This window comes from Pseudomonas sp. CCI1.1 (genome assembly GCF_034348165.1).
Classification (GTDB): Bacteria; Pseudomonadota; Gammaproteobacteria; order Pseudomonadales; family Pseudomonadaceae; genus Aquipseudomonas; species Aquipseudomonas paracarnis.
The window spans coordinates 633,663-749,005 of record NZ_CP133780.1 but is presented as its reverse complement, the minus strand read 5'-3'; the positions used below and the strand labels follow the sequence as shown (position 1 = coordinate 749,005).

The following is a 115,343-nucleotide window of genomic DNA, read 5'->3' as shown; positions in this document are numbered from 1 at the left end:
CCCTGGAACGCTGCGTGGCCGACCTTGAAGGCGGCAGCCAGGCATTTGCGTTTGCCTCGGGGCTGGCGGCGATCTCCACCGTGCTCGAACTGCTGGATGCTGGCGCGCATATCGTCTCGGGCAATGACCTGTACGGCGGCACTTTCCGCCTGTTCGACAAGGTGCGCCAGCGCAGTGCCGGGCACCGTTTCAGCTATGTCGACCTCAGCGACTTGTCGGCGTTTGAAGCGTCATTGCAGGACGACACGCGCATGGTCTGGGTCGAAACTCCAAGCAACCCGCTGCTGAGCCTGACCGACCTGCGCGCCGTCGCCCGCATCTGCCGTGCCCGCGGGATTATCTGCGTGGCCGACAACACCTTTGCCAGCCCCTGGATCCAGCGCCCGCTGGAGTTGGGCTTCGACATCGTGGTGCACTCCACCACCAAATACCTCAATGGGCATTCTGATGTGATCGGTGGTATCGCTGTTGTCGGTGACAACGCTGAATTGGCCGAACGCCTGGGCTTCCTGCAAAACTCCATCGGCGCCATCGCCGGGCCGTTCGATGCCTTCCTGACCCTGCGCGGAGTAAAAACCCTGGCGCTGCGCATGGAGCGCCATTGCAGCAATGCCCTGGACCTGGCCACCTGGCTGGAGCAACAGCCGCAAGTGTCACGGGTTCACTACCCGGGCCTCAAATCCCACCCACAGCACGACCTGGCCAAGCAGCAAATGCGCGGCTTTGGCGGGATGATTTCAGTGGACTTGAACAGCGACCTGGCCGGCGCGACGCGCTTTCTGGAAAACGTGAAGATCTTCGCCCTGGCCGAGAGCCTGGGGGGCGTGGAAAGCCTGATCGAGCACCCGGCGATCATGACCCATGCCAGCATCCCGGCGGCGACGCGAGCGCAATTGGGGATTGGCGATGGGCTGGTGCGCTTGTCGGTGGGGGTTGAAGATGTGGAGGATTTGCGCGCCGATCTGGCTCAGGCCTTGGCCCACATTTAACCGCCATGATCGTTCCCACGCTCTGCGTGGGAATGCAGCCAGGGACGCTCTGCGTTCCCAAGCGTGACGCAGAGCGTCACCGAATGCGTTCCCACGCAGAGCGTGGGAACGATCATTGCGTATCAGCCCTGGGTGATGTTGGCCCGTGCCGCATGCAGCTTCTTGTAGCTATCGATCAAGCGCAAATGCCGGTCCAGGCCTTCCAGCTTCATGCTCGTCGGCGTGAGCCCATAAAAGCGCACACTGCCGTCGACCGAGCCGATCACCGCGTCCATGCGCTCGTTGCCAAACATGCGCCGGAAGTTGGCCTCGTAGTCAGCCAGTTCCAGGTCCTCATCCAGTTCCATCTCCAGCACCGCGTTCATCGCCTGGTAAAACAGGCCGCGCTCAACGGTGTTGTCGTTGTACTGCAGGAACATCTCTACGCATTCCTTGGCCTCTTCATACTGCTTCAGCGCCAGGAATATCAGCAGTTTCAGCTCCAGGATGGTCAACTGGCCCCACGCGGTGTTGTCATCGAACTCAATGCCAATCAACGTAGTGATATCGGTGTAGTCGTCCAGTTCGCTTTCTATCAGACGCTCGACCAACGCCTGCAGCTCATCCTCGCTGAGGCGGTGCAGGTTGAGGATGTCTTCGCGAAAAAACAGCGCCTTGTTGGTGTTGTCCCAGATCAGGTCATCCACCGGGTAGATTTCCGAGTAGTCCGGCACCAGGATGCGGCAGGCAGTAGCGCCCAGGTGCTCATACACCGCCATGTACGACTCTTTGCCCATGCCTTCGAGGATGCCGAACAGCGTGGCGGCTTCCTGGGCGTTGGAGTCTTCGCCCTGGCCAGAGAAGTCCCACTCGACGAATTCATAATCCGACTGGGCACTGAAGAAGCGCCACGACACTACGCCGCTGGAATCGATAAAATGCTCGACGAAGTTGTTCGGCTCGGTGACCGCCTGGCCTTCGAAGGTCGGCTGCGGCAGATCGTTCAAGCCTTCGAAGCTACGGCCTTGCAGCAGCTCGGTGAGGCTGCGTTCCAGTGCCACTTCCAGGCTCGGGTGCGCGCCGAACGAGGCGAACACGCCGCCGGTGCGCGGGTTCATCAAGGTCACGCACATCACCGGGAACTCACCGCCCAGGGAGGCATCCTTGACCAGCACCGGAAAGCCCTGGGCTTCCAGGCCTTCGATACCCGCCAGGATGCCCGGGTACTTGGCCAGCACTTCGGCGGGTACGTCCGGCAGGGCAAATTCGCCTTCGATGATTTCGCGCTTCACCGCCCGCTCGAAAATCTCCGACAGGCACTGTACCTGGGCTTCGGCCAAGGTGTTACCCGCGCTCATGCCGTTGCTCAGGTAGAGGTTTTCGATCAGGTTGGACGGAAAATACACCACCTCGCCATCGGACTGACGCACGAACGGCAGGGAGACAATGCCACGGGCTTCGTTGCCGGAGTTGGTGTCGAACAGGTGTGAACCGCGCAGCTCGCCCTCGCGGTTGTAGACTTTCAGGCAGTAGGCATCGAGGATTTCACTCGGCAGCTCATCGTTGGGGCCCGGCTGGAACCAACGCTCGTCCGGGTAATGCACGAACGGCGCGTTGGCCAGGTCCTCACCCCAGAACTGGTCGTTGTAAAAGAAGTTGCAGTTCAGGCGCTCGATGAACTCACCCAGCGCCGACGCCAACGCGCCCTCTTTTGTCGCGCCTTTGCCGTTGGTAAAGCACATCGGCGAATGGGCGTCGCGGATATGCAGCGACCACACGTTGGGCACGATATTGCGCCACGAGGCAATCTCGATCTTCATGCCCAGGCCCGCGAGAATCGCCGACATGTTGGCGATGGTCTGCTCCAGCGGCAGGTCCTTGCCGGCAATGTAGGTGCCCGCTGCGGACGTGGAGTTGGGCATCAACAACGCCTGGGCATCGGCGTCGAGGTTGTCGACTTCCTCAATCACGAATTCCGGCCCGGCCTGCACCACCTTCTTCACGGTGCAGCGGTCGATGGAACGCAGGATGCCTTGGCGGTCCTTGTCGGAGATGTCTGCGGGCAATTCGACCTGAATCTTGAAAATCTGGTTGTAGCGGTTTTCCGGGTCGACGATGTTGTTCTGCGACAGGCGAATATTCTCGGTGGGAATATTGCGCGTCTGGCAGTACAACTTCACAAAGTACGCCGCACACAACGCCGACGAAGCCAGGAAGTAGTCGAATGGCCCCGGTGCCGAACCATCGCCCTTGTAGCGGATGGGCTGGTCGGCAATGACCGTGAAGTCATCGAACTTGGCTTCAAGCCGAAGGTTGTCGAGAAAGTTGACCTTAATTTCCATGCGGGCACACCAGAATAACGAGCTAAACAAATTGGCCGCCATTATGAAGCGTTTCGCCGGGAAGTCTCAGGGATTTGCGTATGGGCTGCCGATCGGTGCTAACTTCCAACCAGTTAGATAATGTTCACCTCTGCCAGGACAGGCCATGGAACCGATAGCGACTAACGCCGCATTGTTGATCATCGATATGCAAAAAGGCATGGCCGATCCCACCCTTGGCCGCCGCAACAACCCAGACGCCGAGCTGCGCATACAGCAATTGCTCAATGCCTGGCGCCAGGCGCAACGCCCGATCATCCATGTGCGGCATATCTCCCGCTCTGCCGCTTCAGTGTTCCGGCCAGGCCAGCCCGGCTGTGAGTTCCAGGATGCGCTGCACCCCCTGGCCCAGGAGCATGTGGTTGAAAAAAACGTACCAGATGCGTTCAGCGCCACGGGCCTGGAGCGCTGGCTGCACCTGCGCTCGATCCAGCAGTTGGTAATCGTCGGGGTCATCACCAACAATTCAGTGGAATCCACCGCACGCTCGGGCGGCAACCTGGGGTTCGACGTGATCGTGGCGGCGGATGCGTGTTTTACCTTCGATCAAACCGACTTGTCGGGGCGGCTGTGGGCCGCAGAGGATGTGCATGCACTGTCGCTCAGTAACTTGGCGATGGACTATGCAAGGGTGTTCCAAACGAGTGAAATCCTGGCCAGTCATTAATGAGCAATGCAGACATGCATCAGGGCAAACGCACGATGGCGACCGCTTGCCGGCCTGGACGGTTAAAACACCCCGGCATCCTCCAGCATTTGCGGTAACGCCTGCGGCCATACCGTATCGCTCGTGGCGCGCAGCGCCTGTGCCGACCACCAATGATGATCCGCCATCACCTGAGTCTCCTCTACCGTCCACTCGGCCCGGGAAAGCGCGTCGCTGGATGCATGCACAACGAAGTACCGCTCAACCGCCAACACGGTTTCACCGCTGGGTAACATCAACGGGAAACTACGCTCTGCCACGGATTCGCCGATGCTGCTGACGGTGATACCCGTCTCTTCGCGCAACTCACGAATCGCAGCGCTGTGGAAGCTCTCCCCGGCCTCCACGCCACCGCCCGGCGTGGCCCAGTAATCCTGGCCGGCCAGGGCGCCGTCTTTATGCACGAAGCGAAACAGCAACACTTGCTGCGCAGGGTTTATGACCAGTAATCGTGCGGCTTTGCGTTCACGCATCTGATTGATTCCTTTCTATCAGGGCCGAAACCATCCAGCTCAAAAATGCCCGTAGGCGTGTAGTGAATGCCTCGCCCCCGGCGCTAGGGTTGCGTGCCTCAAACAGGAAGTAGGCGATTTGCACGCGCATGGTCGGGTAATGCTGAACGAACAGCCCGACGTAGTCTTCCAGGGTTTGCGGCCAGTTTTGCGCATCCTCGGCTCGCAGGGTGTGGGTAGCGCGGATCAAGGCCCGCGATGCTTCCCTCTGCAAGCGATGGCGTACGTGCTCAGTGCTGGCCAGTTCGATACGCACCAAGTACGCCGTGAGCGCCTGTTCAAAATCACCATTGACCGCCAGGGCGATGGCGCGGGACGGGCGAAACGGTTCGACGTGCAGTGACAGGTCTTCGCCCCAGAGACAGCGGCAATGATGTTTGAGCCAGAAACCCCAACTGTTTCGGTTTTCAGGCGCCAACACTTGGGCGCAGTGGCCGATGTCGAAGTCGATCTTGGTGACGCTCGGATGCCGTTGCTCCAAGGCGAGTCGGGCTGACTCCAACTGTTCAAGCACGGGCGCATCCGGTGGCTCCACCAGTATCAGGGAAAGGTCAAGATCAGAAATGCCGATCTCACCTTCGCCCCGTGCGATGCTGCCATACAGGTAAATCCCGTGCAGCCCCAGCTCAGGCCGGGACAAGGTAGCGCAGATGTCCGTCAGCAGGGGCTGGAACTGGGGTTGTATAGGCCCATCGACGACGGTGAGGATATAGCCGTCGGCATCGATGCCAGCAGATTTTTGGGTAGTCACGGGCGATGCACCTCAATCACCAACCCTTCCTCTTCACTCGGCACACTGAAATGGCGAGTGATCAGGTCGAACTCGGCATCGCTGGCGGCAAAATCGTGGTCACCTCGGGCGTTGCGGGCGTGCAGGCGCGCACGACAGGTGGCATCGTCCAGCTCCAGGTAATGCAGGCAGTGCGGCACCTTGGCTGCCTGGGCCAGGCCGAGTAACCATTGACGATTGGCGAGGGTATTGGCCGGAAAATCCAGCACCACATTGACGCCGCACGCCAACAGATCGATCACCAGCGGCTCAAGTACCCCACGAACCCGCAGGGCACAGCGCAGGTAGTCGGCAATGCTCTGGATTTCGCCGGGATAGAGATTGGCCAGCCACTGGTCTTCGCTGAGCACGATGACCCCCTGCTCGGCGGCCAGGGTTTTGGCGAGTGTGGACTTGCCGGAGGCGATCTTGCCGCAGAGCAGATGCAGGGTGGGCATAACGCGATTCCTCATGTCGGGCCAGGAAGAATGAGTCATATAGCCGCTGTGGTAAACATATGCAGGCATAGGTATCTACATAACGTTGTGGGCTGTAGCAGCAGACGGTAACCACGATGCGAAGCGAGCCGCTCTTGATCTGCTTGTGATCTTGATCTCAGGCGCCCCGTTAAACCACGCTGGCCGGAATTCGACAGGGATTACGGGCACACCGAGCCCAAGCGAGGTGCCGAGTGGTGGGGCAAGAGCGTTTTGCTTACTTTTGCGCTTTTCAAAAGTGAGCCGCCGTCAGGGCGGAACCCTAGGTGGCCGTTACCTAAATAACGGATATGTACCCGGTCCAACTGTGTTGACTGTTAGGCCGCCTTCGCAGGCAAGCCAGCTCCCACAGTTGGATGGTGGGGTGTCAGGTAGATAGATGTCGGCTGTCAGGCCGTCACGGGAGCAAGCTCTCTCGCCACAGGTTCAGCGTCGCACCAAAATTGTGTAGATACCTATGCATATGCAGGGGAACGCCGGATCGAAACACACCTCGACACGCCCTCCCAGTGAACTTTCTTGCAAATGCCATGCTCCTTTCCTATGCGAAGTCAGCGCGCCCTGAGCCCAGGGTGCAGAACGATAAGGAGCCGCCACCAACATGACTACCCTCTCCACTTACCCCGTCGTCAGGCCTGGGCCGTTGCACGGGACTTTGCTTGCCGGCACCGTGCCGTTGTTTCTCGGGGCCTTGCTCAGTGATATCGCCTACGGCCAGACCTACCAGATTCAGTGGGCCAATTTCGCCTCCTGGCTTATCGCAGGAGCCTTGGTGTTCTGTGGTTTTGCCCTGCTGTTTGCACTGGTCAACCTGGTGCGTGCCGAACACAAGGGCGGGCGCCCGGTGGCGTACTTCCTGCTGTTGCTGGGCACTTGGGTGCTTGGCTTGGTCAATGCCTTCCAGCATGCCAAGGACGCATACGCCATGATGCCCACCGGCTTGGTGCTGTCGGCGATCGTCACCGTGCTGGCGATTGTCGCCACCTGGATCGGCTTGACTAACCTGCGCTCAGGAGCTGCCCGATGAAACCACTCAACACACTGACCCTGCTCAGCGCCGCCCTGTTGCTGAGTGCCTGTGGCGGCGAAGGTGACAAGACCCAGGCACGCGGCCCTGACCCCAAGCTGCCCGAACAACAAAGCAGCCTGTTGCCGAGCATGAAGATTGCCGAGCCCACGCCGTGGGGCGATCAAAAGCCCAAGGTACCCGAAGGCTACAGCGTCACCGCCATCGCCACCGACCTTGCTATCCCGCGCCAGACCCTGGTGCTGCCCAACGGCGATATCCTGGTGGCCGAAGGCCGTGGCGGCAGTGCGGCCAAGCTCAAGCCCAAGGACGTGATCGCCAGTGTGATCAAGGCCCAGGGCAACACCAAGGTCAAGGGCGGCAACCGCATTACGCTGCTGCGTGACGCCGACGGTGACGGCACCTATGAACTCAAGACCGTATTCGCCGACAACCTCAACGCCCCTTACGGCCTGGCATTCGCCGACGGCAAACTGTATGTGGCCAACCAAGACGCACTGGTGCGCTTTGACTACGCCGACGGCCAGACCAAGGCCAGCGCCCCGCCCGTCAAAGTCACCGACCTGCCGGCGCAGATCAACCATCACTGGACCAAGTCATTGGCCGTGAGTGACGACGGGCGTCAGCTGTATGTGGGCATCGGTTCCAACAGCAACATCACCGAACGCGGCATGGAAGTGGAGATCGACCGCGCAATGGTCTGGCAGATCGATGCCGCCACCGGTGCGCATAAGCCCTACGCTACAGGCCTGCGCAATCCGACGGCGCTGACCATCCAACCGGGCTCAGGGCAACTGTGGACCGTGGTCAACGAGCGCGATGAACTCGGCCCCGACCTGGTGCCAGACTACCTGACGTCGGTGCGTGAAGGTGCCTTCTACGGCTGGCCCTACAGCTACTGGGGCCAGAACGTCGACCCCCGCGCACAACCGCAGAACCCGGCCAAGGTGGCTGCCGCGATCAAACCCGATTACAGCCTGGGCTCCCATGTGGCCGCGTTGGGCGTGGATTTTTCCATCCCCGCCATGGGTGAAAAGTTCGCTGACGGCGCGTTTGTCGGCGAGCACGGCAGTTGGAACCGTGACAACCCAGTGGGCTACAAGGTGATCTTCGTGCCGTTCAGCAACGGCAAACCGGCGGGCGAGCCCATCGACTTTGCCACCGGCTTCCGCGGCGACGACGGCAAGACCCGTGGGCGTCCAGTGGGGGTGACGGTGGACCCCAAAGGCGCGCTGATCATTGCCGACGACTTGGCCAATACGATTTGGCGCGTCACGCGTAACCAATAACCGCAGATGACAGGGGCTGCGACGCCCCTGTCAGCCGTCACTCTGCAATTGTGCGTCAAGCCAGGCCAACAACGCCGTAATCTCCTCCCGACTGCCCGTCCCTTGCTGCCTGTAGACCGAAATAGCCTCGGGCAAAAACACGCTTTCTGCGCAGGGCCGCACCAGCGCCCCACTCTCTATCAGCCGGCTTGCGGTACGACGCCAACCCATGGCGATACCGTGCCCTTCCACGGCAGCTTGCAACATCAGCGGGTAACTGTCGAAGGTGGCACTGCGCGCATCCCTGGGCAACGTGTGGCCGAACATCTGCAGCCACTCATCCCATTCCATCAAGTGCGGCGGCTCGGAGCTGTGGTGCAGAAATGTGCAGGGCTGTAATTCAGTCAGCGCTAACGGCTTTTCCGGGCAGAGGTAGCCGGGGCTGCACACCGGGAACACCTCGTCGGAGGCGGTGAACATCAACGTATGGCTACCACTGGCGCGCCGGGTACTTTGCAGGGCCACATCGAAATGCCCGTCGAACTGGGTGATCGGCCGCGTACAGGTCACCACCTGGATCTCGATCTGCGGGTATTGCTGGTGGAAGGTCGCCAGACGCGGCATCAACCAATAGAACGCCTCGCATAGCTGGCATAGCAGTACCACGCGATTGCGCTGGGGCGATGTTCTCAGGCTGACCGCGCCCTCACTGATGCTGTGCAAGGCCTGGCTGACCACCCGCCCCAGCTCACGCCCTTCTTGCGTCAGGAACACCCCACGGTTGCGCCGACAAAACAGCTTGACCCCCAGGTTGTCTTCCAGCCCGCGTATCTGCCGACTGACAGCTGCCTGGGTGAGGTGCAATTCATCGGCCGCCTTGGAGAAACTCTCCAGGCGCGCCGCCGCTTCAAACGGCAACAAACTGGCCAGCGGCGGTAAGGTTTTGCCAAGTGCATTCATAATCTGTGGTTATGCATCCAAGGCTGAAAACTCGTTTGTAGCACACCCGCCGCGCTGGGCACCATGACTCCCTCACTTCATGGAGCAGCCTGATGACCACCGCCCGCGCCTCACTCTTTACCGGTGTGATATTGGCCGTTGTCGCCACCCTGGGCTGGGCGCTGAACTTCATTGCGCCCTACGTCACCGGGGTCTACAGCCTCTACGACTTGATGGCCGTACGGTTTCTGATGGCCGGTGGGCTGGGTCTCGTCTGGATCATGGTGTGCAGGGCGCAATTGAGTGTACTCAGCACCGGCCAGTGCGTACTGGCGGCAGCACTGGGCGCACTGGGTTGCCTCGGTTATGGCGTGTGCATTGCTGGCGGCGTGATGTTCGGCGGCCCGGTGCTGACGCCAGCGTTTGTCGGCATGGTCCCGGTGCTACTGGCGTTGATAGGCAACGCCAGTCACAAGACCCTGCAATGGCGCCAGTTGGTGATGCCGTTGTCCTGCCTCACTGTGGGGCTGTTGCTGGCGACAGTCAGCAGCCTCCACCTGCCCGCCTCCGGCACCGGTTCCTGGCTGGCGGGGTTGTGTTTCTCCTTGGGCGCAGTGGCCTTGTGGCTGGGGTTCAGCGTCATCAATCAACAGCAACTGGCACGCCTGCCTGCCCGCGCAACCGGCCTGTGGACCGCCTTGATGCTGGTAGGCGCAGGCGGCGCGGCGCTGTGCCTGCTGCCGTGGCTATACACGCTGGGCTTGTTCCGGTTGCCGACCCTTGGCGCGGGCTGGAACCAGGCATGGCCGCTGTATGCCTGGAGCCTGGGCATCGCGGTGATGTCCACGGTGGTCGGCGCCTGGGCCTGGAACGCGGCAACGCGGCGCCTGCCCATGGTACTGAGTGGCCAATTGATTGCCCTGGAATCACTCTTCGCCAGCCTGCTCGGTCTAGGCTTTCACCGGCGCTGGCCGACGCCAATGGAAGCCGTGGGCCTGGCTGCCGTGCTCGTCGGTGTGGTCATGGCGGTTCGTACCCTCCTGGCGCAGGCAAAACCCGCCACAACCCATCAGACCTTCGGGGAGATTCAACCATGACCCATTCAAACGACGCACTGGCACTGCCCCACACCTTTGACTTTCGCAATCAAACTGTGCGCTGGGGCCAGCTGGGTACCCAGGGGCCGGCGCTGGTGATGGTGCATGGCACGCCGTTCTCTTCCCATGTGTGGCGGCGTATCGCGCCCTTGTTTACCCAGCAGTACCGCGTGTTCTATTACGACCTGCTTGGCTATGGCCAGTCTGAACAGGCGCCGGGCCAGGACGTGTCTCTGGGCGTGCAAAACCTGTTGCTCGCCGCCCTGCTACACCATTGGGGCCTGGAACGCCCCCATGTGCTCGCCCAAGATTTTGGCGGCGCCACGGCCCTGCGCACGCATCTGCTTGATGGCTGCGACTATGCCAGCCTGACCTTGATCGACCCCGTCGCCATGGCGCCCTGGGGTTCGCCGCTGGTGCAGCATGTGCGCCGCCATGAACAGGCCTTCAGCGACGCGCCGGCCTATATCCATGAGGCGATTGTGCGTGCCTATCTACAGGGCGCCGCCTTCACGCCGCTGCCTGCCGAGGTGCTGCACGCCTATGTCACGCCCTGGACAGGCGAGGTAGGCCAGCCCGCCTTCTATCGCCAGATTGCACAGATGGACCAGCGCTATACCGACCAGATTGAAGAGCGGCTCGCCGAGCTGCGTTGCCCGGTGCAACTGCTCTGGGGCGAAGAAGACCAATGGATCAACGTGGCACAGGGCGACGCGCTCGCAGGTAGATTAGGTGCACGCTACCTGCGCGTCCCGCGTGCGGGGCATCTGGTGCAAGAGGACGCGCCCGAGGTCATCGTCGCTGCCTTGATGACCTTTCTAGCTAGCGTCACAGATCAGTGATTTCCTTGTGGCGCGGCACCAGCGTCTTCATCACGCTCCAGGCCACCAGGTAAGCCAGGGCGCATATGGCAAACATGATCATGTAGCCGGTATGGATGTCGTTGATGGACTTGTAATAGTCGAACACCCAGCCGCCGATCTTGGTCATGAGCACGCCGCCCAGGCCACCGGCCATGCCGCCAATGCCGACCACCGAAGCCACGGTTTTCTGCGGGAACATGTCGGACACGGTGGTGAAAATGTTGCATGACCACGCCTGGTGTGCCGAAGCGCCCACACCGATCAGCAACACCGGCACCCAGAAGCTGAGGTAACCCAACGGCTGCGCCAGCAACACCACCAGCGGGAACAGCGCAATCACCAGCATGGCTTTCATGCGCCCGTCATAGGGGGCATCGCCGCGCGCCATGAAGTAGCTGGGGAACCAGCCGCCGCCAATACTGCCGACCATGGTCATGCTGTACAGCACCGCCAGCGGCATCACGATATCGGCGCCTTTCATGCCGTATTGGGCAGACAGGTAGGTGGGCAGCCAGAACAGGAAAAACCACCACACGCCGTCAGTCATGAACTTGCCGAAGGCAAACGCCCAGGTCTGGCGGTAGGTCAACAGTTTGAACCAGGAGACTTTCTTTCCTGCGGTGCCCGTCGGTGCCGGGGTAAACGGTTGTACGGTCTGGTCGCTGCGGATGTAGGCCAGTTCCTCAGGTGACAGGCGTTTTTGCTGTTCCGGTTTTTCGTAAACGGCGGCCCACACGGCTACCCAGACAAAACCCAGCATGCCGATGACCATAAACGCCGCCTCCCAGCCCCACAGGCCGGCAATCAGAGGGACACAGATCGGCGCCAGGATCGCGCCGACGTTGGCGCCGGAATTGAAGATACCGGTGGCCAGGGAGCGTTCTTTCTTGGGGAAATATTCGGCAGTGGCCTTGATCGCGATCGGGAAGTTACCCGCTTCGCCAATCGCCAACACCGCCCGCGACAGCATGAAGCCGGCGATCGACACCGGGATCACCGCCAGGCCAATGGCACCACTGACGGCTGCGATACCCTCGCCCATCGGCACCGCAAACGCATGCATGATCGCGCCGGTGGACCAGATACCAATGGCTACCACATAGGCGGCCTTGGTGCCGATCCTGTCGACGAAGCGCCCGGCAAACAGCATGGAAATGGCGTAGACGAACTGGAACACCGCCGCGATGTTGGCGTAGTCGGTGTTGCTCCAGCCAAACTGCGTCGACAGTTGCGGTGCCAACAGGCTCAGCACCTGACGGTCGAGGTAATTGACCGTGGTCGCGAAAAACAACATCGCGCAGATCGTCCAGCGATAGCTGCCGACCGCCTGGCCGACACGAAGGGCACTGATGGGCTCGTTCAGATTCATGGCATCACTTTTTATTTTTGTTAGGTAGGACATATGTAACGTCATATGTCGTCGTACAACTGCGGGTTTTATAGCGAGACGCCCACGCAGTGTCAATCGCAAAGATTGCCGCTTATCGAGGATTTACGCGGAATAGGAAAATGTCAGGCTTGTGCAGTTGTAGGATGACAAACCCTGAGCACCAGGCTGGGCGCTTGGCCGGGTACATCATCCAGCAGGCCAAAACGTTGCATGCCGAGCTTCTCCAATACGCGGATCGACGCAGCATGATCGGGTCGCACTAACCCGAAGACTTCCGGTAGAGATAGCGTGTCAAACGCCAGCGCCAGGGCATCCCGCCCCAGTTCAGTGGCATACCCCTGCCCCCAGGCCTCGACGGCCAGGCGATAGCCAAGGTTGATGCGCTGCTGCGTCAGGTAGTTAAGTGGCGCAATGCCGCCAAACCCGATGATGTGCTCGGGGCTCTCTTTGCAGGCAATCGCCCACCAGCCGTAGCCCTGGGAGGTCCATTGCTCCAGCCAGTGATCCAATAGCCGTTGTGCCGCATTTAGGTTGGGCAGCGGGCCGGCAGGATTGAACAAGTTGGTCTGTGGATCACCGAAGATCGCGAACAATCGCTGAACGTCTGCGGCCCGTGGTTGGCGGTAGGTAAGGCGTGAATGACTGCTTGGCATTTAAATGACTTCCCTGCTTTGCCTGACTAACAATGACAATTCCCCTGTGGGAGCGCTCGAGCTTTAGCGAGGCCGCGATGGCGACAGTTCAGGCAACACAACTGCCAACAGTACCGCCGCCTTCGTAGCCTCGCCGGGGCTCGACAACTCCCACATCGGTTATGCGCCTGGCACAAATCCCCTGTGGGAGATTCTATGGTTGAGGGGCAACCCTCAACCAACTTTTGGCTGATATTCGCTTTGCCCTTTCAGCAGAGCGAACACCACCCTAGCAAGCTTGCGGGCCAGTATTACCAGCGCCTGTGTGGTGCTATAGCCTCGCGCCCTCTGTGCTTGATAAAACGCTTTCCATGTCTCTGTTCGGCTAGCCGCCATCGCTGCGTTATGCAGCAGGCGCCGAGCTTCTGAGTCGCCGCGCTTACTTAAACTACGACGACCATCCTTCTGTCCTGACTTGTTGACGCGCAAATCCATACCAAGAAAGGCGATAAACGCGTCCGAATTCCTGAACTCTCCCCGTTGGAAGGTGGCAATCAAACGCGCGCCAGTCAAAAAACCGATGCCTTCGACTTTCAAGCAACGCTTCAACTGACCCAGTAAACCTGCTTCTTTCAGGCAGTCACTGATCATTTTTTCGATTAACCCTTCCAGTCTCTGCATCGACTTCACCTGCTCGGCAAACGAGGCCTTAAGAAGCGGCTCGTTCGCCCAGCTTTGCGTCAGGCTGACGCGCGCCTGAACCAAGGCTGCGCGCCGACGAAACAGGCTTAGAAGATGGCGATACAGCGGTGATGGAGGTGTCCAGGGACGCAGTTCGTCTGCCTCCTTTCTCAAATAGCGGACGAGCAGCTTGGCATCCAAAGCATCGGTCTTGGCCCGGATCTTCACGCTTTCGCGGTAATGCTTGAGCTCATAACCTCCAACCATGTAAACCACGCAACCAGCTTCATGAGCTAGATCAGCAAACTCCAAGTGGTAGATATTGGTGGCTTCAATTGCGATGGCCACTTTGCAGGACAAGGCCTTCAGCCATTTTTTGATAGCGGCTTTGGTGTTTGGGATTGTTTCTAACAGATCGACTTCAGCGTGATAAATCACCAGTTCATTCTTAGCGACATCGACGCCTACGATTGGCTTTGAGACAGAAACTGGCATTGCCATGGGGCTTCCTCCGGGCTAAGGTTTTGAGCACTTGAAGGGCTCACCCAGAGGCGCAGGCTTGTTCCTATCGTCGGTCATAGCCAGATGCATTCTTTATCGGCGCTTGGGTGAAAGGAGGAGGGGCGAAATCTCCCACGGTCTGTACTGCGTCAACAGTCAGAATCGGGCTTTGTCCCTTCTCCTCCCTTCAAGTCCTAGCATACAAGCGGGCTTGCCCGCGAAAGCGGAGTGCCAGTTACTGAATCTTCGACTGAACCACCGCTTTCGCAGGCAAGCCAGCTCCCACATTGGTCATGTACTACCCACAAAATCTGCGCCTGGCCCAGATCCCCTGTGGGAGCGGGCTTGCTCGCGAAGGCGGTGTGTCAGTCACTGAATCTTTGACTGAACCACCGCTTTCGCAGGCAAGCCAGCTCCCACATGGGTCATGTACTACCCACAAAACCTGCGCCTGGCACAGATCCCCTGTGGGAGCGGGCTTGCTCGCGAAGGCGGTGTGTCAGTCACTGAATCTTTGACTGAACCACCGCTTTCGCAGGCAAGCCAGCTCCCACATTGGCCCTGTATTGCCCACAGAATCAGCGCCTGACACAAATCCCCTGTGGGAGCGGGCTTGCCCGCGAAAGCGGAGTGCCAGTCACTGAATCTTCGACTGAACCACCGCTTTCGCAGGCAAGCTGAACTGGCCTAATGATTTTGGACACTTCAATCGGGCGTTATGATAGCGCCCAAATCTGAGGTGTTTGGATATGCGTAAATCTTATTCGAGTGAGTTCAAGCTCAAGGCTGCCAGCATGGTGCTGGATGAAGGCCAGCCGGTTACTGAGGTCTGTGCCAGCCTAGATATCGGCCCCACTGCTCTACGCCGCTGGGTCGATCAAGTGCAGAAAGAACGCCTGGGTTCGACCCCGGTAGGGGCCAAGGCGATTACCGCTGATCAGCGAGAAATCCAGAGGCTCAAAGCCCTACTCAGGGAGAAAGACCTGGACATTGAAATCCTAAAAAAGGCCAGTGCTCTCCTGCTTTTGGACGCCAAAGATCATTCACGCTGATCGATGAGCTGGACGAGCAATACGGCGTTAAAAGGTGTTGCCGGGCGTTTGGGATCAACCGTAGTAGTTTCTACGCCTGGCGCCAGCGCCAGGGCAGAGCAAATCCTGAACGGGACAAGCTCAAAGCCGCGCTGGTCAAGCACCACAGGGCGTCCAGAGAGTCGGCCGGCGCACGTACTTTGTCCAAGGAGCTAAAAGCCAAAGGGCATCGTATCGGACGTTATATGGCTCGCAGTTTGATGCGCGAAGCTGGCATCGCTAGTCGTCAGCGCAGGCGCCATAAGTACAAGTCGCCGGGCGTTGAGGCATTGGTTGCGCCGCACGTGCTCAAGCGAAAATTTGATGTAACGGCGGTTAACCAGGTGTGGTGTGGCGACGTAACTTACATCAAGGTCGGCAAGCGATGGATGTACTTCGCCGCCGTTCTGGATTTGTACGCTCGGAGGATCGTGGGTTGGTCGTTCTCGATGATTTCTGATGCCAATCTGACCTGCGAAGCGCTACGCATGGCGGTTGAGCTACGCGGCCGCCCCCAGGATGTGTTGTTTCATTCAGACCAAGGTTGTCAGTACACCAGTCATAAATTCCGAAACGAGCTTGTGAAACACGGATTTAGACAAAGTATGAGCCGTAAAGGCGAGTGCTGGGACAACGCCCCCATGGAGCGTTTCTTTGGTAGTTTGAAATCAGAGTGGGTTCCTGAAACGGGCTACAAACTGGAACATGAGGCCCGGGCAGACGTGCAGCGCTATGTCTCGCGCTACAACATCAGCAGGCCTCACAGCTACAACGACTACCGGTCGCCGGTCGCGAAGGAAAGGTTGGCGGCGTGAACCTTAATCGGTGTCCAAGATTACTTGACCAGTTCAAGCCAGCTCCCACATGGGTCATGTACTACCCACAAAACCTGCGCCTGGCACAGATCCCCTGTGGGAGCGGGCTTGCTCGCGAAGGCGGTGTGTCAGTCACTGAATCTTTGACTGAACCACCGCTTTCGCAGGCAAGCCAGCTCCCACATGGGTCATGTACTACCCACAAAATCTGCGCCTGGCCCAGATCCCCTGTGGGAGCGGGCTTGCCCGCGAAGGCGGTGTGTCAGTCACTGAATCTATGACTGAACCACCGCTTTCGCAGGCAAGCCAGCTCCCACATTGGTCATGTACTACCTACAAAATCTGCGCCTGGCCCAGATCCCCTGTGGGAACGGGCTTGCCCGCGAAAGCGGAGTGCCAGTCACTGAATCTTCGACTGAACCACCGCTTTCGCAGGCAAGCCAGCTCCCACATGGGTCATGTACTACCCACAAAACCTGCGCCTGGCACAGATCCCCTGTGGGAGCGGGCTTGCCCGCGAAGGCGGTGTGTCAGTCACTGAATCTTTGACTGAACCACCGCTTTCGCAGGCAAGCCAGCTCCCACATTTGATCTGTTTTGCCAATAGCCATGCTTCGGCCTCCAGAACCCGGCATTTTTACCCCCGTGAGAAAAAATACACAAAGCGGTGAATTATTTCGTGTCCACTTGTATCTGAACTGACAGAGCGGTGCCATCGTAGCGATGGCACCTCCCCTGTTCAGCTTTTGAGTGGCCCGCATGAAACTACGTAAAAAACGCGTCAAACCCATCGGATTGAAAGACATCACCATTGTCGACGACAACAAGATGCGCAAGGCGATCACCGCCGCCGCACTTGGCAATGCCATGGAATGGTTCGACTTTGGCGTCTATGGCTTTGTCGCCTATGTGCTGGGCAAGGTGTTTTTCCCTGACGCTTCCCCCAGCGTGCAGATGATCGCAGCGCTGGCCACCTTCTCAGTACCTTTCCTGATTCGCCCGTTGGGCGGCCTGTTCTTCGGCGCACTGGGCGATAAGTACGGGCGGCAAAAAGTCCTGGCCGCCACCATCGTGATCATGTCTCTGAGCACGTTCGCCATCGGCTTGATCCCCGGCTATGCCTCCATTGGCATCTGGGCCCCGATCCTGTTGCTGCTGTGCAAAATGGCCCAGGGTTTCTCGGTGGGCGGCGAGTACACCGGCGCGTCGATTTTCGTGGCTGAATATGCTCCGGACCGCAAGCGCGGTTTCCTTGGCAGTTGGCTGGACTTCGGCTCCATCGCCGGTTTCGTGCTCGGCGCGGGTGTGGTGGTGTTGATCTCCACCGTGCTCGGTGAAGCAGAATTCGAGGCCTGGGGCTGGCGCTTGCCGTTCTTCCTCGCCCTGCCCCTGGGCATCATCGGCCTGTACCTGCGCCACGCACTGGAAGAGACCCCGGCGTTTCAACAGCATGTCGACAAACTCGAACAGGGTGACCGCGAAGGCCTGAGCCACGGCCCTAAAGTCTCGTTCAAGGAAATCGCCACCAAGCACTGGCGCAGCCTGCTGACCTGCATTGGTATCGTCGCGGCCACCAACGTGACCTACTACATGCTGCTCACCTACATGCCGAGCTACCTGTCCCACAACCTGCACTATGCCGAAAACAGCGGCGTGCTGATCATCATTGCGATCATGGTTGGCATGTTGTTCGTGCAGCCGTTCATTGGTTTTGTCAGCGACAAGATCGGCCGCAAGCCGTTCATCATCGCCGGCAGCATCGGCCTGCTGTTCCTGTCGATTCCGGCCTTCATGCTGATCACCAGCGGCAAGACCGGCCTGATTTTCGGCGGTCTGTTGATTCTGGCGGTGGTGCTGAACTTCTTTATCGGTGTGATGGCGTCGACCTTGCCGGCAATGTTCCCCACCCACCTGCGCTACAGCGCCCTGGCTAGCGCCTTCAACGTCTCGGTACTGATCGCCGGTGTTACGCCGACCGCCGTGGCCTGGCTGGTGGAGAGCACCAACGACCTGTACATGCCCGCCTATTACCTGATGGTGTTTGCGGTGGTTGGCCTGATCACGGGCCTGACCATGAAGGAAACCGCCAACAAGCCCCTGCGTGGCGCGGCCCCGGCGGCTTCCGACATGGAAGAAGCCAAGGAGCTGCTGCAGGAGCATCACGACAATATCGAGCAGAAAATCGAAGACATCGATGCCGAGATTGCCGCGCTGCAAACCAAGCGGGAAAACCTGGTACAGCAACACCCGCGCATCAACTAATAACCTGACTGTGCGTGGTCGCGGCCTGCGACCACGCCATTGGAGCGTTCAGCATGGTTTCAAGCGTCACCGCCGCACACAGGTTACTCAGCGCAGACGAGCGCGCCGCCATTGCCGAAATTGAAGCAACCACCAATATCCTCAAGCTGGTCACTCGTCTGACCGGGATGAGATTCGCCGGCATCGCCAAGTTCACCGACCAGGAATGGGTGGTGTGTTCGGCCTACGACCCGCTACAAATGGGCATCAACGTCGACGACGTACTTGACCTTGAAACCACCCTGTGCAGTGAGTTCTGCATCAACCCACACACCCTGTTCATCCCCCAGATCAGCCAGAACGGCCGTTTCGCGTCACGCCCGGTGGTCAAGCAATACGCCATCGAAAGCTACGCCGGTGCGCCGATCTTTCTGCCCGATGGCCGCCTGTTCGGGGCGCTGTGTGCGCTGGACTCACGGGCCATGCTGTTCGACGACCCGAACCTGCCGGAAACCCTGAGCCTGTTCGCACGGCTTATCGGCTGCATCTTCTACGCTAATCTGACCCCGGCGGATCACTGACACCCGCCCGGCCCCGCAGTGCTGCCATATCACGCTTGGGCGGCACCCCGAACAGCCGGCTGTACTCACGGCTGAATTGCGACGGGCTCTCATACCCGACTTTGAACGCGGCACTGGAGACATCCTGGTGCTCGTTCAACATCAATCGTCGTGCTTCATTCAGACGCAGCCATTTCTGGTATTGCAGCGGGCTCATCGCGGTCAGTTGCCGGAAGTGATGGTGAAAGGTCGCCGCGCTCATTTGCACCCGCGCTGCCAGCTCTTCCACACGCAGGGCCCCGTCGAAATTCAACTTCAGCCAGTCGATGGCCTTGGCAATTCGATAGCCCTGCCCGTCCACCGAGCAGATCTGGCGCAGTCGGCCGGCCTGGTCGCTTTCAATAGCCGGTAATGAATCTCGCGCTGGATCAATGGCGCGAGGACCGGGATAGCCTCGGGTTCGTCCAGCAACGCCACCAGGCGCGCGAATGCGGCCAGCATGCCGTCGGTGACCGTGCCGATCCCCACGCCCTTCATGACTGCGCGCTCACGCACCGGCGGCAAGCCACCCTGGGCGATCAGCTCGGCGAGCATGCGCAGGTCCAGCTTGAACGTCAGCCCTAGGCACGGCTGCTCGGGGCTGGCCGCCAGCACCTCGGAATTGGCCGGGATGTCCAGCGACGTCACCAGGAACCGGGACGTGTCGTAGGGGTAGCCCTCGCCACCGACCCACAACTGCTTCTCGCCCTGAGCCACCAGCACGATGCACGGCTCAACCATGCACACCACCGGCGCAGCGGGTTGCTCACGCCGATAAAAGCCCAGGCCGGGGATCGGCATCGCGTAGTCGCCGGGCGACGGGGTGCGCGAACCAATCGACTGGATCAGCGCGTTCAGGGGGGTGGGAGTGGACGTCATAACAGACCCTTTCAATGCTTCATTGCACTTTACCCGCGCAAGTCACGGGCGTCGTCATCTGGCGCTGAAACTCAGAGGATCAGGCAAGTAATCCACTCAAATGCACTACAGAAGCCCTGCCGTCACCCGGAAAATGTGCGGACACTTCACAAGGAACATCCCTATGAAACGCCTCTTGCTCGCCCTGGGTTTGCTGGTGACTTCTCTTTCTTCATTTGGAGCCGATATGTCTAACGGTGCGGATAACTTTTACAGCAGCGACACAGTGACGGCCGAACCTGTCACCTTCAACAATCAATACGGCATGCAGGTGGCAGGCACGCTGTTCGTGCCCAAACACCTGGCCCCAGGCTCAAAGCACGCAGCCCTGGTCGTCGGCCACCCGATGGGCGCCGTCAAAGAGCAAAGCGCCAACCTCTACGCCACCAAAATGGCTGAACAGGGTTTCGTGACCCTGTCCCTGGACCTGTCGTTCTGGGGCCAAAGCGCCGGTACGCCGCGCAACGCGGTGTTGCCCGACCTCTACGTGGAAGACTTCAGCGCCGCCGTGGACTTTCTCGGCACTCGCCCACAGGTCGACCGGGAACGCATCGGTGCCATCGGCATTTGTGGCAGCGGCAGTTTTGTGATCAGTGCTGCGAAGATCGATCCGCGTCTCAAGGCAATCGCCACCGTCAGCATGTACGACATGGGCGCGGCCAACCGCAATGGCCTCAAGCACGGCATGACCTTGCAACAGCGCCAGCAGATCCTGCGCCAGGCCGCCAACCAGCGCTATGTAGAGTTCCAGGGCGGCGAGACCCGCTACACCGGTGGCACGCCGCACAGCCTTACCGGCGACCCGGTCGGCGACGAGTTCTACGACTTCTACCGCACCCCGCGCGGCGAAGTCACCCCGGCAGGCGCCTCATCGCAGACCACCACCCGCCCGACGCTGACCAGCAACGTCAAGTTCATGAACTTCTACCCCTTCAACGATATCGAGACGATCTCGCCGCGCCCACTGCTGCTGATTACCGGGGCCGACGCGCACTCCCGTGAGTTCAGTGAAGACGCCTACCAACGCGCCGCCGAGCCCAAGCAATTGCTGGTCATCCCCAACGCCGGCCATGTAGACCTGTACGACCGCGTCGAACTGATCCCGTTTGACACGCTCACCACCTTCTTCCAGAGCCACTTGCAGTGAGTTCCGTTATCCCTCAACCGCAACGCTGGGGCGCGGTGCTGGCGATGTCGCTCGCGGCGTTTGCCTTGGTCGCCTCCGAGTTCATGCCGGTCAGCCTGCTCACACCGCTGGCCGCTGACTTGCACATCACTGAAGGCCAGGCCGGCCAGGGCATTTCCGTGTCCGGGGTGTTTGCCTTGCTCACCAGCCTGGTGATCGCGGTGGTTGCCGCGAGGATGGATCGCAAGCGCCTGCTGATGGCCCTGACCCTGCTGATGATCGTCTCTGGCAGCGTGGTGGCGTTCGCACCGAATTACGCGGTGTTCATGTTCGGGCGCGCATTGATTGGGGTGGCGATTGGCGGTTTCTGGTCGCTGTCGGCGGCCACGGCAATGCGCCTGGTCGAGCCCGCCCAAGTGCCAAGGGCCTTGGCCATCGTCAACGGTGGCAACGCCCTGGCGACGGTGATCGCGGCGCCGCTGGGCAGCTTTCTTGGCGGCCTGATTGGCTGGCGCGGCGCATTTTTTTGCGTGGTGCCGGTGGCCGTGATTGCGCTGGCCTGGCTGTGGCTGAGCTTGCCTGCGCTCAAGCACAGCGGCGCAGCGAACACCGGCAATGCGCTGCGCCTGCTGAGAAACTCCAAGGTGGCCGTGGGCATGTGCGCCGTCAGCCTGTTCTTCATGGGCCAATTCATGCTGTTCACTTACTTGCGGCCATTCCTGGAAGGCGTGACCCGGGTCGAGGTGTCCACCCTGTCGCTGATGCTGCTGGTGCTCGGCCTGGCCGGCCTGGCGGGTACGGCGTTGATTGAGCATTTGCTCAAGCGTCACCTGTACCCGACGCTGATTGCCATTCCGTTGATCATGGCCGGCATTGCCCTTGCGCTGGTGGGGTTCGGCGGTTCAGCGATTGTCACCACTCTGCTGTTGGGCTGCTGGGGCCTGGTAGCGACAGCTGCACCGGTTGGCTGGTGGACATGGCTGGCGCGCACCGTGCCCGACGACGCTGAGGCCGGCGGGGGGTTGATGGTCGCCATCATCCAGTTGGCGATTGCCGCCGGTGCCACCGTCGGTGGTGTGGCATTCGACTTGAGCGGTTATCAGGCCACCTTCGAGTTGAGCGCCGCCTTGCTGGTAGTCGCCACACTGCTGGCTTACCTGGCATCCCGGCGCCCTGCTCACGCGCGCATGGCGAGCGACGCTATTTGAAAAAATGACTCGGCGTTTTGCCAAACTGTTTCTTGAACATGCTGGTAAAAGCGCTGGGGCTTTCGTAGCCCAATTCAAACGCCACATCAATGATCTTCTCCCCCACCGCAATGCGCTCCAGCGCCAGCAGCAACCGCGCCTGCTGGCGCCATTGGCCGAAGGTCATGCCGGTTTCCTTACGGAACAGGCGCTGGATGGTGGTCTGGTCCAATCCCAACCGCGCACTCCAGTCGGCGACGGTGGAGGCATCACTCGGTTCATCCTGCAACGCCAGGCAGATCGGGCTCAGGCGCGGGTCGGCAGGCTGGGGCAGCGACAGCGGCAAGGCCGGGAGAATGGCCAGTTCGTCAAGAATCAGGTGCATGATCCGCGCGTCGCGTGAATCCTCGGCATACGGCGGTTTCAAGCTCACCGAGGCCTTGATCAGTTCACTCAGCAGCGGCGAAACCGTCACCGTCTTGGGCTCGGCCGGCAAGTTGGGGAAGCTGTCCGGGCGCACGAACACGCTGCGCATCTTCAGCGTACCCACGCAACGCAGTGAGTGAACTTGACCGCAAGGCATCCAGAAGCCACGATTGGGCGGCACCGTCCATTGCCTCAGGGCCGAGTACACCACCATCACACCGCCAATGGCGTACAGCAGTTGGTGCTTGTTGTGGCTGTGTTCGGGGATCACCCAGTTTTCGGGGTAATCAGTGGCCGAGCTGATGACGGCCCAATCGCCCTCATCGATTTCTCGCAGAAATTTATCCAGTGATTTGATCATTTCGCCCTTTTTGCGATGGTTTCTGCCCGAATTGCGCGAGACAGGCATTGGCGCCGAATCTAGCATAAACGCCGAGTCCAGATGGAGTGGCGGTTCACATCACCGCCGCCCGCCTCCACGCCTGTCAGTTGCCTTGTACGGAATGCCCGCATGTCCACAGTCACAGCGTCACCCGCCGCACCTTCGACCAGCTCGCAAGTAAGCCCCTTAGTCATGCGCGTCCTGGGCGCCTGTGCCCTGGCGCACCTGATCAATGACTTGATACAGGCGGTACTGCCGTCGATCTACCCGATGCTCAAGGCCAACTACGGCCTGAGCTTTACCCAGGTCGGCCTGATCACCCTGACCTTCCAGTTGACCGCCTCCCTGCTGCAACCGTGGATCGGCTACCACACCGACCGCCACCCCAAACCCTGGCTATTGCCGGCGGGCATGGTGTGCACCTTGATCGGCATCTTGATGCTGGCCTTTGTCGGCAACTTCCCAGCGATATTGCTCGCGGCAGCGCTGGTAGGTGTGGGCTCATCGACCTTCCACCCGGAAACCTCCCGCGTCGCACGCCTGGCTTCCGGTGGGCGCTACGGCCTGGCGCAATCGACCTTCCAGGTCGGCGGCAACACCGGCAGCGCTTTCGGCCCGTTGCTGGCGGCGGCGATCATCATTCCCTACGGCCAAAGCCACATTGCCTGGTTCGGCCTGTTTGCGGTGTTCGCCATCCTGGTGCTGTACGGCTTGAGCCGCTGGTACCGCCACCACCTCAACCTGTTCAAGCTCAAGCAAGGCAGCCAGGCAACCCACGGTTTGTCCAAAGGCCGCGTGACCTTCGCCCTGGTGGTATTGGCTGTGCTGGTGTTTTCCAAATACTGGTACATGACCAGCCTGACCAGTTACTTCACGTTCTACCTGATCGAGAAATTCCAGCTGTCGGTAGCCAGCTCGCAGATGTACCTGTTCCTGTTTCTCGGCGCAGTGGCCGTGGGCACCTTTGCCGGTGGCCCGATCGGCGACAAGATCGGCCGCAAGAAAGTCATCTGGTTCTCGATCCTCGGCGCCGCACCGTTCACCCTGGCCCTGCCCTACGTCGACCTGTTCTGGACCGCCGTACTCAGCGTGGTCATCGGCTTTATCATCGCCTCGGCGTTCTCGGCCATCGTGGTGTTTGCCCAGGAACTGGTGCCGGGCAATGTGGGCATGATCGCCGGGATATTCTTCGGCCTGATGTTCGGCTTCAGCGGGATCGGCGCGGCGCTGCTCGGGATGCTCGCTGACCATCACGGCATCGAATACGTGTACAAGCTGTGCTCGTTCCTGCCGTTGGTGGGCATCCTCACGGTACTGTTGCCGTCGACCAAAGGCGTTTGATCGATCACGTCGCCCCATAGCCGTAGTTATCTACAACTTTGGGGCGACGCGGGACCTGTGGCGAGGGAGCTTGCTCCCGTGACGGCCTGCCAGCCGACGCATATTTATCTGACACCACTAGATCCAAATGTGGGAGCTGACTTGCCTGCGATGGCGGCCTGCTAGCCGAAGCCTATCTACCTGACACCCCCACGATCCAGATGTGGGTGGCTTGCCTGCGATGACCATAGGTATCGACACAATTCCGTAGCGCTCAACGGTAACCACGATGCGAAGCGAGCCGCTCTTGATCTGCTATGGATATGTCCACAATCCAACTGTGTTGACTGCCAGGCCGCCTTCGCGAGCAAGCCCGCTCCCACAGTGGGATCGCGGTGCTTCAGGTATAGAAGCGTCAACTGTCAGGCCGCCATCGCAGGCAAGCCAGCTCACACTTTGGATCGTCGTGTGTCAGTCAGATCAGCGTCGCTGGCAGGTCGTCACGGGAGCAACAAGCCTCACTTCATGGCCCGGCGAGAAAACCCATTAACCACGATATAGAGCAGCGGCCCTACCGACACAAACACTGCCGTCAGTAAAAAATACGGCAGCACTGAGGCCATCGACCGCCCTCGCCCACGCGCATCCCGGTACATCCACACACACGCCAGCACCGCCATCAGATACAGGTCAATCACCACCTGTGCCGTATCGGGTCTGGACATCAGTTCCCATCCAAATGCCAACAGTGACTGCTCGGCCGTGAGCATGGTCGCCACGGTATAGACGGTGAATCCCAGCAAGGCCGCCAGGGCGATATAAGGTTTTTGCATGGTCTCTTCCTTGAAGTGCAACGTTAATCAACGCGGCCACCTTAGCGACAAGAGACTGCCGCTCGCAATCCTGCTGACGTCTTTCTCGAGATGTCCTGCGCGCCGCCCACACGAAGTAGGCCGCGCTGGTTTTGTGAAATATCTGTACGTAGACTGCCGCCATACCCCCACTTGAAGGCGGCGAAAAAAACGTGATGCAAGTTACTGAAGTCTCCATTGCCCAATTGCGCGCTGCGCTTGAAGCCGGCCAGACCACGGCAGTTGAACTGGTGCAGGCGTACCTGGCGCGGATCGATGCCTACGATGGCCCGCAGACGGCCACTGCACTGAACGCCGTGGTGGTACGCAACCCCGACGCGCTCAAAGAAGCCCAGGCGTCCGATGCGCGCCGCGCCAAGGGGCAAACCCTGGGGCCGCTGGATGGTATCCCCTACACGGCCAAGGACAGTTACCTGGTCAAGGGGTTGACGGCTGCATCCGGCAGCCCGGCGTTTGCCAAGCTGGTGGCCCAGCGCGATGCCTTCACCATTGAACGCCTGCGGGCCGGCGGCGCCATCTGCCTGGGCAAGACCAACATGCCGCCGATGGCCAATGGCGGTATGCAACGTGGCGTGTATGGTCGCGCCGAAAGCCCCTACAACGCCGACTACCTCACCGCGCCGTTTGCGTCGGGCTCCTCCAACGGCGCTGGAACCGCCACCGCCGCCAGCTTTGCCGCGTTCGGGCTGGCTGAAGAAACCTGGTCCAGCGGTCGCGGCCCGGCCTCCAACAATGGCCTGTGTGCCTACACGCCTTCACGCGGGGTGATTTCGGTGCGCGGCAACTGGCCGCTGACCCCGACCATGGACGTGGTAGTGCCCTATGCGCGCACCATGGCCGACCTGCTGGAAGTGCTCGACGTCGTGGTGGCCGAAGACCCGGACACACGAGGCGACCTGTGGCGCCTGCAACCCTGGGTGCCAATCCCCAGCGTCACCTCGGTGCGCCCGGAGTCCTACGCGGCGCTGGCAGTCAACAGCGAAAGCCTGGCCGGCAAGCGCTTTGGCGTGCCGCGCATGTACATCAACGCCGACCCGGAGGCTGGCACCAGCGAAAAACCTGGTATCGGCGGCCCGACCGGGCAAAAGATCCACACCCGCGCCACGGTGATTGAACTGTGGCAAGCCGCGCGCCAGGCATTGGAAGCGGCGGGGGCCGAAGTGATCGAAGTGGATTTCCCGCTGGTGTCCAACTGCGAAGGCGACCGCCCCGGCGCGCCGACGGTGTTTACCCGTGGCCTGGTCTCTAAAGAGTTCCTCCACGACGAGCTGTGGGAGCTGTCTGCATGGGCCTTCGATGATTTCCTGCGTGCCAACGGCGACCCGCACCTGAACCGCCTGGCCGATGTGGACGGGCCGAGCATCTTCCCCCACGACCCCGGCACCCTGCCCAACCGTGAAGACGACCTGGCCGCCGGCATGGACGAATACGTGCGCATGGCCCAACGCGGCATCACGCCATGGGACCAGATCAGCACCGTGCCCGACGGCCTGCGCGGCCTGGAGCAAACCCGGCGCCTGGACCTGGAAGACTGGATGGACACCCTGGGGCTTGACGCCGTGCTGTTCCCCACCGTGGCCGACGTAGGACCGGCCGATGCCGATGTGAACGAAGCGTCTGCCGATATCGCCTGGAGCAACGGCGTATGGGTCGCCAACGGCAACCTCGCCATCCGCCACCTGGGCGTACCCACCGTCACCGTGCCGATGGGCGTGATGGCGGACATTGGCATGCCGGTGGGGCTCACCTTCGCCGGGCGTGCCTATGACGATTCGGCGCTGTTGCGCTTTGCCTCGGCGTTCGAAGCCACCGGCAGCAAACGGATGATCCCGCCGCGTACGCCACCGCTGGCGGCTATCTAGCTGGGCTCCTCACTCAAAGTGTGGGAGCGGGCTTGCTCGCGAATGAAGTGTGTCAGTCAACAAATCAGGTGACTGACACGGCGCATTCGCGAGCAAGCCCGCTCCCACACTTTTTATTCATATTTCAGTTCAAACACCGTGGTGCGACGATCGAAGAACCTCGTTGCGACGCTGCCACTCCTCCACCACTTCCCCCAAGGTCTTGGGTGCGCCATTACGAATCCACGCCATGAATGGACGGTTGAACTTGAACGCCGGGCCGCACTGCTCAAGCATAAAGCGGCGCACGTTCTGGGTGTTTTTGTAGCTAGGGGTGACGGGTGTAGCACGGGTGATGACGTCGCTGTGCCAGTCAAAATCCATGATGTACCTCGGCTGCGCGGATGGTGATGAACACTCTAGCGCCTCCTCACCTCAAGCTCCTGCAAATTTCACTTTCCTTCCCCCTTGAGAATATTGCATGGTTGTACGACGACATACCTCGTCGTATTTCCCAACAACAATAAGGAAAACCCCCATGCCCAACTTCAAAGTGCTGATCGGATTTCTGTGCCTGTTCTGCGGCTACGTCGCCGCCGCGCCCGGCGCAGCCGAGAAGGATGTAGCCCAGGCAGTCGATCAATTGACCCAAGCCATGCTGCACCTGGACCTCAAGCAGCTTCATGCACTGACGTCCGACAAGCTCACCTACGGCCACTCCAGCGGCAAGGTGCAGAACAAGGCGCAATTCATTGCCGACCTGGAAACCCATACCAGCGCGTTCAAAACCCTGGAGATGCAAAACCAGACCATCACCCTCAATGGCGATACCGCCCTGGTGCGCAACCACTTCCACGCCCTGGCAGTGAACAGCGGTGTGGACACACCAACCGATATCGATAACTTCCAGGTCTGGCAAAAACAGCATGGCAAATGGCTGCTGATTGGTCGCCAGGCTTACAAGTACTGAAGATCGCTCACCACGCCACCACCTTGCGCACCTTCACCAGCGCCTCACGCAACGCCGCCATCGACACCGAACCCAGGGCCAGGCGCAGTGCGTGGGGCACCTGGGCCGAGACCGCGAACGGTTCGGCGGTTGAAACCGAGATGCCCGCCCGCTGCAAGGTCATGGCGACCTGATCGGCGCGGGCGTCTTCCGCCAACGGTAGCCACAGAAAGTAGGATGACGGGTGGCTGATGGTCTTCACGCCCCTCAGCACCTGTGCTGCCAACGCTTGACGAGCCTGGGCATCCGCACGCTTTTGCGCCTCCAGTTGCGCCACCGTGCCGTCCTCGAGCCAGCCCACCGCAATCGCGCTCATCACCCCCGGCACGTTCCAGGTAGTGGCCATGATCGTGCGTTCCAACCCGCTTACCCACGCCATAGGCGCAGCGATAAAGCCCACACGCAAACCGGTGGCGACACTCTTGGACAACCCGCCGATGTACACCGTGCGCTCCGGTGCAAGAGTTGCCAAAGGTGGCGGTGCTTCTTCGGCGAGAAACGCATAGGCGCCATCCTCAATGATCATCAGGTCGTGCTGCCGGGCGATTGCCACCAAACGCTCGCGCTGCGCCAGGCTCATCACCCAGCCCAGCGGGTTATGCAGGGTCGGCATGCTGTACACCGCTCGCACCGGGCGCTGGCGACACAGGCTGTGCAGGTGGTCCAGGTCCGGGCCGCTGGCGGTGACTGGGATGGCGACCAGTTCCAGATGCAGGGTTTCGGCCAGTACCTTGAACCCCGAATAGGTCAATGCATCCACCGCGACCACATCCCCAGGCTTGAGCAAGGTCATCATGCTTACGGCGAGGCCATGCTGGGCGCCGCTGACCACCAGCACTTGCTCGGCTGGCACCGTCAGCCCGCGGTTCAACAAGTGCCGGGCCACGGCGGCGCGCTCGTGCACACGCCCGGCATGGGGCTGGTAGCGCAGCAACGCCTCCAGATCACCAGACAGGGCGAGCTGGCGCAACGCCGTGCGCAACAGCTCGGCCTGGCCCGGCAAGGACGGGTAGTTGAAATTCAGATCGAGCACACCCGCCGTAACCGTCATCTGCCCGCTGCCCTGCCCTGGCGGCAACGCGATTTCACGCACGAAGGTGCCGCGCCCGGTTTCGCCGCTGACCAGGCCCATGGCTTCCAACTCGCTGTACACCCGGCTGGCGGTGACCAGTGCCAGGCCATGCTCGGCGGCCAATTGCCGATGGGTAGGCAACCGCGTGCCGGGCTGCAATTGGCCGCTGCGGATGGCCTCGGCGAAGGTATCGACCAGCGTCTTGTAGCGAGCACGGGGCATAGGGTTGTATCCATGACAATTTTTTGATTGTCTTAATCTTCAATCCTAGGATGCCCAGCACGCAACTGCCATTTTCGGACAGGTCCCCCATGGAACGCACTTCTCCTCTCGGCACTCTGGACAGCAGCACCCAGGGTTGGATCAACGGTTTTATCGGCGTGGTGATTTTCAGCGGCTCGCTGCCAGCCACGCGCCTGGCGGTGATGGAATTCGATCCGGTGTTCCTGACCATGATCCGCGCCACCCTCGCGGCACTATTGGGGTTGTGCCTATTGGGGGTATTCAAGGAAAAACGCCCCACACGCCAGCAATGGGCACCACTGGTTATCGTCGCGCTTGGCGTGGTGATCGGCTTTCCACTGCTGACGGCCCTGGCCCTGCAGTACGTGACCTCGGCCCACTCCATCGTCTTTATCGGCCTGCTGCCACTGGCTACGGCGGTGTTCGGTGTGCTGCGCGGCGGTGAACGGCCGAGGCCGGTGTTCTGGTTGTTTTCGGTCCTGGGCAGCCTGTTGGTGATGGGATATGCCATTGCTCAAGGCTTGAGCGCCGCACCCGCGGGCGATGTGTTGATGCTGTTGGCCGTGCTGGCATGCGGCCTGGGGTATGCCGAAGGCGCCAAGCTGTCGCGCAACCTGGGCGGCTGGCAGGTGATCTGCTGGGCGCTGGTGGTGTCGCTGCCGGTGGTGGCGCCCTTGAGCCTGTTGTTGGCGCCGTCCACCCTCAGCGGTATCAGCTTGCCGGCATGGCTGAGCCTGGGCTATGTGGCGTTGTTCAGCATGTTGATCGGCTTTGTATTCTGGTACCGCGGCCTGGCCCAAGGCGGGATTGCCGCGGTTGGCCAGTTGCAGTTGCTGCAACCGTTCTTCGGCCTGGCGCTGGCGGCGGGTTTGCTGCATGAACAGGTCAGCCTGGGCATGGTGCTGGTGACGGTGGCGGTGATCGGCTGCGTGGCCGGGGCGAAGAAGTTTGCTCGCTGACCCCTGGCCTGCTAAATAGAAGCGTCGCCAAACAACAACAAGGACTCTGCATGCACAGCGCTTCTCTCCAGGACACCACGGCGCCGGACGGCATCTGTTACGGCTGCGGCAGCAGCAACCCACATGGCCTGCACATCAAGAGCCGCTGGGATGACGATGGCGTGCACGTCATTGCCGAGCACCAACCCGAGGCCAAATACAGCGGCTGGCCGGATCTGGTTTACGGTGGGCTGATCGCCATGCTGGTGGACTGCCATTCCAACTGGACCGCCATGGCCTACCACTACCGCGTCGAACAGCGTGAACCCGGCAGCCTGCCGCGCATCGACTGCGTCACCGGTAATCTGGGGATCAAATTCATCAAACCCACGCCCATGGGGGTGCCCCTAGTCCTGCGGGCTCGGGTCGAAGGCGAAATCGGCCGCAAAAGCCGTGTGGTCTGCGAAGTGTATGCAGGCAGCGTGCTCACCGCCGTCGGCGACTCGGTGTTCGTGCGCGTCGACACCGGGCAACTGGCCGCCGCTGCCCATGGCCGCGAGGTTTGATCCTGGTCTACAGTGACGGCAACCGCTAATCGAGGACTGCACCGATGACTCGTCTGACCGCGAAAGACTTTGCTCCCGAACTGCTGGAACTCTACGACGGCTATGCCCACGGCAAGATCAACCGCCGCGAATTTCTCGACCGCGCCGCGCTGTTCACCCTCGGAGGCCTCACCGCTTCGGCATTGCTCGCGGCCCTGAGCCCCAATTACGCCCTGGCCGAACAGGTGAAATTCACCGACCCGGATATCGTCGCCGACTACATCACCTACCCCTCGCCCAAAGGCAACGGCACCGTGCGCGGCTACTTGGTACGCCCAGCCAAGGCCGCAGGCAAACTGCCAGCCGTGGTGGTGGTGCATGAAAACCGGGGCCTGAACCCTTATATCGAAGACGTCGCCCGACGCCTGGCCAAGGCCGGCTTTATCGCCTTGGCCCCGGACGGCCTGACCTCGGTGGGCGGCTACCCTGGCAATGATGAAAAAGGCGTGGCACTGCAACAGACCGTCGACCCGACCAAACTGATGAACGACTTCTTCGCCGCCATCGAATGGCTGATGCACCACGACAGCAGCACGGGCAAAGTCGGCATCACCGGGTTCTGTTATGGCGGTGGCGTGACCAATGCAGCGGCGGTGGCCTACCCGGAACTGGGCGCGGCAGTGTCTTTCTACGGGCGCCAACCCGACGCCAAGGACGTACCGCGCATCAAGGCGCCGATCATGTTGCATTTCGGTGAACTGGATACGCGCATCAATGAAGGCTGGCCGGCGTATGAACAGGCATTGAAGGCCGCGGGGACGAGGTATGAGGCGTTTATCTACAAGGGCGCCAATCACGGTTTCCATAATGATTCGACACCGCGCTATGACGAAGCAGCGGCAAACCTTGCCTGGGAACGCACCCTGGGATGGTTCCGCCAATACCTCGCCTAGCCAAGCGCTGACGGTGGGAGCGGGCTTGCCCGCGAAGGCAGTGTGTCAGTCGCTGCACCTGTGACTGCACAACCGCTTTCGCAGGCAAGCCAGCTGCCACCTTTGATCTTCATTGCTTTGGGCATTGCGTTCGCTAGACTGATCGGCGTCAGCTCAGGCAACACTCGCCTGTAACCACCCTTTGAACGCCACCATCGCGGGTGTCTCAGCCCGCGACTGCAAGCGCGTCAACCAATAGCTGCCGGTGGTGATCCCCATCTCGAACGGCTGGCGGATCACATCGTTCTCCAATTGCCGCGAAAACATACGAGCTGGCGCCAGTGCCACGCCGGCACCTTGCAGCGCGGCCTCCATCATTGCCAGCGAGGAGTCGAACACCACGCTGCGCGGCACCCGGGTATCGCTGGGCAAACCGGCGGCCTGGAACCACAGGTTCCACTCATCGGCACGGTAGGAACGCAGCAAGGTATGCTTCAACACGTCAGCCGGGCTGCGCAGTTGTTCGGCAATCTGCGGCACGCACAACACCGTCAACGGTGCCTCAAGCAAAGGGCACGCATCGGTGCCGTGCCACGCGCCGGCGCCAAAGCGGATGGCATAATCCAGGCCCTCGGCGGCGACATCCACGCGGTTGTTGTGGGTGGACAAGCGCAAGTCGATCAACGGGTAGCGGCTATGAAAATCCGCCAGGCGTGGCAGCAACCAGCCCACCGCAAAGGTACCGACCGCCCCCACCGTCAGGACTTCACGGTAATGGCCGCCTTCAAACTGATCCAAGGTCAGGGCGATACGGTCGAAGGCGTCACGCAGCACGGGCAGCAGGGATTCGCCTTCGCTGGTGAGCATCAAGCCCCGAGGCAGGCGCTTGAACAGCGTGACGTTGAGTTGCGCTTCGAGACTTTTGACCTGATGACTGACTGCCGCTTGGGTCACGCACAGCTCAATGGCCGCACGGGTAAAGCTCAAATGGCGCGCCGACGCTTCGAAGGCGCGCAAGGCATTGAGCGGCAGGTGGGAACGCAGCATGACATGACCCAAATTTTTCTAATGGCTGGTGCGAGATATCATCGTTTGCCCACGTCGGGAAATCCACCTACATTTGCCACGCCTGCGCAGGCCACCATCGCCACTGCCTTATTTACATGGAAGCGAACCATGAAACACACCCTGAAAAAATATGCGGTTTCAGCCCTGTTGCTGGGCGCCGGCAGCTGCATGGCCGCCACCGACATGCGCCAGGTCGTGGACAGCCACGTCACCCCTCTGATGAAACAGCAAGGCATCCCGGGCCTGACGGTCGCGGTCGTCCAGCACGGCAAAGTGCAATACTTTAACTACGGCGTCGCCGCCAAAGACACCCAGGCACCCGTCACTGAAAACACCCTGTTCGAAATCGGCTCAGTGAGCAAAACCTTCAACGCCACCCTCGGCGGGTATGCCCAGGCCATCGGCAAGCTCAAGCTGTCGGACATGACCAGCCAACATCTGCCCGTCCTGGCTGGCAGCGCGTTCGATCGCATCAGCCTGCTGCAACTGGCCACTTACACCGCCGGCGGCCTGACGCTGCAGTTTCCGGATGCCGCCGACAGTGCAACCACCATGATGGATTACTTCCAGCATTGGAAACCCACTTATGCGCCTGGGGAACAACGCCTTTACTCCAACCCCAGCATTGGCCTGTTCGGTTACGTGACCGCAAAAAGCCTGGGCCAGCCGTTCACCGTCGCCATGGAAAAAACCCTGCTGCCCAAGCTGGGCTTGACCAATACCTATACCCGCGTCCCCGCCGACAAGGCTGGCCAATACGCCCAGGGCTATGACAGCCAGCAGAAACCGGTACGCGTCAACCCTGGCGCCCTGGACTTCGAAGCCTATGGCCTCAAGAGCAGCAGCCAGGACCTGGCCCGCTACGTGATCGCGAACATGCACCCGCAAACCCTGGAGCAACCGGTGCAGCAGGCCCTTGCCACCACTCACGCCGGCTACTACACCGTCAACGGCATGACCCAGGGCCTGGGCTGGGAACGCTACCCCTACCCCATCGCCCTGCAAGCGTTGCTTGACGGCAACTCCACACCGATGGCGATGGAGCCGCACAAGGTTAACTGGCTCAAACCCGCCCAGCCGCAGCCCGCCAACGTGCTCTACAACAAAACCGGCTCCACCGGCGGCTTTGGCGCCTATGTGGCGTATGTACCCAGCAAGGACATGGGTGTGGTAATCCTCGCCAACAAGAACTACCCGAATGCCGAACGGGTGAAAGTGGCTTATGCGATCTTGAGTGCAATGGATAACTGAAGCCGGTATACCCCGATGGGCGGGGGCTTGCCTTAGTGTCGGTGGTGCACGTTTGAAGATCGCTGGGCTCTAGGTACAATCACCGCCCCTCTCCCACTCCCCCAAGGATCCGCCATGTCCGGGCTTGAACTGTTTGCCGCCGCCCTGGGGGTGATCGCCGTTTGGCTAACGGTCAAACAAAACCCCTGGTGCTGGCCCATCGGCCTGGTGATGGTGTTGCTCTACACCTGGGTTTTCTTTGAGGTCAAGCTCTACTCCGACATGCTCCTGCAATTGGTCTATGCGGCCTTGCAGGTCTACGGCTGGTGGCAGTGGACCCGCGCCGGCGAGGTCAAGCAGGGCCGCCAGGTCACTAGCCTGGGCGTGCCGGCGATCATGGCCAGCCTGGCTGTTGGCGCCGTCGGCAGCCTGTTGCTGGGTGCCGCCATGGCCCACTGGACCGACGCCGCCCAGCCCTGGCTGGACGCCGCGCTCACCGGTTTCAGCCTGGTGGCGCAGATGTGGATGGCGCAAAAACGCGTGCAGTGCTGGGCATTATGGATCGTGGTCGATGTGATCTTCGTCGGCCTGTTCCTTTACAAAGGCCTCTACCTCACCGCCGCGCTCTACGCGCTGTTTACCGTGATTGCCGTGCAAGGTTGGCGCGAGTGGCGCGCCGACCCGGCGTTGCGCACATGAAAGTGGTGGTATTGGCGGGCCCCGAATCCAGCGGCAAGAGCTGGCTGGCGGCGCAGTTGCACGCGCACTTCGGCGGGTTGATGGTGGGGGAATATGTGCGGTACTTCATCGATCAGCATCAGCGCGACACCACCCTGGCGGATATCCCGGCCATCGCCGAAGGCCAGTTGGCCTGGGAGGATGCCGCCCGCGCCAAATGCCCCGCGTTGCTGATCCTCGACACCCACCTGCTGACTAACAAACTTTGGAGCCAGACCCTGTTCGGCGATTACCCCGGCTGGCTTGATGACGAACTCCTGGCGCGGCATTACGACCTGCACCTGCTGCTCTCCCCCGAAGACGTGGAATGGAGTGCCGACGGCCAGCGCTGCCAGCCGGAACTGGCGGATCGCCGGGCGTTTTTTCAGGCCAGCCTGGAGTGGATGCAGGAGCATCGACAGCCACGGGTGGTGATTGGTGGAGACTGGGAACAACGGCGCCAGGCGGCATTTGCCGCAGTAACCCAGCTGCTCAAGCCCTGACACACTGCCCCCTGTGGGAGCGGGCTTGCTCGCGAATGCTCTGTATCAGCTAGCACATGCATAGACTGACCCACCGCTTTCGCAGGCAAGCCCGCTCCCACATTTTTTACCGTACCAGGTTTCAGTAGCCCAACGACAACCCCGTATTGCGTCGCGGGTCATTGGCCCCATAGAAGCGGTTGTTACCCACCGGCTTGCCATCCAGAGAAGGCGCACCGACCAGGATCGCGGCCAAATGGTTGGCATCTTGGGGACCTGCAAATTTATGGCCCCAGCTCTCGAGAATCTTCTGGGTATCCGGGCTCACGGCAAACGTCTCAAGGTTGGTGGTCTCAGGCATCCACTGCTGGTGGAAACGCGGCGCGTCCACGGCTTCCTGGATATTCATCTTGTAGTCGATGACATTCAGGATGGTCAGCAAAGTCGCAGTGATGATGCGACTGCCCCCCGGTGTACCGACCACCATCACCGCCTTGCCGTCCTTGGTGACGATGGTCGGGCTCATCGACGACAGCGGCGCCTTGCCCGGTGCGATGGCGTTGGCTTCGCCCTGCACCAGCCCATACATATTCGGTACGCCGACCTTGACGGTGAAGTCGTCCATTTCATCGTTGAGGATCACCCCGGTCTTGCTCGCCATCACCCCGGCGCCAAACCAGTCGTTGAGGGTATAGGTCACCGAGACCGCGTTGCCCCATTGGTCGACGATGGAATAGTGGGTGGTGTTATTGCCTTCATGGGGCGATACACCTGGCTTGATCGCCTGGGAGTCACCGGCCTTCTGCGGTTCGATCGCCGCGCGCAGCTTAGCCGCATAGTTTTTGTCCAGCAGGTGCTCAATGGGGTTCTTCACGAAGTCCGGGTCGCCGAGATAGCTGTTGCGGTCCACGTAGGCGTGGCGCATCGCTTCGATCTGGTAGTGCAGGCCCTGGGCCGAGTGATAGCCCAGATCGGCCATCGGGTAGCCTTCGAGGATATTCATGATCTGGCAGATCACCACACCGCCCGAGCTGGGTGGCGGCGCCGAGACCACATGGTAGCCACGGTAGTCGCACTCGATGGGGGCCAGTTCGCGGGTTTTGTAGGCGTCGAGGTCAGCCTGGGTGATGATGCCTTTGCCGGCCTGGCTGGAATCCACCACCGCCTTGGCGACCCAGCCTTTATAGAAACCGTCGGTGCCCTTGGCCGAGATTTCCTTGAGGGTCTTGGCCAGGTCCTTCTGCACCAGCTTCTGGCCTACCTGCATCGGCTCGCCGTTATGCAGGAAGATGCCACGCATATCCTGGTCTTTTTCGAACTCACCGGTGGCGGTGTGCAACAGGTCGATATCGCCCTGCTCCAGGTCAAAGCCGTTTTCCGCCAGCTTGATCGCCGGGGCAATCACTTGGGCGCGCTTGAGTGTGCCGTATTTGCTCAGGGCCAGTTCCATGCCGGACACCGTGCCCGGTACGCCGACCGCCAAATGGCCTTTGGCGCTGAGGCCCTCGACCACATTGCCGGCCTTGTCGAGGTACATGTCAGCCGTCGCCGCCAACGGGGCTTTTTCGCGGAAGTCGAGGAAGGTCTTGCGCCCGTCCGCCAGTTGCACGGTCATGAAGCCACCGCCGCCCAGGTTGCCCGCCGCCGGGTACACCACCGCCAGCGCATAACCTACCGCCACCGCCGCATCGACCGCGTTGCCGCCGGCCTTGAGCACATCGACACCCACGTGGGTTGCCAGGTGCTGGGCCGTGACCACCATGCCATTTTCACCCGCAACCGGGGCCTGGGAAGCTGCATGCACCCCGTTGATCGTTACTACCAGCGCGGTAGCAATCAAGGTGTGACTCAAGGGTTGGTATTTCATCCATGGCTACTCTGATTATTGAGATGCACCAAAATAGCCCTCGCCTGACTAAATCCCCAGCGCGATGGCGCTTTTGACACAGAACTTGTCGGTCATGGGACACACTCGCCCTATTGGCCGCTATTTCACAGGCATGCAGCTTGAACACGCCAACATACTGCAATACAGAGTCAGTTTTCATCTAGCCATTGAATTAGGTACTTTGCGTCTGCCACCCCTATGTAAACACCCCCACTATTAACATTACATTGAGAAACAATCATGTCAGCGATCCCGCGCGTTCGGCCTAACTTTCTTCGCGACCACTCTGAATATTCAGCGCCACCCGCGCAACTTCAGTCGACTGCAAACAACTCAGTTGCCTCTTCACTTTCAGATAAAGTCGCAAAAAACCTGACGCGAAATAATTACAAAATCAAAGACAAAAATAACGACGGCAAAATTGACGTTTCCTACAAATTCTTCAACTCGAATGACCCCGACACGAATTGGCTCAAGAATGGGGGGGCCCTCGAGCTCAGCGAGGCCAGAAAAAAAGCCTTCAGAAGTTCAATGCAGGCCTGGGAGGATGTGGTAAAAGTCAAGTTTACCGAGCATGCCAAGAATACGGATGCTTCCTTTGTGCTTCACGCCAACAGCGGTGTAGGGGGCTATGCGGTCTACCCAAATGATCAAGGGAGTCTTCAGAACATAGGCATTGGTACAGGAGATAGCAGATTCCCCTTGAACGCTTCAATGATTCACGAACTGGGCCATGGTTTGGGGCTTCAACATCCGGAAGGTAACTATCCGGAGAATAGCAAAACCCATACTGCCATGAGCTATAACACACCTTGGTACCGTCCGGCGACCAATGGCGTCAGCGTCTCTGACGCCACCTCAACGCCAATGATGCATGATATCGAAGCGATTCAGCGTCTCTACGAACCCAACTATGAAACTCGTAAAGGCGATACAACTTACGGATTCAACTCAAACTCAGAACGCGACTACTACAGTTTAAAGTCTTCCGATGACATGGTAGCTTTTTGTATCTGGGATGGCGGTGGCAATGACACACTGGATTTCTCCGGATATAAACAGAACCAGAGAATTAACCTTAATGCCCAGGCACTCTCGGACGTGGGCGGCCGGCGCGGTAATGTGTCCATTGCCAAAGGCGTCGTTATGGAAAATGCCATTGGCGGCTCAGGAAATGACGTACTGATCGGCAATCAGGCCAACAATCATATAACCGGGGGAGCCGGGGCCGACAACCTCACAGGAGGTGGTGGTGCAGATACATTTGTATACAGCAAAGCCAGCGACACCTCTGCCAGCAAACCGGACACCATCACTGACTTCACCAGCGGCGTCGATAAAATTGACCTAGTTAACGTCCTTAAAGAGGCCGGCATCCGCCAGCCAGACATAGTCAGCAAATTGACCGGCCGTAAAGGTGAACTGGTATTGGCGTACGATGACACTATCAAGATGTACACGTTAACGCTGGACGTGAGCGGAGGTACCACGTCTGCGTTTAAGATTTTGAGTAAACATCCCATAAAGTCCGAAGACCTTATTACGTCTGCCGATACAGCGCCAACGCCACAGCCCAAGCCTGACCCTACCCCAGCACCCGAGCCGCAGCCAACCCCGCGCCCGACACCTGAGCCAAAGCCCCAACCATGTCCCAAGCCTGCGCCTCAGCCTGAAAGCAGCCCTACCGATACCGTCTATGGATTCAACTCCAACAGCGGCAAAGCAGGTACGTCTCTTACGTCACCTTGCGATAAGCCGCACTTTACTGTCGCAGACAAAGCAGGCAACGACACCTGAATTCATAGAATAAGCGCAACGCTTGAAACGAGAGGCAGAGAGCCAGCCACCGGTAGAATCCAGGCTCTCACACCGAAGGATTCAAGCGCAGATGACTACGCATTACCGGCAGCTGACTCAGGGACAACGTTACCAGATTGAGGCTGGCTTGAGCGCCGCAGAGAGCCAGGCGAGCATTGCAAAGCGGGTCGGCGTGCATCCCTCGACGATCAGTCGCGAGGTTCGCCGCAACAGCACCCAGAATATCTACAAGGCTGTTTCTGCGGCCCATGAAAGTGATGCTCGTCGAGCGGGTGCGCGCAAGTTTTGCAAGCCGGCGACATGGCTCAGCCATCATCTCCCGGTGTGGCTCAAGCATGGCATGAGTCCGGAGCAGATCGCCCAGCGGTTGAAGCAGGAGCAGCCAAGCCGGGCGGTCAGCCATGAGTGGATTTATCGGTTCATTGCCGCCGAACAGCGCGCCGGTGGTGAGCTTTATACCTATCTGCGACATCGCCGAAAGCGCTACCGGAAACGCTATGGAAGCCACGATCGGCGCGGGCAGCTGCGTAATCGCGTGTCAATCAGTGAACGCCCAGCCGAGGTCGAAAGCCGCGAGCGCCTGGGGGACTGGGAGGGCGATACGGTACATGGACTGGGCGGTAACCTGGTGACCCTGGTTGATCGCAAAAGCGGCTATCTGAGCGCCTATCCGGTCAAGCGCAGAACGCGCCGGCAGGTAACGCGGGCGATCAATCTGATGCTTCAGGGCCATGCCGCTCACACGCTGACGCTGGATAACGGAAGGGAGTTTGCCGGGCATGAACGCATCGCGCTACGGAGCCAGTGCCAGGTCTTTTTTGCAGACCCCTATTCATCCTGGCAACGTGGCACCAATGAAAACACCAACGGTCTGCTCCGCCAGTATTTCCCCAAGGGCAGCGACTTCAGCAAGCTGACCGTCGAAGCCGTCAATCGGACAGTAGCGAGGATCAATCTACGCCCGCGCAAGCGCTTGGGCTGGAAGACGCCGTACGAAGTGCATACAGGGGTGAGCGTTGCACTTATGTGTTGAATTCAGGACACGTTTGACTTCTCTGCCTTCTGCCAAAACCAGCGAATTGATCTCACGCCCGGCGCAAGCTCGGATATCGGGGGCCTGAAGGGCAATATCAGTATCGCAACTGACACCGTCATCAAGAATGCAATTGGCGGTAATGGCGCTGACCGTATTACCGGCAATAGCGCTGACAACGTACTGGTGGGTGCCGCCGGGGCCGACAAATTGATGGGCAACGGCGGTTTCAACACGTTCAAGTACCGCGCCGCCGCCGACTCGCTCCGTGATAGCGCCGACCTGCTAGTGGATTTCACTACAGGCAAAGACACAATCGACCTGAGCGAAATGAGCGCAAAAGAAGGTGTCACCCTTAACTATGTCAGCCAGTACAGCGGCCGGGCTGGCGACACTATCCTCGTGCGAAACCCTGCCACTAACAGGTACTTTCTGGGTATTGATCTGACCGGGGATCGCAAGACCGACTTCTTGATCAAAAGCACCCGGCCAATCAGCAGTGAGGATGTGATCGGCCTTAATTTGCCGGTAGGCACCTATCTCTGAAGGCGTGAGCAACATCGTGCATTAAAGCAAATGACGCTAGAATCGGCGCCATTCTTTTACCGCCGCCCTGATACGAGCCTGTCCATGAGCTTTGATTTCGAAACCATCCACCCACGCTTCGATACCGGCAGTACCAAGTGGAGCCGTTACCCGAAAGATGTTCTGCCGATGTGGATCGCTGACATGGACATCGCCGCGCCGCCCGCCATCTTGCAAGCCCTGCACGCGCGGCTCGACCAGCAGATTCTCGGCTACAGCGTGGCCGGCCCGGACGTGCGCGACGCCATCGTCGCTGACCTGTGGGCCAAGTACGCCTGGCGCGTACAGCCCGAAGAACTGCTGTTCCTGCCTGGCGTCGAGCCTGGCTTCAATATGGCCCTGCACGCCTTCGTCCAGCCTGGCCAGGCGGTGGTGCTGCAAACCCCCAACTATCGGCCGATTCGCCTGGCGCCCGGCAACTGGAACCTGCCACGCATCGAGGTGCCGTTCGAGCAAGTCAACGGCGAGTTCCTCACGCCCCTGCCCGCGATGCGCCAAGCCCTAAACGGGGCCGGAGCCCTGTTGCTGAGCAACCCGCACAACCCCATCGGCAAAGTGTTTCCCCGTGGAGAGCTGATGGCAGTGGCCAATGCCTGCCTGGAAACCGGCGCATTGATCATCAGCGACGAAATCCACGCCGAGCTGTGCTTTGACGGCCGCCGCCACATCCCCACCGCCAGCCTCAGCCCAGAGATTGCCCAGCGCACCATCACGCTGATGTCGGCGAGCAAGGCGTATAACGTGGCCGGCCTGAAGACCTGCTTCGCCGTGATCCAGAACGCCGAGGTGCGCGAGCGTTTCAATCAGGCGCGCTGCGGCATGGTCGACAGCGTCAGCCCTCTGGGCCTGGAAGCCACCCGCGCCGCCTACAGCGAATGCACCGACTGGCTCAGCGCGCTGGTGCAGTACCTGCAAGCCAACCGCGACTACCTGCTTGACGCGGTAAAAACCCGCCTGCCCGGCGTGGTGATGCATGCACCACAGGGCACCTTCCTGGCGTGGCTCGATTGCAGCGCTCTTGGCCTGGATGACCCACAGCAGTTTTTCCTTGAGCAGGCCAAGGTCGGCCTGAGCGCGGGGATCGAATTTGGTGATGACAGCCAACAGTTCGTGCGCCTGAACTTCGGTTGCCCACGATTGATGCTGGAGGAAGGCGTCGAACGCATGGAGATCTGCTTGCAAAACCGCTGACTTCGGTCGCAGTTGCACGGGAAGAGAACGCGCCTCTTCCCGGGCTGTTTTGTCCACTCACAACTTGGCGATGGACACTTCCGTCGATTTCACAAAGGCAATCACTTCGCTGCCCACCTTCAATTCCAGGTCACGCACCGAGCGCGTGGTGATCACCGACGTCACAATGCCCGATGCGGTCTGCACATCGATTTCCGACACCACTTCCCCCAGCAGAATCTCCTTGATCACGCCTTTGAACTGGTTGCGCACGTTGATCGCTTTGATGGTCATGTCGGCTTTCCTTTTGGCTGTTGGGTCAATCCGCACGAATGCGCAGGCCCTCAAAATGCGCTGCCGGATAAAATATTAAAAGGAATAAATACCTATTTATTTATTCGATAATGATATATCGAAAAATTATGTGTCGTGCCCAGCAGCGACCTATGACCGCACATCTTGTGCGTTGACCAACTTTGTTACACCCCATATAGTGTGCCTACAAACAGATCAGACCACTACATAGTGTGCAGCGCCGGTATTTTACCGATCACACTACGCGCAGTATTTCAATGCCTTGTAGCCTGCAAAAACATTTATTTTTCGAGTACCAGGAAGGAGTATTTCCATGCTGAGTTGGGATGAAGTCGACAACGAAGACACCGGTGCAGCGGTGATCAAAGGCGCCAACGCCGGCCACGCCACCGAAGCCAACATGGACCGCCTCGACGGTGCCGGCGCCGCTGCCGCCGTGGAAGCCCGCGCCGTCACCGCCGACGACTCCGCCGCCATCGTGCGCGCCAAGGCCGCCCTGGACAAACTCGACGTCGCCGAAGGCCTCGCCGAGCTGGAAGGTGCCTCCGCCCGCGTCGCCGTTGATGAAAAGCGCATGATCAACTGCCGCGCCGACCTCAACCAACTCGTGCCATTCAAGTACGACTGGGCCTGGCAGAAGTACCTCGACGGCTGCGCCAACCACTGGATGCCGCAAGAGGTCAACATGACCGCCGACATCGCCCTGTGGAAAAACCCCGAAGGCCTGACCGACGACGAGCGCCGCATCGTCATGCGCAACCTGGGCTTCTTCTCCACCGCCGACTCCCTGGTAGCCAACAACCTGGTGCTGGCCGTGTACCGCCTGATCACCAACCCGGAGTGCCGCCAGTACATCCTGCGCCAGGCCTTCGAAGAAGCGATCCACACCCACGCCTACCAGTACTGCATCGAATCGCTGGCCATGGATGAAGGCGAGATCTTCAACATGTACCACGAGATTCCATCGGTGGCCAAAAAGGCCGCCTGGGGCCTGAAGTACACCCGCTCGATCTCCGATCCGAAGTTCGAAACCGGCACCGTCGACACCGACAAGGAACTGCTGCGCAACCTGGTCGCCTACTACTGCGTACTGGAAGGCATCTTCTTCTACTGCGGCTTCACCCAGATCCTGTCCATGGGCCGCCGCAACAAGATGACCGGCGTGGCCGAGCAGTTCCAGTACATCCTGCGCGATGAGTCGATGCACCTGAACTTCGGTATCGACGTGATCAACCAGATCAAAATCGAAAACCCACACCTGTGGGATGCCGAGATGAAGGAAGAAGCGACCCAGATGATTCTGCAGGGTACGCAGCTGGAGATCGAATACGCTCGCGACACCATGCCGCGTGGGGTGCTGGGCATGAACGCGGCGATGATGGAGGATTACCTCAAGTTCATCGCGAACCGTCGCCTGTCGCAGATCGGCTTGAAGGAAGAGTACCCAGGCACCACCAACCCGTTCCCGTGGATGAGCGAGATCATGGACTTGAAGAAAGAGAAAAACTTCTTCGAGACCCGTGTGATCGAGTATCAGACTGGCGGCGCGTTGAGCTGGGACTAATCAACACGAACCAAAAAATGTGGGAGCGGGCTTGCCCGCGATAGCGGTGTATCAGTCACGGATGTACCCACTGACACACAGCTATCGCGGGCAAGCCAGCTCCCACATTGGCTATTGTGATCCATAGACTTTGCAAGTAAGCCTTTATGCCCAACAACACCATCAAAACCCCCTGCGTCGGGCTGTGTTCCACCGTCTACGGTGACCTGGTCTGTCGGGGCTGCAAGCGTTATCACCACGAGGTGATCCAGTGGAATGGCTATAACGCCGAGGAAAAACAGGCGGTGTGGCTGCGCCTGGAACAACTGCTGGTGCAGGTGATGGCCAGCAAGCTGGAAGTGTTCGACCCGCACTGCCTGCGACAGCAGCTGGAAGCGCGCAAGATTCGTTTTATGCCGCACCAGTCGCCGTATTGCTGGGCGTACCAGTTGATTGCGCGGGGTGCGCGGGTGATTTCCAGGCTGGATGCCTATGGTTTGACGCTGTTACCGGAGTTTCGTGAACGCCACCTGGCAGATTTGCGCGATGCGATAGATCGAGAGTTCTTTTTGCTGTCCGAGGCACATTACGAACGCTATATCGCCCCTGTTTTCTTGAAAGAGTCATTCGGGCCGGCGCTGATTGCCACGCGCTGACCCAAATCGCAAACACTGCGGGAACGCGGTACAGCACTGGGCCTGTGGCTAGGGAGCTTGCTCCCGTAACGGCCCTGACAGCCGACGATGATCCAACTCACGCTCCGCGATCCAAAGTAGATAAGCGTCGACTATCAGGCCGTCATCGCAGGCAAGCCAGCTCCCACAGTTGGATGCCGGGGCTTCAGGTAGATAGGGGTCGGCTGTCAGGCCGCCTTCACAGGCAAGCCAGTTCCCACCCAATTGTGTTTAAAATGCCGCCCGCCCGATGACTGACGCTTAACGATGAACCCAGACGCACTCTCTACCCTGCACGCCCACTTGCTCACTGCCCTGGCTGACGCGCCCGCGGAAACCCGGCGCCTGTTCCATGGCCGTGGCCGCTGCTGGCCGGGCCTGGAACAACTGACGGTGGACTGGCTGCAAGGGGTAGTGCTGGTGGCGTTGTTCAAGGAAACCGAGCACCTGCAGGCCCTGAAGCAGACGCTACTGCACATCGACTGGGCCGCTTTCGGCGCGCACACCGTGGCCCTGCAACACCGCTACCTGCCGCAAAGCACCACCGAATGGCTGGTGGGCGACGCCATCGACGAGTTGACCATCACCGAGGGCGGCTTGCGCTACCTGATCGACCTGGGTAAAAAACAGAACAGCGGGCTGTTTCTCGACATGCGTTACGGGCGCAACTGGGTACGTGAGCAAGCACAGGGCCAGCGCGTGCTGAATTTGTTTGCCTATACCTGCGGTTTTTCCGTGGCCGCCATCGAAGGCGGCGCCGACCATGTGGTGAACCTGGATATGGCCCGTGGTGCCCTCAGCCGTGGCCGCGACAACCATCGTTTGAATGGGCACGACCTGAGCCGGGTGAGTTTCCTGGGCCACGACCTGTTCAAGTCCTGGGCCAAGGTGACGAACAACGGTCCTTATGACCTGGTGATCATCGACCCGCCCTCCTTCCAGAAAGGCAGTTTCCTGCTGACCAAGGATTACCAGCGCGTGCTGCGCCGCCTGCCGGACTTGCTCAGTGCCCACGGCACCGTACTGGCATGCATGAACGATCCGGCCTTCGGCGAAGATTTCCTGATCGACGGCGTGACCCGCGAAGCACCGGGCCTGCGGTTTGTACAGCGGCTGGAAAACCCACCGGAATTTCCTGACATTGATCCGCAGAGTGGACTAAAGGCACTGGTGTTCCGTCAGGGCTGATGCCGAAACATCCTACGCTTGCTACGCTAACGGATACGCCGGGCGGTGAACCTTATCCTCCCCTTCCCGGTCGATACCTGCATTCCCTGGCCAGACTCGACGGCGCTACGTCGTCGGCTGCCCCGTTTGACCTTTTGGAGAACCGCCCGTGATATCGACCCTGCATGTAGCCAGACTCAAAGCCTGGGGCGCCCACGGCTTTACCGCCACCGGTGTGGTACTGGCCTTTTTGGCCACCCTGGCGCTGCTGGAAAACTCCCCCAAGGCGTGCCTGCTGTGGCTGGGCCTGGCACTGGTGGTGGATGGCGTCGACGGCTCGCTGGCGCGACGGGTGAATGTCAGCACGGTGCTGCCCAGCTTTGACGGCTCGGTGCTGGACCTGGTGATCGACTACCTCACCTACGTGTTCATTCCTGCCCTGTTTATCTACCGCTACATCGACCTGCCCGAGTTCACCCACCTGTTTGCGGTGTCCGTGATCCTGGTGTCGTCGCTGTTCTGCTTTTGCAATGTGAACATGAAGAGCAAGGACAACTACTTCGTCGGTTTCCCTGCCGCCTGGAACGTCGTTGCGCTGTGCGTCTATATCATCCAGCCGGATGCCTGGGTCACCTTGCTGACCGTGATCGGCCTGGCGCTGTTGACCGTGACGCCGATGAAGTTCCTGCACCCGTTCCGGGTCAAGCGTTTCATGCCGATCAACATCGCGGTGACCACTATCTGGCTGCTGTGCAGCTTCCTGATGGTGGTGGATTACCCGAATACCAACCCTTGGACATTTGGCTTGTGGTCGCTGATGTCGGCGTACTTCCTGGGTATCTGCATCTGGCGCACGGCCGTGGAATGGCTGGGCGCGCACAAATAACCAGGCGGGCCCGGTAAAAGATGTGGGAGAGGCTTGCCACCTCCCACATTTGAGTCACATCGCAGTAAGATGCTGGCCTTCTGCGGCCCTCCAACAATAAGCCCTGCCCATGCCCTTCGAACTCAGCGTAGACCTCACCACCCTGGCCATCCTGGCCGTTGTCGCTTTTATCGCCGGTTTTATCGACGCCATCGCCGGCGGTGGCGGTTTGTTGACCACCCCGGCCCTGCTCACCGCCGGTATGCCGCCGCATCTGGTGCTGGGCACCAACAAGCTCAGCTCCACCTTCGGCTCGGCCACCGCCAGTTTTACCTTCTACCGCCGCAAGCTGTTCCACCCACGCCAATGGGTGCACGCCATTGTCGGTACCTTGATCGGTGCACTGACCGGCGCGGTCGTCGCTCATTACTTGCCTGCCGAAACCCTGAACAAGATGCTCCCGGTGATCGTCTTCGCCTGCGGTGTGTACCTGCTGTTCGGGGGCACGCCCAAGGCGCCACTGGATGCCGAGGCACCGATCAAAAAGAAATGGCAAGCCACCCAGGGCTTTGGCCTGGGCTTTTACGATGGCGTGGCCGGGCCCGGCACGGGGGCGTTCTGGACGGTCAGCACGATGCTGCTGCACCCCATCGATCTGGTGAAGGCCAGCGGCGTGGCGCGCAGCATGAACTTCGTCAGCAACGCCGCGGCGCTGACGGTGTTCATCATCAATGGGTCGGTGGACTGGATCGTCGGCCTGGCGATGGGTGTGTCGGTGATGTGTGGCGCGTTCTTTGGCGCACGCAGCGCGATCAGCGGCGGCGCCAAATTCATCCGCCCAGTGTTTATCACCGTGGTGCTGGGCCTGACCGTGCGCCTAGCCTGGCAGCACTGGTTCAGCGTGGCCTAGGCGGCGGGCCACGTAGAGGTCGATCAGGTAACGCGCAATCGAGCGTGACGCCGGCAACGGCGGCAGCTCGTGGATATTGAACCACTGCGCGTCCTCGATCTCGTCGGCCTGGGGAACGATATCGCCACCGGCGTATTCGGCGTGAAAGCCCAGCATCATCGAGTGAGGGAACGGCCAACATTGGCTGCCCATGTACTGGATGTTCTTGACCTCCAACTGCACCTCTTCGCGCACTTCACGGATCAGGCAGTCTTCGGCGGACTCACCCGGCTCGGCAAAACCGGCCAGGGTGCTGTAGACCCCCGTGACGAAACGCGGCGAGCGCGCCAGCAGGATGTCATCGCCACGGGTCACCAGCACGATCATGCTTGGCGAGATGCGTGGATAGCTGCGCAGGTCGCAGGCCTGGCAATACATCGCCCGCTCCCGCGGCACCTGTACCATCGCCTGGCCACAACTGCCACAAAAACGGTGCTCCCGCGCCCAGGTACCGATCTGCGCGGCGTAGCCCAGCACCTTGTACAGGGTGTGATCACCTTGCAGCATAAAGCCACGCAAGCCCTGCCAACTGCACCCTGGCACATCAGCCGGCGAGTCGAGTTCCAACAGGTACACCGGCTCGCCGTCGAGGTGGCCGATGCCGTGTTCGGCAAACACCGACAGGTCCTGGCGCTTGAGCCATTCGCGCGGGAACAGCGGGCCGTTGGTATCGTGTAAAAAGCCTTCGCGGCTGCGGGCGACGGCCCAGCCGCCGGCGGCGTCGTTGTCCAGCAGCGTTGTGGTAATCCAGCCTGGGGTCATGTCAGTCAATCCACGAATTCGGGTTTCTGCTTACTCATATGGGCCGCGATGGCCACGCGCAGGTCGTTGGATTGCAACATAGCCGAGTTCCAGGTGGCAACGTATTCCAGGCCGTCATTGACTGTGTGGTCACGCATGTAGCTGATCATGGCCTTGGTGCCAGTCACGGCAATCGGCGACTTGGCGGCGATTTGATGGGCCAGGTCCATGACACCCGCCAGCAGGCTTTGCTGATCGGCAAACACGCGATTGACCAGGCCGATACTGCGCGCTTCTTCGGCGCCGAATTGACGACCGGTGTAGGCCAGCTCACGCAGCATGCCATCGCCGATAATGCGCGGCAGGCGTTGCAAGGTGCCGACGTCAGCGGCCATGCCGATGTCGATTTCCTTGATCGAGAATTGCGCGTCTTCGGCCGCGTAGCGCATGTCGCACGCGCTGATCAGGTCGATGGCACCGCCAATGCAGTAGCCCTGGATCGCCGCCAGCACGGGCTTGCGGCAAGTGTCCACGGCGTTGAACGAAGCTTGCAGCTCGAGAATCTTGCGGCGCAGCAGGCGCGCATTGCGACCCACGTCCTTGCCAAAATCATTGGCGATCGAGGCCAGCATCATCAGGTCGATGCCCGAGGAAAAGTGCTTGCCCGCCCCGCTGAGCACCACGGCACGCACGGCGTCGGTCTCGTCGACCCATTGGAAGATGTCGATGATTTCGGTCCAGAACGCCGCGTTCATGGCGTTGATCTTTTCCGGGCGATTGATCTGCACATGGGCAACGTTGCCACTGAGTTCGACAACGAAGGCTTGGTATTCGGACATGGCAGTGATCCCTGACTGGCGATTGAGAAAGGCCAGACTATATCAAGGGTGCGCCACGGCGCATCGGCCAAAAACGGGACTGGCCACGGTGAGGGAAAAGACGCTGGATAAAACCCGACGCACAGGCCATCCTTTGTGCTTTAAGCCGCGCTGTGCGCGGCGCTCGACGTTTTAAGGATATGCCATGCACGCCCAACCTCTCGCTCCCGCCGATTTCGAATTCATTGACGCCACCTTGCTCAAATACGGCGAAGACCACTCGGTGCTGAACATGGCCGAACTCGACGGTTATTTCACCGCCCTGGTTTCCAGCCCGGCCAAGGTGGATGTGTCCGAGTGGTTCCCGGCGATCTGGGGTGGGCAAAACCCTGAATGGGACAACATGGACGAGGCCCAGGCTTTTCTCGAGCTGTGTGTACGCCATATGAATACCCTGGCCGCGCAATTGGCCACTGACTCCCAGGCATTCAAAGCCCGTTTCGATGAAACCGAACATCAAGGCCAGGCGGTGACCCTTGCCGAGGAATGGTGCTTTGGTTATGTGCGCGGCGTGACAATCGCCAACTGGCCGCCATTGCCCGCTGTACAAGCCGGGCAACTGGAGCGGATTTCCTGGTGCGCCGAACAGGACAATTTCGAATTGCCGGCGGATCTGGATGTAAACGCCCATCAACTGCAGGTCAGCGCAATCGAACCGGCTGCGCGGGCGCTGCATGACTACTGGCTGAGCCAGCGGTAAGGCAGTAGGAGCGAGCTTGCTCGCTCCTACATTCGGCCGCAGCGCATGCCAATAAAATACGCAGATCACCCACTCACTCGACAAGCATGGCGTGTTTGCCTGATGATTCGGGTCCGCACGTCGGCCACTCCACGCCACCTCGCCTTGACCAGGAGCCTTGTACCTTGAGTTCGCAGAAAACCGTGACCGTTACACCGCCCAACTTCCCCCTCACTGGCAAGGTCGCGCCCCCCGGCTCCAAATCCATTACCAATCGAGCGCTGTTGCTGGCGGCACTGGCCAAGGGCACCAGCCGTTTGAGCGGTGCGCTCAAAAGTGATGACACGCGCCACATGTCGGTCGCCCTGCGGCAGATGGGCGTCACCATCGAGGAGCCGGACGACACCACCTTTGTCGTCACCAGCCAAGGCTCGCTGCAATTGCCGGCCCAGCCGTTGTTCCTCGGCAACGCCGGCACCGCCATGCGCTTTCTCACGGCTGCCGTCGCCACCGTGCAAGGCACCGTGGTACTGGACGGTGACGAGTACATGCAAAAACGCCCGATCGGCCCGCTGCTGGCCACCCTGGGCCAGAACGGCATCCAGGTCGACAGCCCCACCGGTTGCCCACCGGTAACCGTGCACGGCGCGGGCAAGGTCCAGGCCAGGCGTTTTGAGATTGACGCCGGTTTGTCCAGCCAGTACGTATCGGCCCTGCTGATGCTGGCGGCGTGCGGCGAAGCGCCGATTGAAGTGGCGCTGACCGGCAAGGACATTGGCGCCCGTGGCTACGTGGACCTGACCCTCGATTGCATGCGTGCGTTCGGGGCCCAGGTCGACGCCGTGGACGACACCACCTGGCGCGTGGGCCCCACCGGCTATACCGCCCATGACTACCTGATCGAACCCGACGCTTCCGCCGCCACTTACCTGTGGGCCGCAGAAGTACTGACCGGTGGCCGTATCGATATTGGTGTAGCCCCACAGGACTTCACCCAGCCCGACGCCAAGGCCCAGGCCGTGATCGCGCAATTCCCGAACATGCAGGCCACGGTGGTGGGTTCACAAATGCAGGATGCGATCCCGACCCTGGCGGTGCTCGCCGCGTTCAACAACACCCCGGTGCGCTTCACTGAACTGGCGAACCTGCGCGTCAAGGAATGTGACCGCGTGCAGGCGCTGCACGATGGCCTCAACGAAATTCGTCCGGGCCTGGCGACCATCGAGGGTGATGACTTGCTGGTTGCCAGCGACCCCGCTTTGGCTGGCACCGCCTGCACCGCACTGATCGACACCCACGCCGACCATCGCATCGCCATGTGCTTTGCCCTGGCCGGGCTGAAAGTCTCGGGCATTCGCATCCAAGACCCGGACTGCGTAGCCAAGACCTACCCTGACTACTGGAAAGCGCTGGCCAGCCTGGGCGTTCACTTGAGCTACTGACACACAAACCTGTAGGGGCGAGCAAGCTCGCTCCTACAACTGAACCTTGCCGGGAGCGTCAATGACCCTTCGCCAACCCTGCCCACCCGGCGCCTGTGTCTGCAACCGTGAACAACTGCTGGAAGCTCCCGGCGCTGATCTGCGCATTCTGCAACTGACGCGACAGCAGGAAAAAATCCTGCTGGAGCGCCTGGAAAACCTCAAGAGCCTGCAAGACCTCGAACACTTGCAACAGCGGATGTACGACCAACTCGGCATCCGCGTCCACATCGCGCCCGGGCATACCGAGGTCAAAAGCATGCGCGGGATCCAGATCGTCATCGACGAACTGCCGGGCATGTGCCGCAAGACTCGCCAGTCGATCCCCGCCTCCATTCGCCGCGGCCTGGAGAAAAAACCAGAGATTGCCTACCGCTTGCTGGACGCCCACGACCTGTTTCGCGACGCTTGAATTATCCCGCGACGGCCTCACGCTCAAACAACCCCTGCCCCACCGCCCGGGCCTTGTGCAAATGCGCCTGGGCCGTGCCACTTTCCGAGTCCAACAACAACTCGGAAGTGAGTACCCGCGCCCCGCAATAATCAAAGATGCCGTAGTCGATCTGGGTATTCATGGCCTTGGCATAACCGTGTCGCTCAAAGGCACTGTCATCAGCCCCACCCAGGGCCAGCAGATGCACCTGCAAATGCCTTAGTTTCTTCTGCACCGGTGTATCGGGGCCGTAATCAATCGCCCAGCCATTGACGAATACGCGGTCGACCCAACCCTTGAGCAATGCCGGCATTGACCACCAGTAGATGGGGAATGCCAGCACCAGCGCGTCGGCGCGATCGATGCGGGCCTGCTCGGCCACCACGTCGGCTGGCGGCGTCGCCCGAGTACGGTGCACCCGATGGTCGGCCGCGCTGTAGCGTGGGTCGAACCCTTCAGCGGCAAGGTCGGCTATTTCAAAGGTGTGGCCAGAGGCGCTCAAGCCCGCGCCCACCTCGGCGGCCACGCTGTGGGTGAGGGATTGCGGGTCGTGATGGGCAACAACGATCAGTGCGTGCATGACTTTGACTCCGTTTCGGCTTAATCTACTTTTAGTAAGTTACGTCGAATAAGTTACTTTTGGTATATAAGCATGTCAAGCAATGATTCCCCTGCCCCCCGTCGTCGTTTGTCCCGTGAAGATCGCCTGCGCCAGTTACTCGACGTCGCCTGGCAATTGGTGCGTGACGAAGGCACCGACGCCCTGACCCTGGGCCGCCTGGCCGAGCTGGCGGGCGTCACCAAACCAGTGGTGTACGACCACTTCGCTACACGCGCGGGGTTGCTGGCCGCGCTGTATGCAGACTTCGACGAGCGCCAGGACCAGGTGTTTGCCGATGCCATCGCCACCAGCAAGGCGACGCTTGAGGACCGCGCGTGGGTTATCGCGTCGTCGTATGTCGATTGTGTGTTGTTGCAAGGTCGGGAAATCCCCGGGGTGATTGCCGCCTTGAGCGGTTCGCCGGAGTTGGAAGCGTCCAAGCGCGAATACGAGGCGATCTTCCTCGATAAGTGCAGAGACGCGCTGTCGCCCTTCACCCACGGCGGCAGTATTTCCCAGGCCGGGTTGCGCGCCATGCTCGGCGCGGCGGAAGCCCTGTCCCATGCGGCGGCCAATGGCGAGATCAGCCGCGAGGAAGCTCAGCAGGAACTGCTGGAGACTATCCTCGGGATGGTCAAGCGCGTCAGGCCGTAGGCAGACGGCCCTGGACGAACAGTTGCGCCTTGCGCGTCAACTGGTCCAGGTGCCGATCACGCTGTTTCTCCGCATCGACCATGGCGCGCTTGCCGTGTTTTTGCAGCAGGTAGGTGTGGATCTGCCGCACTTCCAGCGAGCTGTAGATTGAAGCCACATCCAACACGCCCATCAGCCCATCGGTGCCGTAGTTGCGGGTGTTCATCACGACCTGGGTGCCACGCGCACCGCGTACCTGGAAACCCATGGCTTCGAACACCGCAACCTTCTCTACCGCACAGGCCAGTTCGGCGTGGGGATAACGCGCCAACACCTCGTCCAGCATGCTGCGTGCCACACCCTGGCGACGAAAGCCGGCCTGCACCGCCATAAACGCGATGCCACACGCGTTCGGGTCATCCTTCACCGGCAGGTACAGGCAAAAGCCCACCACCGTCTCGTCTTCCATCGCCACGACCAACTCGACGGCGATGCCCTTTTCGCCATTCAACGCCTCAAGGTACAGGTGTACCTCAAACCCGATGGCGTACTGGTAGATGTTGTAGAGCAGGTTGCTCGGTGCCAGCGCTACGCTGCTGATATCGGTGAGGTTGTCCACCACCATCTGCAGGATCTGGCTGTTGACCGGTTCGGGGCACGGCGTGGTGTAGCGGGTAAGGCTGAACATGCAAATTCCTGGGGTTTCGCGTCAAGGCAGCGGCGATTGTACCTGTTGCGCGCCGCTCATGGCCCGCACACCTCGCGCAAACACGCGCGCAGCCAGCGATGGGCCAGGTCGGCATCCTGTCGTGGATGCCACAGCATCGCCACGGTAAACGGCGGCAACGTCACCGGCAGCTCAAAACAGTGCAACCCTCGAGGCGGCACAGTGATGTAGCGCTCAGGCACGCTGGCGATCAGGTCGGTGTCACGCGCCAGGGCGATGGCCGTATTGAAACCGGCGACCACGATGCTGACCTGCCGAACCAGACCTTGCGCCTCAAGGGCCTCATCGATCTGGCCACGGTCCTGGCCGCGCCGCGACACGTAGACATGTTGTCCCTGGGCGAAACGCGCTGCGCTCAAGGGGCCGCGGCTCAGAGCATGGCCCTCGCGCACCACGCCCACCAGGCGATCACGGAACAGCGCCTGGGTCAGCACCTCCGGGCTGGCGCCGACATCGACCACACCGGTTTCCAGGTCGACGCCACCGTCGCGCAGCAGCGCACTGTGCTTGTCGCTCTTGTGCACGAAACGCAAGCGCACCCCTGGAGCCTCCTGGGCGATACGCGCGAGCAATGCAGGGCCGAAGCGTTCGACGAACTCCTCACTGGTGCGCAGGGTGAAGGTACGCACCACCTCACCCAAGTCCAGGGTGTGCGCCGGGCGCAATACCGCATGGGCGTCCTGCACCAGTTGGCTAACCTGTTCGCGCAATTGCAACGCCCGGGGCGTCGGCACCAGGCCGCGCCCGGCACGTACCAGCAGCGGATCGCCAGTGGCCGCACGCAAACGCGCCAGGGCCCGGCTCATGGCCGAAGGGCTCAGGCGCAGGCGCTGGGCGGCGCGAGCGACGCTGCCTTCGGCAAGCAACACGTCGAGGGTGATGAGTAAATTGAGGTCGGGCATGCGGGCTCCTGATCAGGCGTTGGGTGCAGCTATAACCTGCAAGCCATGCGTCTTCCGCCATGTTAGGCGACGCCGTAGATTTGTGACAGGTGCATTCACTCAAGGAAACGCGCATGCAAACCTCCACACGCGGCGGCCTGGTCGCCTTGTCGCTGTCCATGTTGCTGGCCGCCCTGGGCACCAGCATCGCCAATGTCGGCCTGCCCAGCCTGGCGCACGCCTTCGGTGCCTCGTTTCAGGCCGTGCAGTGGGTGGTGCTCGCCTACCTGCTGGCCATCACCGCCGTGATTGTCAGCGCCGGGCGCCTGGGCGACCGTCTGGGGCGCCGGCGCTTGCTGCTGGCCGGGTTGCTGGTGTTTGCCCTGGCCTGCGCCGGGTGTGCCGCCGCGCCAACCCTGCCCTGGCTGATCGGCGCACGGGCATTCCAGGGCCTGGGCGCGGCGATCATGATGGCGATGACACTGGGCATGGTGGGTGACACTGTCACGAAAGAGAATACCGGCCGAGTCATGGGCCTGCTGGGCACCCTGTCGGCACTCGGCACGGCCATGGGTCCGAGTGTCGGCGGGGTATTGCTCAGCCTGTGGAGCTGGCGCGCGCTGTTTTTGATCGGCCTGCCCTTGGCGGGTGTGGCTGCCGCCTTCGCCTACCGTTATTTGCCGGTGGATGCTCACCGCCGCGACGCTTGGCCAGGCGATACAGTCTGGGCGCCCCTGCGCGATGCGCCGTTGCGCGCAGGCCTGGCCATGAGTGCCCTGGTGTCGGCGGTGATCATGGCCACGTTCGTGGTGGGGCCGTTCTACCTGTCCCGTGGCCTGGGCCTCGATCCCGCCTGGATGGGCTTGGCCATGGCCGTCGGGCCAACGGTCGCGGCGGTGACCGGTGTACCGGCGGGTTACCTGACCGATCGCCTTGGCAGCCCACGCCTGACCCTCATGGGATTGGGCGTGATGCTGTGCGGGGCCCTGTTGCTGTCGCTGGCGTCCGGGCTTGGCGTTTATCTCGCGGGCCTGATCGTGTTGACGGCCGGCTACAGCCTGTTCCAGGCAGCCAACAATACGGCAGTGATGAGCGATATACAGGCGACACGCCGAGGCACGGTGTCCGGCCTGCTGAATCTGTCACGGAACCTGGGCCTGATTTTCGGCGCCTCGGCCCTCGGCGCGGTGTTCGCCCGCGCCACCCCGGATGTCAGCCTCGCCGCGCCCCAGGCGGTGGCAGCCGGCCTGCACGCGACCTTCGCCATGGCGGTAGGTTTGCTGTTACTGGCGCTGCTGATCGCCTGGAGACGTGGGCATTCCCTGGCCAGCGCGAAGCAGACAAATATTGACAAGCTAAAATCGTAACGACTATTGTCTGACAACCTGATCACCAAGGTTTTCCCATGCTTGAGCTCCAGCGCCCCGATTCGCTTGTCGTACGGGTTGTCAGCGCCATTCGCGCAGAAATCGAATCCGGCCAACTGGCCCCGGAGTCGCGCCTGCCGACCGAACAGCAACTGGCCGAACAACTCAACGTCAGCCGTTCCGTGGTGCGTGAAGCCATTGCCCAGCTCAAGGCCGACGGTGTGCTCACCGCCCGCCGTGGCCTGGGCTCGTTTATTTCGCAGACCCCTGCGGGCACGGTGTTTCGGTTTCCGCAGCCCAACGGTCGACGACCTGACCTGGCGCAGATGTTCGAAGTGCGCCTGTGGATCGAAACCCAGGCCGCTTCGATTGCCGCCCAGCGCCGCGACAGCGCCGACCTGCAGCGCATGAAAAGCGCGTTGCAGGCCATGCAGGACAACCGCGACGACTTTGAAGCCGCAGCCCTGGCCGATGTGGAATTCCACCGTGCCATTGCCGACGCCAGCAAGAATGACTACTTCGTGGCCTTCCATGACTTCCTCAGGAGCCAGTTGGCCAGTGCGCGTAAAACCGCGTGGGAGAACTCGGCGTCGCGCTTTGCCACCGGTTCGGCCGATGCCACCCAGGAACATCAACAGCTCTACAATGCCATTGCCGACGGCGACGCCCAACGCGCCGCCGCCAGTGCCGAGGCACACCTGCGTGCCGCAGCGCGACGCCTGCAACTGGAATTACCGACCACGAACTGATCCACCTTGTTTGCAGCGTGTCCGCGGACACGCCATTTTTTTAACAAAAACATTAGTCTGACAACCTGATAATCAGACTGAAATGTACAGCCTAGGTACTTCTGCAATGATTCATGACTTTTGCATTATCGGCGGCGGCATCGTCGGCCTGGCCACCGCCATGGAGCTGCTCAAGCGCCAACCTGGCGCGTCGCTGGTGATCCTGGAAAAAGAGTCGGTGCTGGCCAAGCACCAGACCGGCCACAACAGCGGCGTGATCCATGCCGGCATCTACTATGCACCCGGCAGCCTCAAGGCCGATTTGTGCAAGCGCGGCGCCGAAGCCACCAAGCAGTTCTGCCGCGAACACGGGATCAAATTCGAGGTGTGCGGCAAGCTGCTGGTGGCCTCAAGTCCGCTGGAAATGCAACGCATGGAAACGCTGTACGCCCGTGCCCAGCTCAATGGCATGCAGGTCGAGCGCTTGAATGCCGAACAACTGCGCCAGCGTGAACCGAACATCGTCGGCCTCGGCGGCTTGTTTCTCGATGCCACCGGCATTGTCGATTACCGCCAGGTGTGCGAGACCATGGCCCAGGTGATTCGTCGCAGCGGTGGGCAGATCTGCCTGGAACGCACCGTCACTGCCATCCACGAAAACACCGATACGGTCACCGTCAACACCGAGGGCGAGACCTGGCAGGCCCGCCACTTGGTGGTGTGCGCCGGCTTGCAGTCAGACCGCCTGGCCCGCCTGGCCGGCATCCGTATCGACCATCAGATCATCCCGTTTCGGGGCGAGTACTTCCGCCTGCCCGCCGCCAAGAACAACATCGTCAACCATCTGATCTACCCGATCCCCGACCCGGAGCTGCCCTTCCTCGGCGTGCACCTGACCCGCATGATCGACGGCAGCGTCACCGTCGGCCCGAATGCCGTGCTGGGCCTGGGCCGCGAGAACTACCGCAAGTTTTCGGTGAACTGGCGCGACGTGGCGCAGTACGCCAGCTTCCCGGGTTTCTGGAAAACCCTGTGGCAAAACCTCGGTTCCGGCACCACCGAGATGAAGAACTCGTTGTTCAAGTCCGGCTACCTGGAGCAGTGCCGCAAGTACTGCCCGTCCCTGACGCTCGATGACCTGCTGCCCTACGAGGCCGGCATCCGTGCCCAGGCGGTAATGCGCGACGGCAGCCTGGTGCACGACTTTCTGTTCGCCCAAACCTCACGAATGCTGCATGTGTGCAATGCGCCCTCACCGGCCGCCACCTCAGCCATGCCCATCGGCGCGATGATCGCCGACCGCCTGTTCCACCCCCAGTAAGACCGCACCGCCCGCTCACCCAACAATAACTACAAAGACCCAGAAGGAAGTCCAGCATGTCGGCATCCGCCTCCATTCCCGGTACCGAAACGCCCGAACAAACCCGCAAGCGCCTACGCAAAGTAGCCGCCGCCACCATCTTCGGCTCGATGCTGGAGTGGTATGACTTTTACCTGTACGCCACCATGGCGGCGATTGTGTTTTCGAAGATCTTCTTCGATAACAGCGACCCGAAGACCGCCACGCTGATGGCCTTTTCGACCTTTGCCATCGGCTTTATCGCCCGCCCCTTCGGCGGCATCCTGTTTGGCTACCTGGGCGACAAGTTCGGGCGCAAGCAAGTGCTGGTGCTGACCTTCTGCCTGATGGGCGTGTGCACCACCTTGATCGGCTTGATCCCCAGCTACGCCTCCATCGGCATCTGGGCCCCGATCCTGCTGGTGTTTATCCGCATCATCCAGGGCCTGGGCGCAGGTGCCGAGTTGTCGGGCGCGGCAGTCACCTCCTACGAGCATGCCTCCCAAGGCAAGCGTGGCAGCCAGGGCGCCTGGCCGGCACTGGGCCTGAACCTGGGCCTGTTGCTGTCCTCGCTGACTATTTACCTGCTGACCATCAACGGCAACGAGTTCCTGCTGGCCGGCGGCTGGCGCATTCCGTTTATCTGCAGCATCGTGCTGGTAGGCGTCGGCCTGTGGGTGCGCAACAGCATTCCGGAGACCCCACAGTTCGAAGCGCTGAGCACAGAAAAAGCCAAGGCCAAGCCATCGCCTCTCAAAGCCTTGTTCAAGAATGACCTCAAGGGCCTCGCCGTGGTGTTTTTTGTCGCGATTGGCTACAACGCCCTGAGCTACATCTTCAAGACCTTCTCCCTGGCGTACCTGACCCAATTCAAAGGCGTGGACGTGCATGTCACCTCGCTGTCGGTGACCATCGCCAGCCTGGTGGCCATCGTCGCCGTGCCCTGCTTCGGCTGGCTGTGTGACAAGTGGAGCAGCAAGACCGTGTTGATGCTCGGCGGGCTGTGCTCGCTGTTGTTCGCCTACCCGTTCCTGGCCCTGCTCAACAGTGGTGAAAGCCTGATGATTTACCTCGCCATCGGGGTGGGCACCGGAATCCTCGCGCCGATGATGTTCGCCCCCCAGGGTTCGTTCCTGAGCCGGCAGTTCCCGACGCAAACGCGCTCATCGGGCTTTGGCACCGGGCGGGAGATCGGCACCGCCATTGCCGGTGGCCTGGCACCGCTGGGCGCGCTGTCGATGGTAGCGGCCTCGGCCACCCACTCCACCGATGGCGTGGTGGTGATCCTCGCGATTTCTGCCTTGTTGGTGGTGGTGTTTGCCCTCTGCGATCAGGGCGCGAAACACTCGACATTCAAGAACTGAGCAAAAAAAGTTCGGACCAACGGGTGCATGGATGCACCTGGATCGCGCATCATGGGCACTTTCAAGCTCAAGGGTAACGTCCATGCGCGTTCTGTCATTGATGATGGGTCTTACGACGCTGGCCGCCACTACGGTGTTCTGCGCCAGCGCGATGGCGAATGAAGAAAGTCAGTTAGTCCAACAGATCAACCAATACCGCAGCCAGGTGCAACGCTGCGGTGACCAGGGTTCCCAGGAGCTTCCGCCGCTGACCAGCGACACGCGGCTGGTGTTGCCGGCCTCCAATGTCGGCGATTTGCAGCAGTCGCTGGCGCGCGCTGCCTACCCGATGGTGAATGTGCAGGCCATCAGCCTGTCCGGGCCCAAGGATGCCGAGGCCGCGATGAAAGCGGTGCGCGAAAGCTTTTGCCGCGTAGTGCTCGACCCGCAATTTGTCGACATCGGCGTCAGCAACAGCGGCCAGGACTGGCGCATCGTGCTGGCTCGCCCGTTGGTGACCAGCGGCCTGGGCGATTGGCAGACCGAAGGCAGAAAACTGCTCGACCTGATCAACACCGCCCGTGCCGAGCCGCGCCAGTGTGGCACCCAGGCGTTCACCGCCACGGCGCCCCTGTCGTGGAACGACACCCTGGCCGGCGCAGCCAACAGCCATACCCGCAACATGGCCAACGGCAATTTCTTCGACCACCTGGACCCCGACGGCCGCACGCCGGGTGACCGCGCCGAGTTGGCGGGGTATATCGCGAAGAATATCGGCGAAAACATCGCCGCCGGCCTCGACACGCCGCGCAAGGTCGTCGACGGTTGGCTCGCCAGCCCCGGCCACTGCGCCAACCTGATGAACCCGCAGTTTCGCGAATTGGGTGCTGCCTACGCCATGGACCCCAAGAGTGACGCGGGCATCTATTGGACGGGCTTATTCGGCACGCAATAAGGTTGGGCGCCGGCCCAACCGGCCAATAATGAAGGCGTGCAAATAGACAGTGAAATCAAAGTGCTATCAGGGAGATAATCGCGCTGAACTGAATGCGGTCATTCCGGTCTGTTGCTAGTCGGTATGACTCTTCAAAGCTAAACAGTACGTAGCAAGCAAGGTGTGAACCCCATGATGAATTGGCTGCAAGGCAGCAGCGAAATGGCAGAGCGGGTTCGTCAGCACGATTGGGCCAGTACGCCCCTGGGGCCACTTGAACACTGGCCCGATGTGTTGAAGACAACCGTTGCGCTGTGCTTCGCGTCGAGTTTCCCCCAGGCCATCGTCTGGGGGCCTCAGTTGATTACCCTCTACAACGACGCGTTCACGCCGATCCTGGGTAGCAAACCCGACGCCTTGGGCCGCCCGTTCAACGAGATCTGGCACGAGGTGTGGGACGATATCAGCCCTATCGCCGACGCCGCGTTCGATGGGCACGCCACCTATATCGAAAACTTCCCGCTGTTGATCCAACGCAACGAAGCGCCGGAACAAGCCTATTTCACCTTCTGCTACAGCCCGATTCGCAATGCCCAAGGTGTAGTGGTCGGTTTGCTCGACACGGTGACCGAAACCACTGCCACAGTGTTCCTCGCCCGTCGTCTTGAAGTGCTGGACGCCATTAGCAATAGCGTGACCAACGCTACCGACGCCGAAACCATCCTGACGTCTACGACTCGCCTGCTGGCCGAACATCTGCAGGTGTCCATCTGTGCCTACGCCGACATGGACGAGGATGAAGATGGCTTTACCATTCGAGGCGACTGGTCGGCGCAAGGCTCGCCGAGCATCATCGGCCATTACAGCCTGGCGGCGTTTGGCGAATGCGCGGTCAACTGCCTGCGTGCCGGCGAGCCACTGGTGATACGCAATAATCTGATCGAGCTGCCGCCCCATGACGCCGCGAGCTTCCAGGCACTCGGTGTGACGGCCACCATTTGCATGCCCTTGATCAAAGACGGGCGGCTCACCGCACTGATGGCCGTACACGACAAAGTGCCGCGTTTTTGGTCGTCCTACGACATCGCGCTGTTGGGCGAAGTCACCGAACGTTCATGGGCGCATATCGAGCGCGTGCGTGCCGACGCCGCCGTGCGTAAGGGCCTGGCCGCCTATGCGGAACTCAATGCCAGCCTGGAGCAGCGCGTGAATGAGCGTACCCGTGCGCTGGCCGAAGCCGAAGCTGCACTGCGCCAGTCACAAAAACTTGAGGCCATCGGCCAACTGACCGGTGGCGTCGCCCATGACTTCAATAACCTGCTGACCATTATCCGCTCATCCGTTGATTTCCTGCGCCAACCGGGCCTGTCCGAAGAGCGTCGGCAACGTTATATGTGCGCGGTGTCCGACACGGTGGAGCGGGCCAGCAAGCTCACCAGCCAACTGCTCGCTTTTGCCCGTCGCCAACCATTGAACCCGCAGGTGTTCGATGTCGGCCAGCGCGTGCAGAACATCGGCGAGATGCTCGAAAGCGTCACCGGCGCACGCATTCATGTGCAGGTGCAATTGCCCGATCGGCCCTGCTATGCACGCATCGACCCAAGCCAGTTCGAAACCGCGCTGATCAACATCGCCCTCAACGCCCGCGATGCGATGGACGGCCAGGGTACCCTGACCCTCAAAGTCGCCAGCGAGCAAACGCTGCCACGTATTCGCGGGGATGCCGAGTCGTGCATGCCCTACATCGCCATTTCTCTGGCCGATACCGGCACCGGGATTCCCAGCGATACCTTCGAACGCATCTTCGAGCCGTTCTTCACCACCAAGGCCGTGGGCAAAGGCACGGGCCTTGGCCTGTCGCAGGTATTCGGCTTTGCCAAGCAGTCAGGCGGCAATATCGATGTGGCCAGCACCCTTGGCCAGGGTACGGTGTTTACCTTGTACCTGCCGCAGGTCGAAGGCGAAGCGGCGCCGGATCAAGACCCGCATACAGACTTGCCAGCGCCGCAAGAGGCTGCTCATCAGCACGTGCTGATCGTCGAGGACAACCTTGAGGTAGGACGCTTCGCCAGCCAGATCCTCAAGGACCTGGGTTACCAGACCACGTGGGCGACCAATGCCGAACAGGCGCTGAACCTCGCCGGCACAGACGTCCAGGGGTTCGATGCGATTTTCTCCGACGTGGTGATGCCCGGCATGACCGGCGTGGCCATGGCCAAGCTACTGCGCCAGCGCCGCCCGGACCTGCCCGTGGTACTCGTCTCCGGCTACAGCGAGGAACTGGCGGACAGCGGCTATGAAGGCTTTGAGTTCCTCGCCAAGCCCTACTCCGCCGACCAGGTTGCGCGAGTGCTGGCAAAGGCGATGAGCAAGGATCAGTCGACAACCGCCACCTGATTGCGGCCCGATGCCTTGGCCTGGTACAGGGCCTTGTCGGCGCTGTTCATCAAGCCGTTCAAATCCAGAGGCTGAGCGTGGGTCGATGCCACGCCCAAGCTTGCGCTCACCCCTTGTACCGGGTCGGCGGGCAAGTGATAAATCGTCTGGAGCAACTGCTCGGCAATGCTGCGTGCGGTCTCCAATGAGGTATTGGGCAGCAGCACTGCAAACTCCTCGCCCCCCAGGCGACCGTAGATATCGGTCTGGCGAAAGGACGCGCTGATCACCGCGCCAATCTGACGCAACACCTGGTCGCCGGCCTGGTGGCCGTAGGTGTCATTGATGGCTTTGAAGTGGTCCATGTCCATCATCAATGCACACAACGGCTGCTGCTCGCGAAGGCACTGGGCATACAGCAACTGAGCCTGTTCGTAGAACGCCCGACGGTTCATCAGCCCGGTCAGTTCATCGGTCTGAGCGGCGCGGGTGGAAATATGATGAGCGCGTTCCATTTGCCTCGTCAGGCGAAAGGCTTTTTCCAGGGCATCGGAGAGTTTGCGCGTGGCACCGGCCACAAACGAAGCAAACACCAGCACCGCCAACGCCACGCCGACCTGCATCGGCGAAGGCTGAAACAGCATCCATACCGTACAGGGAAGCAACACCAGCGCCATCGAGCCCAGCGTCATGTAGCGATAGGCTGAATAACAGGACACCGCGCTGACCGACATGCCCACGGTAAACAGCATCACCAGCACCTGGGATAAGCGGTCATCGACCGGCATCACCGCCAGCGCCCCGCCGCCCCAGATACCCGCCGACAGCATCAGCGTGACCCAGTAGCGGCGTTCCCAACGGGCGGGCGTGCGCGCCGCGTCAGGGCAGCGAAACCATTGCACGAACAGATGCAGGCGCACCAATGACGAGCCCGCCAACAGTACCAACCACACCAGGATGACCTGATGATCGAACCGATCCCAGCACAGCCAGCAGAGCATGACGGCGCCCAGGTAGCTGCCGAAGATCGCCGAGAATGATTGACGAAACAGCTGGTGCAAACGGTCGGTTCGCACCTGCTCTTCGATGGAGTGACCCTGGTCCTGCCCGAGGCTATTCATGGGGTTGGCCTGTTTGACCGGCGACGGCAAAGGCGCCATTGTGGCACCTTGCCAGCAAGCCGAACAGCGGCATACGCCGCGCTAGAGCGTTTCAGGCTCTTGAGGTCGCAAAATCAGCACGCCCAGGGGCGGCAGGTTCAAAGACAACGACACCGGTTGCCCATGGCGCGGCTCATCCTGGGTAAACACGGCTCCGCCATTCCCGTAATTGGAGCCGGCGTAGGTATCGGCATCACTGTTGATCACCTCACTCCAACGCCCACCAAACGGCACACCGACTGCGTAGCCTTCACGGGGCACCGGGGTGAAGTTGGCAACCACCAACACCGGCTTGCCACCCTTGCTCCAGCGCAGCCAGGCGTAGACGCTGTTGATCGCGTCATCACCGATCAGCCATTGGAAGCCCTGGGGCGCATCGTCCTGTTCGTGCAACGCCGGTTCTTCGCGGTACAGGCGGTTCAGGTCGCCAACCAGCTTCTGCACCCCACGGTGCTCGGGGTATTGCAGCAAATACCAATCCAGTTGCTGGTCGTGGTTCCACTCGCGCCATTGGCCAAATTCGCAGCCCATGAACAGCAGCTTCTTGCCGGGGTGCATCCACATGAAACTGAGGTAGGCGCGCAGGTTGGCAAATTTCTGCCAGCGGTCGCCGGGCATCTTGTCGATCAGCGAGTGCTTGCCGTGCACCACCTCATCATGGGAAATCGGCAGGATAAAGCGCTCCGACCAGGCGTACACCAGCCCGAAACTCAGCTCGTTGTGATGATGGGCGCGGTACACCGGGTCTTGCTGGATGTAATGCAGGGAGTCGTGCATCCAGCCCATGTTCCATTTGTAGTTGAAGCCCAGGCCTCCCTGTTGGGTCGGCTGGCTGACGCCGGGCCAGGCCGTGGACTCCTCGGCAATTACCAACGCGCCCGGCGCTTCAAGGGCAACCACGTCGTTCAGGTGCCGCAAGAAATCGATGGCTTCCAGGTTCTCGCGGCCGCCATGACGGTTGGGCACCCATTCACCGGCCTTGCGCGAATAATCGCGATACAGCATGGAGGCCACTGCGTCCACACGCAGGCCGTCCACGTGGAAATGCTTGAGCCAGTGCAAGGCCGACGCGAGCATGAAACCGTGGACCTCGGTGCGGCCCAGGTTGTAGATCAGCGTGTCCCAGTCCTGGTGAAAACCTTCCAGCGGGTTGGCGTATTCGTAGAGCGCGGTACCGTCAAATTGCGCCAGGCCGTGGGTATCGGTGGGGAAATGCGCTGGCACCCAATCAAGGATCACGCCGATATCGGCCTGATGGCAGGCATTGACGAACCAGGCGAAGTCTTCCGGCGAGCCAAAGCGCGCGCTGGGGGCAAACTGGGATAACGCTTGATAACCCCACGAGCCACCAAAGGGGTGCTCCATGATCGGCATCAATTCGATATGGGTGAAGCCCAATTGTTGAACGTAAGGAATCAGCCGCTCGGCCAATTCGCGCCAGCCATATTGCCGAGCCACTTCACCGGCCTCGTCCAGCTCGCACTGCCAGGACCCCACATGCAGCTCGTAGATCGACAACGGCGCGGTGGCTTTCTGCTTGTCTCCCCGCGATTGCATCCACTCATGGTCCTGCCAATCCACCTGCAAAGGTGCGGCGACCTTCGAGGCGGTGTCCGGCGGTAGTTGGGTGGCCAGCGCCACAGGGTCGGCCTTGAGCGGCAGAATGCCGTGGGCACCGAGAATTTCATACTTGTAGGCCGCGCCCGGTTGCAGGCGCGGGATAAAGATTTCCCACACCCCCGATGGATGACGCAGGCGCATCGGGTGGCGGCGCCCGTCCCAGATATTGAAGTCGCCCACCACCGAAACCCGCCGGGCGTTCGGCGCCCACACGGCAAAGCGCACGCCTTGCACGCCATCGACGCTGACCACCTGAGCCCCCAGGCAGTTGCCCAGGTCACGGTGATTGCCTTCGGCAAACAGGTACAGGTCCATTTCCCCCAGCAGCAATTGGCTGAAGCTGTAGGGGTCTTCGGTGATCTGCTCACCGCCGGCCCACTGGATTTTCAGCAGGTAGGGCTGGCGAGTGCTGAAGTGCCCAATAAACAGGCCTGGCACCTGGGTGGCATCGAGGCTGCCAAACGGCTCACCTGTGTCACGCGCCAGTACCTGGACACTCAGGGCCTCGGGCAGGAACGCACGGATAAACTGGCCGCCCTGCTCGTCATCATGGGGCCCCAGGATCGAAAAGGGGTCGGGGTGCTCGGCGCGCACCAGCGCATCGACGTCCTTGGACGCCGGCAATGCAGTCAACTTGGGCTGCAGCGGTTCTCTCTGTGTAAAACTCATGACGTCTCCCCACCGCGTACAGGTTTAGATATAGGTGTCAGCCCGCTCAACAAGCCGTGCAGCCCTTGCAGGGGCACCGGCAGCCAGGTCGGGCGGTTTTCTGCTTCGTAGGCCACTTCGTACGCGGCCTTTTCCAAGCTGAACAAGGTCAGCGCTGCGTCTTGGCCGTTGGCATCCTGCCAGTCATGCGCCAGTGTAGACGCAGCGGCCTGGTAAGCCTGGGTAAATGCTACGCGGGCTTCATTCAGGTAGCGGTCGGTCACGCGTTTACGCGCAGCGTTCGCTTCTGGCGTGTGATCCACCCCTTGTACATTCAGCGCCATGGCCGCGGCATAATCAAAGGAACGCAGCACACCGCTCACATCTTTATAAGGGCTGTGTTTGCCGCGCCGCTCATGCAGCGGTCGCGCCGGTTCGCCCTCGAAGTCGATCAAGTAGGCATCGCCCTTGACCACCAATACCTGGCCCAGGTGCAAGTCACCGTGGACGCGAATGCGCAATCCGCCCGCCGTGGCTTTGGCCAACGCCTGGACATGCGCCGCGATGGCTTTTTTCTGCGCCAGTAATTCACTGACCAACGCCTGGTCGGCGGGGTTCAACTGGCTTTGATTAAGCTTGAGCAAGTGCAAGGCACGGTCGATCTGGGCGCCGACATCCTTGGCCCAGGCTTGGGTGTCTTTGATTGTGGTGGGTTCGGGTTTGAAGGCCTTGTCGGCCGTTGGCGCACCCAGCACCAGGTGCATTTCACCCAGGCGCTGACCGAGCAAACCGGCAAAATCTGCCAGTTCCCCGAGGGCGTTGTAATGCTGTTCCTGTTCAGAGATCGCGTCGGCCAGCTCATCGCGGATCGCCCGCTCCAAGTTGTTCTGGGTCCAGCTCCAGGCATCGCCCTGATTGCTCAAGTAACCCTGGGCAATCATCAGCAAGTTGTCCTGTCCCTGCCCGTCCTGGCGGCTCATAAAGCCCAGCAGCGGCGAGATGTTCGGGTAGCCAGCGGCGGTCAGGTACGCACTCATTTCCAGCTCCGGGTGCACGCCGGCGCTGACTTTGCGAATCAGCTTGAGCACCAGACTCTCACCGACCACCACCGAGCTGTTGGACTGCTCGGCGGACAAGTAACGCACCGGCGATTCACGGGTCAGTTGCAATGCGGCCAAGTGATGAGTGGCCTCGAATCGCAGATCGCCGTCAGGGGTATTGAGCACCGTGCCGGCCTGCATGGCCTGGATCACCTCAAGGATAAAATGCTCAAGGCTGAAGGCATCGGTCACCAAACCTACCTGGCGGGTGCGTCGCACTCGGGCCAACGCCAATTGCTGGGGCAAGGCGCTGGTGAACTGGTCTTCGCCAAGGAAGCCCAAGGGCAGTTGGTAGCGGCTGACCTGGCCGGCACTGGTCACTTCGATCTCACTGAGCAACACCGGATGCTGCGGGTCGCCAAAACGCACGCCATATGCGATGTGCACCGTGTCGATTGCCGTATCTTTGCCGGCAAACCAGCGCCGCTTGGGCAGCCAGGCGGGCAGTGACGTATGTTCCAGGCTGGTGCGGCAAGGTTCTTCGAGTAGCTCTTCCATGCGTTTTTTCAGTACCAAAGTGGTGAAGTCGGGCATGCTTTGCGCCGGTTCCACATGCCAGCTGGGCATCTGGTTTTCCGCTGCCAGCACGAACCAATAGAAACCATAGGGCGCCAGGGTCAGCAGGAAATTCAGCTGGCCGATTGGCGGGAAGGCATTACCGCCAAGCATCTCCACCGGCACCATGCCGGCAAAGGCCGACAGGTCCAGCTCCGCCGCCTGGGCGCTGCGCGACACGTTGGCCACGCACAGGATGATCTCGGTGTGGCCGTCTTCACCGGTGTATTCACGGGTGTAAGCCAGGATGCGCCGGTTAGTCGGCGAGAGCATTTTCAAGCTGCCACGACCAAACGCCTTGGACTGCTTGCGCACTGCGAGCATGCGCCGGGTCCAGTTGAGCAATGAATGCGGGTCCTGGGCCTGGGTCTCGACGTTGACCGACTGGTAGCCGTATTGCGGGTCCATGATCGGCGGCAACACCAGACTGGCCGGGTCGGCACGGGAAAACCCGCCATTGCGGTCGATGGACCATTGCATGGGCGTGCGCACGCCGTCACGGTCGCCCAGGTAGATGTTGTCGCCCATGCCGATTTCATCGCCGTAGTACAGGGTCGGCGTGCCCGGCATCGACAGCAACAGGCTGTTGAGCAATTCCACCCGCCGACGATCGCGCTCCACCAGCGGCGCCAGGCGTCGCCGAATGCCCAGGTTGATGCGGGCGCGGCGGTCTGCGGCGTAGTAGTTCCACAGGTAGTCGCGCTCTTTGTCGGTGACCATTTCCAGGGTCAGCTCATCATGGTTGCGCAGGAAAATTGCCCACTGGCAGTTGGCGGGAATCTCCGGGGTCTGGCGCAGAATGTCGGTAATGGGGAAGCGATCTTCCTGGGCCAACGCCATGTACATGCGCGGCATCAGTGGAAAGTGAAAGGCCATGTGGCATTCATCGCCGTCATCACCCTTTCTATCCCCAAAGTACAGCTGCGTGTCTTCCGGCCACTGGTTGGCTTCGGCCAGCAGCATGCGGTCGGGATAATGGGCATCGATCTCAGCGCGGATCTGCTTGAGGACGTTGTGGGTTTCCGCCAGGTTTTCGTTGTTGGTGCCGTCCCGTTCGATCAGATAGGGAATGGCGTCCAGGCGCAGGCCGTCGATGCCCAGGTCGAGCCAATAGCGCATCACCGACAGCACCGCTTTCATGACCTGCGGGTTATCGAAGTTGAGGTCCGGTTGGTGCGAGTAAAAACGGTGCCAGAAGTACTGGCCGGCCACCGGGTCCCAGGTCCAGTTGGACTTTTCGGTGTCGAGGAAAATAATGCGCGTGCCGTCGTATTTCTGGTCATCGTCCGACCACACATAAAAGTCCCGCGCCGCCGAGCCTGGCTTGGCCTTGCGCGCACGCTGGAACCAGGGGTGCTGGTCGGAGGTGTGGTTGATCACAAGCTCGGTGATCACGCGCAGCCCGCGTTGATGGGCTTGGGCAATAAAGCGCTTGGCGTCGGCCATCGTCCCGTAGTCGCTGTGCACGCCGCGGTATTCGGCAATGTCGTAGCCGTCATCACGGCGGGGAGACGGGTAGAACGGCAGCAGCCAGATGGTGTTCACGCCCAGGTCAGCGATGTAGTCGAGTTTGGCGATCAGCCCGGCAAAGTCACCAATGCCGTCGTTGTTGGAGTCGAAATAGGATTTGACGTGTACCTGGTAGATCACCGCGTCTTTGTACCAGAGCGGGTCTTTGATGAAGGTGGCTGCCTTGGGTTTCTTGGCCATTGCAAACTCCTGAAAATACAAAGTTCTCGAGGATCGTTCCCAGGCTCCGCGTGGGAATGCAGCCCCGGACGCTCCGCGTCCCAAGCGCGACGCAGAGCGTCCAGTGAGGCATTCCCACGCAGAGCGAAGTGAGGCGTTCCCACGCAGAGCGTGGGAACGAGCACTCAGGGGGTGCTGATGCGCCATATCCCGAACGGCATCTGCGGCTCCAGCCGGGTCCATTGGGTCTTGCCGTACCAGGTCCAGCGATGGCCGTTCATCAAGTCTTCGCCCTGGGTCTGGGCATCGTCGGGCAAGCCCATCTCCCACAGCGGCAATTCAAAGTGGGCTTCCTGGGCGTTGTGCGGGTCGAGGTTGACGGCGACCAGAATGAAATTGCTGCCGTCCTCGCTGCGCTTGCCGAAGTACAGGATGTTGTCGTTCCAGGCGTTGTAGAGCTTGAGCCCCAGGTGCGTGTGCAACGCCGGGTTCTGGCGGCGGATGCGGTTGAGCTGGGCGATCTCGGCGATGATGTTGCCGGGGGCGGTAAAGTCGCGGGGGCGGATCTCGTACTTTTCGGAGTCGAGGTATTCTTCTTTGCCTGGCACGGGCGCCGACTCACACAACTCAAAGCCTGAATACATCCCCCACAGGCCCGAGCCCATCGTGGCCAGCGCAGCGCGGATCAGGAAGCCTGCGCGGCCGGAGTCATGCAGGAAACCCGGGTTGATGTCCGGCGTATTGACGAAGAAGTTCGGGCGGTAGCACTCACGCCAGGGCGATTGGTTCAGTTGAGTGAGGTACTCGCTCAGTTCAGCCTTGGTGTTGCGCCACGTAAAGTAGGTATAGCTCTGGGAATAGCCGACCTTGCCCAGGCGCGCCATCATTGCCGGGGTGGTGAAAGCTTCGGCGAGGAAGATCACCTCCGGGTACTTGGCACGCACGTCGCTGATCAGCCATTGCCAGAACGGCAGCGGCTTGGTGTGCGGGTTGTCGACGCGAAAGGTCTTCACGCCCTCTTCCACCCAGCCCACCACAATGTCGCGCAGTTCTGTCCATAAGCCCGGAATCGCATCCGCCGCATAGAAATCGACGTTGACGATGTCCTGATACTTTTTCGGCGGGTTCTCGGCGTACTTAATCGTGCCGTCGGGCCGCCAGTTGAACCAGCCAGGGTGCTGTTCAAGCCATGGGTGGTCCTGGGAGCACTGGATGGCGAAGTCCAGGGCAATTTCCAGGCCGTGGTCGGCAGCGGCCTTGACCAGGCGACGGAAATCCTCACGGCTGCCCAGTTGCGGGTGAATCGCCTCATGCCCGCCCTCCGCGCTGCCGATGGCATACGGACTGCCCGGATCATCGGGGCCTGCGGTGAGTGAGTTGTTCTTGCCCTTGCGGTGGCTGCGGCCGATAGGATGGATCGGCGGGAAGTACAGCACGTCAAAACCCATGTCGTGGATCATCGACAAGCGCGAGTGCACGTCGTTGAATGTACCGTGGCGGGCCGGATCATCGGTGATCGAGCGGGGAAACAGCTCATACCAACTGGCGAACTGCGCCGCCTCACGCTCTACGTCAATTGGGTAGGCGGGGCTGACGCTCAGATACGCGCGATGATCGGCCTGGGTCATCAGGTGTGCACTGTCTTCGTGCAGGAACAACGCCACCTGCTCGGTTTCCAGCAGGCCCGACAGTTCGTGGTGCAACACCATCAAACGGTCGCGCAATTCGTTGTCACTGCGCTCGGCAGCCTGCAACACCAGGCTGCGGCCTTCCTGCAATTCAAGGCTGACCGGCACCCCGGCCTCATGTTTCTTGCGCAATTCATAGCAGAAGCTGGCGAAGGTATCGATCCATGCCTCGATGCAGTATTCATGCGGCCCGAGTTGGGCGACGGTGAACGCGCCTTCCCAGCCATCGTTGCCGACATCGGTCATGACCACGCTGTGCCAGCTTTCTTCCTCCAGCACGCGCCAGCGGATCAGCACCGCCAGCTTGTCGTGACCATCAGCGAACACTTTGCTGGTGACATTGACACGCTGGCCGACCACAGCCTTGACGGCGAACTCACCATTGTCGATCACCGGCATGGTGCTTTCGATAGCGATCCTGGGTAACAACAGCGCTTGCGACAGCGGCAGTATCGAGCCTTCTGGAGCCAGTGTTTCAGCAATCATCGAGCATCTTCCCCTTACGCCCTGTGGACGCTCTTGGCTTGATCCGAATTCAAAGGCGGCGACGCTTTCCCTGAGCGTGGCCGTATAAGGTCCGAGCCTGGGCGCGCCGCAAAAGTTCAGGTGGATATGCCGCCGCTGGGCAGGGAATCAATTGCCCCAGGCAGCGGTCCACCGCTAGAGCAAAGCACAAAGGAGGCCACACCGATGAATATCCCGATACCACCTGAACCTGAAGATCCGAATATCGACACTCCGCCACTACCGACGCCGCCCAGTGAACCGGCGCCCATTCCAGAGAGAGAGCCGCCGGAAAACGACCCACCGCCCGTGCAAGAGCCGCCGACGACCCTGCCTCCGGTGATCGTCTAAATCATCAGAGCAAGAACACGGCCTGCTCGAACACCTAGACGTCCTGGTGTTCGAGCACACAAAAAAACGAGGAGTCCTACGAAGTTCCACGTCAAGGCTGAATGTTCGTTTTACTGTTCCTTTTTATATTGATCTCGCGTGAATGCTCAGCCTTTTTTTCACATGGCCTTTAGCCCATTTATCACGAGTAGACCCATGTCGACTATCGCCTCCCCATCAACGCCCACTGCTCCAGTCACAACACCCACATCCTCCAATCCCGTCTCCAATCAACAGGCGCTGACGCCCGAGCGAATAAATACGTTGCTCAAGGCCGGCCCGAACTGGTCCTCCTCCCCTAAGGCGCCTGACCGCTCACCCCATACCCCCCTGTCGCCAACGACGAAGTCCAACACCTCACCTTCTATGTCGGAGGTAGAGGCGAAAAATAAGTTGGACGACCTGAATACGGCATTGACCCCAGACACCATCAAGGAGATACAACGCAATCCAAGCTCGCCGAAATCTCGCGCAATCACTGAGCAGTTCAACACCACATTGACCCCAGAGAATGTCAAATTAATGTCGAGGGGCGCCAACGCGAAAAAAAACCGCGAAACACTTCGAGAGATCCGGGACAAGCTCGACAAAAAAAATATTGATTCAAACCTGGAGTCTGCCAAGCACCAGGTGATCAATGAAGCGGCCGATAAAATGAGGCTCAAACTTCTGGAAATCATTACCGCCGCGTTCGACGGCGACATCTGGAACACCGTTGACCATCACAAAAATTGGCTCGAAGAACTGGGTGCTCTGAGCAAAAATTTTTCTGCAATGGAGACCAAGTCCAAAGCCCTCACGGATGCAGCTTCGTCCCTGAGCGACGAAAAGCTCGACCAATCGGCGGCGCCTGAAACGCAGGACTCATCGCCTGCCGACACTCGCGCTGCAACCTACAGTTTCAACGCTACCAGTGAATCTACCCTGGAGGCCCCCAGCGAGGTCCGCAATTTCAAATCGGGAGATAAACTGGACCTGTCCGGCATCCAGCGGCAGCTGAACACGTCGCTGCGGCCGGTCGATCGGTTTCCAGAAGTAATCGGTGAAATGCAGATCCATCACTCGCCCAGCGCCAACACCAGCGTAATTGTCATCGCCGATGCGCCGGGCAAAGCCCCCTTTTTGCTCAAGGTGTTTGGTGAGGTACGCCAAAGCAACATCGTGACCTGATCCGCGGTATGACTCAGGATCACTTTTCCAACAATCTGACGATTCTCGGCATGATGCTGAACACCGCCAGGGCCAGCAGTGTACTGAGTACTGCCGTCGATTCACGCCCCATCCCCGCCGCCACACCAATGGCGGCGGTCATCCACAACCCGGCAGCCGTGGTCAGGCCCTTCACATGCTGGCCCTCTTCATCTTCCTTGCCCTTGAGGATGGTGCCGGCGCCAAGGAAGCCGATACCCGCAATCACCCCCTGAACCACACGGCTCATGGCGTCCGCCTGGTTGCCGGACATCTGCGGCACCAGCACGAACAGCGCCGCACCAAGCGCAACCAGCATATGGGTGCGCACGCCAGCCGCCTTGCCCTTGTGCTCACGCTCAAAACCCAGGATGCCGCCCAGGATCGCGGCGATCAGCAGGCGCACCGTCACTTGGGTGAGTTGCCGGGCATCGCCGATGTCCGCGAATTCGGCTTGCAGGGTTTGCCACACTTGATGCCACCAGGCGTCCATGGATGCGCTCCTTTTATTATGGATAGATAAAGGATGGACAGCGCAGACCGCCAGTCAGTTGCCTGGAACCCCTTGTCATAGGGGTCGCCTAACGTGATAGAGCCCATAGAAAGGAGATCGCCATGCCCCTGCGCATCGAAAACCATTTGTGCTACTTCACGCTCGACGTGGACGGCCAGGAACAAAGCCTGCCAGCCACCCGCGTGAAGATCCTTACCGACCATGACAAAGCCATGTCCTATGTGGAGTTGGCGGGCGAGCGGATCTATATCACTGAAGCCGAAGCCGACGCGCTGACGGTTGAAGGGGCCACGGATGGCCGTAACCATGTAAAGGCGCAAGAGCCTGGTTCGGTGATTTGATTGATCTGTATCATCGAACCCTTTGAATCCCTGCACCCCTATAGATTCGGGGTGCAGCACATTGACGCACAAGAACGCATCAAGCCTATCTGATCCGCTTTTTATCCTTCCACCTGAGTCTGTTATGCAAACAGTCTGTCGCCCATAGTTCATCCGCCTGATGGAGGCTGATGAGCGAATGACCATGAGCGAACGAATCCCAACCGTGGAAACCTTTGAGCCCATTCACCCAAAGAAGGTGAAGGCCAAATCCAGCGACAACCTGATCCATACCCGCAGTTTTACCGGTGTGTTCCGCACCTTGCGCGTGGGCGGTGCCGGCCTGCTGTTTCTGGCTTTTTTTGGCACTGTGTGGCTGAACTGGGGTGGACGCCAAGCCGTACTGTGGGACTTGTCCGAGAGCAAGTTCCATATCTTTGGTGCGACATTCTGGCCCCAGGATTTCATCCTGCTCTCGGCGCTGTTGATCATCTGTGCCTTCGGCCTCTTCGCGATCACGGTGTTTGCCGGCCGCGTCTGGTGCGGCTACACCTGCCCGCAAAGCTCGTTTACCTGGCTGTTCATGTGGTGCGAGAAGGTGACCGAGGGTGAACGCAACCAACGTATCAAACTGCAGGCGGCCCCCTGGAGCCTGAATAAGCTGGCACGGCGCTCGGCCAAACATACGTTGTGGCTGGGTATCAGTGTGTTGACCGGGCTGACGTTTGTGGGCTACTTCACCCCCATCCGCCCCTTGGCCGCCGAACTGCTGACGTGGCAGATGGGCGGTGTGAGCCTGTTTTGGGTATTGTTTTTCACGGGGGCCACTTACATCAATGCCGGCTGGCTACGCGAAGCCGTATGCATGCATATGTGCCCCTATGCACGCTTCCAGAGCGTGATGTTTGATAAAGACACCCTGACTATTTCCTACGACGCCGCCCGCGGCGAGCAACGTGGCCCGCGTAAACGTGACGTGCCGCCAGCGCAGGTTGGCCTCGGTGACTGCATCGATTGCCAGCTATGCGTGCAGGTATGCCCCACGGGCATCGATATCCGCGACGGCCTGCAGATGGAATGCATCGGCTGCGCAGCCTGCATCGACGCCTGCGATTCGATCATGGACAAAATGGGCTATGCCCGTGGCTTGGTCAGTTATACCAGTGAGCACCAATTGCAGGGTGGCAAGACTCATCTGCTGCGGCCACGCCTGATCGGCTACAGTGCCGTGCTGGTGGTGATGCTCGCGGCACTGGTGGTGGCCCTGATTGAACGGCCGATGGTGTCGCTGGATGTGACCAAAGACCGTGGCATGTTCCGCGAAAACAGCCTGGGTTTGATCGAAAACATCTACAGCCTCAAGGTGATCAACAAAACCCAGCAGCGCCAGGAATACCGCCTGGAACTGGTGGATGCCGAGGGGTTCCAGTTGCAAGGCAAGACCCAGGTCAGCCTGGCTGCCGGGGAAATTGTCGATATACCGGTGTCGGTAGCATTGCTGGCGGACACACCGGCCAGCAGCTCTCAAACCTTACGTTTTAAAGTCACTGATGTGGATGAACCTTGGATCTATACCGCTGCTGACAGCCGCTTCGTAGCGCCCTTGAATCGCTGATACTTCATCAACAACAGAGATCAAATGTGGGAGCTGGCTTGCCTGCGAAAGGGGTAGAGCAGTAACAGATGCAGTGATTGACACACCGCCTTCGCAGGCAAGCCAGCGCCTACAATTTGCCCTGCGTACACATTCAAAAAGCTAATTAGGCCGCCATGAAACGCTACGAAAAATTTGCCGACGACATCGCAGAACTGATCCGCTCCGGCGTCCTCGGCCCCGGCCAGCGCGTGCCATCGGTGCGCTATGCCAGCCAGGCCTACGGCGTCAGCCCGTCCACCGTGTTCCAGGCCTACTACCTGCTGGAGCGTCGTGGCCTGATTCGCGCACGCCCCCGCTCTGGCTACTTCGTCAACGCCCATGCGCCCAGCCCGTTTTCCGAACCGGTGGTGAGTGAGCAGGTGCATGAGTCCACCGAGGTGGGCGTGAGTGAGCTGGTGTTCTCGGTACTGGACTCCATCAAAGACCCCAACACCGTGCCCTTCGGCTCGGCCTTCCCCAGCCCCATGCTGTTCCCGCTGCCGCGCCTGGCCCGCTCCCTGGCCAGCGCCAGCCGCGAAATGGACCCACGCTTGGTGGTCACCGACATGTCGCCGGGCAACCCGCAACTGCGCCGGCAGATTGCCCTGCGCTATATGGTCGGTGGCCTGATGCTGCCGATGGAGGAGCTGTTGATCACCAACGGTGCTCTCGAAGCGTTGAACCTGTGCCTGCAGGCCGTGACCGAACCGGGCGACCTGGTGGCCATCGAGGCGCCGGCGTTCTACGCGTGTTTGCAAGTGCTTGAACGCCTGAAGCTCAAGGCCGTGGAGATCCCGGTGCACCCGCGCGACGGTATTGACCTGAACGCCCTGGCCCAAAGCCTTGAGCGCTATCCGATCAAGGCCTGCTGGACCATGACCAGCTTCCAGAACCCCATGGGCGCTACGCTGCCTGAAGAGAAAAAACAGGCGCTGGTGGAACTGCTGCGCAGCCATCAAGTGCCGCTGATCGAAGATGACGTCTACGCCGAGCTGTACTACGGGCAACAAGCGCCTAAGCCGGCCAAGGCCTTCGATACCGAAGGGCTGGTGATGCATTGCGGCTCCTTTGCCAAGAGCCTGGCGCCGGGTTACCGAGTGGGCTGGGTCGCCGCCGGGCGCTTTGCACAGAAGGTCGAGCGGCTCAAGTTGATGACCTCGTTATGCCCGTCGATGCCGGCCCAGGCGGCAATTGCCGACTACCTGCAACACGGCGGCTATGACCGCCACCTGCGCAAACTGCGCTACGCCCTGGAAGAACAGCAAAGCGCCATGCTCGCGGCTATCGCTCGCTACTTCCCGGCCCAGACACGGGTCAGCCAGCCGGCAGGGGGCTATTTCCTGTGGTTGGAACTGCCGGAGCAGACCGACTCGCTGAAGTTGTTCCAGATGGCCTTGGCCCAGGGCATCAGCATTGCGCCGGGGCCGATCTTTTCCGCAACTCAGCGGTTCAGAAACTGCATACGCTTGAACTATGGCAGCCCGTGGAACGAGGCATCGGAAGAGGCCATGGAGACATTAGGGCGGATTGTGCGATCGTTTTAACGGCCGCCCCCCAAGTCGATAAACGTTCCGGTGGAATACGATGCCTTGTCCGACAGTAACCAGATAATCGCCTCCGCCACTTCATCCGGACGCCCGCCGCGCGCCATCGGGATGCCGGACTCCAGCTTGCTGACTCGGTCCGGGTCGCCGCTCAGGGCATGGAAATCGGTAAAGATATAGCCTGGGCGCACGGCGTTGACGCGAATGCCCTCGCCCGCCACCTCCTTCGACAACCCCAGGGTAAAGGTATCCAGCGCGCCCTTGGAGGCGGCGTAGTCGACATACTCACCCGGCGAGCCCAGCCGCGCCGCCACCGAGGACACGTTGACGATACTGCCGCCCTGCCCGCCATGCCGGGGCGACATGCGTAACACCGCGTGCTTGGCACACAGAATCGGGCCCAGCACATTGGTCTTGAGGATTTTGAGGATACGAAACTCGGACATCTCGTCGACCCGCGATTTTTGCCCCACGGTACCGGCATTATTGACCAGCGCAGTGACACGCCCCAATTCGGCATCCACACGATTGAACAGCGCAATCACCTCATCTTCGATGCTGACATCGGCGCGCACCGCGATGGCCTGTGCTCCGAGGCCGCGCACTTGTTCAAGCACAGCATGGGCAGCCTTCTCGTCCGACTGATAATTAATGCAGATGCGATAACCTTCGCGAGCGGCCAGCAAGGCCGTCTCGGCGCCAATCCCTCGGCTGCCCCCGGTGATGATGACGACTTTGTCCATGGCTGCGGTCTCCTGATTCAACCTGATGTTTAGGGTTGGATCCAAGAATACCCGTCACTCTGGGCGTTTGTCAGGCACTGCTGCCTGTTCGGCACTGCGGATATTGGTCATGAAGCTGTCGGCCGGCAATGGATGCCCCAACAGATAGCCTTGCAAGGAATCACACCCCAGGCGGGTAAGGAAATTTTGCTGCGCATCGGTTTCCACGCCTTCGGCGACAATCCGTAAGTCCAGAGCCTGGCCGAGGGCCACGATGGCCGAGACGATGGCGGCGTCGTCGCTGTCGTGTTCCAGGTCACGTACAAAGCCGCGGTCGATCTTCAACTCATTGGCCGGCAGGCGCTTGAGGTACATGAGGCTGGAGTACCCGGTGCCAAAGTCATCGATAGACAGGTCCACACCCATGTCCGACAGTTGCTGCAATACCTTCATGCTCGCGTCGGCATCGCTCATGGCGGTGGTCTCGGTGATCTCCAGCGTGAGGCTGTTGGCCGGTAATTGGTGACGCTCCAGCGCGGCCGCTACGCTGTTGACCAACCCGGCGTGGCAGAACTGCAACGCCGAGAGGTTTACGGCAATGCGCCAGTGCTCATAACCCTGTGCGTACCACAGGCTCATCTGGCGACAAGCTTCATCGAGTACCCATTCGCCGATGGGGATGATCAGCCCGGTTTTCTCCGCCAGTGCAATAAACGTAGCGGGCATCAACAAGCCTTGTTGCGGATGCTCCCAGCGCAACAGCGCCTCGGCCCCCACGGCAAGACCGCTGACGGCGTCGAACTTGGGTTGGTAGTGCAAACGAAATTGCCCCTGCTCCAGGGCATTGCGCAGGTCCTGCAGCAATTGCAGTTGTTTGCGCGCATTGGTGTTCATCGACACATCGAAGAAGCTGTAGCCGTTCTTGCCCATGCCCTTGGCGTGATACATCGCCGCGTCGGCGTTCATCAGCAGTTCCTGGGGACTATTACCGTTGCCTGGGAACATGGCGATACCGACGCTGGCCGAGATCTGCAACTCATGCTCGGCCACCGTGAAGGTGCGGTTGATCAGGCTCACCTGGCGCTCGGCCAAGCCCATGGCATCGTCGGGCTGGGTGAGTTGCACCAGCAATACAAACTCATCGCCGCCGATACGGGCCAGGGTGTCCTGGCTGCGCAAGTCCTCACGCAAGCGCAAGCCGACCTCGCGCAGTAACTGGTCGCCCAAGTGATGACCAAAGGCATCGTTGACCGGTTTGAAGCCATCCAGGTCGATAAACATCAAGGCAAAGCAACCGCCCCGCTCGTTCACCGCCTGGATGCCTTGTTGAATGCGATCAGCCAACAACGTGCGATTGGGCAGGCCGGTGAGCATGTCATGCAGGGCCAGGTGAGTAAGTTCCTGATTGGCCAGGGTCAGGGAATCGGCGAGTACGGCGGTGCGCGCTTCCAGGCGCGCATCCAGCACCGAGGTCAAGAGCGCAATGACCAGCACCGCCAGCGAAGTGACCAAGACCAGGTTATCCAGGCCCTTGCCGCTCAGGCCGGTCAATGCGGCGCCGCAGAAGCTGCCATCGGCAAAGCGCGCCGCAGCCATCCCGGTGTAGTGCATCCCCACGATGGCCACGCCCATCACGACGGCGGCGCCACCCCGTGCCAGCCGCACATAAGGTGTGTTGCGCCGCAGGTTGAAGGCGATCCACAGGGCGGCGCCGGAAGCCACCACCGCGATCACCAACGAAGCGCCAAATAAGGTCGGGTCGTAATCAATGCCGGGTGTCATGCGCATCGCGGCCATGCCGGTGTAATGCATGCTGGCAATTCCAGCGCCCATTACCAACGCCCCGAATGCCAGTTGCCAGACCGGCAAGCGTGGCTGGCTGACCAGCCATAACGCGAAACCACTGGATAGCACGGCGATCAACAGCGAAAACAGGGTAATGCCTACCTCAAACCCGAGGGCAAACGGCAGGCGCAGGGCCAACATCCCGATAAAGTGCATGGACCAGATGCCCACGCCCATCGCCACTGCGCCGCCAGTGATCCATAGGTATACAGCCCGCCCCTTGGCGGTCGCGATACGCCCGGCCAGGTCCAAGGCCGTGTAGGACGCCAGGATGGCCACGCACAGGGAAATCACGACAAGGGAGGTTGAATAGCTACCGATCAACATAGGTTTTCTCGCTGGCGACGGGGCGAAAAAGCCCGTGCCGGGTGGCAAAGCGGGCGATTGTAGCGAGTATGAATCCGAGGCAGGTGATTAATTAATCAGTTGGCCATTAGTGAGTTTTTGGCGTCAATCGGATGGCTTCGCCAGGCTGTTTTCAACGACGTCATGGACATCAAAATGTGGCCTGCGCAGATCCCCTGTGGGAGCGGGCTTGCCCGCGAAGGCGGTGTGTCAGTCACCGCAACTACTACTGCACTAACGCTATCGCAGGCAAGCCAGCTCCCACAGGGTACTGTGCTTAACTGACTGGCATTGGGGCAAGCCCACACAGTTGATCTTGCTCCCCCAGGATGCGCGGCGCATCCGGTTACTCCTTTTCAGCCAGGGAGGTCTGGCCGTCCCAGCCTCCGCCCAACGCTGCAATCAATTGCACACTCGCCACCAGCCGCGATTGCAGCAAGGTCAACACGGTGCGCTCGTTGCTCAAGGCCGTTGCCTGCACCGTGACCACATCCAGATAGGCAATCAACCCGGCCTTGTATTGGTTTTCGGTCAAGCGCAAGGATTCACGCGCCGATTCCAGCGCTTCATTGCTGACCACCGCCTCATCGGCGAGCACCTTGAGCTGGACCATGTAGTTTTCCACCTCACGGAAACCGTCCAACACGGTCTGGCGGTACTTGGCCACGGTCTCGTCATAGCTGGCCACGCTGCGGTCGACTTCCGCCGAGCGCTGGCCGCCATCGAACAGGGTCATGGCCAGTTTCGGCCCCACCGACCAGAAGCGGTTCGGCAGGCTGATCCAATCTTCATAAGTGCTGCTGGAATAGCCGCCCTGCAGGCTCAGGCTGAGGTCCGGGTAATAGGCCGCCTTGGCCACGCCGATATTGGCGTTGGCGGCGATCACCGAGCGTTCGGCCGAGGCAATATCGGGGCGACGCTCCAGCAGTTGGGACGGCAGGCTCACCGGTATTTGCGGTAGCGCCGGAATATCTTTGCTCACCGCCAGATTGAAGTTGGCCGGGGCTTCGCCAATCAGCACGGCTATGGCGTTTTCCAGCTGGGCGCGTTGCCAGATCAAGTCGATCAGGCTGGCCTGGGTGGTCTTGAGCTGGGTTTGCGCCTGGGCAATGGCGTCCTTGCCGGCCACACCGGCGCGGTATTGGTTTTCGGTCATTTTCAATGAACGCTGGTAGGTGTCCAGCGTGGCTTGCAGCAGCCGCGTCTGTTCGTCCATGACCCGCAGTTGCAGGTAGCTTTGCACCAGTTCGGACTGCTGGCTCAGACGCATTGCGGCCAAGTCGGCCGAGCTTGCCTCGGCGCTGGCTTCGTTGGCCTCCAGACCACGGCGCAACTTGCCCCAGATATCGGCTTCCCAGCTCACACCCAACTGGGCATTGAGGGTGTCGCGGATACCACTGCTGGAGCTGCTGAGGCTGGCGCTGCTGCTGCCGGTGCCCTGGCTGGCGCGGGTTTTACCCACGCTCAGGTCAACGCTGGGGTAAAACGCCCCGCGTGAGCTGCGCACCAGCGCCTTTGCCTGACGAAAACGCGCTTCGGCCTGGGCGACGGTCTGGTTGGACGCGTTGAGGCGCACCACCAGGTCGTTGAGTTGACGGTCACCGTACAGCTCCCACCAGGCGCCGCGGGCCAGGGAGTCGCTGGGGTTGGCCTGGCGCCAGCCCTGGGCCTCCTTGAACTGCACCGGCTCGATGACGTCCGGGCGTTTGTAGTCAGGGCCGATGGCGCAGGCGCTGAGCAACATGGCCAAGCCCACTGTAGGAGCAAGCTTGCTCGCGAAGACTGCCAACGTTAACGCGTTCATTCTGGATGAGCGCGGCGTCTGGGCCTTTTTCGCGAGCAAGCTCGCTCCTACAGAGGTCGCAGGGGCGTTGGTTGAGTCGGTCATAGCGCAGTGTCCAGGGCAGCATCGGTACGCACGCCGCGCCAGGCGTTGAAGCGATGGCGCGCGCGGTCCAGGTAAAGGTAAACCACCGGGGTGGTGTAAAGGGTCAGGATCTGGCTGAACACCAGGCCGCCAATAATGGTCAGGCCCAACGGGTGGCGCATTTCCGCGCCATCACCACTGCCGAGCAGCAACGGCAAGGCACCGAGAATCGCGGCCAGGGTGGTCATCAGGATCGGCCGCAGGCGCAACAGGCAGGCGCTGCGGATCGACTCCAGCGGGCTCATGCCATCGTTGCGCTCCAGTTGCAGCGCCAGGTCGATCATCAGGATCGCGTTTTTCTTCACCACGCCGATCAACAGGAACAAGCCCAGCAAGGAGATCAGGCTGAACTCGCCGCCCAGCAGGTAAATCGCAAGCAACGCGCCGACACCGGCCAACGGCAGCGTCGACAGGATGGTCAGCGGGTGAATGTAGCTTTCATACAGAATACCCAGCACCAGGTACACCGCCACCAGCGCGCCGAGAATCATGAACGGCTGGCCTTTCTGGGTCGCGGCGAACGCATCGGCAGTACCGGCCATCTTGGCGATCACGTCCTCGGGCAACCCGACTTTGGCAATCGCACGCTCGATAGCCGCCGTGCCCTGCTCCACCGTGACCCCGGGCGCCATGTCGAAGGCGATATTCTCCGAAGCGAACTGGCCTTCATGGCTGACGCGATCATCGGCCAGGCTGTTCTCATAGTGGGCAATGGTCGACAACGGCACCCGTGCGCCGTCGGCGGTGATCACCTGCATCTGGTTGAGGGTGATCGGGTCCTGGGCGTATTTGGGGTTGACCTCCATCACCACCTGGTACTGGTTGAGGCTGTCGTAGATGGTGGAAATCTGCCGCTGACTGTAGGCGTTGTTGAGCACTGCCGTGACCATGTTCATGTCGATGCCCAGGCGCTTGGCCTGGTCGCGGTCGACAATCAGCGTGACCTGGGCCGCGCCCCGGCCTTCACGGGCGTCGATGGCGGTCAGCTCTGGCAATTCACGCATGGCCGCCACCACTTTCGGGTACCACAGGCGCAGCGCGGCCAAGTCACCGCTTTGCAGGATGTAGGAGTATTGCGCGCTGGTCTGGTCGCGGCTGCCGCCAAATTGCAGGTCCTGGTCGGCCATCAGGAACAAGCGCCCGCCCGGCACCAGTGGCACCTCCTTGCGCAGGCGCTCGATCACCGCCTGGGCGGAAATTTTGCGTTCGCCGATCGGCTTGAGGCGTACCAGCATCACCGCATTGTTAGTGCCTTGGTTGCCACCGATAAAGCCGGCCACGCTGAGCACCGCCGGGTCCTTGAGCACCGCCTGGCGAAAGATCTCCATCTTCGGCTGCATCACGCTGAACGACAGGCCATCGTCGCCGCGCACAAAACCGATCAACTGGCCGGTGTCCTGCTGGGGCATGAAGGTTTTGGGCACCACCACGTACAGCGCGATATTCACGCCCACGGTGATCAACAGGCTGAGCAAGGTCAGGCGCCGATGGCGCAACACCCAGTCCAGGCTGGTGGCGTAGCCGGCGACCATGCGGTCGTTGACCTTCTGGCTCCAGCGCTGCAAACCGGTCTGCCGATCCTTCATATGCGGCTTCAACCAGCGGGCGCACAGCATGGGCGTCAAGGTCAGCGAGACAATCAGCGAAACGATGATCGCCGCCGACAAGGTGATCGAAAACTCACGGAACAGGTTAGTCACGATCCCGCCCATGAACAGGATGGACAGGAACACCGCCACCAGCGACACGTTCATCGAGAGCAAGGTAAAACCGACTTCCTGAGCGCCCAGGTACGCGGCTTTCATCGGTGGCACGCCGTCGTCGATGTGCCGGGAAATGTTCTCCAGCACCACGATGGCATCGTCCACCACCAGCCCGGTGGCGAGGATCAGCGCCATCAGCGAGAAGTTGTTCAGAGAAAACCCGTACAGGTACATCACCGCGAAGGTGCCCACCAGCGATACCGGCACCGCCAGGGTCGGGATCAACGAAGCGCGGAAGTTGCCCAGGAACAGGTACACCACCAGGATCACCAGCCCTACAGCGATCAGCAAGGTCATTTCCGCCTCATGCAGGGTGGCGGTAATCACGGGCGAGCGGTCCATGGCCAGGCTGAGCTTGACGCTGGACGGCAGCACCGCCTGCAACGCCGGTAACTGCGCCTTGATCTGCCGCACGGTTTCGATGATGTTGGCGCCGGACTGGCGGTTGATCACCAGCAACACCGCCGAATCATTGTTGAAGAAGCCGCTGTTGTAGCGGTCTTCCACACCATCAGTGATCTTCGCCACGTCCTTGAGGCGCAGAGCGGCGCCGTCCTGGTAGCGAATCAGCAGGGGCTCATAGTCCTTGGCTTTTTCCAACTGGTCGTTGGCCTGGATCTGCCAGTTGCGCTCGCTGTCTTCCAAGGAGCCCTTGGGCCGGCGCTGGTTGGCATTGGCGATGGTGTTGCGCACATCGTCCAGGGCCACGCCGTACTGATCGAGGGCCTTGGGCTCCAGCTCGATACGCACCGCCGGCAGCGAACTGCCGCCGATCTGCACTTCGCCCACGCCCGGCACCTGGGACAGGCTCTGGGACAGGATGGTCGAGGCCAGGTCGTACAACTGGCCCTTCTGCAGCACGTCAGAGGTCAGCGACAGCACCATGATCGGCGCCTGGGACGGGTTGATCTTCTTGTAGGTGGGCATGCTGCGCATACCGCTGGGCAGCAGGTTGCGCGACGCGTTGATGGCCGCCTGCACTTCCCGCGCCGCCCCGTTGATGTCGCGGTCGGAATCGAACGCCAGAATCACCCGGGTTGAGCCCTGGCTCGACGAACTGCTCATGGTGGTGATACCGGCAATCGCGCCGAACGAGCGCTCCAGCGGCGTGGCCACCGTGGACGCCATCACCTCGGGGCTGGCACCGGGCAAGCTGGCCGACACCACGATCACCGGGAAGTCGATCTGCGGCAGCGGCGACACCGGCAGCAAGTTGAAGCTGACGCCACCGAGCAACATGATCGCCAGGCTCAGCAGCATGGTCGCTACCGGCCGGCGAATGAAAGGTCCGGACAGGTTCATGGCTCAACCGGCTCCAGGCGTTGCGGCTCTTTGCGCCAGCGACGGCCAAGACGATCGAAGTACAGGTAGATCACCGGCGTGGTGAACAGCGTCAACACCTGGCTCACCAGCAAGCCACCGACCATCACCAGGCCCAGGGGCTGGCGCAGTTCGGCGCCGGAACCGCTGGCGAGCATCAACGGCACCGCACCGAACAACGCGGCCAGGGTGGTCATCAAAATTGGCCGGAAGCGCAACAGCGCCGCCTGGTAGATCGCCGTCTGCGGGTCCAGGCCCTGGTTGCGTTCGGCGTCGAGGGCGAAGTCGATCATCATGATCGCGTTCTTTTTCACGATACCGATCAGCAGGATGATGCCGATGATCGCAATCATGCCCAGGTCATTGCCACTGAGCAGCAACGCCAGCAAGGCCCCCACCGCCGCCGATGGCAGGGTCGAGAGGATGGTGATCGGGTGGATATAGCTCTCATAGAGCACACCGAGCACGATGTACATGGTGACCACCGCCGCCAGGATCAACAGCAAGGTGCTCGACAACGAGGCTTCGAACGCCTGGGCCGCACCCTGGAACTGGGTTTGCACGCCCACCGGCATGCCAATGTCCTTCTGGGTCTGGTTGATCAGCTCCACGCCTTTGCCCAGCGCCACGCCGGGCGCCAGGTTGAACGACATCATCACCGCCGGGAACTGGCCGATATGGGCAATCGCCAACTGCGCCTGGCGCTGCTCCACATGGGCCAGGCTCGACAGCCGCACCTGGCCACCGTCGGTGGTTTTCACATGGATCTGGTTGAGGGCCGCCGGGCCGAGGGTTTCGCCGGACTGGGCCTGCAACACCACCCGGTACTGGCTGGCCTGGGTGTAGATGGTGGAAATCTGGCGCTGGCCGAAGGCGTCATACAACGCGTCGGTAATGGTCGAGACACTCACGCCCAGGCGCGAGGCCGCGTCGCGGTCTATCACCAGGTACACCTGCAAGCCTTTGTCCTGAAGGTCGCTGGCGACGTCGGTGAGTTCCGGCAACTGGCTGAGGGCGTGTACCAGCTTGCCGCTCCACAACGCCAGCAACTCGGCGTCCGGGGAGGACATGCTGAACTGGTACTGGGTACGGCTGACGCGGTCTTCGATGGTGAGGTCCTGCACCGGCTGCATGAACAGGCGGATGCCCACCAGCTTGTCGATTTGCGGTTGCAAGCGGGTGATCACCTCGGCTGCGCTCAAATCGCGCTGGCCGTGGGCCTTGAGATTGATCAACAAGCGGCCGCTGTTGAGGGTGGCGTTATCGCCGTCCACGCCAATGTAGGACGACAGGCTCTCGACCGCCGGGTCGGCAAGGATGATCTTCGCCAACTCCTGCTGGCGTTGGCTCATCGCCGCAAAGGAAATCGACTGCGGCGCTTCGGAAATACCCTGGATCACGCCGGTGTCCTGCACCGGGAAAAAGCCCTTGGGCACCACCAGGTACAGCACTACCGTAAGCCCCAGGGTGGCGATCGCCACCAGCAACGTGAGCGGCTGGTGCTTGAGCACCCATTGCAGCTTGCGGCCGTAGGCTTCGATCAACCAGTCAATCCAGGCGCCGCTGGCTTTGTAGAAGCGGCCCTGCTCTTCCTCCTTGGGTTCGCGCTTGAGCAGGCGCGCGCACATCATGGGCGTGAGGGTCAGGGACACTACCAGGGAAATCAGGATCGCCACTGCCAGGGTGATGGCGAACTCACGGAACAGCCGCCCGACCACGTCGGCCATGAACAGCAAAGGGATCAACACCGCGATCAACGACAGCGTCAGGGACACCAGGGTGAAACCGATCTGCTTGGCGCCCTTGAGCGCGGCCGCCATCGGCGTCTCGCCTTCCTCGATATAGCGCGAGATGTTCTCCAGCATCACGATCGCGTCGTCCACCACAAACCCGGTGGCGATGGTCAGGGCCATCAGCGTCAGGTTATTGATGGAGAATCCGGCCAGGTACATCACACCAAAGGTGCCCACCAGGGACAGCGGCACTGCGATGGACGGAATGATCGTAGCGCTGACCCGGCGCAGGAACAGGAACGTCACCATGACCACCAGGGCAATGGCGATCAGAAGCTCGTGCTGTACGTCTTTGACCGAGGCGCGGATGGTCTGGGTGCGGTCGGTGAGCACCGTCACGTCCAGGCCGGCCGGCAGGTTGTCGGTGATGCTCGGCAGGAGGGCCTTGATGCGGTCCACCACCTCGATCACGTTGGCGCCCGGCTGGCGCTGGATATTGAGCAACACGGCCTGGTTCTCATTGGCCCAGGCGGCGAGGCGTTCGTTTTCGGCACCGTCGACAATCTGCGCGACATCCTTGAGCCGCAGCGGGGCGCCGTTGTTGTAGGCCAGGATCAGTTCGGCATATTGCTCGGGCGAGACCAACTGGTCGTTGGCGTCGAGCATCGACACGCGGGTGGGGCCGTCGAAGTTGCCCTTGGGCTGGTTGACGTTGGAGGCGGCGATCAGGGCGCGCACGTCCGAGAGGTTCAAGCCATTGGCCGCCAGGGCCTCGGGGTTGACCTTGATACGCACGGCCTGGCGCTGGCCACCGGCGATGCTGACCATGCCGACGCCGCTGATCTGCGCGATTTTCTGCGCCATGCGCGTGTCGACCAAATCATTGAGCTTGGGCAGCAACATGGTCTTGGAGGTAATTGCCAGGGTCAGCACCGGGGTGTCCGCCGGGTTGACCTTGTTGTATACCGGCGGCGCCGGCAAATCCTTGGGCAACAGGTTGGTGGCGGCGTTGATCGCGGCCTGCACCTGTTGCTCGGCGACATCCATATTGATGTCGAGGTTGAAACGCAGGGTCAGCACCGACGCGCCGCCGGAGCTGGTGGACGCCATCTGGGTCAGCCCGGGCATCTGCCCGAACTGACGCTCCAGCGGTGCGGTGACCGCACTGGTCATCACGTCGGGGCTGGCGCCGGGGTACAGGGTCATCACCCGGATAGTCGGGTAATCCACCTGGGGCAACGCCGATACCGGCAGCAGGCGGTACGAAATGATGCCGGCCAGGACAATGGCCAGCATGCTCAGCGTGGTGGCGACCGGGCGAAGGATGAACAGGCGCGACAGGTTCATGAACCGACCTTTTGCGCCTTGCCGGCGTCTGCCCCGGTCTCCCCTTTAGCTGCGGGCTTGCCTTGCAGGTGTTCGGTCGGCGTGGTCGGCACCTCGCTGCTGGCGTTGACCACTTCGATCTCGCTACCGTCCTTGAGGCGGTCGGTGCCTTCCAGCACCACGCGGTCGCCAGCGACCAGGCCCTCTTTGATCACGGTATTTTCGCCATCGGTATCCCCCACCACCAGCGGCTGGACCTTGACCTTCTTGTCACCGTCGAGCTTATAGACAAAGGTGCCATTGTTGCCGAACTGGATCGCCGCAGAGGGTGCCAGCACCACGTTCTTCAAGGTATCGGCCAGCAGGTGCACATTGACGAACTGGTTGGGGAACAGCGCCTGGTCCTTGTTATCGAACCGCGCCTTGAACTTCAGGGTGCCGGTGGTGACATCGATCTGGTTGTCCAGGCTTTGCAGTACACCGACCGCCTGTTTTTTCACGTCGCTACGGTCCCAGGCTTCCACTGGCAATTTGTTGCCGGCGTGGTAACGGGCCAACACGGTTTCCAGGGTATTTTCCGGCAGGGTGAAGGCCACGCTGATTGGCTGGGTCTGGGTGATCACCGCGAGGGCGGTAGTGTCGTTGGCCGCAACCAGGTTGCCGACGTCAAGCTGGCGCAAACCGACGCGGCCGCTGATGGGCGCACGGATCTTGGTGAATTCCAAGTTGAGCTTGGCGTCGTCCACCGCGCCCTGGTTGGTCTTGACCGTGCCCTGGTACTGCAACACCAGCGCTTCGGCGGTGTCCAGGGTTTGCTTGGCGATACTGTCCTGGGCGTACAGGTCGCGATAACGCTGTACATCGACCTGGGCGTTCTTCAACTGGGCCTGGTTTTGCAGCAAGGTGCCCTGGGCCTGGAGCAAGGCGTTCTGGTAGCTGCGCGGGTCGATTTCTGCCAGCAGGTCACCGGCCTTGACCATCTGCCCTTCCTCGAAGGCGATCTTGACCAACTCGCCGCCCACCCGGCTGCGCACATTAATGGTGTTCAGTGCAGTGACCGTCCCCAGGGCCTTGTAGTACACAGGAAACTCCCCCAGCACCGCCGGCGCCACACGCACCGGTACCGGCCCGGTGGAACCACCGAAGCCTGGGCGCGCCATGCCGGTCTTGCCCGTGTGTCCCGCCGGAGCATCTTTATGGGCCGCGCCACTGGGCCAGAATTTCCAGCACAGGCCGGCGATAACCAGCAGCACGAGCAGGCCAAACAGCCAGCGGCGGGAGTTGCGGGAGGAGGATTGCATGGAGTGATCAACCATTGGGGGTGAGAGCTTCTTCTTCGGGAGGCTGAAAGATAAGCACTGGGGTGCGTTTAGAAAAGCACCTTTACCGGCTATTTACCTTAGGCTTACAACGTTTAACTTTTTGATCTTAGTCCACCGGCTATTTCGCTAAGCCGCTGACGCTCAAATAAAAACGGCCTGGACTAGGCCAGGCCGCAATCATGCATCATACGTGTTACTGCCAAACGACAGTCATACGTAGAAACAGTTACTTCAACACAGCCAGGGCGGCGTCGTAGTTTGGCTCTTCAGCGATTTCCTTGACCAACTCGCTGTGCAGCACGTTGTCGTTTTCATCCAGCACCACGACAGCGCGAGCGGTCAGGCCCTGCAGCGGGCCGTCAGCGATGGAAACACCATAGTCGATGGCGAAGTCGGCGTTGCGGAAATCCGACAGGTTCTTAACGTTTTCCAGGCCTTCGGAACCACAGAAACGCGCTTGGGCGAATGGCAGGTCGGAGGAGATGCACAGCACCACGGTGTTGGCCACATCGTTGGCCTGGGCGTTGAACTTGCGCACCGAAGTGGCGCAGGTTGGGGTGTCAACGCTTGGGAAAATATTCAGCACTTTGCGCTTGCCGGCAAAGGTAGCCAGGGTGGCGTTGGACAGATCGCCGGCGGTCAGGGTGAAGTCTGCAGCTTTGGCGCCGACTTTCGGCAATTGGCCTTCAACCTGGACCGGATTGCCTTTAAGGGTGACTTGAGCCATGAACGGAATCCTTATGCTGGGTTTGGTTAAACGAATTCGAGAGGCGGAAGTTAACCACAAAGTGCCGAAGCTACCTACCGCCAGACACAAATTGTCATGTCCTGAGGTTGTGGTTTAATTGCGCGCTTTGCGCCTGCCCTTCAAGGAAACCTTCGTCGATGAATCAGCCCGCCACCAAAGTCCTGGTCATTGGCTACGTCTGGCCCGAGCCCCGCTCCTCGGCAGCGGGCGGGCATATGATGCAAATCCTTGAGAGCTTTCTTACGCAAGGTTGGGACATTACCTTCAGCAGCCCGGCCACCATTGGCGAGCACAAGGCCGACTTGCCGGCACTCGGGATCGCCGAACGCGCCATCGAACTGAATAACAGCAGTTTCGACGACTTTATTCGCGAACTGGCCCCGGATATCGTGCTGTTCGACCGTTTCATGATGGAGGAGCAATTCGGCTGGCGCGTAGAACAATGCTGCCCCGACGCCCTGCGCGTGCTGGAAACCTCCGACCTGCAAAGCCTGCGCGACGCCCGCCACCAGCGTTTCAAAGAACAAGTAAAAGCCAACCCCGACAGCGACGACTTCAGCGCCCTGTTCGCGCCGGCGCTGGAGGACGAATTCCAGCGCATGGCCGATACCGACCTGGCCAAGCGCGAAATCGCCGCGATTTACCGCTGCGACATCAGCCTGATGATCTCCGACGTGGAAATCCGCCTGCTCACCGAACAGTTCAAGGTGCCTGCCGCCCTGCTCCACTGGTGCCCCTTGATGCTGCAACCGCCCACTGCAGCCTTTGCGCCCTTTGAAGACCGTGCGCATTTCCTCAGCATCGGCAACTTCCGCCACGCGCCCAATTGGGACGCAGTGCTGTGGATGAAGCACAGCCTGTGGCCGCTGATCCGCCAACAGTTGCCGGGCGCGCAGTTGCACATCTACGGCGCCTACACCCCGCCCAAAGCCACCGCCCTGCACAACCCGGCACAGGGTTTTCATGTGATGAACTGGGCCGAAGATGCCTTGCAAGTCATGACGGCGGCGCGTATTTGCCTGGCGCCACTGCGCTTTGGCGCCGGCATCAAGGGCAAGTTAGTGGACGCCATGCTGTGCGGCACACCCAATGTCACCACCCCGATCGGCGCCGAAGCCATGGGCGATGACCAGCCCTGGCCCGGCGAGATCGCACAGGACGCCCCGGCCCTGGCCGCCGCTGCCGTTACCCTTTACCAAAACCGCGAGCGCTGGACTCAAGCCCAGGAGCATGGGCGCCAACTGCTGGCCCGACGCTATGACCAGGACGTGCACGGGCCCGCCTTGGTGGAATGCCTGGAACGTTGCCGCAGCAACCTCGCCGCCCATCGCCGGGACAACTTCACCGGCAGCATGCTGCGCCATCACGCGCATAAAAGTACCCAGTACATGTCCCAGTGGATCGAGGCCAAAAACCGCACCCTATAAACACTGGCGCTGGCGAGGTCGCGCGGGACGGGGCATTATCCTACGCAGCAACCACAATAAAGCGACGGCAGCATGACCCGAGCAACGCGCATCACCGACCCTTCCTACGAACTGATGGACGACCACAACGGCCTGTCCATCATCTATCGTCAGCATGGCTTCCCCTGCCCGTTGGTGCGCTGGCACTTCCACAAGGAATACGAACTGCACCTGATCGTCGCCAGCTCCGGCAAGGTGTTTATCGGCGACTACATCGGCAACTTCTACCCGGAAAGCCTGTTCCTCACCGGCCCCAACCTGCCCCATAACTGGATCAGCCAGGTGGAGGAAGATGAAGTGGTGCCCAAGCGTGACATGCTGGTGAACTTCACCGATGAGTTGTTCGAACACGGCAGCCACATCTTCACCGAACTCAAGAGCCTGGCGCCGCTGCTTGAACGTGCGCAATACGGCATCGAATTTCGCTGCAAAAAAACCATCGCCCACGCCATGACCCTGATGCAACGCATCGAAGACGCCCAAGGCATGGCACGCCTGGGGCACTTCTTTATCTTGCTGGAGGTGTTGAGCGCCTGTGAGGACTACCAGTTACTGTCCGGCGTCACCACGCCACAGCAAGCCGACGAACACAGCATCGACCGCACCAACCGCGCAGTGGACTACATCTTTGCCCACTACGCCCGAGAGCTGCCGTTGGAAGAAGTGGCGGAGTACCTGGGGATGAAGCCGACGTATTTTTCCCGGGTGTTCAAACAGGCGACCGGGCGGACTTTTATTGAATTCGTCAATCGGCTGCGCATCAGCAAGTCCTGTGAATTACTGGCCGATGGGGACAAGGCCGTGACTGATGTGTGTTTTGAGTCGGGGTTTAATAATATTTCCAACTTCAATCGGCGGTTTCAGCAGCTCAAGGGGATGACGCCGTCTCACTATCGGCGGTTGGCGGTGCAGCGGTTGACGGAGCAGAATTTGGCTTGAGGTTGATCGTTCATCTAGGTGGTGGGAAACAGAAACGTCTTACAAGGCTTTGAGGTTGCCCCTAGGACACTCGATCTCTAGTCTCCGTACACCGCTGCACAGGCAGCGTCGGGCGTCGCGGCCCGGTTTAATCAGATGCAAAGTGCCATTTCCGCTTTTAGTCGGCGTTTTTTTATCGTCTACTGTGCGGCTTCATGGTGGCTGTGCGCGGGATACCTTCGGGTATGCCGGTTTCCTGATTCCGGTCCGCGAACCTGCGTACGGCTACCACCCCATAGCGTCGCGGCGAAAGGGTGGCAGCTCCACTTAAATCAGGAGTTTCACCATGATCAAACCCACCCCAAATCCCCCAATCGATCCAGCACCCAGCGTGCTATTCACCGTTAAAGACGGCATCGATCGTTCCCGCGCTCCGCGTGGGCATGCATTCCGTGACGCTCTGCATCACTCGGGGACGCAGAGCGTCCCAAGCGGCGTTACCACGCGGAGCGTGGGAACGATCAAGCGTTAAGCACTGCACTGAGGATCGTTCCCGCACTCTGCGTGGGAATGCATACCGTGACGCTCTGCGTCACCCCGGGACGCAGAGCGTCCCAAGCGGCGTTACCACGCGGAGCGTGGGAACGATCAAGCGTTAAGCACTGCACTGAGGATCGTTCCCGCACTCTGCGTGGGAATGCATACCGTGACGCTCTGCGTCACTCGGGGACGCAGAGCGTCCCAAGCGGCGTTACCACGCGGAGCGTGGGAACGATCAAGCGTTAAGCACTGCACTGAGGATCGTTCCCGCGCTTTGCGTGGGCATGCATACCGTGACGCTCTGCATCACTCGGGGACGCAGAGCGTCCCAAGCGGCGTTACCACGCGGAGCGTGGGAACGATCAAGCGTTAAGCACTGCACTGAGGATCGTTCCCGCGCTCTGCGTGGGAATGCATACCGTGACGCTCTGCGTCACCCCGGGACGCAGAGCGTCCCTAGCGACGTTGCCACGCGGAGCGTGGGAACGATCAGGTGGTCGATGAGTGCAAAAAAGTATCAGTGAGCGTGCGCCCAAGGATTTGTCACCGCCGCTTTTGAAGGCTGTAATCAACGCACACTCTTCCTGACTTCTCGTAGGAAGACACAACAACAATAACCGTCCTTCTGTAGCCCTCTGGGCGCGGAAATGGAGTGCGCGATGAAGTTCACAGCAAAAGCATTGCTTGCCTGTACCTGCATGACCCTCAGCGCCGTCAGCCTTGGCGCGCAAACCCTGACCATTGCCACCGTCAATAACAGCGACATGATCCGCATGCAGAAGCTCTCGAAAACCTTCGAGGCCGAGCATCCGGAGATTAAGTTGAACTGGGTGGTGCTCGAAGAAAACGTGCTGCGCCAACGCCTGACCACCGACATCGCCACACAAGGCGGGCAGTTCGATGTGTTGACCATCGGCATGTACGAAGCCGCACTCTGGGGCGCCAAGGGGTGGCTGGAGCCGATGAAGGATTTGCCGGCGTCCTACGACCTTGATGACGTGTTCCCTTCAGTGCGCGACGGTTTGTCGGTCAAGGGCTCGTTGTACGCCCTGCCGTTCTATGCCGAAAGCTCGATCACCTATTACCGCACCGACCTGTTCAAGGACGCCGGGCTGAGCATGCCTGAGCACCCGACCTGGGGCCAGATCGGCGAATTCGCCGTTAAACTCACCGACAAATCCAAAGAGCAATACGGCCTGTGCCTGCGCGGCAAAGCCGGTTGGGGTGAGAACATGGCGCTGATCACCACCCTGGCCAACGGCTTCGGCGCGCGCTGGTTCGATGAGAAGTGGCAGCCAGAGTTCAACGGCCCCGAGTGGAAGAACGCGCTGAACTTCTACGTCGACAACATGAAGAAATCCGGCCCGCCGGGCGCCTCCAGCAACGGTTTCAACGAAAACCTGGCGCTGTTCAACAGCGGCAAATGCGCGATCTGGGTGGATGCCAGCGTGGCCGGCTCGTTTGTTACCGACAAGAGCCAGAGCAAGGTCGCAGACCATGTCGGCTTTACCTTCGCGCCCCATGAGAAAACCGACAAGGGCACGTCGTGGCTGTACTCCTGGAGCCTGGCGATCCCCACCAGTTCCAAGGCCAAGGACGCCGCCAAGGTGTTCACCAGTTGGGCCACCTCCAAGGAATACGGCCAGCTCGTGGCCAAGACCGATGGCATCGCCAACGTGCCGCCGGGTACCCGCCAATCCACCTATAGCGACGAGTACATGAAGGCCGCGCCGTTCGCCAAGGTGACGCTGGAATCGCTGAAAGTGGCCGACCCGACCAAGCCGACCGAGAAGCCGGTGCCGTATATCGGTATCCAGTTGGTGACCATTCCTGAATTCCAGGCGATTGGTACCCAGGTGGGCAAGTTCTTCTCGGGTGCGCTGACCGGTCAGCAAACCGTCGATGCTGCGTTGACCTCCGCGCAGAACACCACCGAGCGGGAAATGAAGCGGGCTGGTTACCCCAAGTAAACCAGCCTCACCACCGCAAATACAGGAGCAGAGCTTTTGTGGGAGCTGGCTTGCCTGCGATGCAAACGACTCGGTCTATCCGTAACACCGAGGCGATACCATCGCAGGCAAGCCAGCTCCCACAGCGACCGCGCTCCGACGCAGATTCTGTAGGCATCTGACTGGTTCTGATCACCATGAATACACCCACCAAAAACCGCCTGGCCAACCCCGGCTGGTTTCTCGTCAGCCCCTCGGTGGCCTTGTTGCTGCTGTGGATGATCGTGCCGCTGGGCATGACCCTGTACTTTTCGCTGATCCGCTACAACCTGCTCTACCCCGGCGAAAACCAATTCGTGGGGCTGGAAAACTTCAGCTACTTCATCACCGATTCGGGGTTCCTGCCCGGCGCCACCAATACCCTGTTGCTGGTGGGCAGCGTCTTGCTGATCAGCGTGGTGTTCGGCGTGTTGATCAGTGCGCTGCTGGAGGCCAGTGAGTTCCTGGGGCGCGGCATCGTCAGGGTGATGCTGATTTCGCCGTTCTTCATCATGCCCACGGTGGGCGCGCTGATCTGGAAGAACCTGATTTTTCACCCGGTGTCGGGGATTCTCGCCGCCGTGTGGAAGTTCTTCGGCGCCGAGCCGGTGGACTGGCTGGCGCATTACCCGCTGCTGTCGATCATCATCATTGTGTCGTGGCAATGGCTGCCCTTCGCGATCCTGCTGCTGATGACCGCCATGCAGTCCCTGGACCAGGAGCAGAAGGAAGCCGCACGCCTGGACGGTGCCGGCGCCATTGCGATCTTCTGGCACCTGACCTTGCCCCACCTGGCCCGCCCGATTGCCGTGGTGGTGATGATCGAAACCATCTTCCTGCTCTCGGTATTCGCCGAAATCTTCACCACCACCAACGGCGGCCCGGGCTACGCCTCGACCAACCTCGCCTACCTGATCTACAACCAGGCACTGGTGCAGTTCGATGTGGGCATGGCCTCGGCCGGCGGCTTGATTGCCGTGGTCATCGCCAATATCGCGGCGATCATCCTGGTGCGGATGATCGGCAAAAACCTGACTGACAAGCCTTGAGGGCCGCGCCATGACGCTTCAACAATCACGTCGCCTGCAGAGCCTGTTGCTCGGCACATTGGCCTGGGCCATCGCGATCCTGATTTTCTTTCCGATCTTCTGGATGGTGCTGACCAGCTTCAAGACCGAAATCGACGCGTTCGCCACGCCGCCGCAGTTCATCTTCACGCCGACGCTGGAGAACTACCTGCACATCAACGAGCGCAGCAATTACTTCGCCTACGCCTGGAACTCGGTGGTGATTTCCTTCAGCGCCACCGCCCTGTGCCTGCTCATTTCGGTACCGGCCGCCTATTCCATGGCGTTCTACGAAACCCAGCGCACCAAGGGCACGCTGCTGTGGATGCTGTCGACCAAGATGCTGCCGCCGGTGGGCGTGCTGATGCCGATCTACCTGTTGGCCAAGAGCTTTGGCCTGTTGGACACGCGCATTGCGCTGATCATCATCTACACCCTGATCAACCTGCCGATTGTGGTGTGGATGGTGTACACCTACTTCAAGGACATCCCCAAGGACATCCTCGAAGCCGCCCGCCTGGACGGCGCCACCCTGTGGCAGGAAATGGTGCGCGTGCTGCTGCCCATCGCCAAGGGTGGCCTGGCCTCCACGGTACTGCTGTCGTTGATCCTGTGCTGGAACGAGGCCTTCTGGTCGCTGAACCTGACCTCCTCCAGCGCCGCGCCGTTGACCGCATTGATCGCCTCTTACTCCAGCCCCGAAGGCTTGTTCTGGGCCAAGCTGTCCGCCGTCTCGACCCTCGCCTGCGCGCCGATCCTGATCTTTGGCTGGATCAGCCAGAAGCAGTTGGTACGCGGTTTGTCCTTTGGCGCCGTCAAATAATAATTCCCAGCGGAGGGCCCATCATGGCCAACCTGAAAATCAAGAATCTGCAAAAAGGCTTTGAAGGTTTTTCCATCATCAAGGGCATCGACCTGGAAGTGAACGACAAGGAATTCGTGGTGTTCGTCGGCCCGTCGGGCTGTGGCAAGTCCACCTTACTGCGCCTGATCGCCGGCCTGGAAGAAGTCAGCGACGGCACCATCGAACTCGATGGCCGCGACATTACCGAAGTCACCCCGGCCAAGCGCGACCTGGCCATGGTGTTCCAGACCTATGCGCTGTACCCGCACATGAGCGTGCGCAAGAACATGTCGTTTGCCCTGGACCTGGCGGGTGTCGACAAGCAGTTGGTGGAGAGCAAAGTCGGCGAAGCGGCGCGCATCCTTGAGCTGGGGCCTTTGCTGGAGCGCAAGCCCAAGCAACTTTCGGGTGGCCAGCGCCAGCGCGTGGCGATTGGCCGAGCGATTGTGCGCAACCCGAAGATCTTCCTGTTCGACGAACCGCTGTCCAACCTCGACGCCGCCCTGCGCGTGCAGATGCGCCTGGAGCTGGCGCGCCTGCATAAAGAACTGCAAGCGACCATGATCTACGTGACCCATGACCAGGTCGAAGCCATGACCCTGGCCGACAAGGTGGTGGTGCTCAACAGCGGGCGCATCGAACAGGTCGGTTCGCCGCTGGAGCTGTACCACCAGCCGGCCAACCTGTTTGTGGCAGGCTTTCTCGGCACGCCGAAGATGGGCTTCCTCAAGGGCCAGGTCACCCGCGTCGACAGCCAAGGCTGCGAGGTGCAACTGGACGCCGGCACTCTGATCAGCCTGCCGTTGAGCGGCGCCACCCTGAGCGTGGGCAGCGCGGTGACCCTGGGCATTCGTCCCGAGCACCTGGAAATGGCCACACCCGGGCAAACCACCCTGACCGTCACCGCCGACGTCGGCGAGCGCCTGGGCAGCGACACCTTCTGCCACGTCATCACCCGCAACGGCGAACCGCTGACCATGCGTATCCGTGGCGACATGGCCAGCCAGTACGGCGAGACGCTGCAGCTGCACCTGGACCCGGCGCACTGCCATCTGTTCGACACCGATGGCGTCGCCGTGGCCCGTCCACTGCGCGCTGCCGCCTGATTTCGTGAGTATTTCCCGATGAAATTGAATAAAGCCAACCTGACCCAACTGGCGCCCCAAGTGCAGTTGCCTGCCTATGCGATTGCCGACACCCGCCAGGGCATCGCGCACATCGGCGTCGGCGGTTTCCACCGTGCGCACCAGGCGTTTTACACCGATGCCCTGATGAACACCGGCGAGGGCCTGGACTGGGGCATCTGCGGCGTCGGCCTGCGCAGTGAAGACCGCAAGGCCCGCGACGACCTGGCCGGCCAGGATTACCTGTTCACCCTGTATGAACTGGGCGACACCGACGACACGCAAGTGCGCGTGATCGGCTCGATCAGCGACATGCTGCTGGCCGAAGACGACGCCCAAGCGCTGATCGATAAGCTCGCCAGCCCACAGATCCGCATCGTCTCGCTGACCATCACCGAAGGCGGCTACTGCATCGACGACAGCAACGGCGAGTTCATGGCCCACCTGCCGCAGATCCAGCATGACCTGGCGCACCCGAGAGCGCCGAAAACCGTGTTCGGCTTTATCTGCGCCGCGCTGACCCAGCGCCGCGCCGCTGGCACCCCGGCCTTCACGGTGATGTCCTGCGATAACCTGCCTCACAACGGCGCCGTCACCCGCAAGGCCTTGCTGGCCTTCGCCGCCCTGCACGACGCGGGCCTGCATGACTGGATCAAGGCCAACGTGAGCTTCCCGAACGCCATGGTTGACCGCATCACGCCCATGACCAGCACCGCCCACCGCCTGCAACTGCATGACCAGCACGGGATCGACGATGCCTGGCCGGTGGTGTGCGAGCCGTTTGTGCAGTGGGTGCTGGAAGACAAATTTGTCAACGGCCGCCCGGCCTGGGAAAAGGTCGGCGTGCAGTTCACCGATGACGTCACGCCTTACGAAGAAATGAAGATCGGCCTGCTCAACGGCAGCCACCTGGCCCTCACGTACCTGGGGTTCCTCAAGGGCTACCGATTCGTTCACGAGACCATGAACGACCCTGTGTTCGTGGCGTATATGCGCGCCTACATGGATCTGGACGTCACGCCGAACCTGGCGCCGGTACCTGGTATCGACCTGACCGAATACAAGCAGACCCTGGTGGAACGCTTTTCCAACCAGGCGATTGCCGACCAGTTGGAGCGCGTATGCTCCGACGGTTCATCGAAGTTTCCCAAGTTCACCGTGCCGACCATCAACCGCCTGATTGCCGACGGCCGCGAGACGGACCGTGCCGCCCTTGTGGTGGCGGCCTGGGCGCTGTACTTGAAAGGTGTGGATGAAAACGGCGCGCGCTACAGTATCCCGGACCCGCGGGCAGCGTTCTGCCAGGACCTGGTGAGCGATGACGCGCTGATCAGCCAGCGGTTGCTGGGGGTGGAAGAGATTTTTGGCACGGCTATTCCCAAGTCGGCGGCGTTTGTGGCAGCGTTCGAGCGGTGTTATGCAAGCCTGCGCGACAAAGGCGTCACCACCACACTACAAAACCTGCTGAACAAACCGGATTAAACAGGTGGGAGCTGGCTTGCCTGCGATAGCGGTGGTCCAGTAAACCCTGTGATGACTGCCGGACCGCTATCGCAGGCAAGCCAGCTCCCACATCGACCGTATTTTCAACCCAATAATAATGCTGAGCACTCCATCATGACCCAGCAAAACCTGTTCCTCGGAATCGACTGCGGCACCCAAGGCACCAAGGCCATCGTCCTCGACGCCTCCAGCGGCAAGGTGCTGGGCCTGGGCGCCGCCGCGCACACCTTGATCAGCGGCGCCAACGGCCGGCGTGAACAACACACCCAGGAATGGCTGGACGCCTTCACCGAAGCCACCCACCGCGCCCTGCAACAAGCCGGGGTGGACGGCCAGGACATCCTCGGCATCGGCGTATCCGGCCAGCAACATGGCCTGGTGCTGCTGGACGAACAAGGTGAAGTGCTGCGCCCGGCCAAGTTGTGGTGCGACACCGAAACCGCGCCGGAAAACGACCGGCTGCTGCAGCATCTGGGTGGCGAACGCGGGTCCCTGGAGCGCCTGGGCGTGGCCATCGCCCCGGGCTACACCGTGTCCAAGCTGCTCTGGACCCGCGAACAGCACCCCGACGTCTTCGCACGCATTGCCCATATCCTGCTGCCCCACGACTACCTCAACTACTGGCTCACCGGCCGCGCCTGCGCCGAGTACGGCGATGCGTCGGGCACCGGTTACTTCAACGTGCGCCGCCGCGAATGGGATGTGGCGTTGCTCCAGCACATCGACCCCAGCGGCCGCCTGCAAGCCGCGTTGCCGACACTGATCGAAGCCGACCAAGCGGTGGGCACGATCCTGCCGGCCATTGCCGAGCGCCTGGGCATCAACCCCAACGCGGTGGTGTCCAGTGGTGGCGGCGACAATATGATGGGCGCCATTGGCACCGGCAATATCGCCCCCGGCGTGATCACCATGAGCCTGGGTTCATCGGGCACCGTGTATGCCTTTGCCGACCAGCCCAACGTCAGCCCCCAGGCCTCGGTGGCGACCTTCTGCTCCTCTAGCGGCGGCTGGCTGCCGCTGATCTGCACCATGAACCTGACCAACGCCACCGGGGTGATTCGCGAGCTGTTCGACCTGGACCTCGATGCCTTCAACGCGCTGGTCGAACAGGCATCCATCGGGGCCGATGGGGTGAGCATGCTGCCGTTCCTCAACGGCGAACGCGTGCCCGCCCTGCCCCACGCCACCGGCAGCCTGCAGGGCCTGACCATGACCAACCTGACCCGTGCCAACCTGTGCCGCGCGGTGGTCGAAGGCACCACCTTCGGCCTGCGTTATGGCCTCGACCTGCTGCGCCAGACCGGCCTGCAAAGCCAGAGCATCCGTCTGATCGGCGGCGGCTCGAAAAGCCCGCTGTGGCGGCAGATGGTCGCCGATATCATGCACACCGAAGTGGTGTGTACCGAACAGAGCGAGGCGGCCGCCCTGGGCGCGGCGATCCAGGCGGCGTGGTGCCAGAGCGGCGAACCGCTGGCCCGCCTGTGCGACAAATGCGTGAGCATTGACCCGGCCAGCCGCACCTTACCCGTGGCTGCCCATGTCAGCGCTTATCAACAGGCGTATGAGCGTTATCAACAGCACGTGGCAACCCTTTGAGAGCGAGCAACTATGTATCTGGTGTGTGGTGAAGCGCTGTTTGATTTCTTCAGCGAGGAGGATGCCAGCGGGCAGGCCGCCAAGCTCAACTACAAGGCGATTGCCGGTGGCTCGCCGTTCAACGTGGCGGTGGGTTTGCGGCGCCTGGGGATCGAGTCGGGGCTCTTCGCCGGCCTGTCCACCGATTACCTTGGACGGCGCTTGCAGCAGGTCCTGAATGACGAAGGTATCAGCGAACGCTTTCTGGTGGCGTTCGACGCGCCGACCACCCTGGCGATGGTGGCCGTGGGCGCCAATGGCTCGCCGCAGTACAGCTTTCGCGGCGAAGGCTGCGCCGACCGGCAATTGCAACTGACGCACCTGCCGCCCCTGGGCGATGAAATTCGCGGGCTGCATGTGGGCTCGTTTTCGCTGGTGGTGCAACCGATTGGAGACACCCTGCTCAACCTGGTCAAGCGTGAAAGCGGCAAGCGTCTGATCAGCCTCGACCCCAACGTGCGCCTTAACCCGCAGCCCGATATCCACCTGTGGCGCGCCCGTGTCGCAGAGCTGGTGCAACACGCCGACCTGATCAAGGTCAGCGACGAAGACCTGCACCTGCTCTACCCCGACCAGACACCGGAAAGCGTGCTGCAAGGTTGGCTGCAACACCGCTGCCAACTGGTGTTCCTCACCCGTGGTGGCGACGGTGCGTCGGTGTTCAGCCGCCAGCATGGCAGTTGGTCGCAACCTGCGGTCAAGGTGGTGATGGCCGATACGGTGGGCGCTGGTGATACCTTCCAGGCGGCGTTGATTGCGTGGCTGACGGAACAGCAGTTGGATTCGGTTGACGGGCTGCAACGACTGAGCCGCGAGCAGATCGACGCCATGCTGGGCTTCGCGATCCGGGCTGCCGCACTGACCTGCGGCAAGACCGGCCCAGACCTGCCCTATCGTCAACAACTGGCTTGAGCTGAGCGGGCAAAAACCCAAAGTGCCATCACGCAGGCCACGTATTCCGTGGCCTGCGCGCCATGCATAAAAAATTGCGCTACTGGAAAACTGTGCTAAACCCAAAAACAGGAGCAGTTATTACAACAAACCTAGGACACACCCATGCAAAAGCCCAGTGGTTTCTCGACCCGGGCCGTTTTAGCTGTCGGCCTCATCTCATTGCAGTACATGAACCCTCAACCCTCCCACGCCGCCTGCGTTCTCACCCCGGGAACCGGCAACGATACCTATACGTGTAACAACGGCAGCAGTGCCGGCCTGACCGATCTTTCCGGGGATAACAGCCTGACGCTCTCCACAGGCGGCGCCATCAATGGCGATGTGACCTTTGGCCCTGGAATAGATACGGTGGAAATCCGCGACGGCCGGGTCACCGGGATCGTGCAGCAAGGCGACGGTGTTGATCGTGTCGTCATGATGGGTGGGCGAATAGGCGGCCTGTTCCAGGGCGACGGCCGCGACGTGCTTGAAATGTATGACGGCATAATCGACGAGGCTTTTGAAGACGGCGATGTGGCCTACCAGCGCGGTGGCAAAATTGGCCGGGTCAATATGAAGTTGGACAAGAACTTCTATGAAATGACCGGGGGGGAAATCCGGGAGAACCTGGTCACCGGTTTCGACACCGACACCATCATCATTTCCGGCGGCACCATCGGCGGCAATATCAGCACCAGCGGCGGCGATGACAGCATCACCGTCAGCGGCGGCGTGATTAATGGTGAGATCCGTGCCAGCGTCGGCAACGATACGTTCAAATGGCTGGGTGAAGGCAGGATCAACTCCCGGGTATTGATGGGTGATGGCGACGACACGGTCCTGCTGCAAGGCTTGAATGAAAGCAAACTGAACCACACGCCCTTTATCGATGGCGGCCTGGGCAACGATCAGCTGATCTTCGACGCGACAACATCCAGCACCGCGGCCCGCTACATCGGCTTGGAGCGCGTCAGCCTCACCAAAAACTCGCGCCTGGACCTGGCCGGGGATTTTTTCCTCGGTGACAGTGGCAGCAATACCGGCATGTTCAACATCGACGGCAGCAGTACCCTGGCCGTGGCGCAAGGCGGCATCCGCCCCTACACCGCCGGGCAACTGGCGACGCTCAATAACGCCGGCACTGTCGACATGACCACCGACAACAGCGCTACCAGCGTGTTGACGGTGCATGGTAACTACGTGGGCAACAACGGCCAGCTGCACCTGCAAACCGTACTCGGCGACGAAAACTCTGCCACCGACAAGCTGGTAGTGTCCGACGGCAACATCAGCGGTCACACCCAACTGAGTGTCAGCAACCTCGGCGGTATCGGCGGGCTGACCCAGAACAACGGCATCGAAGTGGTCCAGGCACTCAACGGCGCCGTCAGCAGCAACGATGCGTTTGCCTTGAAGGGCTCGGTCTCCGCCGGGGCGTATGAATACCTGCTGTTCAAGGGCGGCACCCTTGCCAATACGAAAAACAGCTGGTTCCTTCGCTCCTCAGTGGTGGCCGTGCAACCGCCGGCGGTCCCACCCGTACCGCCGACACCGGCCGTGGTGGTGCCGGTGCCGCCGATCCCCGCCACTCCCCCTGTAGTGGACTCGGATGAACCTTCCGTGGAACCGCCCACTGCGCAACCGCAACCCCCAATCGAGCCTGCCGCGCCACCGCCCAGCCAAGTCGCTGCAGCCACGTCGCCGCAATCGGCGGCGAGTAACCCTGTACTTCCCACCGCCGTGGCGGGTGCCGCGCCGATTCCACTGTATCGCCTGGAAGTTCCGGTCTACTCCGTAGACATCCCCGCTGCGCAACTGATGACGTTGCAGGCGCTGGGCACCTTCCATGAACGCCAGGGCGAGCAAAGCCTGCTGACCGAGACCGGTGCAGTGCCGGCAGGTTGGGGCCGCGCCTATGGCAGTGATTTCAACAAAAGCTGGTCGGGCACCGTGGCGCCGAGTTTTGACGGCACGGTCAAGGGCTATCAGGTTGGCCATGACCTTTACGCCGCCGAAACCAGCGGCGGGCAGACGCAACGCCTTGGCCTCTTTATCGGCCAGAGCCGCCTGCGCGGCGACGTGAAGGGCTTTGCAATGGGCTGGCAGAACCATCGCTCTGGGCGGGTCAAACTCGACGGCGACAACTTCGGCGCCTACTGGATACTCACCGATCCGACCGGCTGGTACGTCGACCTGGTGGCCATGGGTACCCGCCTGGATGGCGACAACAAGTCCGACCGAGGGGTGAAGATGGATACCAAGGGCCACGCCCTGGCGTTATCCGCCGAGGCCGGCTACCCGTTCAGGCTGTCCGAGCATTGGGAGATGGAACCTCAGGCCCAGGTCATCGGCCAGAAGATCGATCTGGATAGTCAGCACGATGGCATTTCCAAGGTCTCATTCGACTCCCAGGAGTATTGGACCGGCCGCATCGGCGCACGGCTCAAGGGTCGCTATCTGATCAGCAACACACCCGTGGAGCCGTACCTACGGGCGAATGTCTGGCACACCTTCGGCGGTAGCGACACGGTGACGTTCGACGGGGTGGACCGGATCAAGAGCGATCACAAGTCCTCCACGGCTGATATGGGCATCGGTGTTGTGGCTCAATTGTCATCCACGGTCAGTGTTTATATGGAGGGTAACTATGGCACCCAACTGGACGACAACAACTTTGAGGGTGTCAGTGGCAATTTCGGCGTAAGAGCGCGCTGGTAAACAGGAAGGATGTCAACATTGGGCCTGGCAACTACCAGGCCCACGGGGTCAACTTATACTCAAGCATCCGCTAGTGATAACCGCGAGCACCGGCTCGTTGCAGTACCGGTGCGTGGCTTTGCTTGAGGTCTTCACGCAACCCGGTGATCAGGTTGCAAATCGCTCGGCTGCTGTCGAGCTTGTCAGGGTGGATACCTTTGACTTCCAAATCCACCCGATCCCGGTCGCGATCGTCGTAGACCCTGATCGTCAACGAGGCATCTTCGGCTTTGGTGCATTCGCACCGTTTAGGCAGGAAACTTCCTTCAATAATGCTGCGAAGCTCTAGTTCTGAAAGCATGGCTAACCTCTCCTTTTTTGAGACTGCCAACAGTTATATGTATCCGACAGGCACTTGCCTGCCACGTCTTGCCAACCCTGGAAGACGCTTTCAATCAGTAAGCCTACTCGGCAAAAACCGGGGTGGTTGTAACCTTTCCTCATAAGCAAACCGCTTGCTCATATTAAAGAAAACGGCTTGTTTGGCATCCTCGTCGAACTACATCGATTAAACGTTTAACCCGCAGCGTGGGGACCGGCGTTTAGGTGGGAATCCTTTTTTCGGCAACCTATCGCAACCCATCAACCCATCACCGTTTAGCCGAAGGAGGTTTGCGATCGACATACGAACCATATACGATTCGTATATCAATTAAACACAGTGAACCTAATGGGCATCGTCAAGATCACCGATCAGCTGCACGAACAACTGCGCCTGGCCAGCGCCGCCATGGACCGCTCCATCAACGCCCAAGCCGAGTTCTGGATCAAGATCGGCCTGCTCGCCGAACTCAACCCGCACCTGCCCTACAACGAGCTGATCAACAAGCTGTTGCTGGACAAACCCGACCTGATCCGGGGGCGCAGTTGATGATCAAGACTCCCGCACAGTTGGCCGTGATGCGTGAAGCCGGGCGTCTGTTGGCGCAAGTCTTCGACATGCTCGACGGCTTCGTCGCCGCCGGCCGCTCTACCCTGGAGCTGGACAGCGCCGTCGAAGCCTTCATCCGCAATGACCTCAAGGCCCGCCCTGCCAGCCTGGGGCAGTACGACTACCCGTTCTGCATCAACACCTCGATCAACGAAGTGGTGTGCCACGGCATGCCCAGCGCCAAGCAAATACTCAAGGACGGCGACATCATCAACATCGACATCACCCTGGAAAAAGGCGGCTTCATCGCCGACGCCAGCAAGATGTACATGATCGGCAACGTGACGCCCAAGGCCAGGCGCCTGGTGGACATGACCTTCGAGGCGATGTGGGCCGGCATCCGCCAGGTCAAGCCGGGCGCGCGCCTGGGCGATATCGGCCATGCCATCCAGAGCCACGCGCAAGCCAACGGCTACAGCGTGGTGCGCGAATACTGCGGCCACGGCATTGGCCGGCAAATGCACGAAGAACCGCAAATCCTGCACTTCGGCCGCCCCGGCACCGGCCTCGAACTGCGCGAAGGCATGGTGTTTACCATCGAACCGATGCTTAACCATGGCAGCGCTAAAACTCGCAGCCTGAAAGACGGCTGGACGGTGGTCACCAAGGACAACAGCCTCTCGGCGCAATGGGAACACACCGTGGCGGTGACGGCGGACGGGTTTGAGGTGTTGACCTTGCAAGCCACTCAAACCTTTTACACCCCGTAGGAGCGAGCTTGCTCGCGAAGAGCGCCTAGCCTGCGCGCTAAACCAGGCTAGCCACTTTTTCGTTAACGTTTTTCGCGAGCAAGCTCGCTCCTGCATCTGCCTTGGCCTCAAGCTCGCGCACCAGCGGCAATACACGTTTGCCGAAATACTCTACTTCTTCCTGGAAGTGCAGAAAGCCTGCCAGCACCAAGTCCACACCCACGGCCTTGAGTGCCACGATGCGCTCGGCGATCTGCTGCGGCGTGCCGATCAGGTTGGTCTTGAAGCCATCGTTGTATTGCACCAGGTCCTCAAAGCTGGACTTGGCCCAGTTCCCCTCGCCCTCCGGCGACGCCTTGCCCGCTTGCCTGGCTGCGTCACCAAAGGCGTTGACCGCCTCCGGGTCGGCTTGGTCGATGATCTGCGCCAGCACCGCCCGAGCCTCCTCTTCCGTGTCGCGGGCGATCACAAAGGCGTTCACGCCCACCTTCACCGAATGGTGGTTGGCAGCGGCCTTGGCACGAATATCATCGACCTGGGCCTTGACGCCTTCAGGCGTGTTGCCATTGGTGAAATACCAATCCGACACCCGCGCCGCCATGTCCCGAGCCGCCCGCGAACTGCCGCCCTGGAAGATCTCCGGCTGGCCCAGGGGCTTGGGCTTGAGGGTGTATTGGTTGAAACGATAGAAATCGCCCTTGAAGGTGAAATCGTCCTGGGTCCAGATGCCTTTGAGGGCGCGGATAAACTCTTCGGAACGCCGATAGCGCTCATCATGCTCCAACCAATGCTCGCCAATGGCCTGGAACTCGCCCTTGAACCAACCACTGACGATATTCACCGCGATACGGCCATTGGTCAGTTGGTCGATGGTCGCCAATTGCTTGGCCGCCAACGCCGGTTGCCACGGCCCGGGCAGGATCGCCGCGATGACCTTGAGGGTGGTAGTCGCCGCGAGTAACGCATGGCTGAACGCCACGGACTCATGCTGGTTCTCGGCACCGTAACCTGCGGTGAAGCGAATCTGGGTCAAGCCATACTCAAAACCCGCCGCCTCCGCCAGTTGCGCCAGCTTGCGGTTGTACTCGATGCCCCAGTGGGTGCGTTGTTCAATCTTGCTGACGACCAACCCACCGCTGACGTTGGGTACCCAATAGGCAAATTTCACGGCTTGCTGACTCATCGGACGGTACCTCGCACAGGGGATGTACCAGTGCTTAGGCAGCAAGCGTGCCAGGGGCAGGCAAATGCCCGTAGCCTGGGGGTTGCGGAAAAAAAGGGGGATTGAAGCGATGGCTTGCCAGTGTCTGGGATCGCAGCAGTTTGTGGATCTGCTGTTGCTGGAGCAACAGTTGCGACCAACACCACGCGTACCCACGATGCGAAGCGAGTAGCTCTTGATCTTGATCTGCTTTTGATCTTGATCTTAGGCGCCCCGTTAAACCACGCTGGCCGGAATCGACAGGGATGGATATGTACTCGGTATAACGGTGTCGACTGTGAGGCCGCCTTCGCAGGCAAGCCAGCTCCCACAATTTGATCGCGGGGCGTCAGGTAGGTAGTCGTCGGCTGTGAGGCCGCCTTCGCAGGCAAGCCGGCTCCCACATTTGGAGCGTGGGGTGTCAGGCCACGTGCTCAGAACGCCAACTTGTACCCCACCGCCATCAACATCACCGCCAGGCACGGCCGCAGTACCCCGTCGGGAATCCTGCCAGTCATATGGCTGCCCATGTAGATCCCCGGCAGCGACCCCATCAGCAAAAAGCCCAGCAGATGCCAGTCCATGTTCCCCATGCTGGCATGGCCCAGGCCCGCCACCAATGTCAGGGGCACGGCATGGGCGATCTCGGTGCCAACCAGGCGCCGCGTGGCCAGGAACGGGTACAGGATAAACAGCGCCACCGTGCCCAGAGCGCCGGCGCCGATCGAGGTCAAGGCCACCATGGTGCCAAGGATCGCACCTGTCACAACAGTGAGCGCATTCAGATTGCGCGGGCGCAGATGGTAGGAATCACCAGCATGACGCTGGGCAAACGCCAACAGGCTTTTCTTGAACAGGATCGCCAAGGCCGTCAGCAGCAATACCACGCCAAGGGCCTGCTTGATCACCGCGTTCATCGCACTGGGGTCGGTGTGCAAGCTGGCCAGGAACCATAACGTCAGCAACACTGCCGGCACGCTGCCCAGGGTGAGCCAGCCAGTGATGGTCCAATCGATGTTCTTGTTCTTGCTGTGCACCAGCACGCCACCGGACTTGGTAATGGCAGCGTACAGCAGGTCGGTGCCCACCGCGGTGGCCGGGTTGATGCCAAACCACAGCAGGATCGGGGTCATCAGCGAACCGCCGCCCACCCCCGTCATGCCCACGATAAACCCCACGATCAAGCCGGCAACCACGAAACCAATATTACCTACATCCATTCCAGCTACCCGCGGCCTTATAAATTTCTGGCCGCAGGATAGCGATTTTTCTTATAACCACTTATACCGATGCGATCTGAGTTTATGCCTTTTTGGAAACTCCACTTTTTTTGCACAAAACTGCATCCAATGGTCGGGCCTGGGCCGTAGTCATCAACGTAACCCTGCTGTTCTACCCAATGGAGAAACACCATGAACGCTAAAACACTGCTGTGCCTGTCCAGCTTGCTCCTCGCCGCACCGTCGGCGTTTGCCCAGGCGGGCCTGCCGGACAGCATCAAGGTGCCCGATGGCCACAAGGTAGCGATGCACACCACCGGGGTCGGCGAAATCACCTATGAATGCCGCGACAAGGCCAACGCTGCCGGCCAGACCGAGTGGACCTTCGTCGGCCCTAAAGCCGTGTTGAACGACCGTAATGGCCAGCAGGTCGGCACCTACTTCGGCCCACCCGCCACGTGGCAGGCCAAGGACGGCTCGACCATCACCGGCACGCAATTGGCCGTGGCGCCGTCGAGCCCCGGCAACCTGCCCTATCAACTGGTCAAGGCCAATCCAGCCGAGGGCAAAGGTGCAATGAGTGGCGTGGTGTATATCCAGCGGGTTGCGCTCAAAGGCGGGGTCGCTCCGGCTGCGCCCTGCACCACGGCGAACAAAGGCGCCAAGGAAATGGTGAAATACCAGGCGGACTACCTCTTCTGGGCCGCCAACTGAGCAAACTCAGCTACGCTGGCCAGGTAGGCGCGAGCAACCTCGCGCCTACCACGCGTAGACGTCTCCTCAGTGGCAGGAATTCTGGTTTGGCTGAACTCATCTTTGATTATCAAGTGTGCCTGTTAGCCTGCGCCCGCGGCGATCATCGCGCCCTGCACCAGCTCTATGAGCAGGACAGCAGCCGCTTGCTCGGTGTGGCGCTGCGCATTACCCGCAACAAGGCACTGGCCGAGGACATCGTGCATGACGCCTTTATCAAGATCTGGCACGGCGCACACAGTTTCGACCCCCTGCGAGGCTCCGCACGGGGTTGGGTGTTCAGCGTGACTCGCCACCTGGCCCTGGACGTGGTACGCAGCGCCGGGCGTGACGTGCCATTGGACGATCAGTACGAGCCGCTGGCAGAGCCGGCCCAGTCCATCGAGTTTGCCGCACGCTCCGGGCAGATCCACCAGTGCCTGGAACGGCTCGACCCGACGCGTCGCACCTGCATTCTGCACGCGTATGTGGACGGTTACTCCCACAGCGAAATCGCGCAAAAACTCAGTACCCCGCTGGGCACGGTCAAAGCCTGGATCAAACGCAGCCTCGCCGCCTTGCGCGAGTGCATGGCATGAACGACAGCCTGGATGAACTGGCCAGTGAATACGTGCTGGGGACCCTGCCCGCCGAACAGCGCGCTGAGGTACAACAACGCCTGGCCCATGATGCGGCACTGCGCGCAGCGGTGGATGCCTGGGAGCAGCGTCTGTTGCCTCTGGTGGCGCTGGCGCAACCGGTGCCGCCTTCGGCACAGCTGTGGCGGCGCATTGAACGCCGCATCAAAATCGCCGAAACGGGCGTGGCGTGGTGGAACCTGCTGGCGTTCTGGCGCGGGCTTTCTGCCGTCGGCCTGATGGCAAGCGTGGTGCTGGCGGCTTTATTACTGACGCGCCCGCCCATGACCGCACCCAGCTTCGTGGTGGTGCTGATGGCGCCACAAAGCCAGGCACCGGGCTGGGTGGTGCAGGCCAGTGATAATCGGCAGATCCAGTTGATCCCATTGGGGGTGATGGAGATTCCCGCAGACAAAGCCCTGGAGTTCTGGACCAAGGCCGATGGCTGGCAGGGCCCCGTATCCCTGGGCCTGGTCAAGCCTGGGCAGACCTTGTCGGTGCCCCTGGACAAGCTGCCGCCGCTGGCGCCGAACCAGTTGTTTGAACTGACGCTGGAAGGGCCCAATGGCTCGCCTACCGGCAAACCCACCGGGCCGATTCACGGGATCGGCCGAGCAGTCAAAGTACTTTGATCACGAAAGGTTAGGCAGCCACACACGAAACCGCGCCCCACCCAGGGGCGACGCCAAGGCCGTCAAGGTGCCGCCCTGGGCCTCCAGGGCGCGCCGGCTGATCGCCAGGCCCAGGCCAAAGCCGCCGGTTGCGCGGTCGCGGCTGCGGTCGAGGCGGTAGAACGGCTCGAAGATGCGCTCGCGCTGGTCAGCCGGTATGCCGATGCCATCGTCGTCCACCCAGATTTCACAGCCTTTGGGGCATACGCGCACGCCCACCTGGATGCGCTTGTCGCAGTAGCGCGTCGCATTGCGCAGCAGGTTCTGCAAGGCTCGGGCAGTCAGACGCGGGTCGAGGCTGAAGCGCTCAACGGCACAATCAAGCGCCACATCGATGACGATCTCGGGGTTTTCCAACTCATCGTCGACGCTGCCCAACACGCTGTCGATAAACTCGTCGAGCGCTACCTCTACCCGCTCGGGCAATTGCGCCGGGTTTTGCAGGCGGCTGTAAGACAGCAATTCCAGCACCAATTCATCCAACTCCCGAATATGCGCCACCAGGCTTTGCAGACGCTCGCGGCTGGCCAGGGGCAAGTCTTCGGAAAGCGCCAGGGCCAGCCCGAAATCCAGGCGGGTAAGCGGCGTGCGCAGTTCATGGGAGACCGCATTGAGCAAGTCGCGCTGCTGGTTCAAGAGATGCTCGATATCGTCGGCCATGGTGTCGAACACCGCCGCCAGGCCGCCGATGCTGGAGCTGGGTGCAAGCCCCGTACGGGCCTCCAAGTGGCCCTTACCCAATAGCGCGGCGGTACTTTTCAGACGTTCCAGGTCACGCCAGTGCGGACGCAGCCACACCAGCAGGCACGCCAACAAGGCGGCGCCGACCAGCACGTTCATCGACCAGTACAGCAGGTTCATGTCCAACGGGTCTGGCGGTACGGTCAGCTTGACCGCGAACTGCTGGTTGATCGGCGAACTGATTTCCTCCATCCAGCCCCACTCGCCCAGGCGGATCACCGGTTTGCCTTGCTCCAGTAACTGTTCTTCCTCAGGGGTGTAGCGGGCGTCCTGGCGCAGCAACAGTTGCACTTTCAACGGTGCAAAATCGCGGCTCAACTGGTCGGTCACCTGGGACCAGCGCTCCACCGGTGCGCGCTGGTACTGCTTGACCATGAGTTTTTGCAGGCCGCGGGACTGTTCGATGTTGTAGTTCATGTAGCGGTGTTCGAACAGCTGGATCACCAGCTTGGGAATCAGGTAAATCGCCGCACTGTAGGTGACGATGGTGATCAGGTAGAGGCGCAGCAGTACGCGAAACATGGTTCAGCATTCCCACTCGGAACGGCTGAACAGATACCCCTTGCCCCACACCGTCTTGATCTTGCGCGCCTCGCCCGCATGGTCGTCGAACTTGCGCCGCAGCTTGGAGATGGCCACGTCCACCGAACGGTCGGTACCGTTGAACTCGATACCGCGCAGGCGTTGCAGGATCTGATCGCGGCTGAGCACTTCGCCGGCATGCCGGGCCAGCACCACCAACAGGTTGTATTCTCCGCTGGACAGCTCCACCGCCTGTTCGCGCCAGGTCACGGTGCGCTCGGACAAGTCGATGCACAGGTTGCCCATGACGATCTGGTCGCTGGCCACCTGGGGTTCGGACAGGCTGCTGCGCCGCAGCAATGTGCGCACCCGGGCCAGCAATACGCGCGGCTCGCAGGGTTTGGTCACGTAGTCGTCGGCGCCCATCTCAAGGCCCAGAACCTGGTCGTGGCTGTCATCGCGGGCGGTCAGCATCAGGATCGGCAGGCCCGCAGAATCGGCGCGCAGCAAGCGGCACACCTGCAGGCCGTCGAGGCCCGGCAGCATCAGGTCGAGGATCACAAGGTCCGGCGGGTTCAGGCGTGCACGTTCGCGTACATGATCGCCACGGCTGAGCACGCTGACGTGGTAGCCATTGCGTTCCAGGTAGCTGGCAATCAGCTCGGAGAGTGCGGCGTCGTCTTCCACCAGGAGGATGTTGGGCATGGTGTTTCCAAATAATGCTGTTTGTTGGTGTGTTGCAGGATTGTGCAAGGATATACGCCCCCGACGCCACGTGCGCCGTACCTTACACTTCTTCACAGACCCGCTACACAGCTTCACAGCACCACGGCGCAGGTGCCTCTAGGATGCGCCAGTCAATATTGGGATAAGAGCATGTCGAAGAATCTATTTGCGCCGTTTTGCCTGTTGGCCCTCACACTGGCGCTGAGCGCGTGTGGTCAGTCGGCAGACGAGACGCCACAAATGCCCCTGGCCAAAGTGCGGATCGAAACCCTGCAGGCCAAGCCCCTTTCTATTACCAGCGAACTGAGCGGGCGCATCGCCGCACCGCGTATCGCCGAGGTACGCGCCCGGGTCGCCGGGGTGGTGATGCAGCGGGTGTTTAACGAAGGCCACGACGTCAAGCAAGGCGACGTATTGTTCCGTATTGACCCGGCGCCGTTCAAGGCCGACCTGGACAGTGCCCTGGCCAACCTGAGCAAGGCCGAGGCCAATGCGTTCCAGGCGCGCCTGCAAGAACAGCGCTACAGCCAATTGGTCGAAGGCAACGCCATCAGCGGCCAGGAGTACGACAACGCCCGCGCCGCCCTGCGCCAGACCAACGCCGAAGTGGCCGCCAACAAGGCTGCCGTCGAGCGTGCCAGGCTGAACCTGGGCTATGCCACCGTGACCGCACCGATTTCCGGGCGCATTGGTCGCGCCCTGGTGACCGAAGGCGCGCTGGTCGGCCAGAACGAAGCCACGCCGCTGGCGATTATCCAGCAACTGGACCCGATCCACGCCGACCTCACCCAGTCCACCCGTGAGCTGAACGACCTGCGCCGCGCCTTTCGTGCCGGCAGCTTGAAGCAGGTCGGCCAGGACCAGGCCAAGGCCACCTTGATCCAGGACGACGGTAGCCTGTACCCGTTGCCGGGTAAATTGCTCTTCGCCGAAATCAGCGTCGATCCGGGCACCGGGCAGATCATCCTGCGCAGCGAGTTCCCCAACCCGGACCTCGACCTGTTACCCGGCAGCTTTGTGCGGGTGCGCGTGGAACAGGCCGTGGACAAACAAGGTATCAGCGTGCCGCAACGCGCCATCACCCGTGATAGCGCCGGTATCCCGATGGTGTTGTTGCTGGATGCCGAGCAGACCGTCAGCCAGCAACCGGTGGAGTTGGGTGCGGTTATCGACAACCGCTGGATCGTCACCAGTGGCCTCAAACCCGGCGACCGCATCATCGTCGAGGGCGTGCAACACGCACGCCCCGGTGAAAAAGTTGAAGTGGACGACAGCCCGCTCGTAAAGGAATAACCCGTCATGCCGCAGTTCTTTATTGACCGCCCGATCTTCGCCTGGGTGGTGGCCCTGTTTATCCTGCTGGCGGGCTTCCTGGCGATCCCGCAATTGCCGGTGGCGCAGTACCCCAACGTCGCGCCACCCAAGGTGGAAATCTACGCGGTGTACCCCGGCGCCTCGGCCCAGACCCTGGATGAGAGCGTGGTCAGCCTGATCGAGCAAGAGCTCAACGGCGCCGATCACCTGCTGTATTTCGAATCCCAGAGCAGCCTGGGCTCGGCGACCATTACCGCCACGTTCCAGCCGGGCACCGACCCGGAAATGGCCCAGGTGGATGTGCAGAACCGCCTCAAGGTGGTCGAGCCGCGCCTGCCCCAGGCCGTGACTCAGCAAGGCTTGCAAGTGGAAAAAGTCTCCGCTGGCTTCCTGCTGCTGGTCACATTGACCTCCAATGACGGCAAGCTCGATGACGTCGCGCTCAGTGATTACCTGGCGCGCAACGTGATGAACGAGCTCAAGCGCCTGGACGGCGTCGGCAAGGCCCAGTTGTATGGCGCCGAACGCGCGATGCGTATCTGGATCGACCCGCAGAAGCTGATCGGTTTCAACCTCACGCCGGCCGACGTCAACGCCGCGATCAGCGCCCAGAACGCCCAGGTCTCAGCGGGCAGCATCGGTGACTTGCCGGGCACCCACACCCAGGAGATCACCGCGGCGGTGCTGGTCAAGGGGCAACTGTCCACCCCGGCGGAGTTTGCCGACATCGTACTCAAGGCCAACCCCGACGGCTCCACCGTGCGCATCGGCGATGTGGCACGGGTGGAGGTCGGCAGCCAGGAATACCAGTTTTCCACGCGCCTGAACGGCAAGCCGTCTACCGCCGTCAGCGTGCAACTGTCGCCCGGCGCTAATGCATTGAGTACCGCAACGCTGGTGCGGGCGAAAATGGACGAGTTGTCGCGCTACTTCCCTGCCAATGTGGAATACAAGATTCCCTACGACACCTCGCCCTTTGTCAAAGTCTCGATCACCAAGGTGGTCTACACCTTGCTGGAGGCGATGGCGCTGGTGTTCGCGGTGATGTTCCTGTTCCTGCAGAACGTGCGCTATACCTTGATTCCCACGCTGGTGGTGCCGATCGCGCTGATGGGCACCTTCGCCACCATGTTGCTGCTGGGCTTCTCGATCAACGTATTGACG

At 60.9% G+C, this 115,343-nt stretch carries 99 protein-coding genes and 1 pseudogene (2 of these 100 cut by a window edge); 62 read left to right on the top strand and 38 right to left on the bottom strand.

Annotated features, from left to right (window positions below; translation table 11 throughout):
- Positions 1–989: the 3' portion of a cystathionine gamma-synthase gene (locus RHM69_RS03275; RefSeq protein WP_200601172.1), read on the top strand. 178 nt of this gene lie to the left of the window's left edge; only the last 989 of its 1,167 coding nucleotides appear in the window; its start codon lies beyond the left edge, outside the window; its stop codon occupies positions 987–989.
- 122 nt (positions 990–1,111) lie between these two features.
- Here the strand turns inward: RHM69_RS03275 and RHM69_RS03270 are convergent, their stop codons facing one another.
- Positions 1,112–3,310 carry an OsmC domain/YcaO domain-containing protein gene (locus tag RHM69_RS03270; protein ID WP_072434650.1) on the bottom strand — a complete coding sequence of 733 codons (2,199 nt, stop codon included), beginning with the start codon at positions 3,308–3,310 and terminating at the stop codon, positions 1,112–1,114.
- A gap of 145 nt (positions 3,311–3,455) precedes the next feature.
- Between RHM69_RS03270 and RHM69_RS03265 the strand changes: the two genes are divergently transcribed.
- On the top strand, positions 3,456–4,016 hold the full coding sequence (locus RHM69_RS03265) for a cysteine hydrolase family protein (protein ID WP_014718633.1): 561 nt from the start codon (positions 3,456–3,458) through the stop codon (positions 4,014–4,016).
- A gap of 62 nt (positions 4,017–4,078) precedes the next feature.
- On the opposite strand, the gene RHM69_RS03260 is transcribed toward RHM69_RS03265, so the two are convergent.
- The 3 genes from RHM69_RS03260 to RHM69_RS03250 are packed head-to-tail and all read right to left on the bottom strand — an operon-like array spanning position 4,079 to position 5,794.
- A complete protein-coding gene (locus RHM69_RS03260; RefSeq protein ID WP_191948769.1) occupies positions 4,079–4,528 on the bottom strand; it encodes an NUDIX hydrolase in 450 nt (149 codons plus the stop codon).
- Positions 4,521–5,318 carry a nucleotidyltransferase domain-containing protein gene (locus RHM69_RS03255; protein ID WP_200601173.1) on the bottom strand — a complete coding sequence of 266 codons (798 nt, stop codon included), beginning with the start codon at positions 5,316–5,318 and terminating at the stop codon, positions 4,521–4,523. Before RHM69_RS03255 ends, RHM69_RS03260 begins: the two co-directional genes overlap by 8 nt.
- Complete coding sequence (locus RHM69_RS03250; protein ID WP_137270449.1) at positions 5,315–5,794, bottom strand: AAA family ATPase; 480 nt, start codon at positions 5,792–5,794, stop codon at positions 5,315–5,317. The genes RHM69_RS03255 and RHM69_RS03250 overlap by 4 nt, the downstream gene beginning before the upstream one ends.
- A 640-nt stretch (positions 5,795–6,434) precedes the next feature.
- On the opposite strand from RHM69_RS03250, the gene RHM69_RS03245 reads away from it, so the two are divergent.
- Together RHM69_RS03245 and RHM69_RS03240 are read left to right on the top strand one after the other, a co-directional pair.
- Entirely contained in the window at positions 6,435–6,860 is a 426-nt protein-coding gene (locus RHM69_RS03245) for a DUF2231 domain-containing protein (RefSeq protein WP_014718637.1), read from the top strand.
- Positions 6,857–8,149 (top strand): PQQ-dependent sugar dehydrogenase, encoded by a 1,293-nt coding sequence (locus RHM69_RS03240; protein ID WP_014718638.1) that lies wholly within the window; start codon positions 6,857–6,859, stop codon positions 8,147–8,149. Before RHM69_RS03245 ends, RHM69_RS03240 begins: the two co-directional genes overlap by 4 nt.
- A 30-nt stretch (positions 8,150–8,179) precedes the next feature.
- Here RHM69_RS03240 and RHM69_RS03235 read toward each other — a convergent pair whose 3' ends face one another.
- Complete coding sequence (locus RHM69_RS03235; RefSeq protein ID WP_200601176.1) at positions 8,180–9,088, bottom strand: LysR substrate-binding domain-containing protein; 909 nt, start codon at positions 9,086–9,088, stop codon at positions 8,180–8,182.
- Positions 9,089–9,180: 92 nt separating this feature from the next.
- Between RHM69_RS03235 and RHM69_RS03230 the strand changes: the two genes are divergently transcribed.
- On the top strand, positions 9,181–10,164 hold the full coding sequence (locus tag RHM69_RS03230) for a DMT family transporter (protein ID WP_200601177.1): 984 nt from the start codon (positions 9,181–9,183) through the stop codon (positions 10,162–10,164).
- A complete protein-coding gene (locus RHM69_RS03225) occupies positions 10,161–11,006 on the top strand; it encodes an alpha/beta fold hydrolase (protein ID WP_200601178.1) in 846 nt (281 codons plus the stop codon). Before RHM69_RS03230 ends, RHM69_RS03225 begins: the two co-directional genes overlap by 4 nt.
- Here RHM69_RS03225 and RHM69_RS03220 read toward each other — a convergent pair.
- From RHM69_RS03220 to RHM69_RS03210, 3 genes are all read right to left on the bottom strand, one after another.
- Positions 10,993–12,396 carry an MFS transporter gene (locus RHM69_RS03220; protein WP_019817168.1) on the bottom strand — a complete coding sequence of 468 codons (1,404 nt, stop codon included), beginning with the start codon at positions 12,394–12,396 and terminating at the stop codon, positions 10,993–10,995. The genes RHM69_RS03225 and RHM69_RS03220 overlap by 14 nt on opposite strands.
- A 143-nt stretch (positions 12,397–12,539) precedes the next feature.
- Entirely contained in the window at positions 12,540–13,070 is a 531-nt protein-coding gene (locus RHM69_RS03215; RefSeq protein WP_014718643.1) for a GNAT family N-acetyltransferase, read from the bottom strand.
- A 213-nt stretch (positions 13,071–13,283) separates the two neighbouring features.
- Positions 13,284–14,225: an IS110 family transposase gene (locus RHM69_RS03210; protein WP_172832683.1), complete on the bottom strand. Its 942-nt coding sequence runs from the start codon at positions 14,223–14,225 to the stop codon at positions 13,284–13,286.
- A gap of 755 nt (positions 14,226–14,980) precedes the next feature.
- Between RHM69_RS03210 and RHM69_RS31015 the strand changes: the two genes are divergently transcribed.
- The 4 genes from RHM69_RS31015 (at position 14,981) to RHM69_RS03195 (ending at position 18,938) form a co-directional block, all read left to right on the top strand.
- The gene (locus RHM69_RS31015) at positions 14,981–15,283 is read left to right on the top strand and encodes a transposase (RefSeq protein WP_014717988.1); all 303 of its coding nucleotides are present in this window, start codon (positions 14,981–14,983) and stop codon (positions 15,281–15,283) included.
- Complete coding sequence (locus tag RHM69_RS03205) at positions 15,280–16,116, top strand: IS3 family transposase (RefSeq protein ID WP_069868358.1); 837 nt, start codon at positions 15,280–15,282, stop codon at positions 16,114–16,116. The genes RHM69_RS31015 and RHM69_RS03205 overlap by 4 nt, the downstream gene beginning before the upstream one ends.
- A 759-nt stretch (positions 16,117–16,875) precedes the next feature.
- Positions 16,876–18,378: a glycine betaine/L-proline transporter ProP gene (gene proP / locus RHM69_RS03200; protein ID WP_014718644.1), complete on the top strand. Its 1,503-nt coding sequence runs from the start codon at positions 16,876–16,878 to the stop codon at positions 18,376–18,378.
- 53 nt (positions 18,379–18,431) lie between these two features.
- Positions 18,432–18,938, top strand: a complete 507-nt coding sequence (locus tag RHM69_RS03195; protein ID WP_020302594.1) for a GAF domain-containing protein — start codon at positions 18,432–18,434, stop codon at positions 18,936–18,938.
- Here the strand turns inward: RHM69_RS03195 and RHM69_RS03190 are convergent.
- Positions 18,913–19,835, bottom strand: a pseudogene (locus RHM69_RS03190) (AraC family transcriptional regulator). The gene RHM69_RS03195 and the pseudogene RHM69_RS03190 overlap by 26 nt on opposite strands.
- Positions 19,836–19,998: 163 nt before the next feature.
- On the opposite strand from RHM69_RS03190, the gene RHM69_RS03185 reads away from it, so the two are divergent.
- The gene (locus tag RHM69_RS03185) at positions 19,999–21,021 is read left to right on the top strand and encodes an alpha/beta hydrolase (RefSeq protein ID WP_200601149.1); all 1,023 of its coding nucleotides are present in this window, start codon (positions 19,999–20,001) and stop codon (positions 21,019–21,021) included.
- Positions 21,018–22,208 (top strand): MFS transporter, encoded by a 1,191-nt coding sequence (locus RHM69_RS03180; protein ID WP_200601147.1) that lies wholly within the window; start codon positions 21,018–21,020, stop codon positions 22,206–22,208. The genes RHM69_RS03185 and RHM69_RS03180 overlap by 4 nt, the downstream gene beginning before the upstream one ends.
- On the opposite strand, the gene RHM69_RS03175 is transcribed toward RHM69_RS03180, so the two are convergent.
- The gene (locus RHM69_RS03175) at positions 22,201–23,022 is read right to left on the bottom strand and encodes an AraC family transcriptional regulator (RefSeq protein ID WP_014718649.1); all 822 of its coding nucleotides are present in this window, start codon (positions 23,020–23,022) and stop codon (positions 22,201–22,203) included. The genes RHM69_RS03180 and RHM69_RS03175 overlap by 8 nt on opposite strands.
- Positions 23,023–23,124: 102 nt before the next feature.
- On the opposite strand from RHM69_RS03175, the gene RHM69_RS03170 reads away from it, so the two are divergent.
- Positions 23,125–24,336, top strand: coding sequence for an MFS transporter (locus RHM69_RS03170; RefSeq protein ID WP_032872382.1), 1,212 nt, complete (start codon positions 23,125–23,127; stop codon positions 24,334–24,336).
- A gap of 497 nt (positions 24,337–24,833) precedes the next feature.
- Here RHM69_RS03170 and RHM69_RS03165 read toward each other — a convergent pair whose 3' ends face one another.
- A complete protein-coding gene (locus RHM69_RS03165) occupies positions 24,834–25,148 on the bottom strand; it encodes a DUF2834 domain-containing protein (protein WP_014718650.1) in 315 nt (104 codons plus the stop codon).
- Positions 25,149–25,339: 191 nt separating this feature from the next.
- Between RHM69_RS03165 and RHM69_RS03160 the strand changes: the two genes are divergently transcribed.
- Positions 25,340–27,049: an amidase gene (locus tag RHM69_RS03160; RefSeq protein WP_038450326.1), complete on the top strand. Its 1,710-nt coding sequence runs from the start codon at positions 25,340–25,342 to the stop codon at positions 27,047–27,049.
- A 129-nt stretch (positions 27,050–27,178) separates the two neighbouring features.
- Here the strand turns inward: RHM69_RS03160 and RHM69_RS03155 are convergent, their stop codons facing one another.
- Positions 27,179–27,412, bottom strand: a complete 234-nt coding sequence (locus RHM69_RS03155) for a DUF6434 domain-containing protein (RefSeq protein WP_014718652.1) — start codon at positions 27,410–27,412, stop codon at positions 27,179–27,181.
- A gap of 154 nt (positions 27,413–27,566) precedes the next feature.
- On the opposite strand from RHM69_RS03155, the gene RHM69_RS03150 reads away from it, so the two are divergent.
- Complete coding sequence (locus tag RHM69_RS03150) at positions 27,567–27,998, top strand: nuclear transport factor 2 family protein (protein WP_014718653.1); 432 nt, start codon at positions 27,567–27,569, stop codon at positions 27,996–27,998.
- A 7-nt stretch (positions 27,999–28,005) separates the two neighbouring features.
- On the opposite strand, the gene RHM69_RS03145 is transcribed toward RHM69_RS03150, so the two are convergent.
- Positions 28,006–29,331, bottom strand: a complete 1,326-nt coding sequence (locus tag RHM69_RS03145; protein ID WP_014718654.1) for a PLP-dependent aminotransferase family protein — start codon at positions 29,329–29,331, stop codon at positions 28,006–28,008.
- 89 nt (positions 29,332–29,420) lie between these two features.
- On the opposite strand from RHM69_RS03145, the gene RHM69_RS03140 reads away from it, so the two are divergent.
- The 3 genes from RHM69_RS03140 to yghX are packed head-to-tail and all read left to right on the top strand — an operon-like array spanning position 29,421 to position 31,788.
- Complete coding sequence (locus RHM69_RS03140) at positions 29,421–30,311, top strand: DMT family transporter (protein ID WP_003190848.1); 891 nt, start codon at positions 29,421–29,423, stop codon at positions 30,309–30,311.
- A 50-nt stretch (positions 30,312–30,361) separates the two neighbouring features.
- The gene (locus RHM69_RS03135; protein ID WP_014718655.1) at positions 30,362–30,856 is read left to right on the top strand and encodes a PaaI family thioesterase; all 495 of its coding nucleotides are present in this window, start codon (positions 30,362–30,364) and stop codon (positions 30,854–30,856) included.
- Positions 30,857–30,900: 44 nt separating this feature from the next.
- Positions 30,901–31,788 (top strand): YghX family hydrolase, encoded by an 888-nt coding sequence (yghX, locus tag RHM69_RS03130; RefSeq protein WP_014718656.1) that lies wholly within the window; start codon positions 30,901–30,903, stop codon positions 31,786–31,788.
- A 153-nt stretch (positions 31,789–31,941) separates the two neighbouring features.
- Here the strand turns inward: yghX and RHM69_RS03125 are convergent, their stop codons facing one another.
- On the bottom strand, positions 31,942–32,814 hold the full coding sequence (locus RHM69_RS03125; RefSeq protein ID WP_014718657.1) for a LysR family transcriptional regulator: 873 nt from the start codon (positions 32,812–32,814) through the stop codon (positions 31,942–31,944).
- Between the two features lie 129 nt (positions 32,815–32,943).
- Between RHM69_RS03125 and ampC the strand changes: the two genes are divergently transcribed.
- The 3 genes from ampC (at position 32,944) to RHM69_RS03110 (ending at position 35,285) form a co-directional block, all read left to right on the top strand.
- Positions 32,944–34,086: a class C beta-lactamase gene (ampC, locus tag RHM69_RS03120; protein WP_200601144.1), complete on the top strand. Its 1,143-nt coding sequence runs from the start codon at positions 32,944–32,946 to the stop codon at positions 34,084–34,086.
- 114 nt (positions 34,087–34,200) lie between these two features.
- Entirely contained in the window at positions 34,201–34,764 is a 564-nt protein-coding gene (gene pnuC / locus RHM69_RS03115) for a nicotinamide riboside transporter PnuC (protein ID WP_014718659.1), read from the top strand.
- Positions 34,761–35,285, top strand: a complete 525-nt coding sequence (locus RHM69_RS03110) for an AAA family ATPase (protein WP_014718660.1) — start codon at positions 34,761–34,763, stop codon at positions 35,283–35,285. Before pnuC ends, RHM69_RS03110 begins: the two co-directional genes overlap by 4 nt.
- Before the next feature lie 121 nt (positions 35,286–35,406).
- Here the strand turns inward: RHM69_RS03110 and ggt are convergent, their stop codons facing one another.
- Complete coding sequence (gene ggt / locus RHM69_RS03105; protein WP_103452316.1) at positions 35,407–37,131, bottom strand: gamma-glutamyltransferase; 1,725 nt, start codon at positions 37,129–37,131, stop codon at positions 35,407–35,409.
- Positions 37,132–37,392: 261 nt separating this feature from the next.
- Here ggt and RHM69_RS03100 point away from each other — a divergent pair, with 261 nt between their 5' ends.
- The 4 genes from RHM69_RS03100 (at position 37,393) to RHM69_RS03085 (ending at position 41,779) form a co-directional block, all read left to right on the top strand.
- Positions 37,393–38,949 (top strand): M10 family metallopeptidase C-terminal domain-containing protein, encoded by a 1,557-nt coding sequence (locus RHM69_RS03100; RefSeq protein ID WP_322255474.1) that lies wholly within the window; start codon positions 37,393–37,395, stop codon positions 38,947–38,949.
- 91 nt (positions 38,950–39,040) lie between these two features.
- A complete protein-coding gene (locus RHM69_RS03095; protein WP_004577240.1) occupies positions 39,041–40,003 on the top strand; it encodes an IS30-like element ISPpu17 family transposase in 963 nt (320 codons plus the stop codon).
- Positions 40,004–40,549: a M10 family metallopeptidase C-terminal domain-containing protein gene (locus tag RHM69_RS03090; protein ID WP_322255507.1), complete on the top strand. Its 546-nt coding sequence runs from the start codon at positions 40,004–40,006 to the stop codon at positions 40,547–40,549.
- Positions 40,550–40,633: 84 nt separating this feature from the next.
- Positions 40,634–41,779, top strand: a complete 1,146-nt coding sequence (locus RHM69_RS03085) for a MalY/PatB family protein (RefSeq protein WP_032903947.1) — start codon at positions 40,634–40,636, stop codon at positions 41,777–41,779.
- 57 nt (positions 41,780–41,836) lie between these two features.
- Here the strand turns inward: RHM69_RS03085 and RHM69_RS03080 are convergent, their stop codons facing one another.
- Positions 41,837–42,052 carry a TOBE domain-containing protein gene (locus tag RHM69_RS03080; protein WP_003173733.1) on the bottom strand — a complete coding sequence of 72 codons (216 nt, stop codon included), beginning with the start codon at positions 42,050–42,052 and terminating at the stop codon, positions 41,837–41,839.
- A 334-nt stretch (positions 42,053–42,386) separates the two neighbouring features.
- Between RHM69_RS03080 and RHM69_RS03075 the strand changes: the two genes are divergently transcribed.
- From RHM69_RS03075 to RHM69_RS03055, 5 genes are all read left to right on the top strand, one after another.
- The gene (locus RHM69_RS03075) at positions 42,387–43,637 is read left to right on the top strand and encodes a ribonucleotide-diphosphate reductase subunit beta (protein ID WP_322255473.1); all 1,251 of its coding nucleotides are present in this window, start codon (positions 42,387–42,389) and stop codon (positions 43,635–43,637) included.
- Between the two features lie 146 nt (positions 43,638–43,783).
- On the top strand, positions 43,784–44,272 hold the full coding sequence (locus tag RHM69_RS03070) for a DUF1289 domain-containing protein (RefSeq protein WP_200600361.1): 489 nt from the start codon (positions 43,784–43,786) through the stop codon (positions 44,270–44,272).
- 285 nt (positions 44,273–44,557) lie between these two features.
- Positions 44,558–45,478 carry a class I SAM-dependent methyltransferase gene (locus tag RHM69_RS03065; RefSeq protein ID WP_200600359.1) on the top strand — a complete coding sequence of 307 codons (921 nt, stop codon included), beginning with the start codon at positions 44,558–44,560 and terminating at the stop codon, positions 45,476–45,478.
- Between the two features lie 148 nt (positions 45,479–45,626).
- The gene (gene pcsA / locus RHM69_RS03060; RefSeq protein ID WP_014718666.1) at positions 45,627–46,343 is read left to right on the top strand and encodes a phosphatidylcholine synthase; all 717 of its coding nucleotides are present in this window, start codon (positions 45,627–45,629) and stop codon (positions 46,341–46,343) included.
- Between the two features lie 109 nt (positions 46,344–46,452).
- Positions 46,453–47,232 carry a TSUP family transporter gene (locus RHM69_RS03055; RefSeq protein ID WP_003191011.1) on the top strand — a complete coding sequence of 260 codons (780 nt, stop codon included), beginning with the start codon at positions 46,453–46,455 and terminating at the stop codon, positions 47,230–47,232.
- Here RHM69_RS03055 and nudC read toward each other — a convergent pair.
- Together nudC and RHM69_RS03045 are read right to left on the bottom strand one after the other, a co-directional pair.
- Positions 47,200–48,033, bottom strand: coding sequence for an NAD(+) diphosphatase (gene nudC, locus RHM69_RS03050; protein ID WP_014718667.1), 834 nt, complete (start codon positions 48,031–48,033; stop codon positions 47,200–47,202). The genes RHM69_RS03055 and nudC overlap by 33 nt on opposite strands.
- Before the next feature lie 5 nt (positions 48,034–48,038).
- Entirely contained in the window at positions 48,039–48,851 is an 813-nt protein-coding gene (locus tag RHM69_RS03045) for a crotonase/enoyl-CoA hydratase family protein (protein ID WP_014718668.1), read from the bottom strand.
- 184 nt (positions 48,852–49,035) lie between these two features.
- On the opposite strand from RHM69_RS03045, the gene RHM69_RS03040 reads away from it, so the two are divergent.
- The 3 genes from RHM69_RS03040 (at position 49,036) to RHM69_RS03030 (ending at position 51,462) form a co-directional block, all read left to right on the top strand.
- Positions 49,036–49,590: a UPF0149 family protein gene (locus tag RHM69_RS03040; RefSeq protein WP_019816886.1), complete on the top strand. Its 555-nt coding sequence runs from the start codon at positions 49,036–49,038 to the stop codon at positions 49,588–49,590.
- Between the two features lie 164 nt (positions 49,591–49,754).
- Entirely contained in the window at positions 49,755–51,011 is a 1,257-nt protein-coding gene (locus RHM69_RS03035; protein ID WP_200600357.1) for a 3-phosphoshikimate 1-carboxyvinyltransferase, read from the top strand.
- Between the two features lie 61 nt (positions 51,012–51,072).
- The gene (locus RHM69_RS03030) at positions 51,073–51,462 is read left to right on the top strand and encodes a hypothetical protein (protein ID WP_019816884.1); all 390 of its coding nucleotides are present in this window, start codon (positions 51,073–51,075) and stop codon (positions 51,460–51,462) included.
- Between the two features lies 1 nt (position 51,463).
- Here the strand turns inward: RHM69_RS03030 and RHM69_RS03025 are convergent, their stop codons facing one another.
- Positions 51,464–52,063, bottom strand: coding sequence for an NAD(P)H-dependent oxidoreductase (locus RHM69_RS03025; protein ID WP_014718672.1), 600 nt, complete (start codon positions 52,061–52,063; stop codon positions 51,464–51,466).
- A 72-nt stretch (positions 52,064–52,135) separates the two neighbouring features.
- On the opposite strand from RHM69_RS03025, the gene RHM69_RS03020 reads away from it, so the two are divergent.
- A complete protein-coding gene (locus RHM69_RS03020; RefSeq protein WP_060767714.1) occupies positions 52,136–52,738 on the top strand; it encodes a TetR/AcrR family transcriptional regulator in 603 nt (200 codons plus the stop codon).
- On the opposite strand, the gene RHM69_RS03015 is transcribed toward RHM69_RS03020, so the two are convergent.
- Both RHM69_RS03015 and RHM69_RS03010 read right to left on the bottom strand, forming a co-directional pair.
- On the bottom strand, positions 52,728–53,405 hold the full coding sequence (locus tag RHM69_RS03015) for a GNAT family N-acetyltransferase (RefSeq protein WP_014718674.1): 678 nt from the start codon (positions 53,403–53,405) through the stop codon (positions 52,728–52,730). The two genes, RHM69_RS03020 and RHM69_RS03015, sit on opposite strands and share 11 nt — an antisense overlap.
- A gap of 56 nt (positions 53,406–53,461) precedes the next feature.
- On the bottom strand, positions 53,462–54,346 hold the full coding sequence (locus RHM69_RS03010) for a LysR family transcriptional regulator (protein ID WP_103452112.1): 885 nt from the start codon (positions 54,344–54,346) through the stop codon (positions 53,462–53,464).
- Positions 54,347–54,459: 113 nt separating this feature from the next.
- On the opposite strand from RHM69_RS03010, the gene RHM69_RS03005 reads away from it, so the two are divergent.
- The 6 genes from RHM69_RS03005 (at position 54,460) to RHM69_RS02980 (ending at position 62,433) form a co-directional block, all read left to right on the top strand.
- Positions 54,460–55,692 (top strand): MFS transporter, encoded by a 1,233-nt coding sequence (locus tag RHM69_RS03005; RefSeq protein WP_200600355.1) that lies wholly within the window; start codon positions 54,460–54,462, stop codon positions 55,690–55,692.
- 38 nt (positions 55,693–55,730) lie between these two features.
- Positions 55,731–56,441, top strand: a complete 711-nt coding sequence (locus RHM69_RS03000; RefSeq protein WP_197882253.1) for a FadR/GntR family transcriptional regulator — start codon at positions 55,731–55,733, stop codon at positions 56,439–56,441.
- Positions 56,442–56,547: 106 nt separating this feature from the next.
- A complete protein-coding gene (gene lhgO / locus RHM69_RS02995) occupies positions 56,548–57,741 on the top strand; it encodes an L-2-hydroxyglutarate oxidase (RefSeq protein WP_200600353.1) in 1,194 nt (397 codons plus the stop codon).
- A gap of 56 nt (positions 57,742–57,797) precedes the next feature.
- Positions 57,798–59,123 carry an MFS transporter gene (locus RHM69_RS02990; RefSeq protein WP_014718679.1) on the top strand — a complete coding sequence of 442 codons (1,326 nt, stop codon included), beginning with the start codon at positions 57,798–57,800 and terminating at the stop codon, positions 59,121–59,123.
- An 82-nt stretch (positions 59,124–59,205) separates the two neighbouring features.
- Positions 59,206–60,057, top strand: a complete 852-nt coding sequence (locus tag RHM69_RS02985) for a CAP domain-containing protein (protein ID WP_014718680.1) — start codon at positions 59,206–59,208, stop codon at positions 60,055–60,057.
- Between the two features lie 171 nt (positions 60,058–60,228).
- Positions 60,229–62,433, top strand: coding sequence for a GAF domain-containing protein (locus tag RHM69_RS02980; RefSeq protein WP_014718681.1), 2,205 nt, complete (start codon positions 60,229–60,231; stop codon positions 62,431–62,433).
- On the opposite strand, the gene RHM69_RS02975 is transcribed toward RHM69_RS02980, so the two are convergent.
- The 4 genes from RHM69_RS02975 to RHM69_RS02960 form a co-directional block, all read right to left on the bottom strand.
- Positions 62,412–63,572 (bottom strand): sensor domain-containing diguanylate cyclase, encoded by a 1,161-nt coding sequence (locus tag RHM69_RS02975; protein ID WP_019816876.1) that lies wholly within the window; start codon positions 63,570–63,572, stop codon positions 62,412–62,414. The two genes, RHM69_RS02980 and RHM69_RS02975, sit on opposite strands and share 22 nt — an antisense overlap.
- Before the next feature lie 42 nt (positions 63,573–63,614).
- Positions 63,615–65,861, bottom strand: a complete 2,247-nt coding sequence (gene glgB / locus RHM69_RS02970; RefSeq protein ID WP_014718682.1) for a 1,4-alpha-glucan branching protein GlgB — start codon at positions 65,859–65,861, stop codon at positions 63,615–63,617.
- Positions 65,858–69,205, bottom strand: a complete 3,348-nt coding sequence (gene treS, locus RHM69_RS02965; protein ID WP_200600351.1) for a maltose alpha-D-glucosyltransferase — start codon at positions 69,203–69,205, stop codon at positions 65,858–65,860. The genes glgB and treS overlap by 4 nt, the downstream gene beginning before the upstream one ends.
- 164 nt (positions 69,206–69,369) lie before the next feature.
- A complete protein-coding gene (locus tag RHM69_RS02960) occupies positions 69,370–71,358 on the bottom strand; it encodes an alpha-1,4-glucan--maltose-1-phosphate maltosyltransferase (protein WP_020301129.1) in 1,989 nt (662 codons plus the stop codon).
- A gap of 204 nt (positions 71,359–71,562) precedes the next feature.
- Between RHM69_RS02960 and RHM69_RS02955 the strand changes: the two genes are divergently transcribed.
- Together RHM69_RS02955 and RHM69_RS02950 are read left to right on the top strand one after the other, a co-directional pair.
- Positions 71,563–71,727 (top strand): hypothetical protein, encoded by a 165-nt coding sequence (locus RHM69_RS02955; RefSeq protein ID WP_165835081.1) that lies wholly within the window; start codon positions 71,563–71,565, stop codon positions 71,725–71,727.
- A gap of 195 nt (positions 71,728–71,922) precedes the next feature.
- The gene (locus RHM69_RS02950) at positions 71,923–72,936 is read left to right on the top strand and encodes a M10 family metallopeptidase C-terminal domain-containing protein (RefSeq protein WP_234452074.1); all 1,014 of its coding nucleotides are present in this window, start codon (positions 71,923–71,925) and stop codon (positions 72,934–72,936) included.
- 19 nt (positions 72,937–72,955) lie between these two features.
- Here the strand turns inward: RHM69_RS02950 and RHM69_RS02945 are convergent, their stop codons facing one another.
- Entirely contained in the window at positions 72,956–73,447 is a 492-nt protein-coding gene (locus RHM69_RS02945) for an MgtC/SapB family protein (RefSeq protein WP_014718686.1), read from the bottom strand.
- Positions 73,448–73,569: 122 nt separating this feature from the next.
- On the opposite strand from RHM69_RS02945, the gene RHM69_RS02940 reads away from it, so the two are divergent.
- The 3 genes from RHM69_RS02940 to mapR all read left to right on the top strand — a co-directional run bounded on the left by RHM69_RS02940 (position 73,570) and on the right by mapR (position 76,968).
- Positions 73,570–73,809 (top strand): DUF3203 family protein, encoded by a 240-nt coding sequence (locus RHM69_RS02940; protein ID WP_032901622.1) that lies wholly within the window; start codon positions 73,570–73,572, stop codon positions 73,807–73,809.
- A 184-nt stretch (positions 73,810–73,993) separates the two neighbouring features.
- Positions 73,994–75,403, top strand: coding sequence for a cytochrome c oxidase accessory protein CcoG (gene ccoG, locus RHM69_RS02935; protein ID WP_020301125.1), 1,410 nt, complete (start codon positions 73,994–73,996; stop codon positions 75,401–75,403).
- Between the two features lie 155 nt (positions 75,404–75,558).
- Positions 75,559–76,968 (top strand): GntR family transcriptional regulator MpaR, encoded by a 1,410-nt coding sequence (mapR, locus tag RHM69_RS02930; RefSeq protein WP_103452169.1) that lies wholly within the window; start codon positions 75,559–75,561, stop codon positions 76,966–76,968.
- On the opposite strand, the gene RHM69_RS02925 is transcribed toward mapR, so the two are convergent.
- The 7 genes from RHM69_RS02925 to tpx form a co-directional block, all read right to left on the bottom strand.
- A complete protein-coding gene (locus tag RHM69_RS02925; protein ID WP_014718690.1) occupies positions 76,965–77,711 on the bottom strand; it encodes an SDR family oxidoreductase in 747 nt (248 codons plus the stop codon). The two genes, mapR and RHM69_RS02925, sit on opposite strands and share 4 nt — an antisense overlap.
- Positions 77,712–77,765: 54 nt before the next feature.
- Entirely contained in the window at positions 77,766–79,862 is a 2,097-nt protein-coding gene (locus RHM69_RS02920; protein ID WP_038450352.1) for a putative bifunctional diguanylate cyclase/phosphodiesterase, read from the bottom strand.
- Positions 79,863–80,226: 364 nt separating this feature from the next.
- A complete protein-coding gene (locus RHM69_RS02915; RefSeq protein ID WP_081088325.1) occupies positions 80,227–81,768 on the bottom strand; it encodes an efflux transporter outer membrane subunit in 1,542 nt (513 codons plus the stop codon).
- The gene (locus RHM69_RS02910) at positions 81,765–84,872 is read right to left on the bottom strand and encodes an efflux RND transporter permease subunit (RefSeq protein WP_200600349.1); all 3,108 of its coding nucleotides are present in this window, start codon (positions 84,870–84,872) and stop codon (positions 81,765–81,767) included. The genes RHM69_RS02915 and RHM69_RS02910 overlap by 4 nt, the downstream gene beginning before the upstream one ends.
- A complete protein-coding gene (locus tag RHM69_RS02905) occupies positions 84,869–87,970 on the bottom strand; it encodes an MdtB/MuxB family multidrug efflux RND transporter permease subunit (protein WP_014718694.1) in 3,102 nt (1,033 codons plus the stop codon). The genes RHM69_RS02910 and RHM69_RS02905 overlap by 4 nt, the downstream gene beginning before the upstream one ends.
- On the bottom strand, positions 87,967–89,265 hold the full coding sequence (locus RHM69_RS02900) for an MdtA/MuxA family multidrug efflux RND transporter periplasmic adaptor subunit (RefSeq protein WP_014718695.1): 1,299 nt from the start codon (positions 89,263–89,265) through the stop codon (positions 87,967–87,969). Before RHM69_RS02900 ends, RHM69_RS02905 begins: the two co-directional genes overlap by 4 nt.
- 232 nt (positions 89,266–89,497) lie before the next feature.
- A complete protein-coding gene (tpx, locus tag RHM69_RS02895; RefSeq protein ID WP_200600347.1) occupies positions 89,498–89,998 on the bottom strand; it encodes a thiol peroxidase in 501 nt (166 codons plus the stop codon).
- 158 nt (positions 89,999–90,156) lie between these two features.
- On the opposite strand from tpx, the gene RHM69_RS02890 reads away from it, so the two are divergent.
- The 10 genes from RHM69_RS02890 to RHM69_RS02845 all read left to right on the top strand — a co-directional run bounded on the left by RHM69_RS02890 (position 90,157) and on the right by RHM69_RS02845 (position 104,755).
- Positions 90,157–91,446 (top strand): glycosyltransferase, encoded by a 1,290-nt coding sequence (locus RHM69_RS02890; protein WP_032901625.1) that lies wholly within the window; start codon positions 90,157–90,159, stop codon positions 91,444–91,446.
- A gap of 72 nt (positions 91,447–91,518) precedes the next feature.
- On the top strand, positions 91,519–92,424 hold the full coding sequence (locus RHM69_RS02885; protein ID WP_003190965.1) for an AraC family transcriptional regulator: 906 nt from the start codon (positions 91,519–91,521) through the stop codon (positions 92,422–92,424).
- A 1,178-nt stretch (positions 92,425–93,602) separates the two neighbouring features.
- Positions 93,603–94,913 carry an ABC transporter substrate-binding protein gene (locus RHM69_RS02880; protein ID WP_058410659.1) on the top strand — a complete coding sequence of 437 codons (1,311 nt, stop codon included), beginning with the start codon at positions 93,603–93,605 and terminating at the stop codon, positions 94,911–94,913.
- Positions 94,914–95,089: 176 nt separating this feature from the next.
- Positions 95,090–95,980, top strand: coding sequence for a carbohydrate ABC transporter permease (locus RHM69_RS02875; protein WP_014718700.1), 891 nt, complete (start codon positions 95,090–95,092; stop codon positions 95,978–95,980).
- A gap of 10 nt (positions 95,981–95,990) precedes the next feature.
- Positions 95,991–96,821 carry a carbohydrate ABC transporter permease gene (locus RHM69_RS02870; protein ID WP_005788583.1) on the top strand — a complete coding sequence of 277 codons (831 nt, stop codon included), beginning with the start codon at positions 95,991–95,993 and terminating at the stop codon, positions 96,819–96,821.
- Positions 96,822–96,844: 23 nt separating this feature from the next.
- Positions 96,845–97,948 (top strand): ABC transporter ATP-binding protein, encoded by a 1,104-nt coding sequence (locus RHM69_RS02865; protein WP_058410658.1) that lies wholly within the window; start codon positions 96,845–96,847, stop codon positions 97,946–97,948.
- Positions 97,949–97,966: 18 nt separating this feature from the next.
- A complete protein-coding gene (locus RHM69_RS02860) occupies positions 97,967–99,448 on the top strand; it encodes a mannitol dehydrogenase family protein (protein ID WP_020301118.1) in 1,482 nt (493 codons plus the stop codon).
- A 135-nt stretch (positions 99,449–99,583) separates the two neighbouring features.
- Entirely contained in the window at positions 99,584–101,065 is a 1,482-nt protein-coding gene (xylB, locus tag RHM69_RS02855) for a xylulokinase (RefSeq protein ID WP_058410657.1), read from the top strand.
- A gap of 12 nt (positions 101,066–101,077) precedes the next feature.
- Positions 101,078–102,016, top strand: coding sequence for a carbohydrate kinase family protein (locus RHM69_RS02850; protein WP_020301116.1), 939 nt, complete (start codon positions 101,078–101,080; stop codon positions 102,014–102,016).
- A gap of 144 nt (positions 102,017–102,160) precedes the next feature.
- Positions 102,161–104,755 carry an autotransporter outer membrane beta-barrel domain-containing protein gene (locus tag RHM69_RS02845; protein ID WP_200600345.1) on the top strand — a complete coding sequence of 865 codons (2,595 nt, stop codon included), beginning with the start codon at positions 102,161–102,163 and terminating at the stop codon, positions 104,753–104,755.
- Between the two features lie 70 nt (positions 104,756–104,825).
- Here the strand turns inward: RHM69_RS02845 and RHM69_RS02840 are convergent, their stop codons facing one another.
- Positions 104,826–105,095: a DUF1652 domain-containing protein gene (locus RHM69_RS02840; RefSeq protein ID WP_014718706.1), complete on the bottom strand. Its 270-nt coding sequence runs from the start codon at positions 105,093–105,095 to the stop codon at positions 104,826–104,828.
- Between the two features lie 369 nt (positions 105,096–105,464).
- Between RHM69_RS02840 and RHM69_RS02835 the strand changes: the two genes are divergently transcribed.
- Positions 105,465–105,665 carry a ParD-like family protein gene (locus RHM69_RS02835; protein ID WP_003190946.1) on the top strand — a complete coding sequence of 67 codons (201 nt, stop codon included), beginning with the start codon at positions 105,465–105,467 and terminating at the stop codon, positions 105,663–105,665.
- A complete protein-coding gene (gene map, locus RHM69_RS02830) occupies positions 105,665–106,435 on the top strand; it encodes a type I methionyl aminopeptidase (protein ID WP_019816859.1) in 771 nt (256 codons plus the stop codon). The genes RHM69_RS02835 and map overlap by 1 nt, the downstream gene beginning before the upstream one ends.
- Positions 106,436–106,472: 37 nt before the next feature.
- Here the strand turns inward: map and sfnG are convergent, their stop codons facing one another.
- Positions 106,473–107,597, bottom strand: a complete 1,125-nt coding sequence (gene sfnG / locus RHM69_RS02825) for a dimethylsulfone monooxygenase SfnG (RefSeq protein WP_019816858.1) — start codon at positions 107,595–107,597, stop codon at positions 106,473–106,475.
- A gap of 452 nt (positions 107,598–108,049) precedes the next feature.
- On the bottom strand, positions 108,050–108,835 hold the full coding sequence (locus tag RHM69_RS02820) for a sulfite exporter TauE/SafE family protein (protein WP_014718709.1): 786 nt from the start codon (positions 108,833–108,835) through the stop codon (positions 108,050–108,052).
- A 192-nt stretch (positions 108,836–109,027) separates the two neighbouring features.
- Between RHM69_RS02820 and RHM69_RS02815 the strand changes: the two genes are divergently transcribed.
- The 3 genes from RHM69_RS02815 (at position 109,028) to RHM69_RS02805 (ending at position 110,837) form a co-directional block, all read left to right on the top strand.
- Complete coding sequence (locus tag RHM69_RS02815) at positions 109,028–109,549, top strand: DUF3455 domain-containing protein (protein WP_014718710.1); 522 nt, start codon at positions 109,028–109,030, stop codon at positions 109,547–109,549.
- An 86-nt stretch (positions 109,550–109,635) separates the two neighbouring features.
- Positions 109,636–110,166 (top strand): sigma-70 family RNA polymerase sigma factor, encoded by a 531-nt coding sequence (locus RHM69_RS02810; RefSeq protein ID WP_014718711.1) that lies wholly within the window; start codon positions 109,636–109,638, stop codon positions 110,164–110,166.
- Positions 110,163–110,837 carry an anti-sigma factor domain-containing protein gene (locus RHM69_RS02805; RefSeq protein WP_014718712.1) on the top strand — a complete coding sequence of 225 codons (675 nt, stop codon included), beginning with the start codon at positions 110,163–110,165 and terminating at the stop codon, positions 110,835–110,837. Before RHM69_RS02810 ends, RHM69_RS02805 begins: the two co-directional genes overlap by 4 nt.
- Here the strand turns inward: RHM69_RS02805 and RHM69_RS02800 are convergent, their stop codons facing one another.
- Positions 110,838–112,139 (bottom strand): ATP-binding protein, encoded by a 1,302-nt coding sequence (locus RHM69_RS02800; RefSeq protein ID WP_019816856.1) that lies wholly within the window; start codon positions 112,137–112,139, stop codon positions 110,838–110,840.
- 3 nt (positions 112,140–112,142) lie between these two features.
- Positions 112,143–112,844, bottom strand: coding sequence for a response regulator transcription factor (locus tag RHM69_RS02795; protein ID WP_003190934.1), 702 nt, complete (start codon positions 112,842–112,844; stop codon positions 112,143–112,145).
- Positions 112,845–113,015: 171 nt separating this feature from the next.
- Between RHM69_RS02795 and RHM69_RS02790 the strand changes: the two genes are divergently transcribed.
- Together RHM69_RS02790 and RHM69_RS02785 are read left to right on the top strand one after the other, a co-directional pair.
- Positions 113,016–114,158 (top strand): efflux RND transporter periplasmic adaptor subunit, encoded by a 1,143-nt coding sequence (locus RHM69_RS02790; protein WP_200600343.1) that lies wholly within the window; start codon positions 113,016–113,018, stop codon positions 114,156–114,158.
- Positions 114,159–114,164: 6 nt separating this feature from the next.
- On the top strand, positions 114,165–115,343 hold the start of the coding sequence (locus RHM69_RS02785; RefSeq protein WP_060767815.1) for an efflux RND transporter permease subunit. It continues 1,920 nt past the right edge of the window; 1,179 of the gene's 3,099 nt are visible here — the first part of the coding sequence; its start codon is at positions 114,165–114,167; its stop codon lies off the right edge, out of view.

Coding starts and splice junctions, on each gene's coding strand:
- RHM69_RS02915 (WP_081088325.1), bottom strand. CDS start 81,768: ATGACCGACTCAACCAACGCCCCTGCGACCTCTGTAGGAGCGAGCTTG.
- ggt (WP_103452316.1), bottom strand. CDS start 37,131: ATGAAATACCAACCCTTGAGTCACACCTTGATTGCTACCGCGCTGGTA.
- RHM69_RS02905 (WP_014718694.1), bottom strand. CDS start 87,970: ATGAACCTGTCGCGCCTGTTCATCCTTCGCCCGGTCGCCACCACGCTG.
- RHM69_RS02870 (WP_005788583.1), top strand. CDS start 95,991: ATGACGCTTCAACAATCACGTCGCCTGCAGAGCCTGTTGCTCGGCACA.
- RHM69_RS03265 (WP_014718633.1), top strand. CDS start 3,456: ATGGAACCGATAGCGACTAACGCCGCATTGTTGATCATCGATATGCAA.
- RHM69_RS03135 (WP_014718655.1), top strand. CDS start 30,362: ATGCACAGCGCTTCTCTCCAGGACACCACGGCGCCGGACGGCATCTGT.
- ccoG (WP_020301125.1), top strand. CDS start 73,994: ATGAGCGAACGAATCCCAACCGTGGAAACCTTTGAGCCCATTCACCCA.
- RHM69_RS02820 (WP_014718709.1), bottom strand. CDS start 108,835: ATGGATGTAGGTAATATTGGTTTCGTGGTTGCCGGCTTGATCGTGGGG.
- map (WP_019816859.1), top strand. CDS start 105,665: ATGATCAAGACTCCCGCACAGTTGGCCGTGATGCGTGAAGCCGGGCGT.
- RHM69_RS02865 (WP_058410658.1), top strand. CDS start 96,845: ATGGCCAACCTGAAAATCAAGAATCTGCAAAAAGGCTTTGAAGGTTTT.
- RHM69_RS03125 (WP_014718657.1), bottom strand. CDS start 32,814: ATGCTGCGTTCCCACCTGCCGCTCAATGCCTTGCGCGCCTTCGAAGCG.
- RHM69_RS03070 (WP_200600361.1), top strand. CDS start 43,784: ATGCCCAACAACACCATCAAAACCCCCTGCGTCGGGCTGTGTTCCACC.
- RHM69_RS03075 (WP_322255473.1), top strand. CDS start 42,387: ATGCTGAGTTGGGATGAAGTCGACAACGAAGACACCGGTGCAGCGGTG.
- sfnG (WP_019816858.1), bottom strand. CDS start 107,597: ATGAGTCAGCAAGCCGTGAAATTTGCCTATTGGGTACCCAACGTCAGC.
- RHM69_RS02885 (WP_003190965.1), top strand. CDS start 91,519: ATGACCCGAGCAACGCGCATCACCGACCCTTCCTACGAACTGATGGAC.
- glgB (WP_014718682.1), bottom strand. CDS start 65,861: ATGAGTTTTACACAGAGAGAACCGCTGCAGCCCAAGTTGACTGCATTG.
- RHM69_RS03155 (WP_014718652.1), bottom strand. CDS start 27,412: ATGGATTTTGACTGGCACAGCGACGTCATCACCCGTGCTACACCCGTC.
- lhgO (WP_200600353.1), top strand. CDS start 56,548: ATGATTCATGACTTTTGCATTATCGGCGGCGGCATCGTCGGCCTGGCC.
- RHM69_RS02950 (WP_234452074.1), top strand. CDS start 71,923: ATGTCGACTATCGCCTCCCCATCAACGCCCACTGCTCCAGTCACAACA.
- RHM69_RS02920 (WP_038450352.1), bottom strand. CDS start 79,862: ATGTTGATCGGTAGCTATTCAACCTCCCTTGTCGTGATTTCCCTGTGC.
- RHM69_RS03230 (WP_200601177.1), top strand. CDS start 9,181: ATGACCACCGCCCGCGCCTCACTCTTTACCGGTGTGATATTGGCCGTT.
- RHM69_RS02840 (WP_014718706.1), bottom strand. CDS start 105,095: ATGCTTTCAGAACTAGAGCTTCGCAGCATTATTGAAGGAAGTTTCCTG.
- RHM69_RS03185 (WP_200601149.1), top strand. CDS start 19,999: ATGAAACGCCTCTTGCTCGCCCTGGGTTTGCTGGTGACTTCTCTTTCT.
- RHM69_RS03210 (WP_172832683.1), bottom strand. CDS start 14,225: ATGCCAGTTTCTGTCTCAAAGCCAATCGTAGGCGTCGATGTCGCTAAG.
- RHM69_RS03015 (WP_014718674.1), bottom strand. CDS start 53,405: ATGTTCAGCCTTACCCGCTACACCACGCCGTGCCCCGAACCGGTCAAC.
- proP (WP_014718644.1), top strand. CDS start 16,876: ATGAAACTACGTAAAAAACGCGTCAAACCCATCGGATTGAAAGACATC.
- RHM69_RS03220 (WP_019817168.1), bottom strand. CDS start 12,396: ATGAATCTGAACGAGCCCATCAGTGCCCTTCGTGTCGGCCAGGCGGTC.
- RHM69_RS02960 (WP_020301129.1), bottom strand. CDS start 71,358: ATGATTGCTGAAACACTGGCTCCAGAAGGCTCGATACTGCCGCTGTCG.
- RHM69_RS03080 (WP_003173733.1), bottom strand. CDS start 42,052: ATGACCATCAAAGCGATCAACGTGCGCAACCAGTTCAAAGGCGTGATC.
- RHM69_RS03030 (WP_019816884.1), top strand. CDS start 51,073: ATGACCCTTCGCCAACCCTGCCCACCCGGCGCCTGTGTCTGCAACCGT.
- RHM69_RS03065 (WP_200600359.1), top strand. CDS start 44,558: ATGAACCCAGACGCACTCTCTACCCTGCACGCCCACTTGCTCACTGCC.
- RHM69_RS31015 (WP_014717988.1), top strand. CDS start 14,981: ATGCGTAAATCTTATTCGAGTGAGTTCAAGCTCAAGGCTGCCAGCATG.
- yghX (WP_014718656.1), top strand. CDS start 30,901: ATGACTCGTCTGACCGCGAAAGACTTTGCTCCCGAACTGCTGGAACTC.
- RHM69_RS02940 (WP_032901622.1), top strand. CDS start 73,570: ATGCCCCTGCGCATCGAAAACCATTTGTGCTACTTCACGCTCGACGTG.
- RHM69_RS03110 (WP_014718660.1), top strand. CDS start 34,761: ATGAAAGTGGTGGTATTGGCGGGCCCCGAATCCAGCGGCAAGAGCTGG.
- RHM69_RS03010 (WP_103452112.1), bottom strand. CDS start 54,346: ATGCCCGACCTCAATTTACTCATCACCCTCGACGTGTTGCTTGCCGAA.
- RHM69_RS02925 (WP_014718690.1), bottom strand. CDS start 77,711: ATGGACAAAGTCGTCATCATCACCGGGGGCAGCCGAGGGATTGGCGCC.
- RHM69_RS02955 (WP_165835081.1), top strand. CDS start 71,563: ATGAATATCCCGATACCACCTGAACCTGAAGATCCGAATATCGACACT.
- RHM69_RS02990 (WP_014718679.1), top strand. CDS start 57,798: ATGTCGGCATCCGCCTCCATTCCCGGTACCGAAACGCCCGAACAAACC.
- RHM69_RS03250 (WP_137270449.1), bottom strand. CDS start 5,794: ATGCCCACCCTGCATCTGCTCTGCGGCAAGATCGCCTCCGGCAAGTCC.
- RHM69_RS02985 (WP_014718680.1), top strand. CDS start 59,206: ATGCGCGTTCTGTCATTGATGATGGGTCTTACGACGCTGGCCGCCACT.
- RHM69_RS03165 (WP_014718650.1), bottom strand. CDS start 25,148: ATGCAAAAACCTTATATCGCCCTGGCGGCCTTGCTGGGATTCACCGTC.
- RHM69_RS03145 (WP_014718654.1), bottom strand. CDS start 29,331: ATGCCCCGTGCTCGCTACAAGACGCTGGTCGATACCTTCGCCGAGGCC.
- ampC (WP_200601144.1), top strand. CDS start 32,944: ATGAAACACACCCTGAAAAAATATGCGGTTTCAGCCCTGTTGCTGGGC.
- treS (WP_200600351.1), bottom strand. CDS start 69,205: ATGGCCAAGAAACCCAAGGCAGCCACCTTCATCAAAGACCCGCTCTGG.
- RHM69_RS03045 (WP_014718668.1), bottom strand. CDS start 48,851: ATGTCCGAATACCAAGCCTTCGTTGTCGAACTCAGTGGCAACGTTGCC.
- RHM69_RS02875 (WP_014718700.1), top strand. CDS start 95,090: ATGAATACACCCACCAAAAACCGCCTGGCCAACCCCGGCTGGTTTCTC.
- RHM69_RS02890 (WP_032901625.1), top strand. CDS start 90,157: ATGAATCAGCCCGCCACCAAAGTCCTGGTCATTGGCTACGTCTGGCCC.
- RHM69_RS03235 (WP_200601176.1), bottom strand. CDS start 9,088: ATGAATGCACTTGGCAAAACCTTACCGCCGCTGGCCAGTTTGTTGCCG.
- RHM69_RS02835 (WP_003190946.1), top strand. CDS start 105,465: ATGGGCATCGTCAAGATCACCGATCAGCTGCACGAACAACTGCGCCTG.
- RHM69_RS02845 (WP_200600345.1), top strand. CDS start 102,161: ATGCAAAAGCCCAGTGGTTTCTCGACCCGGGCCGTTTTAGCTGTCGGC.
- RHM69_RS02795 (WP_003190934.1), bottom strand. CDS start 112,844: ATGCCCAACATCCTCCTGGTGGAAGACGACGCCGCACTCTCCGAGCTG.
- nudC (WP_014718667.1), bottom strand. CDS start 48,033: ATGACCCCAGGCTGGATTACCACAACGCTGCTGGACAACGACGCCGCC.
- RHM69_RS03000 (WP_197882253.1), top strand. CDS start 55,731: ATGCTTGAGCTCCAGCGCCCCGATTCGCTTGTCGTACGGGTTGTCAGC.
- RHM69_RS03140 (WP_003190848.1), top strand. CDS start 29,421: ATGGAACGCACTTCTCCTCTCGGCACTCTGGACAGCAGCACCCAGGGT.
- RHM69_RS03215 (WP_014718643.1), bottom strand. CDS start 13,070: ATGCCAAGCAGTCATTCACGCCTTACCTACCGCCAACCACGGGCCGCA.
- RHM69_RS03040 (WP_019816886.1), top strand. CDS start 49,036: ATGCACGCCCAACCTCTCGCTCCCGCCGATTTCGAATTCATTGACGCC.
- RHM69_RS03170 (WP_032872382.1), top strand. CDS start 23,125: ATGTCCACAGTCACAGCGTCACCCGCCGCACCTTCGACCAGCTCGCAA.
- RHM69_RS03245 (WP_014718637.1), top strand. CDS start 6,435: ATGACTACCCTCTCCACTTACCCCGTCGTCAGGCCTGGGCCGTTGCAC.
- RHM69_RS03260 (WP_191948769.1), bottom strand. CDS start 4,528: ATGCGTGAACGCAAAGCCGCACGATTACTGGTCATAAACCCTGCGCAG.
- mapR (WP_103452169.1), top strand. CDS start 75,559: ATGAAACGCTACGAAAAATTTGCCGACGACATCGCAGAACTGATCCGC.
- pnuC (WP_014718659.1), top strand. CDS start 34,201: ATGTCCGGGCTTGAACTGTTTGCCGCCGCCCTGGGGGTGATCGCCGTT.
- RHM69_RS03020 (WP_060767714.1), top strand. CDS start 52,136: ATGTCAAGCAATGATTCCCCTGCCCCCCGTCGTCGTTTGTCCCGTGAA.
- RHM69_RS02800 (WP_019816856.1), bottom strand. CDS start 112,139: ATGTTTCGCGTACTGCTGCGCCTCTACCTGATCACCATCGTCACCTAC.
- RHM69_RS02815 (WP_014718710.1), top strand. CDS start 109,028: ATGAACGCTAAAACACTGCTGTGCCTGTCCAGCTTGCTCCTCGCCGCA.
- xylB (WP_058410657.1), top strand. CDS start 99,584: ATGACCCAGCAAAACCTGTTCCTCGGAATCGACTGCGGCACCCAAGGC.
- RHM69_RS03100 (WP_322255474.1), top strand. CDS start 37,393: ATGTCAGCGATCCCGCGCGTTCGGCCTAACTTTCTTCGCGACCACTCT.
- RHM69_RS03025 (WP_014718672.1), bottom strand. CDS start 52,063: ATGCACGCACTGATCGTTGTTGCCCATCACGACCCGCAATCCCTCACC.
- RHM69_RS02805 (WP_014718712.1), top strand. CDS start 110,163: ATGAACGACAGCCTGGATGAACTGGCCAGTGAATACGTGCTGGGGACC.
- RHM69_RS03055 (WP_003191011.1), top strand. CDS start 46,453: ATGCCCTTCGAACTCAGCGTAGACCTCACCACCCTGGCCATCCTGGCC.
- RHM69_RS02790 (WP_200600343.1), top strand. CDS start 113,016: ATGTCGAAGAATCTATTTGCGCCGTTTTGCCTGTTGGCCCTCACACTG.
- RHM69_RS03150 (WP_014718653.1), top strand. CDS start 27,567: ATGCCCAACTTCAAAGTGCTGATCGGATTTCTGTGCCTGTTCTGCGGC.
- RHM69_RS03095 (WP_004577240.1), top strand. CDS start 39,041: ATGACTACGCATTACCGGCAGCTGACTCAGGGACAACGTTACCAGATT.
- RHM69_RS02900 (WP_014718695.1), bottom strand. CDS start 89,265: ATGGTTGATCACTCCATGCAATCCTCCTCCCGCAACTCCCGCCGCTGG.
- RHM69_RS02880 (WP_058410659.1), top strand. CDS start 93,603: ATGAAGTTCACAGCAAAAGCATTGCTTGCCTGTACCTGCATGACCCTC.
- RHM69_RS03240 (WP_014718638.1), top strand. CDS start 6,857: ATGAAACCACTCAACACACTGACCCTGCTCAGCGCCGCCCTGTTGCTG.
- RHM69_RS03175 (WP_014718649.1), bottom strand. CDS start 23,022: ATGCCTGTCTCGCGCAATTCGGGCAGAAACCATCGCAAAAAGGGCGAA.
- RHM69_RS03085 (WP_032903947.1), top strand. CDS start 40,634: ATGAGCTTTGATTTCGAAACCATCCACCCACGCTTCGATACCGGCAGT.
- RHM69_RS03270 (WP_072434650.1), bottom strand. CDS start 3,310: ATGGAAATTAAGGTCAACTTTCTCGACAACCTTCGGCTTGAAGCCAAG.
- RHM69_RS02910 (WP_200600349.1), bottom strand. CDS start 84,872: ATGAACCTGTCCGGACCTTTCATTCGCCGGCCGGTAGCGACCATGCTG.
- RHM69_RS03005 (WP_200600355.1), top strand. CDS start 54,460: ATGCAAACCTCCACACGCGGCGGCCTGGTCGCCTTGTCGCTGTCCATG.
- RHM69_RS02860 (WP_020301118.1), top strand. CDS start 97,967: ATGAAATTGAATAAAGCCAACCTGACCCAACTGGCGCCCCAAGTGCAG.
- RHM69_RS02945 (WP_014718686.1), bottom strand. CDS start 73,447: ATGGACGCCTGGTGGCATCAAGTGTGGCAAACCCTGCAAGCCGAATTC.
- RHM69_RS03225 (WP_200601178.1), top strand. CDS start 10,161: ATGACCCATTCAAACGACGCACTGGCACTGCCCCACACCTTTGACTTT.
- RHM69_RS03195 (WP_020302594.1), top strand. CDS start 18,432: ATGGTTTCAAGCGTCACCGCCGCACACAGGTTACTCAGCGCAGACGAG.
- RHM69_RS02980 (WP_014718681.1), top strand. CDS start 60,229: ATGATGAATTGGCTGCAAGGCAGCAGCGAAATGGCAGAGCGGGTTCGT.
- tpx (WP_200600347.1), bottom strand. CDS start 89,998: ATGGCTCAAGTCACCCTTAAAGGCAATCCGGTCCAGGTTGAAGGCCAA.
- RHM69_RS02975 (WP_019816876.1), bottom strand. CDS start 63,572: ATGGCGCCTTTGCCGTCGCCGGTCAAACAGGCCAACCCCATGAATAGC.
- RHM69_RS02850 (WP_020301116.1), top strand. CDS start 101,078: ATGTATCTGGTGTGTGGTGAAGCGCTGTTTGATTTCTTCAGCGAGGAG.